The sequence below is a fragment of the Janthinobacterium lyxosi genome, from assembly GCF_051380665.1.
GTDB lineage: Bacteria > Pseudomonadota > Gammaproteobacteria > Burkholderiales > Burkholderiaceae_D > Janthinobacterium.
On record NZ_JBNYXM010000006.1, the window covers coordinates 173014 to 276279 of the forward strand.

Annotated in this window: 81 protein-coding genes and 3 pseudogenes (1 of these 84 only partly in view); 34 read left to right on the forward strand and 50 right to left on the reverse strand. The window is 66.3% G+C overall.

Annotation, left to right across the window (positions count from 1 at the left end; genetic code table 11):
• Positions 1–483, forward strand: the end of a protein-coding gene (locus tag ACQ4WP_RS08155; protein WP_436519504.1) for a DUF445 domain-containing protein. Its footprint begins 804 nt before the window's first position; the window shows 483 of its 1287 coding nt (coding positions 805–1287); its start codon lies off the left edge, out of view; its stop codon occupies positions 481–483.
• 6 nt (positions 484–489) lie between these two features.
• Here the strand turns inward: ACQ4WP_RS08155 and ACQ4WP_RS08160 are convergent, their stop codons facing one another.
• The 3 genes from ACQ4WP_RS08160 to ACQ4WP_RS08170 are packed head-to-tail and all read right to left on the reverse strand — an operon-like array spanning position 490 to position 3557.
• Entirely contained in the window at positions 490–1515 is a 1026-nt protein-coding gene (locus ACQ4WP_RS08160) for an LLM class oxidoreductase (RefSeq protein WP_436519505.1), read from the reverse strand.
• A gap of 18 nt (positions 1516–1533) precedes the next feature.
• The gene (locus ACQ4WP_RS08165; RefSeq protein WP_436519506.1) at positions 1534–2157 is read right to left on the reverse strand and encodes a glutathione S-transferase family protein; all 624 of its coding nucleotides are present in this window, start codon (positions 2155–2157) and stop codon (positions 1534–1536) included.
• A complete protein-coding gene (locus ACQ4WP_RS08170; protein WP_436519507.1) occupies positions 2154–3557 on the reverse strand; it encodes an MFS transporter in 1404 nt (467 codons plus the stop codon). Before ACQ4WP_RS08170 ends, ACQ4WP_RS08165 begins: the two co-directional genes overlap by 4 nt.
• A 123-nt stretch (positions 3558–3680) precedes the next feature.
• Between ACQ4WP_RS08170 and ACQ4WP_RS08175 the strand changes: the two genes are divergently transcribed.
• Positions 3681–4592 carry a LysR substrate-binding domain-containing protein gene (locus tag ACQ4WP_RS08175; protein ID WP_436519508.1) on the forward strand — a complete coding sequence of 304 codons (912 nt, stop codon included), beginning with the start codon at positions 3681–3683 and terminating at the stop codon, positions 4590–4592.
• Here ACQ4WP_RS08175 and ACQ4WP_RS08180 read toward each other — a convergent pair.
• Positions 4589–4852 carry a hypothetical protein gene (locus ACQ4WP_RS08180; RefSeq protein WP_436519509.1) on the reverse strand — a complete coding sequence of 88 codons (264 nt, stop codon included), beginning with the start codon at positions 4850–4852 and terminating at the stop codon, positions 4589–4591. The two genes, ACQ4WP_RS08175 and ACQ4WP_RS08180, sit on opposite strands and share 4 nt — an antisense overlap.
• Positions 4853–5243: 391 nt before the next feature.
• Between ACQ4WP_RS08180 and ACQ4WP_RS08185 the strand changes: the two genes are divergently transcribed.
• From ACQ4WP_RS08185 to ACQ4WP_RS08215, 7 genes are all read left to right on the forward strand, one after another.
• Complete coding sequence (locus ACQ4WP_RS08185) at positions 5244–6146, forward strand: GGDEF domain-containing protein (protein ID WP_436519510.1); 903 nt, start codon at positions 5244–5246, stop codon at positions 6144–6146.
• A gap of 58 nt (positions 6147–6204) precedes the next feature.
• Positions 6205–6708: a chemotaxis protein CheW gene (locus tag ACQ4WP_RS08190; protein ID WP_436519511.1), complete on the forward strand. Its 504-nt coding sequence runs from the start codon at positions 6205–6207 to the stop codon at positions 6706–6708.
• A 49-nt stretch (positions 6709–6757) separates the two neighbouring features.
• A complete protein-coding gene (locus ACQ4WP_RS08195) occupies positions 6758–7849 on the forward strand; it encodes an HD domain-containing phosphohydrolase (RefSeq protein ID WP_436519512.1) in 1092 nt (363 codons plus the stop codon).
• Positions 7831–8976 carry an FIST signal transduction protein gene (locus tag ACQ4WP_RS08200; protein WP_436519513.1) on the forward strand — a complete coding sequence of 382 codons (1146 nt, stop codon included), beginning with the start codon at positions 7831–7833 and terminating at the stop codon, positions 8974–8976. Before ACQ4WP_RS08195 ends, ACQ4WP_RS08200 begins: the two co-directional genes overlap by 19 nt.
• Positions 8973–12521, forward strand: a complete 3549-nt coding sequence (locus ACQ4WP_RS08205) for a response regulator (protein ID WP_436519514.1) — start codon at positions 8973–8975, stop codon at positions 12519–12521. Before ACQ4WP_RS08200 ends, ACQ4WP_RS08205 begins: the two co-directional genes overlap by 4 nt.
• A gap of 62 nt (positions 12522–12583) precedes the next feature.
• Complete coding sequence (locus tag ACQ4WP_RS08210; RefSeq protein ID WP_436519515.1) at positions 12584–14401, forward strand: PHA/PHB synthase family protein; 1818 nt, start codon at positions 12584–12586, stop codon at positions 14399–14401.
• Between the two features lie 31 nt (positions 14402–14432).
• A complete protein-coding gene (locus tag ACQ4WP_RS08215) occupies positions 14433–15278 on the forward strand; it encodes a universal stress protein (RefSeq protein WP_436519516.1) in 846 nt (281 codons plus the stop codon).
• Here the strand turns inward: ACQ4WP_RS08215 and ACQ4WP_RS08220 are convergent.
• From ACQ4WP_RS08220 to ACQ4WP_RS08250, 7 genes are all read right to left on the reverse strand, one after another.
• Entirely contained in the window at positions 15226–16668 is a 1443-nt protein-coding gene (locus ACQ4WP_RS08220) for an ATP-binding protein (RefSeq protein ID WP_436519517.1), read from the reverse strand. The two genes, ACQ4WP_RS08215 and ACQ4WP_RS08220, sit on opposite strands and share 53 nt — an antisense overlap.
• Positions 16665–16901: a response regulator gene (locus tag ACQ4WP_RS08225; protein ID WP_436519518.1), complete on the reverse strand. Its 237-nt coding sequence runs from the start codon at positions 16899–16901 to the stop codon at positions 16665–16667. Before ACQ4WP_RS08225 ends, ACQ4WP_RS08220 begins: the two co-directional genes overlap by 4 nt.
• Before the next feature lie 248 nt (positions 16902–17149).
• Entirely contained in the window at positions 17150–17752 is a 603-nt protein-coding gene (locus ACQ4WP_RS08230; protein WP_436519519.1) for an RNA polymerase sigma factor, read from the reverse strand.
• Positions 17752–30552 (reverse strand): filamentous hemagglutinin family protein, encoded by a 12801-nt coding sequence (locus tag ACQ4WP_RS08235; protein WP_436519520.1) that lies wholly within the window; start codon positions 30550–30552, stop codon positions 17752–17754. The genes ACQ4WP_RS08230 and ACQ4WP_RS08235 overlap by 1 nt, the downstream gene beginning before the upstream one ends.
• 212 nt (positions 30553–30764) lie before the next feature.
• Positions 30765–31712, reverse strand: a complete 948-nt coding sequence (locus ACQ4WP_RS08240; RefSeq protein ID WP_436519521.1) for a FecR family protein — start codon at positions 31710–31712, stop codon at positions 30765–30767.
• Between the two features lie 14 nt (positions 31713–31726).
• Positions 31727–32269, reverse strand: a complete 543-nt coding sequence (locus tag ACQ4WP_RS08245) for an RNA polymerase sigma factor (RefSeq protein ID WP_071077582.1) — start codon at positions 32267–32269, stop codon at positions 31727–31729.
• Positions 32259–32993 (reverse strand): STN domain-containing protein, encoded by a 735-nt coding sequence (locus ACQ4WP_RS08250; protein ID WP_436519522.1) that lies wholly within the window; start codon positions 32991–32993, stop codon positions 32259–32261. Before ACQ4WP_RS08250 ends, ACQ4WP_RS08245 begins: the two co-directional genes overlap by 11 nt.
• Before the next feature lie 128 nt (positions 32994–33121).
• Between ACQ4WP_RS08250 and ACQ4WP_RS08255 the strand changes: the two are divergent.
• Positions 33122–33451 (forward strand): annotated as a pseudogene (locus ACQ4WP_RS08255) (alpha/beta hydrolase); the annotation flags it as partial.
• A gap of 9 nt (positions 33452–33460) precedes the next feature.
• Here the strand turns inward: ACQ4WP_RS08255 and ACQ4WP_RS08260 are convergent.
• A complete protein-coding gene (locus ACQ4WP_RS08260) occupies positions 33461–34447 on the reverse strand; it encodes a magnesium and cobalt transport protein CorA (RefSeq protein WP_436519523.1) in 987 nt (328 codons plus the stop codon).
• Between the two features lie 340 nt (positions 34448–34787).
• On the opposite strand from ACQ4WP_RS08260, the gene ACQ4WP_RS08265 reads away from it, so the two are divergent.
• Positions 34788–35342 carry a hypothetical protein gene (locus ACQ4WP_RS08265; protein WP_436519524.1) on the forward strand — a complete coding sequence of 185 codons (555 nt, stop codon included), beginning with the start codon at positions 34788–34790 and terminating at the stop codon, positions 35340–35342.
• A 34-nt stretch (positions 35343–35376) separates the two neighbouring features.
• Here the strand turns inward: ACQ4WP_RS08265 and paoC are convergent, their stop codons facing one another.
• The 8 genes from paoC to ACQ4WP_RS08305 form a co-directional block, all read right to left on the reverse strand.
• Complete coding sequence (gene paoC / locus ACQ4WP_RS08270; RefSeq protein WP_436519525.1) at positions 35377–37587, reverse strand: aldehyde oxidoreductase molybdenum-binding subunit PaoC; 2211 nt, start codon at positions 37585–37587, stop codon at positions 35377–35379.
• Between the two features lie 4 nt (positions 37588–37591).
• Complete coding sequence (locus tag ACQ4WP_RS08275) at positions 37592–38551, reverse strand: FAD binding domain-containing protein (RefSeq protein WP_436519526.1); 960 nt, start codon at positions 38549–38551, stop codon at positions 37592–37594.
• Positions 38548–39207 carry an aldehyde dehydrogenase iron-sulfur subunit PaoA gene (paoA, locus tag ACQ4WP_RS08280; RefSeq protein WP_436519527.1) on the reverse strand — a complete coding sequence of 220 codons (660 nt, stop codon included), beginning with the start codon at positions 39205–39207 and terminating at the stop codon, positions 38548–38550. The genes ACQ4WP_RS08275 and paoA overlap by 4 nt, the downstream gene beginning before the upstream one ends.
• Positions 39208–39443: 236 nt before the next feature.
• Positions 39444–40145 carry a sigma-70 family RNA polymerase sigma factor gene (locus ACQ4WP_RS08285; protein ID WP_436519529.1) on the reverse strand — a complete coding sequence of 234 codons (702 nt, stop codon included), beginning with the start codon at positions 40143–40145 and terminating at the stop codon, positions 39444–39446.
• Complete coding sequence (locus ACQ4WP_RS08290; RefSeq protein WP_436519531.1) at positions 40142–52804, reverse strand: filamentous hemagglutinin family protein; 12663 nt, start codon at positions 52802–52804, stop codon at positions 40142–40144. Before ACQ4WP_RS08290 ends, ACQ4WP_RS08285 begins: the two co-directional genes overlap by 4 nt.
• A gap of 142 nt (positions 52805–52946) precedes the next feature.
• Entirely contained in the window at positions 52947–53924 is a 978-nt protein-coding gene (locus tag ACQ4WP_RS08295) for a FecR family protein (protein WP_436519533.1), read from the reverse strand.
• A gap of 8 nt (positions 53925–53932) precedes the next feature.
• Positions 53933–54508 (reverse strand): RNA polymerase sigma factor, encoded by a 576-nt coding sequence (locus ACQ4WP_RS08300; protein WP_436519535.1) that lies wholly within the window; start codon positions 54506–54508, stop codon positions 53933–53935.
• On the reverse strand, positions 54505–55245 hold the full coding sequence (locus ACQ4WP_RS08305; RefSeq protein ID WP_436519537.1) for a hypothetical protein: 741 nt from the start codon (positions 55243–55245) through the stop codon (positions 54505–54507). The genes ACQ4WP_RS08300 and ACQ4WP_RS08305 overlap by 4 nt, the downstream gene beginning before the upstream one ends.
• A 209-nt stretch (positions 55246–55454) precedes the next feature.
• Here ACQ4WP_RS08305 and ACQ4WP_RS08310 point away from each other — a divergent pair, with 209 nt between their 5' ends.
• From ACQ4WP_RS08310 to ACQ4WP_RS08320, 3 genes are read left to right on the forward strand one after another with little or no spacing between them, the layout of a single operon-like run.
• Positions 55455–56471, forward strand: coding sequence for a M14 family zinc carboxypeptidase (locus ACQ4WP_RS08310; RefSeq protein ID WP_436519539.1), 1017 nt, complete (start codon positions 55455–55457; stop codon positions 56469–56471).
• The gene (locus tag ACQ4WP_RS08315; RefSeq protein WP_436519541.1) at positions 56468–57271 is read left to right on the forward strand and encodes an alpha/beta fold hydrolase; all 804 of its coding nucleotides are present in this window, start codon (positions 56468–56470) and stop codon (positions 57269–57271) included. The genes ACQ4WP_RS08310 and ACQ4WP_RS08315 overlap by 4 nt, the downstream gene beginning before the upstream one ends.
• On the forward strand, positions 57262–58302 hold the full coding sequence (locus ACQ4WP_RS08320) for a serine hydrolase domain-containing protein (protein WP_436519543.1): 1041 nt from the start codon (positions 57262–57264) through the stop codon (positions 58300–58302). Before ACQ4WP_RS08315 ends, ACQ4WP_RS08320 begins: the two co-directional genes overlap by 10 nt.
• Before the next feature lie 3 nt (positions 58303–58305).
• On the opposite strand, the gene ACQ4WP_RS08325 is transcribed toward ACQ4WP_RS08320, so the two are convergent.
• Positions 58306–59436, reverse strand: coding sequence for a YbfB/YjiJ family MFS transporter (locus ACQ4WP_RS08325; protein WP_436519545.1), 1131 nt, complete (start codon positions 59434–59436; stop codon positions 58306–58308).
• Positions 59433–60308, reverse strand: a complete 876-nt coding sequence (locus ACQ4WP_RS08330) for a LysR family transcriptional regulator (protein WP_436519547.1) — start codon at positions 60306–60308, stop codon at positions 59433–59435. The genes ACQ4WP_RS08325 and ACQ4WP_RS08330 overlap by 4 nt, the downstream gene beginning before the upstream one ends.
• 87 nt (positions 60309–60395) lie before the next feature.
• On the opposite strand from ACQ4WP_RS08330, the gene ACQ4WP_RS08335 reads away from it, so the two are divergent.
• Positions 60396–61457 (forward strand): NAD(P)H-dependent flavin oxidoreductase, encoded by a 1062-nt coding sequence (locus ACQ4WP_RS08335; RefSeq protein ID WP_436519549.1) that lies wholly within the window; start codon positions 60396–60398, stop codon positions 61455–61457.
• 433 nt (positions 61458–61890) lie between these two features.
• Here ACQ4WP_RS08335 and ACQ4WP_RS08340 read toward each other — a convergent pair whose 3' ends face one another.
• Positions 61891–62973 (reverse strand): agmatine deiminase family protein, encoded by a 1083-nt coding sequence (locus ACQ4WP_RS08340; protein ID WP_436519551.1) that lies wholly within the window; start codon positions 62971–62973, stop codon positions 61891–61893.
• 11 nt (positions 62974–62984) lie between these two features.
• Positions 62985–64142: an agmatine deiminase family protein gene (locus ACQ4WP_RS08345; protein WP_436519553.1), complete on the reverse strand. Its 1158-nt coding sequence runs from the start codon at positions 64140–64142 to the stop codon at positions 62985–62987.
• A 127-nt stretch (positions 64143–64269) separates the two neighbouring features.
• Between ACQ4WP_RS08345 and ACQ4WP_RS08350 the strand changes: the two genes are divergently transcribed.
• Positions 64270–65151: a LysR family transcriptional regulator gene (locus ACQ4WP_RS08350; RefSeq protein ID WP_436519555.1), complete on the forward strand. Its 882-nt coding sequence runs from the start codon at positions 64270–64272 to the stop codon at positions 65149–65151.
• Positions 65152–65154: 3 nt separating this feature from the next.
• Here the strand turns inward: ACQ4WP_RS08350 and ACQ4WP_RS08355 are convergent, their stop codons facing one another.
• The 3 genes from ACQ4WP_RS08355 to ACQ4WP_RS08365 are packed head-to-tail and all read right to left on the reverse strand — an operon-like array spanning position 65155 to position 68091.
• Positions 65155–65724, reverse strand: coding sequence for a phospholipase D family nuclease (locus ACQ4WP_RS08355; protein ID WP_436519558.1), 570 nt, complete (start codon positions 65722–65724; stop codon positions 65155–65157).
• Between the two features lie 10 nt (positions 65725–65734).
• Positions 65735–66532: a hypothetical protein gene (locus ACQ4WP_RS08360; protein ID WP_436519560.1), complete on the reverse strand. Its 798-nt coding sequence runs from the start codon at positions 66530–66532 to the stop codon at positions 65735–65737.
• A gap of 47 nt (positions 66533–66579) precedes the next feature.
• Entirely contained in the window at positions 66580–68091 is a 1512-nt protein-coding gene (locus ACQ4WP_RS08365; protein ID WP_436519562.1) for an MFS transporter, read from the reverse strand.
• A 147-nt stretch (positions 68092–68238) separates the two neighbouring features.
• Here ACQ4WP_RS08365 and ACQ4WP_RS08370 point away from each other — a divergent pair, with 147 nt between their 5' ends.
• Complete coding sequence (locus ACQ4WP_RS08370) at positions 68239–69099, forward strand: LysR substrate-binding domain-containing protein (protein ID WP_436519564.1); 861 nt, start codon at positions 68239–68241, stop codon at positions 69097–69099.
• On the opposite strand, the gene ACQ4WP_RS08375 is transcribed toward ACQ4WP_RS08370, so the two are convergent.
• On the reverse strand, positions 69079–69630 hold the full coding sequence (locus ACQ4WP_RS08375) for a hypothetical protein (protein ID WP_436519566.1): 552 nt from the start codon (positions 69628–69630) through the stop codon (positions 69079–69081). The two genes, ACQ4WP_RS08370 and ACQ4WP_RS08375, sit on opposite strands and share 21 nt — an antisense overlap.
• Here ACQ4WP_RS08375 and ACQ4WP_RS08380 point away from each other — a divergent pair.
• Positions 69622–70363 (forward strand): annotated as a pseudogene (locus ACQ4WP_RS08380) (LysR substrate-binding domain-containing protein). The gene ACQ4WP_RS08375 and the pseudogene ACQ4WP_RS08380 overlap by 9 nt on opposite strands.
• A 108-nt stretch (positions 70364–70471) precedes the next feature.
• Complete coding sequence (gene gstA, locus ACQ4WP_RS08385) at positions 70472–71086, forward strand: glutathione transferase GstA (RefSeq protein ID WP_436519568.1); 615 nt, start codon at positions 70472–70474, stop codon at positions 71084–71086.
• A 22-nt stretch (positions 71087–71108) separates the two neighbouring features.
• On the opposite strand, the gene ACQ4WP_RS08390 is transcribed toward gstA, so the two are convergent.
• Together ACQ4WP_RS08390 and ACQ4WP_RS08395 are read right to left on the reverse strand one after the other, a co-directional pair.
• Positions 71109–71555 (reverse strand): PaaI family thioesterase, encoded by a 447-nt coding sequence (locus ACQ4WP_RS08390; protein ID WP_436519570.1) that lies wholly within the window; start codon positions 71553–71555, stop codon positions 71109–71111.
• Positions 71556–71634: 79 nt separating this feature from the next.
• Positions 71635–72432 carry a hypothetical protein gene (locus ACQ4WP_RS08395; protein WP_436519572.1) on the reverse strand — a complete coding sequence of 266 codons (798 nt, stop codon included), beginning with the start codon at positions 72430–72432 and terminating at the stop codon, positions 71635–71637.
• A gap of 325 nt (positions 72433–72757) precedes the next feature.
• Here ACQ4WP_RS08395 and ACQ4WP_RS08400 point away from each other — a divergent pair, with 325 nt between their 5' ends.
• The 4 genes from ACQ4WP_RS08400 (at position 72758) to ACQ4WP_RS08415 (ending at position 76303) form a co-directional block, all read left to right on the forward strand.
• The gene (locus tag ACQ4WP_RS08400) at positions 72758–73855 is read left to right on the forward strand and encodes an acyl-CoA dehydrogenase family protein (protein WP_436519574.1); all 1098 of its coding nucleotides are present in this window, start codon (positions 72758–72760) and stop codon (positions 73853–73855) included.
• 99 nt (positions 73856–73954) lie between these two features.
• Positions 73955–74821, forward strand: coding sequence for an HDOD domain-containing protein (locus tag ACQ4WP_RS08405; protein ID WP_436519576.1), 867 nt, complete (start codon positions 73955–73957; stop codon positions 74819–74821).
• A 112-nt stretch (positions 74822–74933) separates the two neighbouring features.
• The gene (locus ACQ4WP_RS08410; RefSeq protein ID WP_099764075.1) at positions 74934–75365 is read left to right on the forward strand and encodes a hypothetical protein; all 432 of its coding nucleotides are present in this window, start codon (positions 74934–74936) and stop codon (positions 75363–75365) included.
• A complete protein-coding gene (locus tag ACQ4WP_RS08415; protein ID WP_436519578.1) occupies positions 75362–76303 on the forward strand; it encodes a DUF2145 domain-containing protein in 942 nt (313 codons plus the stop codon). The genes ACQ4WP_RS08410 and ACQ4WP_RS08415 overlap by 4 nt, the downstream gene beginning before the upstream one ends.
• 36 nt (positions 76304–76339) lie before the next feature.
• Here the strand turns inward: ACQ4WP_RS08415 and ACQ4WP_RS08420 are convergent, their stop codons facing one another.
• The 8 genes and pseudogenes from ACQ4WP_RS08420 to ACQ4WP_RS08455 all read right to left on the reverse strand — a co-directional run bounded on the left by ACQ4WP_RS08420 (position 76340) and on the right by ACQ4WP_RS08455 (position 82931).
• Positions 76340–77644, reverse strand: coding sequence for a glycosyltransferase (locus ACQ4WP_RS08420; protein ID WP_436519580.1), 1305 nt, complete (start codon positions 77642–77644; stop codon positions 76340–76342).
• Positions 77628–78236 carry a flavin reductase family protein gene (locus ACQ4WP_RS08425; RefSeq protein WP_436519648.1) on the reverse strand — a complete coding sequence of 203 codons (609 nt, stop codon included), beginning with the start codon at positions 78234–78236 and terminating at the stop codon, positions 77628–77630. Before ACQ4WP_RS08425 ends, ACQ4WP_RS08420 begins: the two co-directional genes overlap by 17 nt.
• Positions 78237–78662, reverse strand: a pseudogene (locus tag ACQ4WP_RS08430) (GNAT family N-acetyltransferase); the annotation flags it as partial.
• Positions 78663–78708: 46 nt separating this feature from the next.
• Positions 78709–79338 carry a Rossmann-fold NAD(P)-binding domain-containing protein gene (locus ACQ4WP_RS08435; RefSeq protein WP_436519582.1) on the reverse strand — a complete coding sequence of 210 codons (630 nt, stop codon included), beginning with the start codon at positions 79336–79338 and terminating at the stop codon, positions 78709–78711.
• A 67-nt stretch (positions 79339–79405) separates the two neighbouring features.
• Positions 79406–79789 (reverse strand): nuclear transport factor 2 family protein, encoded by a 384-nt coding sequence (locus ACQ4WP_RS08440; RefSeq protein ID WP_436519584.1) that lies wholly within the window; start codon positions 79787–79789, stop codon positions 79406–79408.
• Positions 79790–79819: 30 nt separating this feature from the next.
• Complete coding sequence (locus ACQ4WP_RS08445) at positions 79820–80920, reverse strand: alkene reductase (protein ID WP_436519586.1); 1101 nt, start codon at positions 80918–80920, stop codon at positions 79820–79822.
• An 86-nt stretch (positions 80921–81006) separates the two neighbouring features.
• Positions 81007–81591, reverse strand: coding sequence for a TetR/AcrR family transcriptional regulator (locus ACQ4WP_RS08450; RefSeq protein ID WP_436519588.1), 585 nt, complete (start codon positions 81589–81591; stop codon positions 81007–81009).
• A 59-nt stretch (positions 81592–81650) separates the two neighbouring features.
• Positions 81651–82931 carry an arsenic transporter gene (locus tag ACQ4WP_RS08455; RefSeq protein ID WP_436519589.1) on the reverse strand — a complete coding sequence of 427 codons (1281 nt, stop codon included), beginning with the start codon at positions 82929–82931 and terminating at the stop codon, positions 81651–81653.
• Positions 82932–83143: 212 nt separating this feature from the next.
• Between ACQ4WP_RS08455 and ACQ4WP_RS08460 the strand changes: the two genes are divergently transcribed.
• From ACQ4WP_RS08460 to ACQ4WP_RS08475, 4 genes are read left to right on the forward strand one after another with little or no spacing between them, the layout of a single operon-like run.
• On the forward strand, positions 83144–83416 hold the full coding sequence (locus ACQ4WP_RS08460; protein WP_436519591.1) for a 7(1) septoil knot domain-containing protein: 273 nt from the start codon (positions 83144–83146) through the stop codon (positions 83414–83416).
• 37 nt (positions 83417–83453) lie between these two features.
• On the forward strand, positions 83454–84023 hold the full coding sequence (locus ACQ4WP_RS08465; protein ID WP_436519593.1) for an Hcp family type VI secretion system effector: 570 nt from the start codon (positions 83454–83456) through the stop codon (positions 84021–84023).
• 17 nt (positions 84024–84040) lie between these two features.
• Positions 84041–84571, forward strand: a complete 531-nt coding sequence (locus ACQ4WP_RS08470; RefSeq protein ID WP_436519595.1) for a contractile injection system tape measure protein — start codon at positions 84041–84043, stop codon at positions 84569–84571.
• 40 nt (positions 84572–84611) lie between these two features.
• Positions 84612–85433, forward strand: a complete 822-nt coding sequence (locus ACQ4WP_RS08475) for a hypothetical protein (protein WP_436519597.1) — start codon at positions 84612–84614, stop codon at positions 85431–85433.
• A gap of 3 nt (positions 85434–85436) precedes the next feature.
• On the opposite strand, the gene ACQ4WP_RS08480 is transcribed toward ACQ4WP_RS08475, so the two are convergent.
• From ACQ4WP_RS08480 to ACQ4WP_RS08490, 3 genes are read right to left on the reverse strand one after another with little or no spacing between them, the layout of a single operon-like run.
• The gene (locus ACQ4WP_RS08480) at positions 85437–86810 is read right to left on the reverse strand and encodes an efflux transporter outer membrane subunit (RefSeq protein ID WP_436519599.1); all 1374 of its coding nucleotides are present in this window, start codon (positions 86808–86810) and stop codon (positions 85437–85439) included.
• The gene (locus tag ACQ4WP_RS08485; protein WP_436519601.1) at positions 86810–89956 is read right to left on the reverse strand and encodes a multidrug efflux RND transporter permease subunit; all 3147 of its coding nucleotides are present in this window, start codon (positions 89954–89956) and stop codon (positions 86810–86812) included. The genes ACQ4WP_RS08480 and ACQ4WP_RS08485 overlap by 1 nt, the downstream gene beginning before the upstream one ends.
• A gap of 26 nt (positions 89957–89982) precedes the next feature.
• Positions 89983–91146 carry an efflux RND transporter periplasmic adaptor subunit gene (locus tag ACQ4WP_RS08490; protein ID WP_436519603.1) on the reverse strand — a complete coding sequence of 388 codons (1164 nt, stop codon included), beginning with the start codon at positions 91144–91146 and terminating at the stop codon, positions 89983–89985.
• A gap of 133 nt (positions 91147–91279) precedes the next feature.
• On the opposite strand from ACQ4WP_RS08490, the gene ACQ4WP_RS08495 reads away from it, so the two are divergent.
• From ACQ4WP_RS08495 to ACQ4WP_RS08505, 3 genes are all read left to right on the forward strand, one after another.
• Positions 91280–92029: a response regulator gene (locus ACQ4WP_RS08495; RefSeq protein ID WP_436519605.1), complete on the forward strand. Its 750-nt coding sequence runs from the start codon at positions 91280–91282 to the stop codon at positions 92027–92029.
• Positions 92029–93114 carry an ATP-binding protein gene (locus ACQ4WP_RS08500; protein ID WP_436519607.1) on the forward strand — a complete coding sequence of 362 codons (1086 nt, stop codon included), beginning with the start codon at positions 92029–92031 and terminating at the stop codon, positions 93112–93114. The genes ACQ4WP_RS08495 and ACQ4WP_RS08500 overlap by 1 nt, the downstream gene beginning before the upstream one ends.
• Before the next feature lie 167 nt (positions 93115–93281).
• Positions 93282–93920 carry an NAD(P)H-dependent oxidoreductase gene (locus ACQ4WP_RS08505; RefSeq protein WP_436519609.1) on the forward strand — a complete coding sequence of 213 codons (639 nt, stop codon included), beginning with the start codon at positions 93282–93284 and terminating at the stop codon, positions 93918–93920.
• Positions 93921–93973: 53 nt separating this feature from the next.
• On the opposite strand, the gene ACQ4WP_RS08510 is transcribed toward ACQ4WP_RS08505, so the two are convergent.
• The 6 genes from ACQ4WP_RS08510 to ACQ4WP_RS08535 are packed head-to-tail and all read right to left on the reverse strand — an operon-like array spanning position 93974 to position 97919.
• Positions 93974–95293, reverse strand: a complete 1320-nt coding sequence (locus ACQ4WP_RS08510) for an ATP-binding protein (protein WP_436519650.1) — start codon at positions 95291–95293, stop codon at positions 93974–93976.
• Positions 95293–95955 (reverse strand): response regulator, encoded by a 663-nt coding sequence (locus tag ACQ4WP_RS08515; RefSeq protein ID WP_436519611.1) that lies wholly within the window; start codon positions 95953–95955, stop codon positions 95293–95295. Before ACQ4WP_RS08515 ends, ACQ4WP_RS08510 begins: the two co-directional genes overlap by 1 nt.
• 34 nt (positions 95956–95989) lie before the next feature.
• On the reverse strand, positions 95990–96154 hold the full coding sequence (locus ACQ4WP_RS08520; protein ID WP_436519613.1) for a hypothetical protein: 165 nt from the start codon (positions 96152–96154) through the stop codon (positions 95990–95992).
• Between the two features lie 54 nt (positions 96155–96208).
• Positions 96209–96871: a DUF799 domain-containing protein gene (locus ACQ4WP_RS08525; protein ID WP_436519615.1), complete on the reverse strand. Its 663-nt coding sequence runs from the start codon at positions 96869–96871 to the stop codon at positions 96209–96211.
• On the reverse strand, positions 96868–97236 hold the full coding sequence (locus tag ACQ4WP_RS08530; protein WP_436519617.1) for a DUF4810 domain-containing protein: 369 nt from the start codon (positions 97234–97236) through the stop codon (positions 96868–96870). Before ACQ4WP_RS08530 ends, ACQ4WP_RS08525 begins: the two co-directional genes overlap by 4 nt.
• Positions 97237–97244: 8 nt before the next feature.
• Positions 97245–97919, reverse strand: a complete 675-nt coding sequence (locus ACQ4WP_RS08535) for a CsgG/HfaB family protein (RefSeq protein ID WP_071077629.1) — start codon at positions 97917–97919, stop codon at positions 97245–97247.
• 310 nt (positions 97920–98229) lie between these two features.
• Here ACQ4WP_RS08535 and ACQ4WP_RS08540 point away from each other — a divergent pair, with 310 nt between their 5' ends.
• The gene (locus ACQ4WP_RS08540; protein ID WP_436519619.1) at positions 98230–99429 is read left to right on the forward strand and encodes a YbfB/YjiJ family MFS transporter; all 1200 of its coding nucleotides are present in this window, start codon (positions 98230–98232) and stop codon (positions 99427–99429) included.
• A 30-nt stretch (positions 99430–99459) separates the two neighbouring features.
• Here the strand turns inward: ACQ4WP_RS08540 and ACQ4WP_RS08545 are convergent, their stop codons facing one another.
• Positions 99460–99828 carry a cupin domain-containing protein gene (locus ACQ4WP_RS08545; RefSeq protein WP_436519621.1) on the reverse strand — a complete coding sequence of 123 codons (369 nt, stop codon included), beginning with the start codon at positions 99826–99828 and terminating at the stop codon, positions 99460–99462.
• A gap of 358 nt (positions 99829–100186) precedes the next feature.
• Between ACQ4WP_RS08545 and ACQ4WP_RS08550 the strand changes: the two genes are divergently transcribed.
• Positions 100187–100720 (forward strand): ankyrin repeat domain-containing protein, encoded by a 534-nt coding sequence (locus ACQ4WP_RS08550; RefSeq protein WP_436519623.1) that lies wholly within the window; start codon positions 100187–100189, stop codon positions 100718–100720.
• Between the two features lie 121 nt (positions 100721–100841).
• Here the strand turns inward: ACQ4WP_RS08550 and ACQ4WP_RS08555 are convergent, their stop codons facing one another.
• Both ACQ4WP_RS08555 and ACQ4WP_RS08560 read right to left on the reverse strand, forming a co-directional pair.
• Positions 100842–101189, reverse strand: coding sequence for a hypothetical protein (locus ACQ4WP_RS08555; protein ID WP_436519625.1), 348 nt, complete (start codon positions 101187–101189; stop codon positions 100842–100844).
• 9 nt (positions 101190–101198) lie between these two features.
• A complete protein-coding gene (locus ACQ4WP_RS08560; RefSeq protein WP_436519627.1) occupies positions 101199–101750 on the reverse strand; it encodes a DNA/RNA non-specific endonuclease in 552 nt (183 codons plus the stop codon).
• 265 nt (positions 101751–102015) lie between these two features.
• On the opposite strand from ACQ4WP_RS08560, the gene ACQ4WP_RS08565 reads away from it, so the two are divergent.
• Positions 102016–102792 (forward strand): transposase, encoded by a 777-nt coding sequence (locus ACQ4WP_RS08565; RefSeq protein WP_436519629.1) that lies wholly within the window; start codon positions 102016–102018, stop codon positions 102790–102792.
• Between the two features lie 24 nt (positions 102793–102816).
• Positions 102817–103266 (forward strand): transposase (locus ACQ4WP_RS08570; RefSeq protein ID WP_436519631.1); only part of this gene is annotated, 450 nt, incomplete at its 3' end.

Genomic DNA, 103266 nt, shown 5'->3' on the forward strand with positions numbered 1-103266 from the left:
CAGCGCATCGCCGGCTGGATCGCCGACAGCGCGCTGCACCTGAAGGCCGACCCGCACTGGCAGGACACTGTGCGCTGCTACCAGCTGCAGCTGGTCGCCAGCGACACGGTGCAAGCCATGCTGGGCGACGTCTGGCACAACATCCGCACGCGCCTGCTGGCCGACCTGCACGCCGACCAGCCCGTGCTGGCGCAAGCAATCGCCAGCCTGGCGCGCAACACGGGCCAGGTGCTCGGCACGGATGCGGCCGCGCGGGAATGGCTGAACGACGCCATCGTCGCCGGCAGCGGGTCGCTGGTGCGCCGCTACCGGGGCGAAGTGGGCGCCTTCATCGCCGGCCGGCTTGACCTGTGGAGCAAGGATGAAATGAGCGAGCGCATCGAACTGGCTATCGGGCGCGACCTGCAATTCATCCGCATCAACGGCACCATCGTGGGCGGCCTGGCCGGTTTGCTGATCTACGCCGTCAGCCAGGCGTTCTAGCCATCCTCACCAGCGCGGCACGGCGCCGGGCAGCGCCGCATGCGAAGGGAAATGCGGCAGCACCTCTTCGGCCAGCTCCTGCAGCACGTCGATGGCCGGACGCTGTCCATGCTGGATGCCCAGCGCCGCATGGTTGACGCCCGCCGCGCGCCATTCACCGAGCAAGTCGATCAGCCCCTTGCGCCCCGTGCGCAGCACATAGCCGCTGCGCACGGGCGTACGCGGATAATCGGGGTCGTCCACCAGGTCCAGCCACTCATTGCACATATGCGGGCGAAAGCCGCCACCCGGTATGCAGGCGCGCCAGGCGCGGATCTTTGCCGCCAGCCGGCGCGGTCCGTCCGGCGTATCCGTCGCTTCCGGATACGTCAGCCAGCCATCGGCATGGCGCCCTATCCATTCCAGCGGCTGGCCCGAAGAGCTGGTGACGATCAGGGGAATGGCGCCCGCCACGGGCTTGGGCAGCAGTTCGAGGCCCTCGACCCTGCCCAGCGGGCCGTCGATGCTGGCGGGACCGGGGCGCAGCAGCTGGCGGAACATGTGCACGGCCTGTGCATAGCGCTCGCCGCGCGTGGCGTATGGCACGCCATATGCGGGAAACTCGCTGGCCCGGTCGCCCGACGCCGTGCCCAGCACCAGGCGTCCGCCCGACAGCTGGTCGATGCTGGCGGCCGCCTTGGCCAGGTCGATGGGGTGGCGCAGGGTGAAAATGGCGCTGCCCGTGGCCAGGGCCAGCGAGTCCGTGCGCGCCGCCAGGTATGCCAGGTAGGTCCACGGGTCGAACAGCTGGCCCGCATCACCGAAGCGCGGGTCGAACAGGGGAATGTCGCGCACCCAGGCGGCGGCAAAGCCTTGCCGGTCCATGGCGGCGACCAGGTCGGCCTGGCCGGCCAGCGCCTGCATGTCGCCCTGGTAAAAACGCAGCGGCAGGTAGATGCCGAGGGTGAGCGCGCCGGGCGCGAACATGCGGCGGTAGCCGCGGTGCAGCGTAAAGGCCTGCGACGAAGCGCCTTCTGTAATGTCAATGCTCATGCTGTTCCTTGATAAAAATCAGGCGCCCGTGGCGGGCGCGGGCAGCGTGATGCCCAGCTGCACGGCCGGGCGGGCCGCCACGCGGGCGTACCAGGCGCCCACGTGCGCCCAGGCGGAAAAATCAAAGCCGACCAGCAGCGCGATATGCAGCCAGCCAAAGCTGGCGATGTCGGCCACCGAATAGTCATCGCCGGCCAGATAGGGACTGCCGGCCAGGCGGCCATCCATGGTGGCCAGCGCGGCATCGCTCAACTGGCGAAAATGCGCCGTGGCGGCCGCATTCGCGCCGCCGTCCGCGATCTCGAAATGCACGCGCTGGCCCAGCATCGGCCCCATGCTGGCCGCGTGAAATTGCAGCCAGGTGATGGCGGCCCAGCGCTGCTGCGGCTCCGCAGGCAGCAGCCGTCCCGTTTTCTCGGCCAGGTACAGCAAAATGGCAGCCGATTCGAACACCGTGATGCCCGCATCGTAGTCCACCAGCACGGGGATGCGTCCGTGCGGATTGAGGGCCAGGAAAGCGGGCAGCCGATGCTCGCCCTGTTCGATGCACACATGGCGCAGCCGGTACGGCAAGCCCAGTTCGGCCAGCGCTATCGTGGCCTTGAAACCGTTCGGCGAGCTGTCGGTGTAGAGTTCCATCATGACGCCGCCTCCTGCCGCGCGGCCTTGCCGGGCAGGATGGCGATGGCGCACGCCAGGCCCGCTGCCACCAGGCAGGCGGAAACGAGGATGGCGCTGCTGTAGCCTTGTGCGGCCGTGCCGCCACCGGCCAGCACGGCGATGCCGACAGCGACGCCCACGGCCAGGCCGACGGCCGAGCCGACTTCCTGCGTGGTGGTCAGCATGCCGCCCGCCAGGCCATGGTCCGCTTCCGGCACGCCATCGATGCCGGCCACGGTCCAGGCGGGAAACGCCAGGCCATAGCCGATGCCGGCCAGTACGCTGCCGGGCAGGATGGAGGAGGCCCAGGCAGACAGCGTCGCCAGCGACACGCCCAGCAGGGCCAGGCCGCCGATGAACAGCAGCATGCCGCCGACGATGACGGGCTTGGTGCCGCAGCGGGCGATCAGCGCCGGCCCGGCCCAGGCGCTGGCCAGGGTAAAGGCGACGGCCATCGGCAGCAAGCCCAGCCCCGTGCGCGTGGCGGAAAACGCCAGTACTTCCTGCATGGCCAGCGCCACCACGACAAAGGTGGGGCCCAGGGCCGTGTTGGCCAGCAAGGAGACGATATTCGCGCCGCCCGTCGAACGGCGCCGGAACACGGCCGGCGGCATCAGCGGCGCGGCAACGCGCCCCTCCACCCACACGAACAGCGCCAGCAAGGCCAGCGCCAGCGCGAGCAGGGCAAAGGTGAGCGGATGCGCCAGTCCCACATGCTCGCTATTGGCAAAGGCAAACACCAGCGTCGCCGCGCCCGACGCCACCAGCAGCGCGCCCCACACGTCGAGCGTGCCGGCAGCCGCAGCGGTAGCGGTATCGGGCCGGCCCAGGGGCAAGGCCGGCGACAGGGCCAGCACCAGCAAGCCGACGGGTACATTGATCCACAACACCCAGCGCCAGCCCAGCAGGTCGGTGATGAAGCCGCCCAGGATCAGGCCCGCGACAAAGCCGCTGGCCGCCACGGCCGTCCAGGCGCCCAGCGCCCGGTTGCGCTGGGCCGGCTCGTGAAACACGGCCAGCAGCAGGGAGAACGCGGCCGGCGAAAACATCGCGGCACCGAAGCCCTGCAGCGCGCGCGTGGCCACCAGCATGGCCGGGCTGTGCGAAAAGCCACCCAGCAGGGACGCCGCCGTGAACAGGACCACGCCCATGAGGAAGACGCGGCGGCGGCCGAACATGTCGGCCGCACGCCCGCCCAGCAGCAAGAAGCCGGCGATGGCCACGCCATACGCATTGATCACCCATTGCAGGCCGCCGGGCGTAAAGCCCAGGCTGTGCTGGATTTGCGGCAGGGGAATCATGGTAATGGAAAAATCGAGCAAGGCGAGGAATTGCGTGGTGCACAGCAAAACCAGGCAAAGTTGCCTATGTGAAAGTAACATGGAGATCCTATCGATATAGTTTTACTCGACGTCAAAACAACGCTGAATACCCCTATAATGCGTTTTTTAAGAGAGAAACTGAAACGATGATTTTTCGCTCACAACTATAGAAAAACTATATCGATGACGCATCCTTTACCGCTCCAGGCGCTGCGCGCCTTTGTCGAAGTGGGCCAGCGTGGCAGCATCAAGGCGGCCGCCGAGGCGCTGCATGTGACGTCGGGCGCCGTCAGCCAGCAAATCCGCCTGCTGGAAGAACGGGTCGGCATGCCCCTGTTTACGCGCGAACGCCAGGGCTTGCGCCTGACCGAGGCGGGCGCCATGGTCCACCCCGCCCTGCTGGGCGCCTTCGCGCAGATCGCCGGCGCCGGCCAGGCACTGGAAGACATGGGCGCTCGCCAGACGCTCACCGTCAGCACGGTCGCCACTTTTGCCGCCGCCTGGCTGGTGCCGCGCCTGGGCCGCTTCAACCAGCGCCATCCGCATATCGAGGTGCGCGTGGAAGCGACATCCGCACTGGTCGACCTGCGCCGCGACCGGGTCGACGTGGCCTTGCGCCACGGCCTGGGCGACTATCCGGGCCTGCAGGTGACGCGCCTGATGGCGCCCGTGCTGGTGCCCGTCGCCAGCCCCGCCCTGATGGCCGGCCAGCCGCCCATCGCCACGCCAGCCGATTGCCTGCGCTACCCGCTGTTGCACGATACGGATCGCGCCGACTGGCCATTGTGGCTGGCGGCGCATGGCGCGCCGGACGGCAGTGCCGATGCGGCGCGGGCGCTGCGCGGCTCGGCCTTCGAAGACGATTTTCTGTTGATACGCGCGGCCGAGGCGGGCCAGGGTCTGGCCCTGGTGCCGCAGTTGTACGCGCAGGAGGAAATCGCCGCCGGACGCCTGGTGCAAGTGCTGGACTTGCCCTGGCCCGCGCGCTTTGCCTACTACCTGGTGGCGCGGCCCGATGCGGCCACGCGCCCCGCCGTGCAGGCATTCATGGCATGGATCAGCGAGGAGGCGCAGGCCACCGGCGCAGGCGGCTAAAGCGCCCCATCTCCGGCCGCGCACGACACCACGCCGCATACGGTGCTGAACAACATCGGCACGCCGGCGCGCCCCGTGGCGATGCAGGTCACGGCCGGTATCACAGCCAACAACAGGGCCAGGTAGGCGATCGCCTTCAGGCGCCGCACGGGTGAGCGGAATACGCCCGCGCCCGGCTCTTGCGGATGGCGCGCGCTGCCGGACGGCAGCTGGTCCTTGTACACCGCTTCGCTGCCCCTTGCCGGTATTTTCGTAAGCATGTCCGTCTCCTCCATCCACAGTGACCAGCCTGGCATGCCAGGCCGGGCGCGCCACACGCGTGCCGATCTGCATGCATTCTATTTTGCCTCGTAAATTTACCAAATACAATAAATAAATCCACAAATAAAATAGTTATCCCTATCAAAAGGCAAGCAGCATGACGTAAAAACTTGCCTGCCAGCGAGTAAAAAGGCTTACAACACGCTGCTGCATCCGTCAAGAATTAAATTTTCCTGTGTGAAAAAACCAAATAAATCATGAAAATTATAATATTTGCCGAAATCATTTTTATTTGATGTATGATGATTTTTAAGGAAAATCAAGGCGATGCAGCAGCTCTCTTTGCTTCGATCGCCCGACATCTCTGCCTTCTTTGTAGGGGACAAGCACATGAACAAAATTCTGGCCTTGCGCCTGCTCGACGCTGCCGATAACGCCGCCATCATCATCGATGCCGGCTCGCGCATCCGCTATGCGAACGACGCCATGTATGCGCTGAGCGGCTATGCCCCGGACAGCCTGACGGACCGGCAGCTCGAAGCGCTGCTGCCGGACGCCGTGCGCGAACAGCATGGCGCGCAGATCGGCGCTTATCTGGCCGGCGAAAAGAAGTCCACGGTACTCGGGCAGAAGCGCCATTTCGCTATTCGCCACCGCGATGGTTCGATGCTGCCCATCGTGCTCAAGGCCATGGATCTGGGCAAGCTGGGCGATGAGAACTACATGGGGGCCTTTTTCATCGACCAGCGCCACGAACGCGCCATCGAACAGCAGAATGCGGCCCGCTGGCAGCAGTTGCAGCGCATCGCCCTGAGCGACTCCCTTACCCGCCTGCCCAACCGCCGCGCCTTCGAGATCGACGCCGTGCGTGCGGCAGCGCGGGTCCGGCGCGCGGGCAGTCCGATGACCATCGGCATCGCCGACATCGATTTCTTCAAGAAAGTCAACGACCAGCATGGCCATGCCGCCGGCGACGCCGTGCTGCAAGCCATCGCGGCCGTGCTCCAGTCCCAGGCGCGGGCATCCGATGTCGTCGCCCGCGTGGGTGGCGAGGAATTCGGCCTGCTGTTCCCCCATACGGACATGGCCATGGCGCGCCAGGTGGCCGATCGCATCCGCCTGGCCGTGGCTGCAACGTGCGTCGACTTCGAGCAGACGTCCATCACGGCGACGATCAGCATCGGCCTGGCGCCGCTTCCCCACAACGGCGACTGGAAAACTGGTTTCATGCACGCCGATGCCGCGCTGTACCAGGCCAAGAAGAATGGCCGCAACCGCGTCGAGGAAGCCTGAGCACCGCATCCTTATCCGCTATTTCTTTCATCCAGCACGACCTGACAGGAGCAAGCACATGGAAACCACCACGACACATGCCGCAGCAGCGAGCCAGCCGGCGCAAGCGGGCGCCCGGGAATTGCTGGTCTTTGGCCTGGGCAATGAGGAATACGCAATCGATATCGGCCTGGTGCAGGAAATCCGCGGCTACGGCGCCGTGACCCGCATCGCCAATGCACCCGCCTTTCTCAATGGCTTCATCCACCTGCGCGGCAGCATCGTGCCGCTGGTCGACCTGCGCATCGCGCTGGGCCAGACCGAGCCCGCGTACGACGCCTCGACCGTGGTGATCATTCTCGTCTTCGCGCAGGGCGCCACCGGCATCGTGGTCGACCGCGTGGCCGATGTAGTGCCGCTGGCACCGTCACAGATCAAGCCACCGCCGCAACTGCATGGTTCGGCGATGGCCGGCCATGTAACGGCCATCGGCAGCCTGGATGAACGGCTGCTGATCGTGCTCGACATGGACAGCCTGCTGTCTGGCATGGGCATGGCCGCCACGGGAAAACTGGCAGCCTGAGGCAGCCATCGCCATCGCGCCCGCCACCTGACCGCCATCCGGAGACACCATGAGCATCCTGATCGTCGATGACAATGACATCAACCTGAGCCTGCTAACGACCTTGGCGCGCAAGGCCAGCTGCATCGAAGCCGTCGGCATGAACGACCCCATCGATGCCCTGTACTGGTGCGTATCGAACGTACCGGATCTGGTCTTGCTCGACTACCGGATGCCCAGCCTGTCGGGCAATGAATTTCTCGGCATTTTCCGCAAGATGCAGGGGATGGCCGACATCCCCATCATCATGGTCACCACCGAAAACGACCGCGCCGTGCGCAAGCAGGCCTTTTCGCTCGGTGTCACGGAGTTTCTCACCAAGCCCGTCGACACCATCGAGTTCAGCTTGCGCGTGCGCAATCTGCTGGCCCTGCGCATGGCGCAAACCTTGCTGGCCGACCGCGCCAAGCTGCTCGAACACGAAGTGGCCCAGGCCATCGCCAACGTCACGGCGCGCGAGACGGAACTGGTCACGCGGCTGGCGCGGGCGGCCGAATTCCGCGACCCTGAAACGGGCGCCCACATCATGCGCATGGCACGCTACTCGGCGCTGATCGCCAGGAACCTGGGCATGGATGCGCAATGGCAGGAGCTGCTGCTGAAGGCGGCGCCCATGCACGACGTGGGCAAGCTGGCCACGCCCGACCATATCCTGCTCAAGCCGGGGCGGCTGGATCCCGCGGAAATGGCCATCATGCGCCAGCACGCGGAAATCGGCGGCAAGATCCTCGCCGGCAGCGACTCGCCGCTGATCCGCCTGGCCGAGGAAATCGCCTGCGGCCACCACGAAAAATACGATGGCAGCGGCTATCCGCGCGGCCTGGCGGGCGAACTAATACCGCTGTCGGCACGCATCGTCGCCGTGGCCGACGTCTTCGATGCACTGAGTTCGGAACGCCCATACAAGCCGGCCTGGCCAGTCGAGCAGGCGCGCCTGTACCTGCAGCAAAACAGGGGCAGCCATTTCTGCCCGCGCTGCATCGACGCCTTCCTGGGCGCCTGGGACGAGGTGCTCGCTATCCGCAACAGCCTGCCCGACCCCGTCCAGCACCACGTCCACCCACTATCAGCGAGGACCCTGCCATGCGCGTGCAACAACTGATCCTGAAAAACCGTGCCGACATCGATGCCGCACTGGCGCCCCTGGCCGCCATGCAGCCGCAACTGGTGCTGGTCTTTGGCGCCTGCGCCTACTTTGCCGCCCCCGAACTGACGGCGGCGCTGCGCCGCCAACTGCCCGGCGCCATCATCGCCGGCTGCTCCACGGCCGGCGAGATCGCCGGCAAGCGCGTCTACGACGACAGCTGCGTCATCACCGCCATCGGCTTTGCCCACACCACGGTGGCGATTGCCGACGCCATCATCTGCGACATGGCGGACTCGCACGAGGCGGGCGAGCGCCTGGCGCAGGCGCTGCCGCAGGACGGCCTGACGGCGGTCTTCATGCTGGGCACGGGCGTGGCCATCAATGGCAGTGCCCTCATCGCCGGCGTGCAGGCGAACCTGCCGCCGGGCGTGAGCATATCGGGCGGGCTGGCCGCCGACGGCGGCGCCTTCCGTCAAACCTGGACCCTGGGTCCGCGCGGCGCAGCCGACAATACCGTCGTCGCCGTCGGCCTGTACGGCGAGCATATCCGCCTCGGCTACGGCAGCCATGCGGGTTGGGAAGCGTTCGGCCCCGCGCGCAAGGTGACGCGCAGCGTCGACAACGTGCTGTATGGCCTGGACGGCGCGCGGGCGCTGGACATCTACAAGCTGTACCTGGGCGACCATGCGCGCGATCTGCCCGGCTCGGGCTTGCTGTTTCCGTTTGAAATGCTCACGGCCGCGCATGAAAAAAGCCACGTCTTTCGCACCATCCTCGCCGTCGATGAAGCACAGGGTTCACTGACCCTGGCCGGTGACATCCTCGCCGACGGCTACCTGAAATTGATGCATTCCAGTACCAACCGGCTGATCGACGGGGCCGAAATGGCCGCGCGCGGCGTCCAGCCCCACGCCGATGCGGTGGGCGACCAGCTGGCCCTGCTGGTCAGCTGCGTGGGACGCAAGCTGGTCATGGGCGATCGGGTCGAGGAAGAGGTCGAAGCGGTGGCCGACGTGCTGGGCAGCGGTGCCACCTGTATCGCCGGTTTTTACTCGAACGGCGAGATCGGCATCACGCAGCCGCATGGCGCGTGCCAGCTGCATAACCAGACGATGACCGTGACTGTCCTGAGCGAAGCATGAACCGTACCCTGACACGCCAATTGAGCCGCGTTTGCAATATCGACTCGGAAAGCGCCTGCATCGCCTTGCTGGAACAGGCCCAGGCATTGGGGGCGCAAGCCGGCACGCCGCCCGAACTGGCCGCTTTCCTGGCCGGCCTGCCGGCCCTGCTGCTGCGCATCGACAGCGCCTACGAACAGTCCGAACGCGACCTGGACTTGCGCTCGCGCAGCCTGGAACTGAGTTCGACAGAACTGAGCATGACCAATGACTTGCTGCGCACGGAGCTGGCCAGCCGCAACCGCGTCCTGCAATCGCTGCGCGTGGCGGCCGTGCGCCTGCTCGACAACGACGATTCCGGCCTGCACCTGCCGCAGGAAGGCGATATCGAGGGTCTCTCGGTGCTGCTCGCCGAGCTGGTGTCGCAGCAGGAACTGCGCCGCATCGAACTGCAGAACCAGCGCTTCGCGATGGACCAGCATGCCATTGTCAGCATCACCGACACGGCCGGCGTCATCATTTACGTCAACGACAAGTTCTGCGCCATCAGCGGGTTCGCGCGCGAAGAGCTGATCGGCAGGACGCACCGCCTGATCAATTCGCACACGCATCCTGACGCCTTCTTTGGGCAGATGTGGCAAACCATCACCACGGGCCAGGTATGGCACGGCGAAATCTGCAACCACGCCAGGAGCGGCGAAGAATACTGGGTCGATGCCACCATCGTGCCCTTTCTCGATGCCGCCGGCAAGCCCTACCAGTACATCGCCATTCGCACGGAAATCAGCGACAGCAAGCGCATGGCAGAGACCATCGCGAAAAGCGAGCGCGAATACCGCAACGTCGTCAACAGCCTCAATGAAGTGGTCTTCCGCACCGACTTGAACGGCGCCTGGACCTTCCTGAACCCCGCCTGGCACACCATCACCGGCTTCAGCGCCGCCGACAGCATGGGCAAGGATGTGCTGCAATTCATCGATGCACGCGACCGGGAACGCGCCGCCACCGGCCTGTCCCAGCTGCTGGGCGGCCAGGTGGACAGCATGCACCATGAGGCGCGCTACCTGACCAGCGATGGCAACGTGCGCTGGGTCGACGTGTGTGCGCGCGCCGAACGCGATGGTCAGGGGCGGCTGGCCGGCATCACCGGCAGCCTGACCGACATCACCGAGCGGCGCCTGGCGGCACGCGAGCTGCGGCACAACCTCAACTTCGTCGACGCGCTGATCGAGACCATCCCGATTCCCGTGTACCTGAAAGATGTACAGGGCCGCTACCTGCGCGCCAACCGCGCCTTTTGCGCCTTCTTCCATCTCGACCAGGCGCGCATCCCGGGCCTGACACTGACCGACATCCTGCCGCAGCGGGAGGCGCAGCAAGTGCTGCAGCGCGACCTGGAGTTGCTGCAGGACCGGGGCAACCAGACGTATGAAGACCGGCTGACCGTCGGCGCGCGCCAGGTCGATGTGCTGTTCAGCAAGGCGGCCCTGCTGAAGTCCGACGGCAGCCTGCACGGCCTGGTAGGCACCCTGGTCGACATTTCCAGCCAAAAGGCGGCTGAGCGGGCGCTGCTGCTGGCCAAGGAAGTGGCCGAATCGGCCAGCCGCTCGAAGAGCGAGTTCCTGGCCAACATGAGCCACGAGATCCGCACGCCGATGAACGGCATCCTGGGCATGACGGACCTGGTACTCGATTCCGAACTCGATGCCCACCAGCGCAAATACCTGGAAATCGTCAAGGCTTCGGCCGACGCCCTGCTGTGCATTATCAACGACATCCTCGATTTCTCGAAGATCGAGGCGGGCATGCTGACCCTGGAAAGCATCCCCTTCAAGCTGCGCCATCTGATGCAGGAAACCATGCGCGCACTAGCCATGCGGGCCCAGGCCAGCGGCCTGGAACTGGTGCTCGATGTCGATCCCGCGCTGCCGCAAACCTTGCTCGGCGACCCTGGCCGGCTGCGCCAGGTGCTGACCAACCTGGCGGGCAACGCCATCAAGTTCACGCCGCGCGGCGAAGTCACTGTCAGTGCCCGGCTACGCGCCAGCGGCGATGGCATGGCCCAGCTGCAGCTGTGCGTGCGCGACACCGGCATCGGCATCGCCGCCGACATGCAGGAGGCCATCTTCGACGCCTTCCAGCAGGAAGACGGTTCGACCACGCGGCGCTTCGGCGGGACGGGACTGGGCCTGTCGATCACGCGCCGCCTGGTGACCATGATGGGCGGCAGCATCGGCCTGACGAGCGAACTGGGCAAGGGCAGCAGCTTCACCGTGGACCTGGCCCTGCCCATCGGCGAGAATCAGCCTTGCCTGCCGCCGCCGGGCGCCTCGCTGGCGGGGCGGGCGATCCTGCTGGTCGACGACAATTCCAGCAGCCTGACCATCCTGCGCAAGATCTTCGAACACAGCGGCGCCGCCGTCACCGCCTGCGAGTCAAGCGAGGCGGCGCTGGAGAACTGCCGCACCGCCCTGCCGGCCGACTGCATCATCATGGACTGTGCCATGCCCGGCATGAATGGCTTCGACACGGCATCGGCCCTGGCCGCCCTGCCCCACTGGAGCCAGGTGCCCATCATCATGCTGTCTTCCAGCGGCAGCCTGGGCGACGCGGCGCGCTGCCGCGAATTGGGCATCCAGGGCTACCTGCTCAAGCCTGCCAGTCCCGAGGAATTACTGGCCATCACCATGAGCGTGCTGGGCACCTGCCGCGGCATGCCCAGCGCTACGCCCGTAGTGACGCGCCATTGCGTGCACGAAGGCACGCCCCGCCTGGACATCCTGCTGGTCGAGGACAACGCCATGAACCGCGAACTGGCCACCGTGCTGCTGTCGAATGCGGGCCACCGGGTCACGCATGCGGCGAATGGCCGCGAAGCGCTCGACTGCCAGGCCGCCGGCCATTTCGACATGATCCTGATGGACCTGCAGATGCCGGAAATGGGCGGTTTCGACGCTACCGCGCAGATACGCCAGCGCGAAGCGCAAGGCATGCCGCGCAGCGTCATCATCGCCATGACGGCCAGCGCCTTCGAAGGCGACCGCGAACGCTGCATCGCCGGCGGCATGGACGATTACCTGTCCAAGCCTTTCCGCAACGCCGCCTTCCAAAGCCTGATCGAGCAGCATGTGTCGCACATCAGCAAGCCGATGCGGCCGCCCGCCATGGCGCTGGCCTTGCCAGTATCGGCAACCGGCAGCGCGCAGCGCTTCGACTACAGCGCCGCGCTGGTGAGCGCTGACGCCGACGTGATCGACATCATTGGCGCGTCCTTCCTGGCCGGCTTGCCGGCGCAGCTGGCGGCCTTGCGCGCAGCCCTGCAAGCGGGCGAGCGGCCCACCGCAAGCCGGCAGGCACATACCCTGGCCGGCTTGCTGGCCAACTTCCATGCCATCCCCGCCGTCGCCATCGCCGCCGCCATCGAGCGCGAAGCGGCACAGGCCCCGCAGGCGGCGTTGCTGGCGCGGCTTGCTGCGCTGGAAGAGCAGCTGCAGCTGTTCATGCAGGAAACGGGCGCGGCCATCCAGGCGGCAAGCCGCACGCTGCACGCATCCGGGCAAACTTGATGTAGATCATAATTTTTTGAACAAGCTCTTGCTATCCTGTAAAAAAATGACAGGAGTCCTGGATGAGCAAGACGCAGTCGAGCAATGCGGAGCAACAAGTTGAACATGAGCGCCTGGGCAGCGCCTGGCAAGGCTTGCCGGCGCCCGATTATCCGGAGAGCGCGCCGGAAGGCGCTACCCTGGACTTGCTGCTGAACGCCTGGCTGGGCAAGTTTACGGGCGGCATTTCGCCGGCCGCGCTGGGCAACGCCTATGCCGACTGGCTCAGCCACCTGGCGCTGGCGCCATCGAAGCAGCAAACCCTGCTGCAGGAAGCGTGGAAGAAAATCGGGCGCTGGCAGCAGTATGCACTGCACTCTGCGCTGCAGTCGGCCCAGACCGGCAGCGCCAGCGAGCCGCCGTGCATCGCGCCGCTGCCGCAGGACCGGCGCTTCGACGACCCGGCGTGGCAGCGCTGGCCGTACAACCTGATCTACCAGGGCTTCTTGCTGCAGCAGCAATGGTGGCACCGCGCCACCACGGGCGTGCGCGGCGTCTCGCCGCACCACGAGGATGTCGTCACATTCACCGTGCGCCAGTGGCTCGACATGCTGGCGCCGTCGAACTTCATGCTGACCAATCCCGTGGTGCAGCAGGCAACCCTGGCAAGCGGCGGCGCCAACCTGGCGAACGGCGCGCAGCACCTGGCCGACGACTGGCGCCGCGCCGCCATGGGAGCATATGCGCCCGACCAGCGCAGCTACAAGGCAGGCGACAACGTGGCCGTCACGCCCGGCAAGGTGGTCTACCGCAATGACCTGATCGAGCTGCTGCAATACGCGCCGGCGACAGCGACAGTGCATGCCACGCCCCTGCTGTTCGTGCCGGCGTGGATCATGAAGTACTACATACTCGACCTGTCGCCGCACAATTCGCTGGTGCGCTACCTGGTGGAGCAGGGCCACACGGTGTTCATGATTTCATGGAAAAATCCGCTTGAAGAAGACCGCGAGCTGTCGCTGGAAGACTACCGCCAGCTGGGCGTGATGGACGCGCTCGACGCCGTTGCCCGCATCACGGGCGCGCCGCAGGTGCACGCGGCCGGCTACTGCCTGGGCGGCACCCTGCTGGCGATTGCCGCCGCAAGCATGGCGCGCGACGGCGATGCGCGCCTGGCCAGCCTCACCATGCTCGCTTCGCAGGTGGACTTCAAGGAACCGGGCGAACTGTCGCTGTTCATCGACGAGAGCCAGGTGAGCTTCCTGGAAGCGGCCATGTGGAAGCAGGGCTACCTCGATACGAAACAGATGGCGGGCGCCTTCCAGCTGCTGCGTTCAAACGACCTGATCTGGTCGCGCCGGCTGCGCCATTACCTGCTGGGCGAAGACGAGCAGGACAGCGACCTGATGGCCTGGAATGCGGATGCCACGCGCATGCCCTGCCGCATGCACGCAGAATACCTGCGCCGTTTGTTCCTGCACAACGACCTGGCCGAAGGGCGCTACCGCACGGCGGGCCGGCACATCGCCCTGCCCGACATCGTCGCGCCCATCTTTGCCGTGGGCACGCTGACGGACCACGTGGCGCCATGGCGCTCCGTCTACAAGCTGCAACTGCTGACCGACACAGACGTCACCTTCCTGCTCACCTCGGGCGGCCACAACGCGGGCGTGGTCTCGCCGCCGGGCCAGGCGCGCCGCAGCTACCAGCAGGCCACGCACCGTCACGACGCGCCCTACATCGACGCGGACAGCTGGCAGCGCGACGTGCCGCGCCACGACGGTTCGTGGTGGCCCGCCTGGCAAGCCTGGCTGGCAGAGCGCTCGGGCGCGCAGGTGGCGCCGCCGGCCATGCCCCCGGGCCTGGCCGACGCGCCGGGCGACTACGTGCTGCAGACTTGACAACCGACTTCCGACAACCGAGGAAAACGCCATGCCCTATACTACCCTGCTGGTCCACGTAGACAACTCCCGCCACTGTGCCCAGCGCATCCGCCTGGCCGTGCGCCTGGCCATTGCCGAAGGCGCCCACCTGATCGGCTCGGCCATGAGCGGCATCTCGCGCTATGCGTATGGCGGCGGCGTCAACGCGCTGCAATTCGCGCCGGCGCAGATGCAGGCGCTGCGCACCCAGGCCAGCGAAGCCTTGCACGACTTCGAGCGCATCGCCCGCGAAGAAGGTCTGGGCACCTACGAAACGCGCTTCGTCGACGACGACGCGCAAGGCGCGCTGCTGCTGCAGGCGCGCTATTGCGACTTGCTGATTCTCGGTCAGACCGACGCGCAGGATACGCCGTCGCGCGTCATCGCCGGCACGCCCGAATACCTGATGCTCCATTGCGGCCGGCCCGTGCTGATGGTGCCGCACGCGCCGTCGGCTGCGCTAGCGGGCAGCGCGCAGCATCCCCTGCTGGCCTGGAACGGCAGCGCCGAAGCGCTGCGCGCCATCACCGATGCGCTGCCGCTGCTGCAACGGGCGCAGCAAGTCACCCTGGCCGTCGTCAATTCACACGCCCAGCCGGCCGCGCACGGCGAGCAGCCGGGTGCCGACCTGGCCCTGTACCTGGCGCGCCACGGCGTCAACGTCGAAGTGCTGCAGCACGACACGCCGCCGGGCCAGGACGTGGGCGCGGCCCTGCTGGCGATGGCGACGCAGCGCCAGTGCGACCTGGTCGTGATGGGCTGCTACGGCCACATGCGCCTGCGCGAAGCGCTACTGGGCGGCGTCACGCGCACGGTGTTGCAGGAGATGACCTTGCCGGTGCTGGTGTCGCACTGACAGCATCAAGCTGCCGTGGCGCGGGAAAGCGCACCGTCACCACCAGGCCCGCGCCATCCGGCCCGGCGGCCAGCTGCACGCTGGCGCCATGCGTTTCGGCGATGCGCCGCACGATCGACAAGCCCAGGCCGCTGCCTGGCTGGTGCGCGCCGGCGGCGCGGAAAAAGCGTTCGAATACGCGCTCGCGCAACTGCTCGGCGATGCCGGGCCCCGTATCGCTCACGCGCAGCAGCACGCCATCGGCCTCGGTGCGGCAGGCCAGCGCCAGCGTGCCGCCGGCCGGGGTATAGCGCATGGCGTTGTCCATCAGGTTGCGCGCCAGGATCAGCACATGGTCCAGCTGCAGACGGCACGGCGCCGTGGCCAGGTCCGCCCGCAGCAGCAAATCCTGACGCTGCGCCTGCGCCATCCAGGCGGGCAGCTGTTCGGCCAGCACGGCGGCCAGGTCCAGCACGGGCAGGTCGGACGGCGGCTGCGACTGCGGGTCGAGCCGGGACAAGGTCAGCAACTGCCCCACCAGGCGCGAGGCGCGGTCCACGCTCAGGCCCAGGCCCGTCACGGACTCGCTGCGTTCCGCATCGCTGCGGGCGCGCTGCAGCACCTGCAGGTTGGTCTTGATGGCCGCCAGCGGCGTGCGCAATTCATGCGCGGCATCGGCCGTGAAGCGCTGCTCCTGCTCGCGCGTCTGGCGCACGCGCACGAACAGGCGGTTGATGGCCTGCAGCAGCGGCTGCACTTCCATGGGGGCGCCCGTCACGCTGACATTGGCGAGATCGTCGGGCGTGCGCAGCGCCACTTCATCGGCGCAGCGGCGCAAGGCGCGAAACACGCGGTTGATGCTCCACCAGATGGCCAGCGCCGCCAGGACTGCCATCGGCAAGCCGATGGCCAGCAACTTCAGGGCGAAGCGGCTGCTGATCTCCTGGCGGTGGCTGGCCGGTTCCGCCACCTGGATCTGCAGCTGCGCGTCGTGATTCCAGCTTGTATAGATGCGCCACAGGCGGCCATCGTTGTCGCGCCAGCTGTAGCCGACATCGGCCGGCGCGGCGAACGCCTGGTCCGGCGCGCCGGCGTTCTTGTACAGCAGGCGGTGCTGCGCATCCCACACCTGGAACAGCAGGTACTGGCGGTGGTTGCGGTTCTGCGCCGCCGGCATCACCAGCGACTTGCTCGCGCCATGCTCCTGCACTTCGTGCTCGGCCAGGGAAAGCAGCAAATGCCCCGTCTCGGCCAGCGACTGGTCGAACAGTTCCTGGCTTTCGCGCCCCGCTTCCAGATACACGATGGCGGCGCTGAAGCCCCATAGCGTAAACGTCAGTCCCAGCAGCACGGCCAGCAGCGTGCGCCGCAGCGACCATACGCCGGCGGCGCGCAGGGTGGACGCTGTCATGGGCACGCCTGCGTATCGGGCTTGTCGATGCTGTAGCCGATGGCCAGTGCCTGCATGCCATCCTCGCCCGGCAGGGCCGGGTCGAGCAGCAAACAGCCATGGCGGTGCAGGCGTACGGCCCTATGCGCGCTTTCGGCCGACTGCACCCGGTCGACCGCATAGCCGGCCTGCTCCAGCCCCATCTGCGTGGCGCGCCCCAGCTGGGGGTCGTCTTCTGTCAGCAATATGCGCATCGTGGCCTGTCTTGTCTGGATTTCATGCTCGCAGCGTAGGCGCCGGACATTAAGAACTTCTTAACATCTGCTGCCGACCATCCGTCCATCATCCACTTCCGGCCGCCTCCCATCTTAACCGCTGCCAGCCTTGCTGGACAGTACTGGCCCTGATCGTCCTGCACGCCCTTGCCGGCCTCAAGCATCTGCTGCTGGACAAGGACGGCGTCTTCCAGCGCATGCTGTAGACGGGTGGCGTGCCATGATGGTTATGTGATAACAGCAAACGATGGCGGTCCCGGCTGGAAACCAGCCCGCGCCGTCCGCAAAGCCCGGCGCGCCGTACCGATGCCGCCGACGACGGTCTGTCCCGTCTGCGCGGCGCAGTGATCGAGCGCCTGACGTAGCAAAGTGTCGACATTGCGCAGCGAAATGCCGTGGCGCGCGGCCACCTCGCCGCGCGTGGCGTCCTCCAGGCGCAAGCCGAACAGCACCTGGCGGTGGCGCCGCGGCAGGCACGCCACCGCCCGGTCGACGGCGGCCAGCTCGGAGCGCACTTCGGCCAGCCTGGCCGGTCCCGCCGCGCCGTCTGCCAACTGTTCCAGCACTGCTTCGGCGCCGTCCGCGTATTGCCAGGGCCGCGCCTGGCGCAGCCGGTCCACGGCCAGGTTGCACGCCACGCGGCAGACGTAGGCATCCATGCTGCAGGCGGGCGGTGCCGGCTTGCCCGCCAGGCGCAGCCAGGCGTCGTGCAGGCTGTCGCTGGCCAGCTCCGCGCAGCCCAGGTAGCGCGTCAGGCGCCGGTGCAGGCGCACGTAGTGCGTGGCCAGGTGCGCCTGCAGGCACGGCGACAAGGCTTCCACGCTGGCCATCACAGGTCCAGCTCCTGCTGCTCCTGGCGCGTCAGGTGGGCGCGCTGAGTAGCACCCGCGCCGCCGAGGCCCAGGATGGCGACGGGGCTGTCCGGCCGGTAGCTGGCCGCCTTGCCGCGCTTGTCGCCGTCCTCGATCGGCTCGTCGCCAAAGCCCAGCACGCGCACGGAAAAGATCGATGGCAAGCTGCCGCGCGCCGCCGCCCGTTCGCGCTGCAGCGCTTCCTGCGCCGCGCCCGTCGCCTGCGACGCCGCCGCACTGGCGTTGCTCAGGGCGGCCACATTCACGGCAGCAAGCACCGGCATGCCACTCGATTTCCCCTGCACCTGAATGTTCGCCGCGTTCACCACCTGCAGCGCCGCCAGGTTGATATTGCCCGAGACGCGGATGCCCGCCTCGCCCGCGTCGATGGTGCCCAGGGGAGCGATCAGGTCGATATCGCCGGCCGGCACTTCCGGAATCGGCGCCAGCGTGGCGATGCCGGCGCCCGTGCTCGGTACGTCGGAAGCCAGCGTCACATTGCCCCATTGGTCGTACACGCGCTTGGGCGGCGTGTAGATGATGGTCGACTTCGAACCGCGCCCCGCATTGATGTCGCCCAGCGCCGACCAGCCCAGGATGGCGCCGCCGAAGGTCGTCATGATGCGGCTTTGGCCCAGCAGCATGCTGTCCTGGGCGTACAGCGCGATATCGCCCGCACCCTGCGTGAGCACGCCGGGCACCAGGCGCGGCACCGCGAGCGGCGCCTGGCCCTCCGTGCCGAATACCTGCTTGCCGCCCGGCGCGAGCATGCTGATATCGCCGCCAAACAGGGTATTCACGCCGGACGGGCCATACATGCTGATATCGCCCTGGTAGCGGATGCGCGCACCGTGCGCATCCTGCGCGGGGAACAGCGCCGCGATGGCGTTGCGCCCGCGCAGGTAGCTGCCGAAACGCGGACCTTGCGCATCGTTGTACTCGCGCCCGCCAGCCTTCAATTCATCGAAGAAGACCTGGCGCGCGAAGATCCGCTGCTGCTCGGGCGACAAGGCGGAAAAGCGCGTGCTCGCCTGTTGCGACGTGCCGGTGAAACCCTCGCGCGCCGCCAGCCAGGCGGCCAGCTCCAGCGCATAGGTCTTGGCGACCTTGCCCGCCTGTTGTGCCAATGGCACGCCAGGCCGGGCCAGGTTGGCCGGGTCCAGGTAGCGCTGCGCGAAGGCGGCGAAATCGACGCCATTGACGCCCGCTTCGCCCAGCCCCGCCTGCAACACGATGCCGGCGCCGGGGCGTTTATCGCCGGCAAGCACGGCGCCCAGGCTGACCAGCGCCCCCTGCTCTTCCATGCGGATATGGCGCCCCGCCGTCAGTTCCAGCGTGCCGGGACCGGCCACGTTGAAGCTGCTATGCAGGATGTCGCGGCCGGCCGCGACGATGGACACGTCCGTGGCGCGCTCATGCACGAACAGGTTGCCCGTGCTGCTGCCATTGCCATACACGTTCTCGCGGGTATTTGCGATGGCGTTCGGCAGCGCCGTCGGCTGGCCCGGCTGCGTGCCGGAGTTGACAATGTCGCGCCCGGCTCTCATCCATACGGGCGCGGCACCCTCGTACCACGTCTGTCCGGCCCGCTGGCCGTTGGCAAACGCCAGGATTTCGCCGCTGCGCAAGCCGACGATATCGCCCTTGCCCGCGTACAGGCGCGACGGCGTCCCGGCGGCGGCGCCCAGCGGCGCGGCGCTGGGGCTGCCAAACGCGAACAGGGGAAAGCGCGCCAATGACGACACGATGCCGTCAACGCCGCCATTGCCCGCCACGTAGGTGGCCGGCTGCTCATAGCCGGCGAAGGCGGGATGAACGGGCGTGGGCAGGCTCGATGCGGCGGCGCCCGAGCGGCTCACGGCATAGCCGCTGGCATACAGCGAATCGCCCGCCAGCAAGTCGAGCCGGCCGTTGGCCGATGGCGCCAGCAGCATGGAATAGCCGGGCGCATAATAATCGTTTCCGCCCAGCGCCGACTTGCCCAGGAAGAGACTGCCGTTGGCGGCCACCGCCCCCAGCTGCGAAGGAAACAGGAAACGCCCGCCCGAATCGGCATGGTTGCCCTGGCCAACTGGCGTCCTGCCCGAATTGACGTCGCCCAGCTGCACGCTCGGCGCCAGGCTGCCGCCGGCGGAGAACAGGTCGATCGCCGTGCCGTCCGTCCACAGCGAAAACCAGCCATAACCGCCCTGCGCATAGGCCTTGCCATTGGCCGTGAACGCGGACGAATAGGCTGTCTTCACGCGACCCGGGTCGCCCGTGCCGGCCAGCACCAGGTCGCCCCGCGTGGACACGCGCGCCGCCGCATCGCCCAGCATCAGCGTCGCGCCGCCGGTGGCCGTGCCCAGCGTGGCGCCGTAGGGATCGTAGGCGCGCTGCTCCTTGCTGTCGTGCTGCTGCGGCATGCCGCCATAATTGAAGGCGACGTCGCCCAGGCTGCCCGTCTGCAGGGCCAGGGCACCGCGCAGATTGCTCAGCACGCCGTTCAGGTTCAGGTTCTGGTTCTGGTAATCCGTCGCCACGCCCGGCTGCATGCCAAAACCGTTGTTGACGGCCGCCCTGGCCTGCAGGCCGGGATTGAGGTCGCCGCCGATGCGCACGTCCATGTCGCCGCCGCCCGTCAGCAGCATGCCGCCGTCGGCGCCGACACGGCCCGTGCCGGCCACGGCCAGCACCAGTCCTTCGCTGCGCGGCGACTGCTCGCCATCGGCCGAGCCGCGCCGCGCCTGCATGCCCGCATGGCCGCCCACATCGACGCTCAGGTTGCCGCCGCCCAGCGTGCCCATGCCCGTGAAGCCCACCAGCATGGGCAGCTTGTCGATCATCGGCTGGTCGGGCTGCAAGACGCTCGCGCCACCGGCTTCCTTAATATACGTGCCAAAATTGATCCACCAGCTGGCGGGTATGGGATCGACGCCGGCCGTGCCGCCCGTGCCCTGGCGCCACAGCCAGTTGCCCACGTTGGCGCTGGCCGCTTGCCTGCGCAAGTCTTCCTGGCGCGCAACGCCGAACGCACTGACGATGTCGCCCGTCAGGTTGCCGCCCGCGCGCAGCAGCACATTGCCGCCATGGTCGGGGTACCAGGCCGCATAGGGGCTGGCCGCGCCGCCATCGACCAGGTATTCATACGCGGCGCCGCCGCTGCCCAGCACCGTCGCGCCGTCGCCGGCGCGCCCGCGCGCCTGATTGTAGGCGGCATTGCCCAGGCTGGCGGTGGAGGTGCCCGCCGTATAGATGCCATATGGCGACAGGGTACTGAGGTTGCCGGCCGCGATCAGGTCCAGGTCGCCCGTCCCCGTGCGCAGCACGCTGAAATGCTGGGTCGCTGGCGTCACGCTTTTCAGCGCGCCGATTTCCACCCGGTCCGGCGTGCCGGGAATCGCCTTGCCCAGCGGGATGCAGATCTCCGTGTCGCACTGTCCTTCCACCTCCAGCGGCACCGGCTTGCCGGCCAGCCAGGTGGGATCATACAGGCTGGCGCTGTCGCTCCAGGCATAGTTGTGGCGGTCGCAGGCGCCCTCGTCGCACCAGCCTTCAGAATCTGGCGCTACCGGCGTGCCAGGCTCGTACCCCAGTTCGCCCCCGAACGCATTCCAGAACCAGGCACCGCCCGGCCGCGCCGGCGTGCCCGGGATGATTTTCCGGTCATACGTTTCATACAGCGCGTAATGGCTGTCGGCCAGCCGCAAGTCGCCCGCCAGCACGGGCCGGATGCTGCGCGTGTCAGCCGCGCCGGTATCGGCGCCGGACACGAGCCGCATCGACCACGACAGCGAGCCTTCCGGCAGCATGGGCGCCACCGCCCAATTACGGCCCTGCACGCCGCCCGTGATGGCGCGCAGCGGCACGCTCAGGGCGCCGCCCGGCAGCTTGACGCTGGTATCGGCGGGGATCAGCGCACCGACGCGCAAGGCCAGCGCACCGGCCAGCAAGACCCCGTTCGGCTTGAGGTAGTTGTCAAACTGCGCCAGGCCAGGCAGTGGCACGCCGGCCGGCCAGGTCAGGCCTTGCAGCGCGGCCGAACCGGGCAACTGCGTACCGGCGCCCAGCTGCGTGCCTTTCGGCAGCAGCAGCGGCTGGCCCGCAACCAGCGTGCCGGCCGCATGCAGCAGGCGGCCGGCGCTGTCGCGCACGTCCGCGCGCAGCACCGTATCGAGCGGCACTTCCAGCGCCGCCGCCAGGCTGGCCGCCACCGGCAGCACGGTGCCCACGGCCAGCGTCGCCGGCTGGATGGGCAGGGCATAATTCAAAATCTTGCCGACAGGAAATAACGTTCCCTCGGCCAGCACCACGCCATGGCCCGGTACCACCACATCGCCGCCATAGGCCTGGCGGCCCGGCGTCAGCACCCAGCCCTTGTCGTCCGGCGTGGCGGGCGGCGGCGCAAAACCGTCGTTGATGCTGCCAAAGATGTCGAGATTGCCGCCCGCGCGCAACACCAGGCTGCCCGGTTCCCCCGAGCCGGCCACGGCGGTTTTTTGCGTCTTCGCGTTCAGGCCCGCATAGCGGTGCGCAGACAGGTCGATGTCGCCGCTGAGCACCAGGTCGCCCTGCGTGACGATTTCCACGCCGGGCCGCACATGCAGCGCCTCGGCATGCGCGGCCGTCCGCAAGCCTGCCAGCTTGTTTCCCAGCAAATTGGCGTTGGCCAGCGCCGCCGCCATGAAGTCCGTGCTGTCGTCATGCTTGCTATCGAGGTAAGCCTGGTCGATGAACTGGTACGGCCGTCCGCCCGCTGCCAGGTCCGCCTGCGGCAAGCCGTCCGGGCCCGGCACGACCTGGCCACTGACATCCTTGAGCACGCCTTGTGGCGCATCGCCGTAGCGCGCCGTGCCGTGCACGGCGATATCGCGCGCGCCTTCGATGCGCAGGCCTGCGCCGGCCGCGATGGCGATGTCGCCGTGCGTGGCCGCGTCGGCGTCGGTGGCGCCACCGGCGCTGCCCAGGCGCGCCGCGTGCAAGTCCAAGGTGCCGCGCGCCTGGCCGTCATGCCGGCCCTTGCCCTCGCCGCTGCCGGCGGCCGTGCCGTGGCGCACATCAAGCCGCGCGCCGCCGTCCAGGGCCAGCACGCCATCGCCCGCATTGATTTCGATCAACGCCCGGTTCGGCGCGTCGATGATCTTGCCATAGCTATCGACGCGCAGCGTGCTGCCATGCGCGTCGAGTACGGCCGTGCCGGCCAGCGTCACGCCATGCTTGCCCGCCAGGCGGATGGCGCCCACGCGCTCGCCGCTGGCGTCGATAGCGCCCGCCACCGTCAGGCGTCCATTATCGAGCGAAACATTGACGCTGCCCGCCCTGATCTCGTCGCCGATGGTCAGATCGCCCCGCTTGATCTGGAAACTGCGTTCGCCGTCCACCTTGCCGTCGTTCAGGCGCCGGTTCAGGGCCGCGAAATCGCCCACGTCCTGCGCGCGGATATCCACGGCGCCGCCCTTGTAGGGCAAGACGGTGCCACCGGCATCATAGCGGCCGCTGGCGCCGCCCAGCAGCCGGCCCTGCAGGTCGACCTTGCCTGCGGCCGCATCGAGGGCGATGGCTTGCACCTTGCCGCCCTGGTTGTTGCGGGCCGACACATCGATGCCGGCGGCGGCGGCCTGCGCGATATTGCCGCTGCGGCTGCTCAGTATGACCTCGCCGCCCCAGCTGTACTTGTCCGCATCGTGGATGCTGACCTTGCGCCCCGCCAGGTCCAGCTGCGCGCCGTCAAGCAGGCGCACGTCGCCTGTGGCGGCCAGGGTCAGTTTGCCGCTAGGCAACACCACGGCCGTATCCAGCGTCACGCTATTGCCCGCCAACAGCAGTTCCGCGCCCAGCGCGTCGCTGTCGGCAAGCGCCGCCGGCCCGCCAGCGCCAGCACCCGCTCCCGCAATATTGAGCGCCCCGCCTGCCGTGATGCGGTTGACGGAACCGGCTTGTCCCGTCAGCAGCGGCGTGTTCAGGTACAGGTCGCCGCCTGCGTACGCGTAGCCCTTGCCCGTCGCATAGGCGCCCTGCGACTGGTGCACGGCCAGGCTGCCCTTGTGGTTGGCCGTGATGCGCTCGCTGGCATTGAGCCTGACGTCGGTGAAGCCCAGGATCAGGCGCTGCGCGTCGGCCAGCGTGTCCGGGCGCGTGTCGGGGCCATAGCCGAACTCGATGCGGCGCGTGCGCACGTCCAGCGTGCCGCTGCCCGTGCCGGCGCCGCCGGCCAGCACGGCGCCGGGCAGCGCTGCCGGGCCGGCCGTGCCGCCATTCCAGACGAGGGTATCGGTGACGATGCGCGCCACCTCGCCCGCCTTGCCGTCGCCATACATGGCCGGCGTCGTCAGCGACAACTTGTCCAGCAGCGACTTGCCGCTCGCATCCATGGTGCTCAGGGTCGTGTCGCCGTAGAAATTGAGCGACTGGGCGGCCGTCAGCGACAAGGTCTGCAAGGCCGGCGCGCCCGTGCCGGCGTCGCCGCGCAGCAAGCGGTCCAGGACCTCCTGGTTCAAGGTCAGCCCCGGCGGCAGGGCGCCGCGCGCGGCGGCCGCATCGAGCGCCTGCGCACTGCCCACGTTGATGCCGCCGACCGCCAGGGTCAGGTGGCGCGTGCCGTAGCGCACGGCGTCGCCGAGCTCGAAGGCACTGCTGGTGGCAAAAGCGATCGAGCCTTCCGAGTACAGCGAGGTGGCGCCAGCGCAGGCGGCTTGCGCGCAGGTGCCGATGCGGATGCTGGCCGGCGTGCCCACGCTATTGTATTCCGGCGCCAGCATCTGCAGGCGCCCATTGGAAACGGCCAGCACGCCACGGTAGCCGGGCTGGTAGACGAAGCCGTCCTCGGCATCGAAGGCGGACTTGCCGCGCCCCAGCGTGCTGATGGCCGCACCCTGCTCGACCTTGATGCCGGCGCCCTGGTTTGCCACTGTTGAGTTAGCGATGAACAATACTTCGGCTGCCGACAGCGACGCCCCGTCACGCACGGTGATGGCGCCGGCGGCCCCGCCACTGGAGAAGTCGAGCAAGTTGCCGCCCTGGCCGTAGCGCACCACGGGCAGGCTGCCCAGCGACAGGCGCGCCGCGCCCACGGCGTTGACGTCAGCGGCGCGCAGCGATACGGTGCCCATGTCGGCGCCGGCCTGGCCAGCGGCCGCCAGCACTTCCAGATGCCCTCCGTCCATCGGGAAGGCCAGCGTGCCGCCATGTCCCTTGTCGGCGGGCTGAAAGCGGGCCAGGCCCTGGAAATGGAAATCGATGGCGTCGCCATTGCCGGGCATCAACTGGACCAGCATGGTCCGCGCATCCGCTTCCAGCATGGCGCGCGGCACATCCAGCCTGGCCGCGTCGGCGCGCACGAAATCGGCATAGCTGGTTTCCCGGTACTGCGAATAACTGCGCAACACGCTGGCCGGCGTCACGATCAGTTGTCGCGACAGGGTGTCGCCGATGCCCGTGCCGGCCACGGACAGGCGGCCGCTGGCGGCCCAGGAACCATTGCGCATGGCATTCGGCGCGGCCGGCGCGATGCCGGCCTGGCCATTGATCTCGACGCGGAAGGCGCCCGGCAGCAAGGCGTAGGTCGACGGCAGCAAGGTGTAGCTGCCGGCCGGCAAGCCGGGCACGCCGGCGCCTATCGTCACCTGCTGGCCGGGCACGGGCACACTGGCGCCGCGCTCGCCATCGGCGGGGGCCACCGGCGCCTGCGCGCCCGGCACGATCGCGTACACGGGATTGCTGGCCAGTTCAGGCAGGATGAAGCCGCCGTTGGCCCGCGTCTGCACCAGAGGATGGTAGCGCGCATCGGTGGAGCCGCCGCGGCCGGCCACGAAGGCGGCGCCCAGCAACTGGCCGCCGCCCGACAGATCGAGCACGGCGCCCGGCTGCACGTCGACCGCGCGGCTTTTCATCGCCAGTCCCACTTTCAGATTGGCCGTCGTGCCATAGGTGCCGCCCGCGCCCAGCAGGCTGACATCCTTGCCATCGTAGCGCCAGCTGACGCCATCGGCCGTGCCGCCATACGGCAACATCAGGCCGGCGGCGCTGACCGACGTCACGCTGCCCGGCAGGAAACGCAAGAAACGCGTGTCCGACATGCTGGCGCCCGTACTGGCGCCCAGCACGATGCTGCCCAGCGGGGCCAGCAACACGCCGCCCTGCTCGATCGCGGCAGCGCCCAGGGTCAGCGCGCCGAAGGCGGAAGATGGCGGCAGCGGCGGCGCTGCGCCATCCGTGCCGGCGCGGCCTATGCGCAGCAGGCGCTGCTGCGCATAATCGCTGCTCCCGCCCAGGTAGCCGGCCCGCACGATGGCGCTGGCGCCCGTTGCCGGATAAATGCGTGCCGCCTTCAGCGACAGGTCCGCCGGCGTGTTCAGGACGGTATTCTGGCCGCTGACGGTGGCGCCCAGGAAACGCATATCGCCCTGGCTGGCCAGTTCCACGCTGTCGAAGGCACGCCGGTCGACCAACTCCGCCAGCCCTTGCGCGCGCTCCTTGCCGCCATGCGCGCCCGTCGTCAGCACGTCGCGCACGTCGAGCAGCTGCTGTGCTTCCAGGCGCAGGCTGCCCGCGGCCGCCTGCGTCGACACGCCGCCCGTCAGCGTGGGACGTATCTGGCCATCGCCCGTGCCGACGGCGCCGATGCCGGCCAGGCGCATGTACGGCGCCGCCAGCAGCACGCGCGTGGCCGCCGCCGCGCCGTCGGCCAGTACCAGGGTGGGCGCGTACAGATGCAGGCTCTGGCCCAGCGACAGGGACAAGTCGCCATCGAAGCCGAGCATGCCGTTACTGAGGATGGACAGATTGCCGAAGCCGCCAGCGGCCACCTGCGAGGCGGCCAGCGCCGCGTGGCCATACACGAACTGCGCGGCCGCCTGTTCCGGCTGCGTGCCGGCCAGCGTGCCGCCGGCCGGCTGCTGGCGCAGCATGAATTCGCGCGCCTGGCGCACGCGCGCGCCCGCTGTATCGCTGTACAGCGGCGTTTCCAGCGCGAGAGCGAGCGTGCCGCCGGCCGCGCCGGCGCCGCCAGCGCCGGCTTTCATCAGGCCGTCAAGGTACAGGCCGTTATTCGACGCCAGCGCGATGCTGCCGCCACGGCTGGCCACTTGCGTGGCGCCCAGGCCCGCCACGTCGAGCAGTGCCTGCGTGCCGGAAGCGTCAAGCAGCGCGCCGTCGCGCACGGCCACGAACAGGTGCGCCGCATCGGCCTTGCCCGTGGCATGGTCGAGCGTGCCGCCCACCACGATACTGCCGCCGTCACGCACCAGGCCATAGCGCTGGCCGCGTGCATCGACGGCCGTGGCGGCGCGCGCCGCCACGTCCAGCACGGCCCCGTCGCCGATCCAGATCGAGCGGCCATGCCCGGCGCCGTTGGCCGCCTCGGCCGCCTGCACATCGCCCGCCATGCCTTCCAGCACGATCTTGCCGCCCCAGGCATTCAGGCGGCCATCGAGCGTCAGCTGGCCGATGCCGGCGACCGTGATCGACTGGCCAGGATCGACTTCCAGCGTGGCGCCGTGGCCGATACGCGCCTGGACGCTGGCCATGTCCGCGCCGCCGGAGACGTCCGCCACACCGGCCTGCAGCCGCAAGCTGGCGCCGAGGCGCTGCGTCAGCACGCCCTTCCTCGCGTCTTCGCGGTATACGGGCGACAACCACGACTCCACCCCCGGCCCGGCCAGGCGCAGCAGCGGCATCGTCACCGCGACCTGCGCGCCGTCGGCCACCGTCAAGCCGCCGTTGCCGCCGATATCGTAGCGGGAAAAACCCTTGTCAAAAAAACCGCTGTCCAGCTGCAGCGTGTCGGCCGCCGCCTGCGCCGATCCGCCGATCAGCACCTTCGCCGCGCGCACCTGCAGCGTGCCACCACCCTCCATGCCCTGGCCCAGCAGCGCGCCATCGAAACCCAGGCTGGCCGCGCGCTCGCTACTCTGCATGCGCGTTTCCAGCGTCACGTTGCCGCCCTTGCCGCCGCGTACCGCGCCGCCAGCCAGCTCCGCCGCGCCCGAGCGCACGTCGATGCGGCTGTCCTGGCGCAGCAGCACGTCGCCGCTGCTGCGCAGGGAAACACTGCCGCCATGCCGGTATGCCAGCGTGGCGCCAGACAATGACTCCTCCTGCAGGGACTGGCTCCACAAGCCGCTCGCGTCCAGCGTCACGCCGCCGGCCACCTGCACGCCGGCCTTGCCGCCGGGCGGCGCCTTCAGCACGCTGTCCTCGATGCGGCCGTTGACAGCCTGCCGCAGGATATTGCCGATCTGGATGCCGCCCGCGTGCGCCGTCACGTCGGCATTGACCGCCACATCGCTGCCGTACAGGGTAACGTTGCCGCCGTCGGCCACCCGCACGGCGCCATTGACGGCGATCCTGTCCGTGGCGGCAATGCGGATGGCGCCCAGTTCGAAGCCGTTCAGGCGTGCCGTATCGAGCACCAGGCGACCCTGGCGCGACGTTGGCAGCAGCGTGCCCAGGTCCAGGCCTGCGGCGATATCGTCCGCGCCGCCGGCCAGTTGCACTTCGCGCATGACGGCGCCCAGGCTGTCGTACGTCAGGCCCGTGCTCTGTTCGAACATGGGCACGGAGCGGCCGACGATCAGCTGGCCGCGCGTGGCGGCGGCCTTGTGCGACTGATGGTAGCCATCGACACCGGCCTGCGCCGCCTGCTGCTGGCCCGGGCCCTGGACGGCGCTGGCGTCGATCAGCCCTTCCAGCACGGCCGCCTGCGTGCCAATCACCAGGCTGCCGGCATCGCGCCCCACCGTATAACCGTTTTCCAGCCGCTGGCGCGGCGCGATCAGCGGACTGTTGTAGAAAGCCATGGCGGACTCGCCCCAGCGCGCGTGCAGCTCTTCAAAGCCCCGGTACAGGCCCGTGTACAGCATATCGCCGGGCGCGCGCGATGCTTCGTACTGGCGGCCGTCGGCCCCATTCAGCCAGGTCTGGCGGATCAAGCCGCCTTCCACCCGCAAGGTGCCGCCCGACAGGTTGATGCTGGAACCGGCCTGCGTGACGACGTCCTTGCCGCCAAAACTGAGCGTGCCGCCCTGCGCCATCCATTCTCCCACCGTGTGTCCCTGCATGCCCAGGTAGCCGCCCACCTCCAGCAAGCCGCCCGCCGTGTACCAGCGGTCGCTGTCATAGCCGTTCGTTCCCTTGGGAACAAACACGAGGCTGCGCCTGTCCAGCCAGATATCGCTGCTATTGAGCCCCTTGCCATCGCGGTTGCCTGGTGCGTCGCGCTGCTCGTTGCCCTGCACGTTGACCTTGACGTTATTGCTTTCCATGGCCAGCCTGACCCCGGCCGCACCCGCCACGTCGATCCGCGCACCATCGCGCACCAGGCTGCGGCCGGCCGCATTGACGCTGATCTGCCCACCTGTGGCCAGCGTCAGCGACGCGCCCTGGAAATCCACCGTGCCGGCGCTGTCGATGGCGATGCGCGACTGGTCGCGCCGGTCCGCCAGCGGCAGCATGGACTCGGCGCCGGCCACGGCCGGGGCGCGCAAACCGTCGCGCTGGCTGTCGAGCGCTGTATTCCTCGCCTCTTCCTCGATCAGGACGGCTGTCGTGGCACCCTGTCCCAACACCACGGCGGCCTGCTCGCCCAGCGCCTGCAGGTGCACCGTGCCGCGCGCATTGACGCTGGTGCTGGCCAGCAGCACGCCATCCTGGCGCACCTCGCGCCCGGCCAGGGTCGCATCGCCTTCGCGCGCCTGGATCAGCCCCGAATTGGCGACCTTGCCTGTCGCACCCGCCACGCCGGAACGGGGCACGACCTCATTGCCACGCGTGGTGGACAGCGCATTGCCATCCGTGCCCACGCCCTTGCGGATGACGAAGCTGTCGCCAGCGGCCAGCAGCGCCTGTCCCTTCGGTGCCAGGATCTCGCCGCCGTTGTGCACCTCGGCGCCCGCCAGCAGCACATAACCGCCCCCCTCTGTCGAATTGGCGGGCGCGCGCGTGGCGAGGCGCGCGCCGCGCAGCACGTCGACCTTGCCCAGTGCATCGCTGATCGATGGCGCGCTGCCATTGCTGTAAATGCCGCGCTCGCGAAAATGCGCGTCGCCGATGCTGGCGGCGGCAGCCACCAGGTTGCGCGTATCGACCTGGCTGGCGCCATCGAAGACGATGCCGTTGCGGTTGACCAGCAGCACCGTGCCGTCGCCCTCGATGCGGCCCTGGATCTGGCTGGGACGCGCCAGCGGATCATTGACCCGGTTCAGCACGGCCCAGTCCTTCTGCTGCTGGAAGGACAAGATCGTATCCTTGCCGACATTAAACGTTTCCCAGTTCAGGATGGCCTTGTCGGCCGTCTGCCGCACCAACACCGTCGTCTTGCCTCCCTGCACCGTCTGCACGGGCGCCTGGGCGTTGAGCCAGCCAGCCGTCAGGCTGTTGGCATCGATCTTCAGGCCGCCATTCACCAGGCCATCGGGCGCGCCGGGCGCAGCGGCCGCTGCCTGGCGCGCCTGTGCCTGCGCCGCCTGCTGCGCAGCGATGGCGCGCGCGGCCAGATTCAGGTTGTTGAGCGAACGCTGCAACTGCTCGCCAGTCTGCGGGCCGGGCGCCGCCGGTCGTCCGGCCAGCGGCACGCCACCGGGCTGCCGCCCCGTTTGCACCGCTGTCGCCTGCGTCGCGCCCTTGCCGGCAAACCAGGCGCCGCTGAACGCCTGCTGCGCCTGCGCCTGCTGCACCGTGCCACCCGCCGCCAGCAGCACGGCCACGGCATAGGCGAGTGGCGTAAGCCGCATGGCCGCTTGCGGCGCGGGCACGCGCAGCGTCTGTGTCATGGTCTTGCGCCGGGCAGTGTGAAACATGGTCATGGCAATGATTTCCTGGAAAAATGAACGTGCTGGTTGGTCAGGGAAGGCGCGCTGAAAATGCGCTGCTCATGACTGGGACGCATGCTGCCCGCCTAACCCGCATTTATTTTTTCCAGAAACACTATTGAAGGCAACGCCGGGAGCGTTCCCATAGTTGAAGGTGAGATACGCTGTGTCCACACCCGGCTTGATGCGCGCGCGTGTGACAGGGCCTAGCTGAGCAAGACCAGATTGCCAGGCAAGTAGGTGAGCCGGGCGCCGTACAGGTCGCGGATCAGCGCCAGGGCGACATCGAGCTTATCGATGGAAAACTGCGCCTGGACGCGGCGCATGCCCAGCTCTTCGCTTTGCAGGAAGATCCTGCCGGGCCGGTATCGGTTGAGCTCCTCGACCACCTGCGCCAGCGGCGTGTCATTGAACAGCAGCAGGCCGCGGCGCCAGGCCAGCACGGCATTGGAATCGGCCGACGCGGCCAGGCGCAGCACGGCCGGGCCGTAGCGCAACTGCTGCGACGCGGACAAGGTGGTGCGCCGCTGCGGGTGGTCGACCTCGACCCGGCCTTCCAGGCAGCTCAATTCCACATCACCATCCGGAAGGCAGCGCACGTTGAAACTGGCGGCGCGCGCCTGCAGCCGCGCGCCGCCGGCCAGCACGGTACACGCGTCACGGCCACCCGTCACGATCTGCGCTTCACCGGCCAGCAATTCGATGAACGCGGCGTCATCCGCGCCGCGCAGGTTCAGGCGTGTCTGCGTATTCATGCGCACTTGTGCGCCGCCGGCCAGCGCCAGTTGGCGCTGCTCGCCCGTGCCCGTGCGATAGTCGGCGGCCAGTTCGCCCACGGACGGCCACAGGGCCAGCGGCGGACGCAAGGCCAGCAGCGCCACGCCCGTGGCCAGCGCGCTACCCAGGAAGGCGCGCCGGCCGCGCGACGGTGCGCGCATGGCCTGCTCGCGCGCCACCGCGGGCGCCGCCATGCGCAGGCCGCGCCACAGCTGTCCCAGTTCCCGCGCCGCCCGGGCGTGGCGGGGACTTTGCGCGCGCCAGCGGGCGAATGCCTGCGCATCGGCCTCGCTCGCCCGGCCCGAGCGCAGGCGCACCAGCCATTGCCTCGCCTGTTCCTCGATATCGCCGTCGCTGTCGTTGCTGTGTTGGGTCATGATGAAGAATCGTATCAGAAGCGGCGCGGGCCGCCGCGGGCGGCCATGTCGGCCGGCGCGCCCACGTATTGCTGGCAATGTCGCAGGGCGTGCCGCAACTCTTTTTCCACCAGGCTCAGCGAAATATCCAGGCGCGCGGCGATCTCGCGATTGAGCTGACCGTCGATATGCGCCGCCAGCAGGATCTCGCGCTGGCGCGGCGTCAGCTGGCGCAGCGCCGCTTCCAGGGCGATGATCTCGCTGCGCGCCGCGACGATGCGTTCGGGATCGGCCAGTTCGTCTTCCACGTCGAACAGGGCGTCAATATCGGCATCGTTCAATTTCCGGTGTTCGCGGCGGTACTGGTCGGTGGCGACGTTAACCGCCATCTGCAGCAGGTAGGCGTCGGGATTGCGCACGGCTGTATTGCCGGGCATCGACTCCAGGCGCAGCCAGGTCTCCTGCAGGGCATCGCTCGCGCGCTCCCCGGTGCCGACGATGTATTCAAGCTTGCGGCGCAGCTGGCCATAGCGCGTCACCAGCACGCCGCGCAGGCGCGCGCGCAAGCTATCGGGCATCAGCCTGGTCCTCCGCGGGCGCCGGCTGGCAGGCGTCGCCCGCGTCATCCGGGCGCAGCAGAATGGTGATCGGCTGCGGCATGGCCGGCGGCGGCGGCTCGAATACCTGCGCACGCAAGCTGCGCGAGATCACGGCATCGCGCACCGGGCGTCCCGTGCTGCCCGCCTGTTTCAGCGTCGCCACGCTGCCCGACGCGGCGATGCGCAAGCGTAGCGCCAGACGGTAGCTGCCGGGGCGCGTCAGGGCCGAGCGGCACAGGACGCGCAGCAATTGCGCCTGCACGCCGCTGACATAAGCGCCATAATCCGCACCGTCCGCATGCACGGCATCGATGGCGTCCAGGGCGATGGCACCGCTTTCCGGTGACAGTGGCGGCGTAGCCGGGGTATCGCCGGAAGGCAGCTGAATGATGGCGGCATTCGCCGCCGGAAAATGGGCCTGCAGGCCGGTGCCTGACAGCATGCGTTGCAGCGCCTCCGGCGCCGGAAAGCTGCCTTGCACGGCACTGCTGTAGCGCTGGCGCAGGGCGCCGCTGGGCGCCAGCACGGAAATCCCCGTGATCAGGCCATACACCCTGAGCGCGTCGGCGAGCGGCTGGGCAGGAATCTGGAACGCATACAGCGGCGGCGCGGCGTGCGCCGTTCCTGTCGCGGCGAAGCCGGCCAGCAGCAGGCATCCGGCCAGCGCCAGCACACTGAGCGACGCCGGGCTTGCTGTCATCACGCTATCGTCCTGTTCTCGAAATGGGGCTATTGCCGACGGATGCTCCATCGACAGCAGCAGGCTACACGGCAAAAGTGACACCATCGTGACACGCCGGGACTGGCCGCCATCCGTGCCGTCGAACTGCTCTGTGGGTCAAGCCCGAGCAATACCATGACAGCTTTTGCCAGGACCTCGATGCGGAAGAAGGCGCCGTGCTGGGCGTGATCCAGAAAGCGCCGCTGGCCAGCACCTTCGGCGATACCGTCGGCGACCCGGCCTGGAAGCATAAACCCAGCTGGTACCAGATTTCCAGCGCCGACCGCATGATTTCCCCCGTCAACCAGGAGCGCATGGCAGCGCGCCTGCAAGCGCGCAAAGTCATCACCCTGAACGCCAGCCACGCCTCGCTGGCCTCGCGTCCCGTGGAAGTGGCGGCGCTGATACTGGAAGCGACTGGCGCGGTGGCTGACCGGTAAGCCTGCTGGCTACAGCCAGCCTTCGCGCTTCAGGCGCCGGTGCAGCCAGTAGCAGCCGGCGATAATGCCAACGATCACGGCCGGATAGCTGCCGCGCCACTTCAGTTCCGGCATGAATTCGAAGTTCATGCCGTACAGGCTGAAGACCATGGTGGGCACGGCCAGGATGGCGGCCCAGGCGGCCAGGCGCTTGACGACCTCGTTCTGGCGGATCGAAATTTGCCCCAGCGCCACCTGCATGGCCGAATTGACCAGTTCGCGCATCTGCCCGGCCGTGTGCGTGACCCGTTTGACGTGGTCGAGAATGTCGCGGTAATAGATGCGGTTTTCCTTGGGCACGATGTCGCCATGGAAACGGATCAGCTGGGTGCAAATGTCATGCAGCGGGTTGACGGCCGCGTCCAGCTTCAGCAGCTCCGTCTTGAGCTGGTAGAAATCCTGCAGCTTGTCTTCGCTCAGACTGGGCTTGAACAGCTGCAGTTCATGGTGCTGGAACCTGGCCTGCAAATGGTCGATGCAAGGCTGGTACTGGTCGACGATGAAGTCGATGATGGAATACAGCACGTAGCCGGGGCCGCTGGCGAGTTTCTCGGGCACGCTTTCCTTGCGCTCACGCAACTTCGCATAGCCGGCCGAGGCGCCATGGCGCACCGTGATGATGAAGCGGGGGCCGAGAAAGACGTGGGTTTCGCCGTAGACGATGGCGTCGCCGTCCAGGGTGGCTGTGTGCATCACCATGAAGAGGGTGTCGCCGTACTCTTCCAGCTTGGGCCGCTCGTGCGCGCCCTGCGCATCCTCGACGGCCAGTTCATGCAAGCCAAACGCCGATTGCAGCGCCTGCATGGCGGTGAGGTCGGGGCCGGCCAGGCCTATCCACACGAAACAATCAGGATCGCCGAGGAAGTCGCCCACCTTGTCGATGTCGAAATGGGAGATCTTCTTGCCATCGCGATACGCTTCGCAATTGACGACGGCGGCGTGGGTACTCAGGTCCATGGTGATTTTCAGCGAATGGCGGCAATGCCGGGGTGCCAGTATAGCGGAAAGACCAGGATGTCCCTGCCGGCGGCGCTGCCGCATTGACATTCAGGCAAGCTAATGTAAAAAGAGAAACAATGCATCGCCGTGACTTGCCTGCAACGGTTTTGCCAGCGCCACGCCATTGACCATCCGGCGCTCTCCGCGTTCACCGGGCACGTGTGGAAAGTGGCGCAGCCCGCGCCTGGTGGTTTGCCGCCTGGGAACGGGGCTTTGCGTCCCTGGCGATGAGCGGCATGGGCGACCCTTGGCCGGAAGACCTGCGCTGGCCATCCCGCAACAATTGCTGGGCACCTTGATGAAACTTGTCGAGCATGAGCTGGAGACGAGCGCCTGCACCTGGCATGGCGACGACCTGCCGGCATCCGGACGGCAGCTGGAAGCCGTGTTGCGCATCTGCGCGCAGCATGATGTCGCCGTGCCGGCGCTCGACGGCTATGTGCAGGACGATGCCCACTGTGTGGAGGCTGGGGGCCGCCCCTCACGGATGAAGAACTCGGCGTCTGGAAAGCCAGGATTTCCATGCCTGCCGCTCCATCGGCCATTCGCAGCGCATGAATGCATGCAATGTCCCGGGCACTGCTGCCTGGGCGGGCAAGCGCCGTGCTCGACATCGGGGCCGGAACAGGCGTCGATGCGGCGTGGCAGGCAAATTTGGGGCACAAGGTGGTGGCCGTTGAGCCAGTTGCCGCCTTCCGGGAGGCGGCGCATCTTTGATGTATCTGCCAGCGAAACGATAGCCCTTGCGCTATCACAGCACCTCAAGGTCATGCTGAACGCACAGGCGCCGTCCATCCGGCTGCAGAATCGCCAGGCGGGAGACAACTGGTCCTGGCTAGTCTTTAAAAAGTGATTCCTGGGTCAGTGATGCTACATGGCGCCGCCTGTCAGCCTTGCGCCGCCACCTTGCCATCGAGTTTGCCGATGAGCTTATCCAACGTCACCGGATAGTCGCGCACGCGCACGCCCGTTGCGTTATACACGGCATTGGCGATCGCGGCCGCCACGCCGCAAATGCCCAGCTCCCCTACCCCTTTCGCTTTCATGGGCGAGGACATGGGGTCCGTTTCATCGAGGAAGATGACGTCCTGGTGCGGGATGTCGGCGTGCACGGGCACTTCGTAGCCGGCCAGGTCGTGGTTGACGAAGAAGCCGCGGCGCCGGTCGACCACCAGTTCTTCCATCAGGGCCGCGCCCACGCCCATGGTCATGGCGCCGATCACCTGGCTGCGGGCCGCTTTCGGGTTCAGGATGCGGCCCGCCGCGCACACGGCCAGCATGCGGCGCACGCGCACTTCGCCCGTGTCGGCGTCCACGCCCACTTCGACGAAATGCGCGCCAAACGTCGATTGCTGGAATTTTTTGTCGAGGTCGCCGTATTCCATGTGGTCTTCGGCCACGACATCGCCATGGAAGGCGGCGGCAGCGAGCGGCACGCTGCGCTCGCCCTGGCTCACCTGCCCATCGGAAAAGCGTGCTTGATTTTCATCAAAGCCCAGCTTGCCGGCAACGGCCTGGCGCAGGCGCACGCAGGCCGCGTACACGCCGGCCGTGGAACTGTTGCCGCCCCATTGCCCGCCCGAACCGGCCGAGACGGGAAAATCCGAGTCGCCCAGGCGCACGACGACCTTGTTCAAGGTCACGCCCAGCATTTCTGCCGCCGTCTGGGCGATGATCGTGTAGCTGCCCGTGCCGATATCCGTCATGTCCGTCTCCACGGTCACGATGCCGTTGCCATCGAGGCGCACGCGGGCGGCGGACTGCATGACGAGGTTGTTGCGGAAGGCGGCCGCCACGCCCATGCCCAGCAGCCAGCGGCCGTCGCGCCGCATGCCGGGCTGCGCCTGGCGCTCCTTCCAGCCAAATTCCACGGCGCCCGTGCGCAGGCAGTCGATCAGGCGGCGCTGGGAAAACGGGCGACCGGGTTTTTCCGGGTCCACTTTCGTATCGTTCAGGATGCGCAAGACGATGGGATCCATGTTCAGCTTTTCCGCCATCTCGTCCATGGCGATTTCCAGCGCCATCATCCCCGGCGCCTCGCCCGGCGCACGCATGGAGTTACCTTCCGGTAAATCGAGCACGGCCAAGCGCATGGCCGTCATGCGGTTCGGCCCTGCGTACAGCAGCCGCGTCTGCATCACGGCCGTTTCCGGCGACCCGCCTTTGAGGTCGCCGGACCACGATTCGTGGCCGATGGCCGTGATCTTGCCGTCGCGCGTGGCGCCGATGCGCAGGCGCTGGATGGTGGCGGGCCGGTGCGTGGTGTTGTTGAACATCAAGGGCCGCGTCAGGGCCACCTTGACGGGGCGCTGCGCGGCGCGCGCGCCCAGCGCCGCCAGCAAGGCTTCCGCGCGCACGAACAGCTTGCCGCCGAAGCCGCCGCCGATGTAGGGCGAGACGACGCGCACCTGGTCTTTCGGCAGACCCAGGGTGCGGGCCAGGTCGCCACGGCACCAGTCCACCATCTGGTTCGCCGTCCAGACCGTCACCTTGTCGCCCTCCCAGGCGGCAATCGAGGCGTGCGGCTCCATCATGGCGTGCGACTGGTCAGGCGTCGTATAGGCCGCGTCCAGGCGCACGGGGGCATTCGCATAGGCGAGCGCGAAGTTGCCCGTCTTGCTGTCGGGCTTGCCGTCCTTCGGCTTGGTGGCGCTGCCCTTGGCCTTGGCCAGGTCGAACGCGCCCTGCTGCTCGACATACTTAACGTCGAGCAACTGTGCGGCCGAGCGGGCTTGCTCGAAGGTTTCCGCCACCACCAGCGCGATGGCCTGGTGGTAATGCTGGATCTCGGGGCCGCCCAGCAGGTTGGCCGTGTTCATCTTTCCTTTGCCTAATTTTCCCGCCGATTCCGCCGTCACCACGGCCAGCACGCCCGGCGCGCGCCGCGCCGCGCCGATATCAAGCGAGGCGATACGACCCTTGGCGATCGCCGCGCCGACGACATGACCGTAGGCGGCGTGTGGCGCGGCTTTGTTTTGTTCATACGCGTACGGCGCCGTGCCCGTGGTTTTCAGGGGCCCGTCGATGCGGTCCGTGGGACGGCCCACGACTTTCAGCTGGTCGATGGGGTTGGTCGTCGCGGGTGTGGAAAATTTCATGGCCTTAGCCTTTCTTCGCTTGTGCTTCAGCCATCACGGCAGCCATCGTGCGCTGCGCCAGGGTCACCTTGAAGGCGTTGTCGGCGGTGGGATGCGCGCCGGCCAGCAGGCGTTCGCTCACGGCGGCGGCGCCATCGGGTATCGCCTGCTCGGCGGCAAGCACTCTCCACGGCTGGGGCGCGACGCCGCCCAGGGCCAGCCTGCCCGTGCCATCGGGCAAGATAATCGCCGCGACGGACACCAGTGCAAACGCATACGAGGCGCGGTCGCGCACCTTGCGATAGACGTGCGTGCCGCCGATGGGCGGGGGCAAGGTCACGCTGGTGATCAGTTCGCCCGGCTGCAGCACCGTTTCCAGCTGCGGCGTGTTGCCCGGCAAGCGGTAAAAGTCGGCGATGGGGATAGTGCGCGTGCTGCCGTCGGCCCGCACCGTGTCGATGGCGGCGTCGAGCACGCGCATGGCCACGGCCATGTCGCTGGGATGCGTGGCGATGCAGGCATCGCTGCCGCCCAGGATGGCCAGGGGCCGGCTGAAGCCGCCGATGGCGGAACAGCCGCTGCCCGCCACGCGCTTGTTGCAGGCCTGGTTCGTGTCATAGAAATACGGGCAGCGCGTGCGCTGCAGCAAGTTGCCGGCCGTCGTCGCCTTGTTGCGCAATTGCGCCGAAGCTCCGGCCAGCAAGGCGCGCGACAGCACCGCGTAATCGCGCCGCACCGTGGCGTGCGCCGCCAGCGCCGTGTTGCGCACGAGGGCGCCGATGCGCAAGCCGCCATCCTTTGTTGCTTCCACTTTATCCAGCGCGAGGCCATTGACGTCGATCAGATGCGCGGGGGTTTCGATCTCCAGCTTCATCAGATCGAGCAGATTCGTGCCGCCGGCGATGAACTTGGCGCCTGGCGTGCGCAAGGCTGCGGCCGCCGCTTCGGCGGGTGTGGCCGCCTTCTGGTAGCTGAACACTCTCATGCCGGCCTCCCCGCCACCTCGGAAATCGCCTCGATGATGTTGGAGCACGCACCGCAGCGGCAAATGTTGCCGCTCATGCGCTCGCGCAATTCTTCCGGCGTCGCTTGCGGCGGCGCGTTCAAGTCAGTGCTGACGTGGCTGGGGATGCCCTGGCGGATCTCTGCCAGCGCGGCGACGGCCGAGCAGATTTGCCCCGGGGTACAGTAGCCGCACTGATAACCGTCATGCGCGATGAAGGCAGCCTGCATCGGGTGCAGTTTATCGGGCGTGCCCAGTCCCTCGATGGTGGTGACGCGGGCGCCATCATGCATCACGGCCAGGGTCAGGCAGGCATTGATGCGCTGACCGTCGAGCATGACGGTGCAGGCGCCGCACTGGCCGTGGTCGCAGCCTTTTTTTGTGCCCGTCAGGTGCAGGTGTTCGCGCAAGGCGTCGAGCAAGGTGGTGCGCGTGTCGAGTTCCAGGCTGTGGCGCCGGCCGTTGACTTCCAGGCTGACGTTCATCAGCACGGACGGCGGGGAGGCGCCGGCCTGGCTGGCCGCAGTCACCACTTCCGCCGCTCCCGCCACGCAGGGCACTGCCACCGCCGTGGCCGACAGTGCGCCGGCGATCAGCAAGCCGCGCCTGCCGGCATTGATGTGATTGCAATCTGTCATCTCGCGCTTCCTCCTGGCTGTGGACTGGCTGGGTGGGCGCATGCAGGCCCGAAGTGCTAAGTAACCCCCAATAAATTATTGTGATTTCTGACTTCCATAACCGGCGCTCTGCGGCGTTGCCCGCTGCTAGCAGTGCTCGCACTGCGTCGCAGTGGGCGCCTTGCATAGCATCCGGTTCTGTTCGTCATAAATTCACAATAATTTCCTGATGATTACTTAGTCTGGCGGCAGGAGATTTACGCGTCTGTACGCGAACGAACGTTCAGTCTCAGGCTGCGCCGGGTCGTGCCGACGCCGCCCAGCGCCGCATGGCCCGTGTGGCGGGCGCAATGGTCGAGCGCCTGGCGCAGGGCCGTATCGACATTGCGCAGCGACATGTCGTGCCGTTCGGCCACCTCCTGGCGGCTCAGCTCGTCCACGCGCAACGCTTCAAGCACTTGCTGGTGGCGCCGCGGCAGCAAGTCGACAGCCTGCGCCAGCCGGCGCACGTCGGCATGCAGCTCGGCCAGGCGTTCCGGCCCCGCCGCCGTATCGGCGAGGAAATCGACCAGGCCAGCCTCGTCGTCGCCCTCGTCCGCATACAGCCAGGCGCGGTTGCGGCGCAGGCTGTCCATGGCCGCATTGCAAGCCACGCGAAACACATAGGCGACGGGGCTGTGCGCCAGCGGCGCCCCATCGCCCGCCGCCAGCGCCCCCAGGCGCAGCCAGGCATCGTGCAGGCTGTCGCTGGCCAGCTCGGCACAACCCAGGTGGCGCGTCAGGCGCCGGTGCAAGCCCCGGTAATTGCTTTCCAGCACAGCCTGCATCTGCCTGCCCTGCCCCGGCAACGACGCTGGCGCCATGTCGTTGGCCGCCCGCAGACGGGGCCGGATGGCGGGCCGGCACCAGGCCATGCCGGCCGCGCGCAAAGGCAAGGGTTCGGCCAAGCGGGCCATCATGGCGACAACCTGCTGCGCTCTTGCGCCGTCAACTGGCGCGTGGCCGATTCCGGCAGCGGGCCCAGGCCCAGCACGCGCACGGCGCTGCGCGGGTTGTAGTCGGCCGCCTCGATGCGCGCGCCGTCCTGCGGCATCGCTTGCGCGCTGTCAGGCGGCGCGTCGCTGCCAAAACCCAGCACGCGCACCGTGAACACGGATGGCTGCGCCGAACGGGTGGCGGCGCGTTCGCGCTGCACCACGTCCTGCGCCGCCGCCGTCGCCTGCGTGGCGGCGGCGCTGGCGTTCGTCATGGCAGCCACGTTGACGGATGCCACCGTCGGCATGCCCTTGGCTTCGCCCTTGACCTGGATGTTCGCCGCGTTCATCACCTTCAGCGCGGCCAGGTTGACGTTACCCGAGACGCGGATGCCCGCCTCGCCCGCGTCGATGGTGCCCAGCGGCGCCAGCAAGTCTACGTCGCCGGCCGGCACTTCGGCAATCGGCGCCAGGGTGGCGATGCCGGCGCCCGTGCTCGGCACGTCGGATGACAGGGTCACGTTGCCCCAGTTGTCATACACGCGCTTGGGCGGCGTGTAGACGATGGTCGACTTCGAACCACGCCCCGCGTTGATGTCGCCCTCCGAGGACCAGCCCAGGATATCGCCGCCAAACGTGGTCATGACGCGGCTCTGGCCCAGCAGGATGCTGCCGTGCGAGAACAGCTCGATATTCCCGCCGCCCTTGGTGATGACACCCGAGGTCGACGGCGGCGCCTCGCCTTCGATACCGAACACCTGCTTGCCGCCTGGCGTCAGCAGCTGGATGTCGCCGCCGAAGTTGGTATGCACGTAGCCGCTGCGGGGAACGATGCGGTCGTTTCTTCCCGAGTCCGGGTTGTAGAGACCAAACGTGCCGCGGTACATGACGATGTCACCCACATAGGCAATCGCCTTGCCGCTGGAGTCAGTGGCCGGCGTCAGGCCCGCGATGGCGTTGCGGCTGCGCAAAAAACTGCCGTAGCGCGAACTGTCCCAGTCGTTGTACTCGCGTCCGCCCGCCTTCAGTTCGGCGAAATACACATTACGGGCAAACACGCGCTGCTGCGGCTCGGGCAAGGCCAGATAAAAGGCCTGCGCTTCGGCGGGCGTGCCCTTGAAGCCGTAGCGCTCGCCGAGCCACGCAGCCAGCTCCCTCTCGTACGATTTCACGACCTTGCCAGCCTGGTCGGCCAGCGGCACGCCCGTCTGCGCCACGTTCGCCGGGTTGAGGTAGGGCTTGACGAAGCGCAGGTAGTCGAGACCGGCCGCGCCCACGCCCGCCTGCATGGCAATGCTGGCGCCCGCACGCTTGTCGCCCTGCACAATGGGGCCGAGGCTGACGACGCTGCCCTTGTCCTGCATCAGGATATTGCGCCCGGCGCTGATATCGAGCGTGCCGGGGCCGGCCACGTTGAAGGAACTATTCAGGATATCGCGCCCGGCCGAGACCAGCGATACGTCGTAGGCGTTGTTATGCACGAACAGGTTGCTGCTGTTGTTGAACATCATGCCGCCCTCGCTGCCTCCCACGCCTTCCAGCAGCGCCGTGCCGCTGCTGACGATGTCGCGCCCGGCCTTCATCCAGACCGGTTGCGCACCCTCATACCAGGTGATGCCCGCATGCTTGGCGTCGTAGAACTCGACGATGCGACCGACGTTGACACCGACCAGGTCGCCCTTGACGGCATAGATGCGGGCCGCCTGCGTGCCGCTGTTGCCAGGGCCGGCGGCCGAATCGGGACCGAAGGCGAACAGCGGATATTTTTCTACCGTGGCCGGCGCTCCCGTACTGGACAGATTGCTGGCCAGCGGACCGGTCGCCCACGAATTGGGGGTCAAGGCGAGATAGGCGGGCTTGAACGGCGTCGCCATGCTGTCCGCTGCCGCGCCGGACTGGCCGATGGCAAAACCGCCCGCATAGATGGAATCACCGGCCAGCCACTGCAGTTGTGCATTCGGTGTAGGCGCCAGCAGCAATGGTGCGGCATAGCTGTTGGCAGCATTTGTGTCCACAATCGTCTTGCCGTAGTACAGGCTGCCATGCGCTGCGGCAACGCGCACGATGGATGGGTAGATGGTGGCGAAGTCGGTTTCCGTTCCGATCGACGCCGTCAATGGCGTCAGATTGCCGCCGGCGGAGAACAGGTCGAGCGCCGTGTGCGGCGTCCACAGGCTGAACCAGCTGTAGCCGACGCCCAGTTCGCCGGATGGCGCAAGCGCCGAGGTCGGGTTGACCATCAGTACGCGGCCGGGGTCGGCCACATCTTGCAGCACCTGGTCGCCCAGGGTCGCCACGCTGAACGTGGCGTCGCCCGGCACCAGGGTCATGCCGCCCCGTGGCGTGGCGCGCGTGGCCGTGAAGGCATCGTAGGCGCGTGTTTCTTTCGGTGCATGATCGGTATTTCGTGTGCCATATTGCAGCACCAGGCTGCCCAGTTGCGCGGCCGACGTTTCCGCATGGCCGCGCAAGTCGACCAGGGCGCCATTCATGTGGCTGCCGCCCGGCGTGCCCGCCGGGTTGATGGCGCCGCCCACGCGCAGGTCCAGGTCGCCGCCGCCCGTCAGCCGCATGCTGCCATCGGCATTCACGCGGCCCGTGCTACCCACGGCCAGCAGCAAGCCCTGCGAACGGGTATTGATATTGGCGTCATAGCTGCTGCCCTGCGCCAACGCCAACACGCCGGCGTCGCCCGCCACGTCGGCGCGCAGATTGCCGCCGCCCAGGGTGCCGAAACCCGTAAAGCCCAGGACGTCGTCTGCCAGGGTGCTGCGGCCAACATAGGTGCCGAAATTGACCCACCATGCCACCGGCTGTGCCAGGCCGCCGATGGCGAGACCACCGCTGCCCTGGCGCCACAGCCAGTTGCCCACGGCCGTGCTGTCATAGCCCGCGTCCGCGGTGACGGGACGCAAATTGGTTGCGGCACTGCGGCTCAACAAAGAACTCGTCAGGTCGCCCGCAACCTTCAGCAGCAGATTGCCACCCTGGTCGGGGTACCAGGCACGGTAAATGCTATCGGCACCGCCATCGACCAGGTGTTCATGCTCGCCGTCCGGATTGTTCAATACCTTGCCGTCGGCATTGCGCGCCCGTGCCTGGTTGAACGGGTCGCCTGGCAACGTCGCCGTAGACGACATGCCGGCCGTGTACACACCGTACAGGCTGTCCATGCGCAGGTCGCCGCCGCTGACCAGGTCCAAATCGCCCGTACCCGTGCGCAGCACGCTGTAGCGCAAGCTGGACGCCTTGTAGTCAAACGTGGGACTGGAGGTGCCGCACCAGGTGGGATATTCCTCGCATAAAGTTGGCCAGCCTAATGCCACGGGGTCGAGCAGGTCGCCCGCCTTCACGCTTGGGTCCGCAAACTCTTCGGCGCCTGCCTTGGTCCACACGTATGCCACCTTCAGCACGCACATGCTCGGGTCGTTGGCGCAGAATACCTCGACAGTCTGGCCGAACTGGCTGGTGAATTCTTCGGTGATGGGTTCGCCCGCCACGATGCCGGGGATGTTCTCCCGCTCGCCCAGTTCCTGCGCTTCCTTGGTCCAGTACTGCACGCCCTTCGGCGGCACCAGGATACCGTGCATGCCGTAATGGCTGTCGGCCAGGCGCAGGGTGCCGTGGGCGGGATGCGCCTGCACGCTGCGCGTGTCGGCCGCATCGAGGGCGGCGCCCGCCACCAGGCGCAAGCCCCACGCTTGCGAGCCTTCGGCCAGCATGGGCGCGATGGCCCACAGCTTGCCCTGGCTGCCCGCCACTTCCGGACGCAGCTGGATCGATTGCACATTGGGCATCAGCTTGACGTCAGTGCCGGACGGGATCAATGCGCCCACGGCCAGCGCCAGGTTGCCGTTGAGCATGAAGCTGGAGCGTTCGCCTGCCACGCCAGGCAGCGGCACGCCCTTAGGCCAGGTCATGGCGCCCACTTTCACCGGTTGCTTGAGCACGCTGCCTGCGTCAAGGCGCATGCCGGCGTCCAAGGTTTGCGCCGTGGCCAGCAGGCTGCCGGCCGCATGGATGATGTTGCCGGCGCTGTCGCGCACGGCCGCCGCCAACACCGTGCCGGCCGGCAAGGTCACGGCCTCGTCCAAGGTCACGGCCGCGGGCAGGCGGGTATTCGCGCCCAGATTGAAGCCCTTGACGGGCAAATCGTAGTTGAGCGCGATGCCGCCCGGGAACAGCGTGCCGTCGGCCACGATCACGCCCTTGCCCGGCACGATGACGTCGCTGCCATTGATGTCGCGGCCCGGCAGCAAGACCCAGCCTTTGTCATCCTTGGTGGCGGGCGGCGGCGCGAAGCCGTCGTTGATGCTGCCGTAAATGCTCAGGTCGCCGCCGGCGCGCAGCAGCAGGCTGCCCACCTCGCCCGAACCGCGCACGCCCGTCTGCTGGAAGCGCGGATTCAGGCTGGCGTAGCGCATGCCCGACAGGTCCAGGTCGCCCTGCACCACCAGGTCGCCGTCCGGCGTCTTGCTGACGATATCGACGCCGGGACGCAAATGCAGCGCATCGGCATACGCGGCCGTCGTCAAGCCCGCCAGCTTGCCGTTGCGCAAGTTCGTGTTGGCCAGCGCCGCCTCGATGAAGGACGTGCTGTCCGCATGCTTGCTGTCGAGATACGCCTGATTGATCACCTGGTAGGGGCGGCCGCTGGCCGACAGATCCGGCACCAGCACGCCATTCGCGTCCGGCGCCATGGCGTAGGCCGCGTCGTCATAGCGCTGCATGGCGTTGACGGCGATGGATTTCGCGCCGCGGATGGTCAAGCCGCCGCCGGCCGCGATGGCGATGTCGCCAAAGGTGGCGGCGTCGGCATCCGTGCGGGTGCCGCCGCTGCCCAGGCGTGGCGCGCTCAGCTCCACCGTGCCGCGCGAGGTGCCGTCATATTCGCCCTTGCCCTTGCCGGCCACGGCCGCCGTGCCGTGGCGCAGGTCGATCTGCGCGCCGCCGGCCAGGTCCAATGTGCCCTCGCCCGCGTTCAGTTCCACCATGGCCCGGTTCGGGCTGTCGATGATCTTGCCATAGCTGTCGACGCGCAAGACGGTGCCATGTGCGTCGAGCACGGCATTGCCGGCCAAGGTCAGCCCATGCTTGCCCGCCAGGCGAATGCTGCCCACGCGCTCGCCACTGGCGTCGATCACGCCAGCGACGGTGAGGCGGCCGCTGTCGACGGCCACCTGCACTTCACCCGCCTTGAGCTCATTGCCGATGGTCAAGTCGCCCTGTTTCAACTGGAAGCTGCGCCCGCCCGTCACGCCGCCTTCCGTCAGGCGGGTGTTCAGCGTAGCGAACTGGCTGTCCAGGGTGCCGCCCGCGCCCAGCGTCTGCGCGCGCACGTCCACGCTGCCCTTCTTGTATGGCACCACGGTACCGCCCGCATCGTAGCTGCCGCTGGCGCCGCCGAGGATCTTGCCTTGCAAATCCACCATGCCGGCCGCGCCATCGAGGGCCACGGCCTTCAAGCTGCCGGCGCGGTTGTTCTCGGCCGACAGGTCGATCACGCTGCCCGCAGCCTGGCGGATATCGCCGGCGCTGCTGTCCAGGGTGACGTCGCCGCCCCAGCTGTATTTATCCACGTCAAAGAAGGTGCTCTTGCGGCCCGCCATGTCGATGCGCGCGCCGTCGGCCACGGTGATGTCGTGCTGCGCGTTGACGGTGAGCTTGCCGCTAGGTAATACCACGGCTGTCGCCACAGTCACGCTGTCGCCCTGCAAGGTCAGCTGGGCGCCCAGTCCGTCGTTGTTCTTGACGGCAGCCGCTGGCGTCGCGCCGGCCGGCGCCGCCACCGTCAGCGCGCCACCCGCCATATAGCTGTGCGCGGAACCAGCGTCGCCCGTCAGCAGCGGCGTGATGATGTTCAGCTTGCCGCCGCTGTACTGGACACCCTTGCCCGTTTCATATGCGCCCTGCGTCTGGTAGACGGACAGGCTGCCCTTGTGGTTGGCCGTGACCTGGCCCGACGCTTTCAGGTTGACGGTGGCAAAGCCCAGCGCCAGGCGGTCGAACGAGGCGACGCCGGCCGGTTGCGTGAACGGGCCGAAGCCGAAATCGATGCGTTCCGCTTCCAGGTTCAGGGTGCCGCTGCCCGTGCCGGCGCCATGCGCAATGATATTGCCTGCTGGCGACAGCGCGCCGCCCCAGATCAGCTTAGCCGTGCGGATGGTGGCCACGGCATCGGCGCCGCCCTGGCCATACATGGCCGGCGTGGTCAGCACCAGGCGCTCCAGGGTGGATTTTCCCGTGCTCTTGTCGTAGGTATCGAGCACCACGTCGCCATAGAAATTGACGCCGTCTGCCGCACTCAGCATCAGCGCCTGCAGCGCCGGTGCGCCCGTGCTGGTATCGCCGCGCAGCAGGCGGTCCAGCACGCCCTGGTTCAGGGCCAGGCCGCTGGACCGCGTGCCGCTGGCCTGCGCCGCCGCCAGCGCTTCGCTGTTGCCCATGTTGATGGCGCCCACGGACAGGCTCAGGTTGCGCGTACCGTAGCGGGCCGAGTCGTCCAACTGGAAACTGCCATTCGTCGACAGCAGCAAGGTGCCTTCCGAGTACAGGCTCGCTGTGCTGGTGCTGGTGCCGGCGCAAGCGTAATCACACACGCCGATGCGGATGCCGCCACGCGCCGCTCCGCCGACCGGCGCCACATTGAGCAAGCCGTTCGACGCGGCCAGCACGTGCATGTCCGCGCGGGTATTGTAGATGAAGCCGTCGTTGGCGTCATACGCGGCCTTGCCGCGCCCCAGGGTGCTGATGCCAGCGCCGGGCGCGATATCGATCAATCCATCGCCAAACTCATAATTGCCCGGGTCCTGGGCCACCAGGAATACCTCGGGCGCCGACAGGACGGCTCCCGCGCGCAGGTAGATGGCAGTCGCCGATTGAACGCCGAAGTTCACGTAATTGCCGCCCTGGCCGTATGCCACCGTGGGTGTGTTGCCCACCACAATGCGGGCCGCACCGATATTATTCAGGCTCGAGGCGCGCACGCTGACCAGCCCGGCGCCGCTGGTGGCCGGCGCGCCATCGGCGAGAATTTCAATCTCGCCATTGGAGACATTGCTCGATCCCAGCATCACGGTGCCGCCATAGCCGCCCTCGGCTGCGGCGAACTTGCCGGTGCCATTGAACTGGAATGTGTCCAGGCCGCCATCTTGCGCCAGGGTCAGCTTGAGCGTCTTGGCATCGGACGGCAGCATTGCCCGGGGAATGCCGCGCGTCTGCGCATCGGCCAGGGCAAATGCGGCATAGCCCGTTTCATTGTATTGGGAATACGTGCGCAAGACCTTGGCTGGCGTGAGTATCAGCTGGCTGGCCAGCGGCGCGCGGATATCCGTGCCGGCAATCGACAGGGTGCCGGGCGCGGCCCAGGAACCGTTGCGCAGCTGCTGCGCCAGTGTGCCTGCACTGCCCTGACCCGCCAGGCCGTTCAATTCGACGCGGAAGGCGCCCGGCAGCAAGGCATAGGTCGAGGGCATCAGGGTGTAAGTGCCGGCGGGCAGGCCCGGCACCCCATTGCCTATGCTCACCTGCCGGCCCACGGCCGCATCGGCAGCACCCTTTTCGCCACCCACAGGCGCCTGCGGCGTTTGCACGCCCGGCACGATGGCGTACACAGGATTGGTCGCCAGGCCAGGCAACACGAAACCGCCGTGCGCGCCCACCTGTACCAGTGGATGGGTGCGCGCATCGGTGGAACCACCGCGGCCGGCGATGAAACCGGCGCCCATCAGTTCGCCGCCGCCGGACAGATCGAGCAGCGCGCCCGACCGCACGTCCACGGCCACGCCGGCCATTTGCACGCCGACGCGCAAGCCGCCCTGCCCACTGAAGCCGCCCACGCCCAGGAAGGCGGCCAGCTTGCCATCCACATTCCAGGCCTGTCCATCGACGGTGCCGCCGTACGGCATGACCAGGCCGGCGCCGCTGACGGAGGTGATACTGCCAGGTAATAGATTCACGCTCAGGCTCTTGTCATTGTCATAGCGGGCCGCGCCGATCGCCAGGCGGCCCAGCGGCGCGCGCACCACGCCGCCCTGCTCGATATGCGCGGCCTCCAGTTCCAGCGAGCCGAAGGCGGAATACGGCATGGCTGGCACGCCATCGGTCGTGCGAGAAATGTTCAGGCTGCGCGCGGGGTCGTAGCCGAGCTTTCCATCGACCAAGCCAGAGCCAACGCGCACGGCGGCGCCGGCGCCCGTTTCCGGATACAGCTGGGCCGCACTGAGGGTCATGTCGCCCGGCGAGGACAGCACCGTCGACGCTTGATTGCCATCCCAGCCCAGCGGGGACAGCAGGAAACGCAGGTCGCCGCGGCTGCTCAGACGCACGTCGTCGGCCAGGATGGAGACCATGCCGCGCACGTCGATCAGGTCACCCGCTATGCCGATCTGGCGGGCGACCGGCGACTGCCCCGCGCTGCCTGGCGCCGTATAGAAATCGCGCCCGACGGGCTTGATGCTGGCCAGGCGCACATACGGCGCCGCGATGCTGACCTTCGCGCCAGGCTTGCTGCCAGGCGACAGCATGGGCGCACCGTACAGCTGGAAGCTTTGCTGCAGCGTCAGCGACACGTCTCCATCGAAGGAGGCGGCGCCCAGCAGGGCCAGGTTGCCGAAACCGCCCGCTGCCACCTGGTCCACGGACAAGCGGCCATGGCCGTACTGCAGCGTTTGCGCCCCGTCCTGAGCCGCCTCCTGCGCACTGACGCCATCGGCCAGGTCGCTGGCGACCTGGTGCTGCGTCAATCTCAGCTGGCGTCCCTGCAGCACCCTGGGCGTGGCCAGCACTTTGCGGTATTCGGGCGCGCCCGTGGCAACAGACAGGGTACCGCCCGCCGCGCCCGTGCCGCCCGCCCTGGCCAGCAGCTGGCCATCGAGGTACAAGCCATTGTTCGACGCCAGCGCGATGCTGCCGCCCGCGCTGGCCACATCGAGCGCTGCGCCATTCACGTCCAGCACGGCGTGCGCACCGGAAGCGTCCAGCACGGCACCGTCGCGCACGACGACAAACAGGCTGGCCGCCGAGGTACTGCCCTGCGCATGGTTGATTTCGCCGCCGACGACAATGCTGCCGCCATCGATCACCTTGCCGTAGCGCCGGCCCTGCACGTCCGTGGCCGTGACGGCGCGCGACGCCACGTCGAGCACGGCGTTCTCGCCTATCCACAGGGAACGGCCATGGCCGGCCGCTTCCACCGCTTCGGACACATTCACGTCGACGCCCACGCCGCCCAGGCTGATCTTGCCGCCCCAGGCGTTCAAGCGCCCTTCCACCGTCAGCTGGCCCACGCTGGACAGCTTGATGGCCTGGCCCGCATCGACATTCACCACGGCGCCCTTGCCGATCAGCAGTTCGGCGCTGGCCATGTCGGCCGCGCCGGACCGGATATCGCCCACCTGCAAGGCCAGGCTGGCGCCCTTGCGCTGGGTCAAGGTGCCCTTCAGCGCATTTTCCGTGTATTGCTCCGGCGTCCACAGGGCCAGTTTTTCATTGTCCACCACGCGCAGCACGGGCATGCGCACATCCACCTGCGTGCCATCGGCTACAGTCAAGCCCTGCTTGCCGAGCAGGCTATAGCTGGAAAAGCCCTTGTCGAAGAAGTCGCCGCCCAGCTGCAGTGTGCCTTTCTGTGCGGTATCGGCTGGGCCGACCAGTATCTTGTTCGCCTGCAATTCCAGCTTGCCGCCGCCCGCCACGCCGTGGCCGCGCACTTGCGCGCCTTCGCCCAGCGCCAGGTCGGCCTGCGCGCCATAACTGGCCAGGGTCAGATTGCCGCCCTTGCCGCCCTGCTGTTTCGCCTGCGCCAGGATGGCCGCGCCCGAGCTCACGTCGATCAGGCTGCCATTGCCGATGCGCACGTCGCCAACCGCGCGCAGGGAAACGCTGCCGCCGTTCAGGTACGGCAGGCCGGCGGCGGCCAGCGGGTCGCGCAGCACGTTACTGAGCAAACCGCTGGTGTCGAGGCTGACGCCATCGGCCAGCACCAGCTTGCCCAAGGACGCGCCCGGATTGACGAATGTGTCAGCCATGCCCGGCGCACCGATCTGGTTCAGTACATTGCCGGCCATGATGCTGCCTCCATGGCTGCGCAGGCTGGCATTGATGGCCACGTCCTTGCCGAACAGGGTGATATTGCCGCCATCGGCCACCTGCAGCGCGCTGTCGACGATGATTGCTCCCTTGGCTGCGAGGCGGATGGCGCCCAGTTGCTGATTGTTCAGCAAGTTGGTGTCGAGCAGCAGCCTGCCCTCACGTTCCGGCGCCAGCGCGCCTGTTACGTCGAGGCCGGCGGCGATGCCGTCCTGTACGCGCGTCAGGCGCACCTCATCCATGACGGCCGACAGCGCATGCTGCAGCACGCCCGTGCGCTTGTCGAACATCGGCTGATACTGGCCAACGATCAATTGCCCCCGCTGCGCGGCCGCCAGTTGCGACTGCTGGTAGCCGTCGAGCAGCGCCTGCGGCGCCTGTACCTGGCGCTCGCCCTGGAAGACGTCGCCCGCGATGCCCCCTTCCAGCACGGCCGAAGCGGTGGCGACCACCAGCTTGCCCGCGTCGCGGCCCACCGTGTAGCCGTTTTCCAGGCGTTTTTGCGCGGCGATCAGGGGATTGGCGTAGAAGGCGCTGGCCTCCTTGCCCCAGCGCGCGTGTTCTTCCTCGTAACCCTTGTACACGCCCGCATACTGCAGGTCGGCGGGCGCGCTGCCCGCTTCATATAGCTTGCCGTCCGCGCCTTTCAGCCAGGTCTGGCGCAGCGCGCCCGTCTGCACGTCCAGCGTGCCACCCGACAGGTTGATGCCGGAGCCGGCTTGCGTGACAACATCCTTGCCGCCGAAGCTGACGGTGCCGCCCTGCGCCATCCACTCGCTGACGGAATGGCCCTGCGTGCCCAGGTAACCGGCCACTTCCAGCAAGCCTCCCGCCGTGTACCAGCGGTCGCTGTCGTAGCCGTTCGTGCCCTTCGGTACGAACACCAGCTTGCGGCGGTCGACCCATATATTGTTGTTGATCAAGGCCTTGCCGTCACGGTTGACGGGCGCATCGCGCTGCTCGTTGCCCTGCACGTTGATTTCGACATTGTTGGCCGCCATGGCAACCTTGACGCCCACGGCGCCGGAGACGTCGAGCTGGGCGCCGTCGCGCACAAGGCTGCGGCTGGCGGCGTTGACGGCGATCTGGCCACCCGTGGCCACGGTCAGGGAATCGCCGAGGAATTCCACCGTGCCGGCGCTGCCGATCTCGATGCGCGACTGGTCGCGGCGGTCGTTCACGGCGAGAATATTTTCCGTCGACGTCACGGCCGGGCCGCGCATGGCGTCGCGCTGGCTGTCGAGCGCCGTGGTCTTGCCGTCGTCTTCGACCAGGATGGCCGTGGTGGCACCGCGTCCCAGCGTCACTGCCGCGTCGCTGCCCAGCGCGTTCAGGTGGATGGTGCCGCGCGTGGCCGTGGTGGTGGACGCGAGCAGCACGCCGTCCTGCTGTACCGTGCGCCCAGCCAGGGTGATGTCGCCTTCGCGCGCCTGGATCAGGCCCGTGTTGACGACCTTGCCCGCCGAGCTGCCGGCCGCGAACTGCGGCATGACTTCACTGCCGCGCGTGCTCGACAGCGGATTGCCATCCGTACCCACGCCTTTTTTAATGTTAAAGCTGTCGCCGGCGGCCAGCAGGGCCTGACCCTTGGGCGTGCTGATCTCGCCCCCATTGTGGACTTCCTTGCCCAACAGCATCACATAGCCGCCGCCTTCCGTGCTGCCCTTGGGCGCATTGCTGGCGATGCGCGCGCCCGCCTGCACCTGTACCTTGCCGGCCGCATCGGTGAACGTCGTGGCGCCGGCCGTGCCGGGGCTGTAGATGCCGTTCTTCTGGAATTGTGTGTCGCCGATGCGGGCCGCGGCCGCCACCAGGCTGCGCGTATCGACCTGGCTCGTGCCGGTAAACACAATGCCGTTGCGGTTGACGAGCAGCAGCGTGCCATTGGCCTTGATCTGGCCCTGGATCTGGCTGGGTCGCGCTTGCGGATCGTTGACGCGGTTCAGCACGGCCCAGTCTTTTTGCTGCTGGAACGTCAGGGTCGTGTCCTTGCCCACGTTAAACGTTTCCCAGTTCAGGATGGCCTTGTCCGCCGTCTGCTGCACCACCACGGCCGTCTTGCCCGCCGCCACCGTCTGCACGGGCGCCTGGGCGTTGAGCCAGCCGGCCGTCAGGCTGTTGGTGTCGACCTGCAAGCCGCCTTTCACTAGACCATCGGCTGCGCCGGGCACGCCGGTCGCCGCCTGGCGCGCCTGCGCCTGGGCCGCTTGCTGCGCGGCGATGGCGCGCGCGGCCAGGTTCAGGTTGTTGAGCGAGCGCTGTAACGGTTCATTCGCCCGCTGGCCCTCGGGCCGGCTACCCGGCGGCAGCGGCTGGCCATTCGGCAGGCGGCCCGAGCTGGCCGCCGTATTTTGCGCCGCGCCCTTGGCCGCGAACCAGCCGCCGCTGAACGCCTGCTGCGCGCGCGCCGGCGTGGCAAAGGCGCCCGCCATCAGCATGGTGGTCAGTGCGTAAGCGAGCGGCGTGAGCCGCAAGCGGCTGCCCAGCGTGGAGGACCGCTGCGCGCCCGTGTCAACGTTCGGGACTGGGCGCTGGGCAGTGTGAAGCTTGGTCATGGCAATGGTTTCCTGGCTAGAGAGTAGGGAACGGAGCCTGGCGGTGGCGCAGACGTCCATGCCTCCATGACGTAGCTCGATGGCGGAAGGGATAATGTTTTTTGAAAAATATTTTAACCAGCTCCCGCAGAGAAGCCCGGAATCAGCTCAGCAAGACGATGCCACCTGGCAAGCTGGTCATTTGCGCCCCATACAGGTCGCGTATCATCGCCAGCGCGCCATCGGTTTGCCCGATGGAAAAGCGCATGCGTACCAGGCGGCGGCCCAGTTCGGGATTGCGCAGCAGCACGCGGCCGGGCCGGTAGCGGTTGATTTCATCGACTACCTGGGCCAGCGGCTTGCCGACAAACGACAGCGCGCCCGTGCGCCAGGCGCTCGCCTCCTCCGGCGCGACCGTGGCCGCCTGCGCGCCCCGCTCGTCATACACCAGTTGCTGACCCGCATCGAGGGTCTGGCGCCGCTGTTGCCAGAGCACGTCCACGGCACCGGCCAGGCAAGTCACGCAAACGGCGTCGTCCGTGTGGCGCACATTGAAGCGGGCCGACTGCGCCAGCAAACGCCCGGCCCCCGCCAGCACCGTGACGGGCTGGCGCGCGCCGCTGGCGAGGATTTCCGCCTCGCCGCCCAGCAGTTCGATCGATTCGTGGGCGCGCACATTGATGCGCGTCTGCGTATTCATCTGCACCGTCATCTGCTGCGACAGGGCTACTTGCCGCTGCTCACCCGTGCCCGTGCGGTAGTCGGCGCTCAATTCCTGCAGCGACGGCCAGGCCCCCAGCGGTGGGCGCAAGGCCAGCACGGCCACGCCGGCCGCCAGCGCGCCGCCGAGGAAGGCGCGCCGCCCGGGGCGCGCCGGGAAGGCCAGCACGTTCGCCCGCTGTGGCGCGGCGGCGGCGCAGGTCAAAGCGGGGGCTAGAGCCTGCCACAGCTGTTGCAGTTCGCGCCAGGCGCGCGCATGCTCGGGGCTGCGCGCGCACCAGGCGCGCAAGGCATCGGCGTCGGTCTGCGTAAAATCGTTGGAACGCAGCCGCGCCCACCAGGCAGCGGCTTGCTGGCCGATGGCAGCGTCGCCGTCGGGATGATCTAGAGGGTCGCGTGGATCGCGGTCAGGAGCAGTCATGGGATTCATCAATATTTACGGCGGCCCGACACATCGCTGCGCTGGGCGGCCTCGGCGTCGGCCATGCACGTTTTACAGTGTTGCATGGCGGCCTGCAATTCTTTCTTCACCATCGCCACGGAAATGCCGAAGCACTCGGCAATCTCTGCATTGAGCATGCCGTCGATGCGCGCCGCCGTCAGGATGGCGCGACGGCGTGGCGACAGGCCCGCCAGCGCCACGTCGAGCGCCTGCACGTCGAGCCGCGCCGAGACGATGCGCGCGGGGTCGCTGATGTCGTCGCCGGCCTCGTCGGCCATGTGCATCAGCTCTTCGCGTTCGCGCTCGGTGACGATGATGTGGTCGCGGCGGTAGGCATCGGTGGCGATATTGGCCGCCATGCGCAGCAGATAGGCGTCGGGATTGTGGATGGGCGCGGCGGCGGGGCCAGGTGCGACCATCGCTTCGAGGCGCAGCCAGGTTTCCTGCAGCGCATCGGCCGCATTGTGCTTGCAGCCGACCACCCGTTCGAGGCGCCAGCGCAGCACGGCGTAGCGCGAACTGAGGTGCCGTTTGAGCTTGGTGCGCAGGTCGGGCATGCTCATGGGGCGTTTCTACCCGCTGTCTTGGGGGCGCAATCGACTTCGCTGCCCGGCCCTTGCGGCAGCAACAGGATGGAGACGGGCTGCGGCATCGACGGCGAGGGTCCCGCGCCCACTCTCATGCCCAGCACCAGGCGCGCGATGGCAGTATCGCGCGCGCGCAGTCCCGTGCTGTCGAGCAGGTGCACGCGGTCCACCACGCCGGCGCGGTTCAGATACAGCTGCAGCGCCAGGCGGTAGCCGCCGGGACGCGTTTGCGCCGCGCGGCACAGCAGTCCCAGGAGCACATGCTGCAGCCGGCTCACATAGGCCGCATGGTCGCTGCCGCCCTGCAGGGCGCCGGGTATGTCGGCGGCGGCCACGACGGCGGCCTGTGGCAAGTCCGCTACAGTCGCAGAGGCGCTTGCCGGGGCATACACGATGACGGCTTGCGCGTCGGACAGGCGCGATAGCAGGCCAGTGCCCTCCAGCAAGACTTGCAGGGCCGCGCCCGCCGCATACGCGCCGCGCACGGCGGCCGACTGGCGCTGCGCGTAGCGCTGGTCCATCAGCACGGCGATGCCCGTGCGGCGGCTGTACAGGTCGAGCGCATCGCCGAGGTTTTGCGCGGCAATATCGAACTGCAGCACGGGACCCTCGGCCGGTTGCGCCCGCACCGGCCCCACCGCGGCAAGGAAACCCAGCAGTACCAGGTATCCTGCCAGCGCGAGCACATGGACGGATGCCGGGCTGCCTGTCATATCGCTATCGTGTCGCTATCGTGTGAGGGTGGAACTGCGTGGAAACAAGGCATTACCAAGTAACAATTCTTGCGTCAACTGCAATAGCCTACACAGAAAAAATGACGGCTTCGTGACATGCTTGCCATCCATATATTTCGCCATGCGGGACGTCTGGTGCGGTAACTATTTCGGCTACACTGGCTGTCACTTTCCCTTTCAGACGCCTGATGATCGAAAAGAATCTGCCCGAGCTGGTCATGCTGAAACGCCTCATCGACGAGGGCGGCAGCCACCTGGAAGTGGCCGCGCCCTGCAGCATCGCCATGGATGGGCGCGAATTTCCCGTGTACACAATCGCGCTGGGCAACCCCAGCCCCGACGTGCCCGTGCTGGGCTTTTTTGGCGGCATCCACGGCCTCGAACGCATCGGCACGCAAGTGCTTTTGTCCTTCCTGGAAAGCCTGATCGCGCGCCTGCGCTGGGACGCCACCCTGCATCAGCAGCTGGAAAGCATGCGCCTGGTGTTCATGCCGCTGGTCAATCCGGGCGGCATGTGGCAAGCCACGCGCTGCAATCCGCGCGGCGTGGACCTGATGCGCAACGCGCCGCTGAGCGCGCGCGAAAAAGTCCCGTTCATGCTGGGAGGACAGCGCTACAGCGCCCGCCTGCCCTGGTACCGGGGGGCGGCGGAGGGGCCGATGGAGGCGGAAAGCCAGGCCGTGTGCGACCTGGTCGAGCGCGAACTGCTGTCGCGCCAGTTCAGCATCGCCCTCGATTGCCATTCCGGTTTCGGCTTGCGCGACCGCATCTGGTTTCCCCATGCACATACCAAGGTGCCGATAGAGCACCTGGCCGAGATCGGCGCGCTGGAAGAGCTGTTCAGCCAGAGCTACCCCAACCACAACTATGTGTTCGAGCCGCAAAGCCGGCAATATCGCACGCATGGCGACCTGTGGGACTATCTGTACCTGAACGGCACCAGTTACAGCGGGCGCGTGTTCCTGCCGCTGACGCTGGAAATGGGCTCGTGGCTGTGGGTCAAGAAAAACCCGCGCCAGCTGTTCAACCGGGTCAGCATCTTCAACCCCACGGCCGCGCACCGCTTGCAGCGCGTGCTGCGGCGGCACCTGGTCTGGTTCGATTTCCTCATGCGCGCCGCCAGCAGCCACGGCCGCTGGATGCCGGAAGGCTTGCTGCGCAAGGCGCAGCGCCGGCGCGCGCTCATGCAATGGTATGAATCATGACGCCGCACACCTGGATTTTATTGCGCGGCCTGATGCGCGAACAGCGCCATTGGGGCGAGTTTCCCGCCACCTTGGCGCGCGCCCTGCCCGGCGCCAACATCGTCACGCCCGACTTGCCCGGCAATGGCAGGCGCCACGCCCAGGACAGCGCCACCCGCGTGACCGCCATGGTGGAAGACTGCCGCCAGGAACTGCTGGCGCGGGGCATCCCCGCGCCGTACCACTTGCTGGCCCTGTCGCTGGGCGGCATGGTGGCCGTGGAATGGGCTAGCCGCTACCCGCAGGAAATCGCGCGCTGCGTGCTGCTCAACACCAGCATGCGGCCATTCAATCCGTTTTACCGGCGCCTGCGCTGGCAAAACTACGGCGCCCTGCTGCGCCAGCTGCTGCTGGGCGACACAGGCAGCCAGGAAGCGCTGATATTGCGCCTGACCAGCCGCAGGCATGCCGGCGGCAACCCCACGCTATTGGCCGACTGGTGTGCATATCAACAGCAATACCCCGTCAGCCGGCGCAACGCGCTGCGCCAGCTGCTGTCGGCCGCCCGCTACCACGCCCCCGCCAGCCGCCCCGCCATGCCCGTGCTGGTGATGGCCTGCGCGCAAGACCAATTGGTCGACCACCGCTGCTCGCAGCGCCTGGCGCGCGCCTGGCAGGCGGACTGCCTGATCCACCGCGACGCGGGCCACGACTTGCCGCTGGACGAGGGGGAATGGGTGGCGCAATCGGTGGCGCGCTGGCTGGGGGTGGACGTGACAGATCATGACAGGACGACAACAGCACAATCATCATGCAAATAACAGGGCAACTGGCAGAACTGGTGCAAGCCGGCGTGCACGAACACATTTTTCCAGGCGCGGCCTGGGCCGTGGGCACCGTCCACCATAGCGTGGCGGGCGCGGCCGGACGGCTCACGCCCGAGCCCGCCAGTGCCGCGATGCAAGTCGACACCCTGTTCGACATCGCGTCGCTGACCAAGATCATCGGCGTCTGGTCACTGATCGGCAGACTGGTGAACCAGAAACGCCTGCGCCTGGACAGCCGCCTGGCCGACGTGCTGCCCGGCACGACAGGATACGCGTTGGCGCCCATCACCATTTTCCAGCTGCTCACCCATACGGCCGGCTTGCCGCTGCGCGCCCGCCTGCGCGCCAGCTATGGCGAGGTGTACGACGATATCGTGCGCGGCGTGCTGCGCGAGCCGCTGGAAGGCACGCCAGGCCAGGCCGTGGAATACACGGACCGTGCGGCCCTGATCCTCGGCCTGGTCATTGAACGGCTGCTGGGCCTGCCACTGGACCATGTGCTTGAAGAACACATTTTACGGCCACTGGGCATGGCCGCCACGGGCTTCGGCCCGCTGGCAGCTGCGCATGGCAAGCAGGTCGCGCCGACCGAGTATTGCGAGCAGGCGGGCGCCCACCTTTCCGGCGTGACGCATGATTTCTCGACCCGGCTGCTGGGCGGCGTGTGCGGCATCTCCGGGCTGTTTTCGAACGTACCTGACCTGCAGCGCTTCCTGCGGGCGATGCTGGCGCCGCAAGCGGGACGACACGGCGATGTGCTGGACGCCGACTGGGTGCGCGCCTCGCTGACGGTGCAGACGGGCACGCTGACTCCCTCGCGTGGCCTGTTCTGGCACCCGGCGGCAGGTACTGAGCCGGAAGACGACGTCTGGTGCCATCTGGGCTTCACCGGCACCGCGCTGTGGCTCAGCCCCCGGCGCGGCCGCTATGCCGTGCTGCTGACGAACAAGCTGTACTACACGCGCGATTCCGCCAGGGTCAATCAGCTGCGGGGCGACTTCATGCGTTGCGCATTCGGTCTCTGATTTTTACAGCCGCAAGCTCACAACGATGGCCAGCAGCAACGCGCCGGCCGCCGCCAACAGTGCGCTGTTGAAACTGTGCGACTGCGCATACAGGCTGCCCGCCAGCACGGGGCCGACGATCTGCCCCACGCCATACACCACCGTCATGATGGCCATCATGTTGGCGCCTGCCTTGCCCGCGGCCCGTTGCGCGGCCGGCATGGCGATGGTCACCGTGCCGACAAAGGTTCCGCCGACGAGGATGGCGCTGAGCAGATAACCGGCGGCCGAGGGCGCCAGCACGGGCAAGGCCACGCCCAGCGCCTGCAGCAGCAAGTTCAGCCGCAGCGCCCGGCGCGTGCCCAGGCGCTCGTGCAGCCGGTGCCACAGGAAGCACGAGGGCGCCGCGCCCAGGCCGAACACGGCCCACACGTGGGCGGAATTGAGCTCGGGCAAGGCCGCGCCCACCAGCACGGGCAAATACGTGGCCGTGACGATATAGCCGAGCCCAGCCAGCCCATAGATCAGCACCAGCGGCCAGGGCGCCACCGGTGCCAACGCCGATGCGGCAGATTGCGGCGGCGCATCCGGGGTCGCCTGGCCACTGGCGGCAATGGCGGGCACAGCCGCCAGCCCCACCAGCACGGTGACACCGGCCAGCAGCAGCCACATGCCGGCGCTGTGCCAGCCCAGGTGCGATGCCAGCACCAGCAATTCAGCCGACACGGCAATGCCTGCGCCCACGCCCGCGTACAGCAGCGGCGCGCCGCGCGCATGCCGGCGCTGTTCCAGCAGCCACAAGGAGGCAGCCACCATGGCCAGGGCGCTGAAAACGCCCGCCACGCCGCGCACCGCCACGATGAGCCAGACGGGCATAGTCAAGGCCAGCACGCCCAGGCACAGCGCCGTACCGGCCACGGACCACAGGCACAGCCGGTGCGCGCTGTGAGCCCGTGCGCGCATGGACAGGATGGCGCCCAGCAAGTAACCGGCATAGTTGGCCGAGGCGGCCAGGCTGCCGTCGCGCAAGGTCAGCACGCCCTCCCCGAGCATGTGCGGGTAGATGGCCGTGAAGGCGAAGCGGCCGAAGCCCATGCCGATGGCGAGGATGGCCGCCGCGGCGATGGCCGCGCGCAGCCTGGCGGCCGCGTTCACGGCGCCACCTCGCCCACTTGCGCCCGCAAATGTTGAAAGGCGGGCACGTCGAATCCCGCGCGCCACACCAGCAGAGTGTCGGCTTGCCCTGCGGAAAGCGTCTTCAGGGCAGCTGGCGCATCGGACAGCGCCAGCACGCTGGCCGGCAGCAGGGTCACGCAGGCGCCGGCCGCCACGCAGGCGATCATGGTGTGATACGAACTCAGCTCCTGCACCCGCCACTGCGTGCTGCCGGCCATGCCCAGCAAATCTTCGGCGATGCTGCGGTAGGTGCATCCCTGCGGAAACGCCGCCAGCGAGCGCGTGCGCACATCCACGGCGCGGCGCGCCTGCCCTTCGCTGGCCGGCAGCAGCAAACACAGTTCCTCGCGCCACACGGCTGTCGATGCCAGGCCCAGCTCCGCCAAGGCGGCGCCGCCGCCGAACGACGGCGGCAATGCGACAAAAGCGCAGTCGAGCAAGCCTGTGCGCACCTGCTCGATCAGGGGCCGCGATGGCCCCGTGCTCAGCGCCAGGCGCGTCGCCGGATAGCGGGCGTGATACACGGCCAGCAGCGCCGGCAGGCGGCTGGCCGCCGTGCTTTCCATGCTGCCGACGCGCAAGGTGCCCCCTTCGCGCCCGCCCGTGACCACATGCCGGGCCTCTTCCGCCAGCGCCAGCAGGCGCTGCGCATACTCGAGAAAGCGCTCGCCCGCCGCCGTCAGGGCCATGCGTTTATTTTTGCGCACGAACAGTTCGGCGCCGATATCGGCTTCCAGCTGCTGGATGCGCGTGGTGACGCTGGACGGTGCGCGGCCCAGCCTGGCTGCGGCCTGGGTGACGCTCAGCTCACTGGCCACGGCACAAAAAATCCGCAATGATTCCGAGTCCATCGTATTCTCTCGTTGAAAATGATTGTGCTATTATATTCTCAAAATACGAATCAAATACAGCATCCTCAACTTGATGAAAGAAACATCATGACTTCAATCCAGCGCTTTCTCGACCGCCTCGGCCTGCAGTTTCCCATCATCCAGGCGCCGATGGCGGGCGTCTCCACGCCACGCCTGGCCGCCGCCGTCTCGAATGCGGGCGGCCTCGGTTCGCTGGGCATCGGTGCCGGCACGCTGGCGCAGGCGCGCCAGATGATCGAAGACACGCGCGCGCTGACGGCCAAGCCCTTCAATATCAATGTATTCTGCCACGCCCCCGCAGTGAGGGATGCGCGGCGCGAGGCCGGCTGGCTGGCCCATTTGGCGCCCCTGTTTGCGGAGCTGGGCGCGGCTGTGCCAGTGGAACTCGACGAGATCTATCAAACCTTTATCGGCGACGAGGCGGCATTCGCCCTGTTGCTGGAACAGCGTCCCGCCGTCGTCAGCTTTCATTTCGGCTTGCCGACGGCGCAGCAAATCGCCGCCCTGCGCCAGGCCGGCATCTACACCATGGCCACGGCCACCAATCTGCGCGAGGCGGCGCTGATCGAACAGGCGGGTGTCGACGCCATCGTGGCGCAAGGCGTGGAAGCGGGCGGCCATCGCGGCGTCTTCGACCCGCAAGCGCCGGACGAGCGCCACAGCACTGCCGTGCTGCTGCGCCTGTTGGCGGGCAGCACCACCCTGCCCCTCATCGCCGCCGGCGGCATCATGGATGGCCCAGGCATCCGCGCCGCGCTGGACCTGGGCGCCGTGGCCGCACAGCTGGGCACGGCGTTCGTGCTGTGCCCGGAATCGTCAGCCAATGCGGGCTACCGCGCCAAGCTGAAAAGCGGGCGGGCGGCGGCCACCCGCCTGACCAGCGTGCTCTCGGGCCGCCTGGCGCGCGGCATGGTGAACCGCCTGATCGAACATGGCGAAGCGCCAGGCAGCCCGCCGCCGGCCGACTATCCCGTCGCCTACGATGCCGCCAAGCAACTGAACGCGCTAGCAAGCCAGCACGTCGACAGCGAATTTGCCGCGCTATGGGCCGGCCAGGGCGCGCCGCTGGCGCGGGAAATGGAGGCGGCGCAGCTGGTGGCCACCTTGGCGCGGGAAATGGCACGCTGATGGTGCGCTGATTTCAGGATGGCGTTGACCTGCAACGCCGCCGGGATGGCTTGAGGGCCTGTGCATGGCGCAGGCATGCGAGACGGGATTGCCGGGCGCGGCTACCATTGGACAGATGACTGCCCCGTATCTTATTTTTTATACCGAGTCGCCAGCAAATAAACGCCAGCAGCCAGGCTGACCATGCCGACCAGACTCAATCCCGCTTGCGACAAGCCGGACCAGAATAATGAGCTTGCCAAGGCTGCAGTCATCACTGGCTGCAATTTGAAAGCACACATGCCTATACCCAAAAAAGCAGTCCGCGGACGGTGCGAGGAGACCAGCTATTCATTTTCTTCCCATTCTTGTGAGCGCATAACGGCGCCGGCTGGCGAATCTTACACGAGACGCGCGCCAGGAAAGCAGCCGATTCCCCTCGGCCCGTCCACGCTCACGCCGGCTGCTGCTGCGTGGTGCAGTGGATGCCGCCACCACCGGCCGCGATGGCGTCGATGTTCAACTGCACGATGTCGCGCCCGGGGAAGTGTTCGCGCAAGATGGCTTTCGTGTTGCGGTCGGCTGTCGCGTCGCCGAATTCGGGGCACAGCACGGCGCCGTTGCAGACATAAAAATTGATGTAGCCGGCGGCGAAATCCTTGTTTTCATATTGCGGGCGCACATGGCCCGGGCCGGGCAGGACCACCACCTGCAACGGACGGCCGCGGGCGTCCGTGGCCTTGCGCAGGATGTCGAGGTGGCGCTGGGTGACGGCGCGCTCGGGAGAGGACGGGTCGCTTTCAAAGCCGGCCGCGACGACGCCGGGGGCGCAGAAGCGGGCATAAAAGTCCGTGTGGCCATCGGTGATGTCCTGGCCCGCGATACCTGGCAGCCAGATGACTTTCTCGATGCCCAGCAGCCGGCGCAATTCCTGCTCGCACTGTGCCTTGCCGACGCCGGGATTGCGGTTGGCATTCAGCACGCAGCTTTCCGTGATGATGGCGGTGCCCTGGCCATCGACTTCGATGCCGCCCCCTTCCAGTACCAGGCTGCTTTCCAGCACGGCAACGCCGGCGCGCCCGGCAACAAAACCAGCCACCAGCGCATCATCGTCATAGTCCTGCTTTTCGCCCCATCCATTGAAATTGAAATTCACGCCCGCCAGCGCGCCGCCCGCCTTCCTGACGAAGACGGGTCCCGTGTCGCGCATCCACAGGTCGTCGATGGGCTGCACCAGCAGCTTGACCTTGTTGCCGCACAGGCGCGCGGCTACGTCGTAGTCTTCCTCGTTGACCAGCATGTGCACGGGTTCGACGCTGGCAATCGCTTGCGCGATGCGCGCCAGGTTCGCCTGCGCGCCCGCCTTGAGGCGCTTGCCCCACACCTCGTCATTCGCGCCAAAGGCCATCCACGTGGCGGCGTGGCGCTCGCCTTCGTCCGGCATGCGCCAGCCCGCGCCTGCCGCCAGGGCGGGCAAGCCCACGGCGGCGCCGGCCGCCAGGCCCAGGGCGCCCGAGAGGAAATGTCGTCGTTGCATGCTGTTCTCCTTTATGCAATTTCCTGTTGCGTGGTGCAATGGATGCCGCCGCCTCCGGCCGCGATGGGGTCGATATTGATCTGGATCACGGCGCGCCCCGGATACAGCTGCGCATACTGCGCCCTGGCGCTGGCGTCCGCTTGCGCATCGCCGAATTCGGGAATAAAAATGGCGCTGCTGGTGGCATAGTAATTGATGTAGCCGGCGGCGAAGGTGTTCGGGTTGTTTCCAGGCCGAATTTTCTCAGGCCCATCGATGACGACGATCTGCAGCGGCTGATTATCGGCATCGGTGGCGCCGCGCAAGATCTCCAGGTGGCGGCGGGTCAGCGCGTAGTCGTACGATTCCGGGTCCATCTCGCGGTGCGCCGCCACCACGCCGGGACGCACGAAGCGGGCATAGAAATCCGTGTGGGCATCCGTGATGTCCTTGTCCTTGATGCCAGGCAGCCAGATCACCTTGCGGATGCCCAGCAGGCGGCGCAGTTCCGCTTCGCAGTCGGCCTTGCTCCAGCCCCGGTTACGATTGCTGTTCAGCACGCAACTTTCCGTGATGATGGCCGTGCCCTTGCCATCGACTTCCAGCGCGCCCCCTTCCAGCACCAGGCGCGTGGCCAGCAGCGGCACCTGCGCCTGGGCAGCGACCACGTCGGCCACCAGGCCATCCTTGCCGGACTGCTGCCTGTTGCCCCAGCCATTGAAATTGAATTTCACGCCGGCCCGTTCGCCGGTTGTCTTGCGCACGAAGACGGGACCTGTGTCGCGCATCCACAAGTCGTCCAGTTCGGCGGGAATCAGGGTGACGCGTGCATCGAGCAATTGCCGCGCGCTGGCCAGTTCAAACGGGCGCACCAGCATGTTGACGGGTTCGTAAGCGGCGATGGCGTTGGCGATGCGCACCAGCGCCTGCTGCACCTGCGGCACTTGCGCGCGCGTCCAGACGGCGCTCGAGGCGCCGTACGCCATCCACGTCGCCCTGTGCGCTTCGGCCTCGTCGGGCATGCACCAGCCGTCGGCCGGCTTGATGCCGCCGCCACTGATGACGGGCGGCGCTGGCGCAACCGGGCCAGTTTCCGGCGCACTGCCACCACAAGCGGCCAGCATGCCGCCCATGGCCAGCGCGCTGCCTCCCACCATGCAATGGCGCAAGAAATATCGACGTGTATTCATGATTCATCCTTTAAAGTGAGCCAGCACCGCGCACCGTGGCGGACCAATTGGCATGCACGGCATTGTGGAGGGATCAAGATATGAAAACAAATGATATGATTTGCCTTAATTCATTAGGTTTTCTCATATGTCAGAACATCGCATTCCTTCTCTGAAGCTGTTGCTGGGTTTCGAAGCGGCGGCCCGCCACGGCAATTTCTCGCGCGCAGCCGACGAGCTGCACGTGACGCAGTCGGCCATCAGCCACCAGGTGCAATTGCTGGAAGAACAGGTCAAGCAGCCGCTGTTCCGCCGCGCCGGGCGGGGCGTAGAGCTGACGGTGGCGGGTGAAGTGTTGCTGCGCAGCGTACAGCGTTCGATGACCGTGCTGCGCAGCGGCCTGGGGCGCATCGCCACCTACCTCGATCCGGGTCTCGTGGTGCTGGTGTGCCCGGCGCCCGTGCTGCACGGCTGGCTGCAGCCCCGGTTGCGGGCACTCGAAGCACAGCTGCCCGAACTGTGTTTGCTGCTGTCGGTGGATGAGAGCGCCCGCTTCGTCGACGAAATCGACGTCGACATCGCCATCGGCGACCGCCCCCTTTTGCAAGCGGACTTGCAGGAAATCCCGCTGCTGCACGATGAATGGGTACTGGTGGCGAACAGCGAACTGGCGGCGCGGCTGGCCGGCGTGCCGCAAGATGAACATCATTTACACGCGGATCTGGTGTGCCTGGAAGAAAGCTTGACGGGCGACGCCACGGCGCCCCTGTTCCTGGGGCCGCTGGCGCGCTTTCGCAAGCGGGCCATCTACGACGATGCGCGCCTGTTGCTGGACGCCACGCTCGACGGGCGCGGCATCGCCTGCCTGCCGCGCCTGCTGGTGGATGCCAGCCTGGCGCGCGGCCTGCTGCACATCTTGCCCGCTTATCCCAGGGTGCCCGGCGCGACCTGGTGGCTGTCTGGCGTGGCGGAACACCCCCGTTCGGCCATCGTCGGGCAAGTGTTCGACTGGCTGCGCACGCAGGGATAATGATTACGGCAGCGGTGCAGGTGCCGCCGCCGGCAAGCGCGCATAGTCGATGCCGCTGGCCCAGCGGTTTTCCCAGTGCGCCAGATACGATTGCGCCAGGCGCGCGCTATGCCACACGACAAGCACATTTTCGCTGTTGGCGGTAGCGGCATCGGCCGTGTAATTGAAGCTGCCGTTCTGCACGGTCACGCCATCGGCAACGATGTACTTGTCGTGATGCAGCGCGTAGCGGGAAATGACGCGCGTGGGGATACCTGCTTCGACGAGCCGGTTCAAGGCGGCCCGGCTGTTCTTGCGCTCATTGCGCCGCGCATCGACCAGCACCCTGACGTCCACGCCCCGCTGGCGCGCGTTCAGCAAGGCCTCGACCACTCGGGGCGAACTGAACGAATAGGCGGCCAGCCGGATCGTCGAAGCCGCGCTATCGATGACCTTGAGAACCAGCGCCTCTGCCCCGCCATCGGGGGAAAAGGCATTCTCGATGGCGACCACGGGCGCGGCGTCGGCGGCAAGCGATGGGACAGGAACGCCACCAGCCAGGAATAGCGCAGCAATGAGCAGAATTTTTTTCACGGCGCGTCGCCTACGGCAGCCGGTGCCGGAAGGTGGGTTCGATATTGCGCGCGTGCAGCCAGCGCACGATATCTTCCAGGGTGGCGTCCTGCAACAGCAGGCCTGGCTGCGTAACGGGCTTTACCGCCGGCAATGGCGCGGCAACGGGCACGGCATCGGCCAGCCCCGCATGTCCCTGCAACTTCGCCAGCGCCTGCGTGAACTGGGCCGGGTTGATGCTGCGCAAGCTTTCCAGGAAGCCCAGTTGGGCGGCTGGCGGCGGCGGCATGTCCAGGCCCGGCTCATCGACAAAGGCGGCGCCCATGCTGGGGTGGATGAAGGCGGCCCACTTGCCCGATGGCTGCAGGCATGGCGGCAGCGCCACCTGCGCCACGTCGGCGGGCGGTGCTGCGGCGAGGATGTCGGTTGAGGCGGGTAAAAAGGTGGAGCGCAGCAGCTGCACGAACTGGCGCGCCTGGGCGACGGGCACGGGCGTGGCCAGCGACAGCCATAACTGGAACGCCGTGCCCGAGATGCTGACGGCGGGCGCCGGCAAGTCCAGCTCATGCTGCACGGCATTGGCGATCTTGCATAGCGCATTCCAGTGCGCTTCGCCGCCGCCCTTGCCGCCAAACTCCAGCACCAACGCGCGCGTCAGGCCGCCATGGCTGGCATCGCTGACCAGCGGCACGGCCACCGTCTGCTCGCCCGACAGATGGCGCGCCAGCACGGCCGGAGTCAAAGGCTGCGCACCGCCATCCGCCTCCAGATAGTGCTGCTGTTCATCGAATAGATACAGGCGGGTGAGTTCGGAAATCAGTTTATGCATGGGCGGCCTCGTAATGACGTTGAGCAACACCTGCCAACGTGCCCAGATTATAGCCTCCCCGGCCTGAGCGCACCCGCCCGCCCGGCGCCAAACACCAGCCAGCTGGCCACGGCGAACAGGCAGGCGGCCACGCCGCCGTACAGCATCACGGCGCCAAAACCATGTGCCAACGCAAGTTTCGCCACGCCGGCCGGCAGCGCGTTGGTGCCCTTGCCCGCCGATAAACCTTCCGCCATGGTGCGCAGGGTGGCTGCGTCCAGTCCGCCGGGCAGATGCGGCCGCAAGGCGGACTGGATGGCTTCGACGAGGATAAAGCCCATCAGCGCAATATTGATGGACAGGCTGACCATGCGCGCGCTGATGTCGATGCCCGACGCCATGCCGGCCCGTTCACCGGGCACGGCGCCCGTCGTCGTGTTGGTGACGGGCGTATTCGTCAGGCCCAGGCCCGTGCCGGCCAGGAGGCAGCCGGGCAAGATCGTCAGCCAGCTGGCAGTTTCAGCATGGCTGCCCCACAGCATCAGCAAAAAACCCAGGCCGATGGCCAGCAAGCCGGCAGGGATCACCGCATCGGCCCGGTAGCGCAGCGCCAGCCGCTCTGCCAGGGGCGGCGCGAGCAAAGTGGGCAAGGTGTAGGCCAGCAAGGTCAGTCCCGTGCCCAGGCTGCTGTAGCCAAGGCCATGTTGCACGTACAGGGGCAGATAAATCATGAGCGGCCAGAAACTGCAGTTCATGCCCGCCGAACCGAGCAACGCGCCCGAGAAACGGCGGATGCGAAATACGCTGAAATCGATCATCGGCTCCGCCTGGCGGCGTTCGATGACGGCAAACAGCATCAGGCTGACCAGCGCCACGGCCAGGCTGGCCAGCGTGCGGGGGTCATTGAAACCCAGCGCCGGCCCCTGCGTGAGGCACCACGCCAGGCTGAACACGGCCAGCGACAGGGTGGCGATGCCCGCCACGTCCAGCTTGCGCCGCTGCGGGTCGCGCGATTCGCTCACGCCCAGGCCGGCCAGCAGCAGCGCGACGACGGCCAGCGGGCCGTGCACGAGAAATACCCACTGCCAGTTTGACAGCGCGACGATGGCGGCACCGATGATGGGGCCGAAGCCCAAACCCAGGCCAAACACGATGCCCCAGGCGCCAAACGCCCTGCCCCGCGCGGCGCCGGCAGGGAACTGCTGCGACAGCACGGCCACCTGGCAAATCAGCATGGCGCCGCCGGCCATGCCTTGCAGAGCGCGCGCGGCGATCAGCACGCGCGTGCTGCCGGCCCAGCCGCATGCCAGCGAACTGAGGCCGAACAGGGCCAGGCTGGCGAGCAAGAAGCGCTTGCGGCCATAGCGGTCGGCCAGTGTGCCTGTTGCCATCAGCACGGTGGTGCAAGCCAGGGTGTAGGCATTCATGATCCATTGCAAGTCCTTGAAATCGCCATGCAGCACGGTTTCCAGGGTGGGCAAGATGACGGGCACGCTGGAAATTTCCAGCCCGAACATGAGCGAGGCCAGGCACACGGCGGCCAGGGTCAGTGCATTTTGTTGCGAAGTAGTCAGGTGCATCGAAGCCTAGCTTTCGGTAGTCATGGAGGAGTGCGTGGTGCCGGGGCACTGCGAGTGAGCATTCTAAAAAAAGTCGATTCATGAGGGAAATGATAAAATTTTGTACAATTCATTCATTTTCATCATGAATCACGGGAGTTAGTCGTCATGGATTTCGATACCGCCCTGCTGCGCGCCTTTGTGGCCGTCCAGGACACGGGCGGCTTTACGCGCGCCGCCGAACGGCTGCACCTGAGCCAGTCCGCCATCAGCCACCAGATCCGCCGCCTGGAAGAGCAAGCGGGCGCCGCGCTGCTGCTGCGAACGACGCGCAGCCTGCGCCTGACGGAAGATGGCGAGGATTTCCTGCGCCACGCGCGGCAGATCCTGGCGGCCCAGGATGCGCTGTCGCGGCGCTTCCAGCGTTCCGCAATTGTGGGCGCCGTGCGCTTCGGCGTGCCGGAAAATTTCATGGGCGCGCGCCTGCCTGCCCTGCTGGCGCAGTTTGCGCACCTGTTTCCCGCCGTGCGCCTGGATGTCACGGTGGGCACCTATCTTGACTTGCAAAAACTGGTCGCCGCCGATGCGCTGGACCTGGCCGTCGTCATGACCCTGGCGGACGGGCAAGATGACACGGCCGTGCTGCGCCGCACGCGCTTCGTCTGGGCGGCGGCGCAGGATTTCCAGCACGACGGCCAGGCGCCGCTGCCGCTGGCGTTTTCGCCAGCACCGTGCATGCACCGGCAAGTGGGCGTCGACGCCCTCGACGGCGCCGGCCTCGACTGGCGCGTGGCGTTCACTTCGCCCAGCCAGCAGGGCTTGCGCGCCGCCGTGCTGGCCGGGCTGGCCATCACGGCCTTGCCGCAAGGCGACCTGGAGCCAGGCATGGTGGTCATCGATGGCCAGCATGGCTTGCCCGCCCTGCCCGCCGCCCAGTTCCAGCTCGTCTGGCGCGCCGCCAGCAGCACGACGGCGGCCGAAGCGTTCGGGCAATTGCTGCGCGAGTGGTCAGCCGCTGCGGCGGCATGACAGCACCAGCAGCAAGGCCAGCGCCAGCATGACGGCCGCGCTGCCCAGGGCAAGCGTCACGCGGTGCGCCAGCAGCGGCACACCCGCCACCTGGCCCGCGCCCACGCGGCTCAGCCATGCCATGCCCAGCAGGGTCATGGGCAGGAAGGCCAGGCCCGTCAAGGATGGCGAATAGCGCAGCACCACTTGCAGGAATTGCGTGGTGAAAAAGAAAAAACCGATCATGGCCCCCATGAACAGCACCCTGGCCCCGTACGCGGCATTGCGTTGCCTATAGGCAAAGAGGTGTAGCGGCAGGATGGGTTGCGCGGCGCGACGCTCGATCAGGATAAAAGCGGCCAGCAACAGCAAGCCCGCTGCCAGCGCGCCTTGCGTCAGCGCGTCGCCCCAGCCGGCGCCGGCCGAACGGATCAGGCCATGCACGAGGGCCGCCATGCCAAAGGTCGAGCTGGCGGCGATGCCCGCCACGGCGCTGTACAGGGCGGAGGGGCGCGTGCGCTCGCGCCCCTCCGCAAACGTGGTTTGCAGCAAGGCCAGGGTAGATGGCGCCAGGATAGCCGCCGACTGCGCCAGGCCGTGCGCGCGCTGGAAGAACGGCTCGATTTACGCCTGCTGGTGCGCACCACGCGCAGCGTGTCGCCCACGGAAGCGGGCGAACAGCTGCTGCGCACGGTGGCGCCCCGCTTCGACGAGATCGAGGCAGAACTGGCCCTGCTCAGCGAGCGGCGTGACAAGCCGGCCGGCAACATCCGCATCAGCGCGGGAGAACACTCGGCGCTGACGATGTTGCAGCCGGCCATCGCCAGATTGCTGCCGCATTACCCCGACATCAACATCGAAGTCGTCGTCGACAATGGCATGACCGATATCGTGGTCGCGCGCTGCGACGCGGGCGTGCGCCTGGGCGAGCAAGTGGCCAAGGACATGATGCCATGCCCATCGGCCCGGATTTCCGCATGGCCGTCGTCGCTTCGCCCGCCTACTTCGCCCTCCATGCGCCGCCCGCCACGCCGCAGGACTTGATGGCGCACAACTGCCTCAACATGCGCCTGCCCACACTGGGCGGCTGATCTACAACAACATGGGCGTGGCCTGCATGGCAGAAGATGTCGTCCGGCCCTTCCTGGCCGATGGCCGTTTGATCCGCGTGCTGGACGACTGGTGTCCCACGTATGCGGGCTACAAGCTGTATTACCCGAGCCGGCGCCACTCCTCGCCCGCGTTTACCTTGCTGCTCGACACCTTGCGCTATCCCCGGGTTTGAGCCAGCGCAATCCTTCACCGGGCATGAACAGTGACCGCACGAACACGCGTTTACCGCGCGGCGGCGCGGGACTATAGTGGTTTCTTTCCCACCTGTTCAAGGATCGCCATGAAACTCTTCTACTCGCCGGGCGCCTGCTCGCAGGCACCGCACATCATCCTGCGCGAAACGGGCACGCCGTTCACCCTGGTCAAGGTCGACCTGGGCCAGCACCGCACGCAGGAAGGCGGCAATTACTACGAACTCAACCCGAAAGGCCAGGTGCCGCTGCTGGCCCTCGACGATGACACGACCTTGAGCGAAGGCCCCGTCATCGCCCAGTACATCGCCGAACAGGCCGGCAAACAGGACCTGCTGCCGCCCGTGGGCAGCCTGGCCCGCTACAAGGTGCTGGAATGGCAGAACTACATCACGTCCGAGCTGCACAAGTCGTTCAGCCCCCTGTTCGATTCCCGCATCGACGCTGCCACCAAGGCCTTGTTCATTGAGCAACTGGGCAAGAAATACAAGTGGGTGGACAGCCGCCTGGAAGGCCAGGCCTACCTGACCGGCGACACGTTCACAGTAGCCGACGCCTACCTGTTCGTCATCACGGGCTGGGCGCCAGGCCTGGGCGTGGATTTGTCAGCGCTGGCGCATCTGCAAGCCTTTCTGGCAAGAGTGGCCCAGCGCGACAGCGTCAAGGCGGCGCTGGCAGCGGAGGGACTAGCCAAGGCGGCTTGACCGTCGTTGCCCGGTGCACGGATCAGGTTTTTTCTGACTTGCCGTGCATCACCATGATGGTTTGCTGCATCAGGGCACACAATGTTTCCTTGCCATCGCGCACGGCGAACACTTCGGCCTGCGTGACGATCAGGGTGCGGCCCGGGCGCACCACCTTGCCGCGCGCGATCAGCTTCTCGCCATCGGCGGGCGCCAGCAGATTCATCTTGTATTCCACCGTCAGCACGGATGCGCCGTCCGGCACCATGGTCATGGCCGCGTAGCCGGCGGCCGAGTCCGCAATCATGCCCACCACGCCGCCGTGCACGAAGCCGTGCTGCTGCTCGATGCCGCTCCAGTGCGGCACGTGGATTTCCGTGCTGCCATGCGCCACCACGGGCAGGCTGGCCTGGATCAAGGTCATGGCGTTCTGCAAATCAAAACTGGCGCGGACTTTCTCGGCGCATTGCGGGTCGGGAAGACGGGACATGGGGATGCTTTCTCAAGGGGACAAGGAAAAACGCCAGGATACTACTTTGCCCTGCTGCCAGCGCCGGCGAACAGCCAGGTCAGCGAGCCATGGGCACGAAATCCGGGCGTGTCACCTGCTGCAGGTTTTCATAAGCGGCCAGCAGAACCTGCAATGGACTCATGCTTTCATCGCGATGCCAGTACACAATTTTCAACCAGGTCGCTGCCCGCAGGATCTGGCCTCTTACCAGCCATTCGCTTTCGAGCCTGGCCTGCAGCATCCTGCGCCCTGCCGCAAACAATTCTTCCTCGTCAAACCGCTGGCCTCCCGTACGGTGCAGGCATAGCGCATAAGCGAACTCGCGCGGCGTCAGCAATTTTTTCAGGGAGACGGGAGCGCGCTTGCCTGTCCAGTACTCATAGACATCGATGCCCGCCTCGGAGCCCTCGTCGTGCTCGCCGCCCTGGTAGGCGAACGCCATGTAATCGTCCAGCCCCCATCGCACCACTTCGCGCATGCGCCACGGACGCTTGTCATAGCGCCACTTGGCTTCCTCATGTACGCGGGCGCAATACCATGCTCCACCATCGTTGGTGCCATCCAGCAACCATTCGCCGATGGCTTTGGCCCAGTGCAAGGTGGCGCGGTGCGCGCTCGGGTCAACGCCGAAGTCTTCGTCATCCGCGATGGCCTTATCTATCCACTTCAACGCCCGGGGAATAACGGGCGCAACCGTTTCATGCAAGCCCAGCAGCGACGTGAGTACCACATCAGAAAGATCTCCCTTGGCAACATTCCCCATGGGACGCTCGGGATCGTATCTGCGTGCCAGCATATAGCCCAGCATTTCCGCGTTAAAACCGTTTGTCTTCAGACGCACTGGATCAAAAATCATGTCTTGCTCTCGCCCGCCTGACGCAGCCCGGCATCGCAACGGACGCGTGTTTTTGATAATCGTAGGCCGCTGACGGGCGTACGGGCAAGGTGCCGCTATTGGTAAAATAAATATTCTACCTGCCAACATTGCATATTGGAAATTTTTCACTGCCGGCACAAAACCGTTGCTGCAAGCCATGGCCATACTGGCTTCCATCGTTTCCACACGGATGGACCTGAAACGCATGCCTCACCTCTTCCGGCCAGCCGATTGGTCCGGTTTGCGCCCGCAAGGTCCCACCCTGTGCGAAAATGCCCGCCTTCGCCATTGCCGGATACCGCCCATGCTGCACACTGCCGTTGATACCCTTTCCGAACGCGACGCGCGCCGCATCGCGCGCCACGCCCAGGCGGCCGACGCCGTCCGCTTTTTGCATCCGGCCCAGCAAGCCTTGCTGCACCGGCGCGGCTGGCTGACGATGCTGGCGCCGCGCAGCGCGGGCGGCACCGAACTGTCCTTGCCGCAAGTGGTGCGCCTGGAAGAAGCCGTGGCCGCCGTCGACGGCAGCATGGGCTGGGTGCTGACCCTGTGCGCGGGCGCCGGCTGGTTCGCGGGCTTTCTGGCGCCCGACATGGCGCGCAGCATCATCGGCACGCCCCGCGTCTGCCTGGGCGGCAGCGGCGCGGCCACCGGTTACGCCGAGGAAGAAGGCGACGGCTACCGCATCACAGGCAGCTGGGACTACGCCAGCGGCGCACCGATGGCTACCCACTTCACCCTGAACGCCCGGCTGCAGCGCGATGGCCAGCGCCTGCTCGATGCGGATGGAAAACCGCGCATCCGCGCCTTCCTGGTGCCCGCCGCCCTGGTGCAACTGGTGCCGTCATGGAACAGCCTGGGCATGCGCGCCAGCGCCTCGCACAGCTACCGCATCGACGGCCAGTGGCTCAGCAAGGAACATGGTTTTACGATCAGTCCCGACACCGCGACGGCCGATGGCCCCCTGTACCGCTATCCCTTCTATTCACTGGCCTACGTGACCCTGGCCGCCAACGTGGCCGGCATGGCCAGCCATTTTATGGAGCTGGCCGAGGAATGCATGCGCCACCGCCGGCATGCGCGCGCCGGCTTGCCGCTGCTGGACGTGCCGGAAGTGGTATCCATGCTGCAAGGCAAGAAAGACGCCTTCACCGCCGCCCGCGCACGCTTTTACGCCGTGCTGGACGACAGCTGGGCAACGGTGGCCGCCGGCGCGGCGCTCGACGACGACGCCATGCAGGCCGTGCAAGCCAGTTCGCTGACCCTGGTGGCGGTGTGCCGCGCAGCCGTCGATGAGCTATATCCCTACTGCGGCCTGTATGCGGCCCGCGAAGACAGCACCATCAACCGCGTCTGGCGCGATTTCCATACGGCCAGCCAGCATGCATTGCTGCTGCCTTGACATTGCCGACCTCGGCAACGCCGCGCAACAGCTTGCCCCCGGGCAGGCGCATAGCTGAAAAGGCAGCCGGGCGCCATGCGGGCCGGATTGCCTGATAATATGGGGGCATTGCTACTTCCCGTTCCCCTCTCCATGCACGTCAACACGCTCAGCAGCCTGGCGCAACTCCTGGCCAGCGCCGAAACGGAAACCCTGGCTTTTCCCACCAGCATCAATACGGCCCTGCTCCTGCAAAAGGAACTGGCCAACCCCGATTGCCACTCGGCCGACATCAGCCGGCTGCTGCTGTGCGAACCGACCTTGTCGGCGCGCGCCGTGGCGCTGGCCAACTCGGCCCTGTTCGCGCCGGGCCTGGCGCCCGCCATCACCAGCGTGCGCGCTGCCGTCGAACGGCTGGGCCACCGCAACCTGTATGCGCTGGCGACAGCGGCCGTCATCCGCCAGCTGAACGCGGGCATCCGCGACGAAGCCTTGCGCGCCCGCGCCACCCAGCTGTGGGCGCACACCGTGCATGTGGCGGCGCTGGCGCATGCGCTAGCCGGCGCCGTCACGCACACGGATGCCGATACGGCGCTGTTCGCCGGCATCGTGCATGAAGTGGCCGGCTTTTATATGCTGGCCCAGGCCGACAAGACCCCGGGCCTGTACGCCCACCTGGAAACGCAGATGGCGTCCACCCTGGAAGTGATCGGCCGCGCGCTGATGCGCCAGCTGGGCGTGCCGCTGCCGGTGGCCGACGCCGTCAATGCCTTGCCCGGCTCGACCATCATGCTGCCGCCCGAAGGCTTGCGCGACACCCTGTTGCTGGCCAAGGCGCTGGCGCCCGTTGCCTCGCCGCTACCGCAGGCCAGCGTCACCGTCAGCGCGCCGCTGCAAGCCTATCTGGAGCACGATCCCGTGCTGCAGGCGCTGCGCACGCAGCCGTCGGCCGAAGCAAAAGCCCTGATAGAGGTACTGCTCAGCTGATGGCCGATCTGCTATGATGACGCTGGCCGGGATGGACCCGGCCCGCTTTCATTGATGTAATGGCTACGGCTACTCAGTCCACTGGAAAACTGCCTTGACTACCTCCTTACGCATGCTCGGCCTGGCCGCAGCTTTGACCATGGCGTGCAACGCCAACGCCGACAGCTTCGTTTCCTCGGCCTCCAGCGCCGGCTCCCAGTCGAGCGGCAGCATTTCCGATTCGCTCAACGGTTCGAGCAACAGCTCCTCGCGCGACAATAAGGTGGCCAATGGCCCTTACCGCATCATCGACGTGGCCGCCTTGCCGGGCCGCGACGGCATGACGCGTTTGACCATGCAGGCCGACGCCACGGCAACGCCGCTGGTGCTGGACTTGCCGCAGGCGGCGCTCGACAAGCAACAGCTGGCGCAGGGTGACGTGGTGCATGCGCAAAACCGCGCCTACGGCATCGAATTTTCGCGCAACGACACGCGCGCCGCCTTCTTCCTGGTGCTGGCCGACGACTGGTACGGCGAAATGGCCACGCGTCCCGTCAGCCTTTGATCCTGCGGCACCTCGCGCGGCTGCTGGCCGGCTGCGCCGCACTCTCCCTGGCTGGCGCTGCCCATGCGGGCAGCTCGCTGGCCTCCGCGCGCTTTTGCGACCGCGCGCAGGAACTCACGGCCACGGAACAGGATCGCCTGTTGCGCTTTGCCGCCGTGGTGCGCGAGGAACTGGCCGCCAGCGAAGGCAGCGTGGCCCTGATCAGCCGCTCCGGCCTGGACCTGGCCCGCTTCGGCATCCGCTATTCGCATGCCGCCCTGGCCTGGCGCCACGACAATGACAATGGCTGGTCCGCGCGCCAGCTGTACTACGCCTGCGACGAAGGCCGCCCGCGCATCTTCGACCAGGGTACGGCCGGTTTCGCCATGGGCACGGAAAACCCATCGCTCGGCTACATCTCTCTCGTGAAACTGCCGGCGGAAACCGTGCCGCCCCTGCGCCGCGCCCTGCTCGACCCCGTACGGGTGCAGCAATTGCTGGCGGGCCGCTACAGCGCCAACGCGTATGCCTTCAATTTGAAATACCAGAATTGCAATCAGTGGGTGGTGGAATTGCTGGCCGCCGCATGGGGCGAGCTGGCCGCGGGCAGCGACTTGCGCGCCCGCGCCCAGGACTGGCTGCGCGCGGCGCCCTATGCGCCCGCCCCCGTCGACGTGGGTGCGCGCTGGCTGATGCTCGGTTCGATTTTCGTCCCCCTGGTGCACATGGACGACCACCCGCCGGAAGCCATCGGCACGATGCAGCTGGAAGTGAGCCTGCCGGCCAGCCTGGAAGCGTTCACGCGCCAGCGCCTGCCCGCCAGCGAGCGTGTGGAAATCTGTCACGACGGCAAGCAGGTGGTGGTGCACCGGGGTTGGGAACCGATCGCCGACGGCTGCGTGCCCGGCGCAAACGACCGGGTCATCGCCCTCGATGATACTCCGCGCAATTCGCCATAAATATGGCCGTAAGCCAGCCTGGCAGCCAGCGCCAGTTCAGGGAGCGACGCGCAGCGCCGCTTCGACATGGTCGAGCAGGTGCGATGGCGCCAGCCCCTGCCCCATCTGGCGGGCCACATCACCGCACGCCAGTTTGACCTCGGGCGCGGCAAGCAAGCGCGCCAGCTGCCGCTGCATGCGCCCGGCCGACAAGCGCCTGGCCAGCAAGACATCCCCCACACCGAGCCGTTTGGCGCGCCAGCCGTTATCGAACTGGTCGTACGCAAACGGCACGATCAGTTGCGGAATACCCGCGCGGAAGGCGTCCGCGCTGGTGCCGACGCCGCCGTGGTGCACCACGGCCGCCGCGCGCGGCAATAGCGCCGCAAACGGCACGTGCGCCTGCCACATCACGCCTTGGGGCAAGTGCTGCGGCACCTGCGCCGCATGGGGCGTGAGGAACAGGCCGCGCCGCCCCAGCCGCTGCAAGACTTTCAGGGCGATGCTGAAATAACGTTGCGCGTGCTGATGCCCGGTGCCGGGCGTAAACACAATGGGCGGCTCGCCCTCGCCCATAAAACGTTCCAGCTCTGGCGGCAGCGCTGCAGCGCCATGCATGGCGGCGCTGGTGAAATCGGCTTGCGCGAAATGCGGCGGCCAGTCCGCCTGCGGGGCGGCGAACCAAGCGGGAAACAGACCAAGCGAGGCATCCGGCGCGGCCAGCATGTGCGCAAAAAAATGCGCTTCAGGCGGCAGTCCATGCTGCGCGCGCGCCCCGTTCAGGCCAGGCAGCAGCACCGGGTCGACCATGCGGCGGTGGATCAGCCGCCACAGGGCCTGGCGCCAGGCCAGCGGCACCCAGGCGGGAATGCGCAGCGAGCCGGCCGCAAGGAAATCATGGCTGCTGCACAGGTTCGATGGCGCGAGATAGGCCGCGACGATGCGCAGGCCCGGGCGTGCCGAGCGTGCCAGGGCGGCCATCGGCACGAGGAAGGGGTGGCACAGCACCACGCAAGCTTCACCGTCCGGCAAGCCGTGCACGACGTTGCGCAAGGCGCCCAGGTGCGGCACGAGGCCGCGCCACACCAAGCCCCAGCCCTTGCGCTCATCCCACAGGCCCGGATCGCCCAGCATGGCCTGGCCCTCTGCCGCACTGCCAAAGGTGCGATACGGCAGCCCTGAGGCCTGCGCGGCCGCTTCCTGCCAGCCCGGCACCAGCAGCAGCACGCGCCGGCCCCGTTGCTGCAAGCCCTGCGCCAGCGCGATGAAGGGCTGCATGTCGCCGCCGGTGCCGCTGCTGGCGATGATGACGAGCGGCGTGGCGGCAGCCTGGCCAGCCAGCGGGTCAGAGCGGGGTAGCATCGAGCGCGTCCCCAATTGCATAAAAGCGCCCGCCTGCGATGTAGTGCAGGCTGCGCCAGGATGGATCGGCCTCCTCGAAATGCCAGTGCCCGTCGCGGAACACGCGCGTATCGGCCCAGGCGCCCACCACTTCGCCGATGAACAGGTCATACGCGGCCTGATTGTGCGGTTCAAGGATCAAACGGCACGCCAGCCAGGCGGAGCATCCCGCCACGAACGGCACATCAAAACCTTCCATGTGAAACAGCTGCACGCCGGCGCGCGCCAGTTTATCGGGCTGCGCATCGAGGCTGTGCGTGCCCACGGCGTGCGTCAGCTGTAGCTGTGCCGCCGTCGGCACCTGGATGACAAACGTGCCGCTGCCCTCGACCAGCGCGCGCGTGCGCGTGGCCTTGTCCAGCACCACGGTGAGTTTCGGCGGCGCGAAATCGAGGGCGCAGGCCCAGGCGGCGGCCATTACGTTGTCGGTGCCGCCATGGCGCGCCGAGACAAGGATGGAGGGGCCGTGATTGAGCAGGCGATACGCCTTTTCCAGTGGCACGGCGGCGATATGGCCACGTTCAGCTTCCTTGCTTTTCAGGGACAGGACCATATCCCACTGGTCGATGCCGGGCCCGAAGCCATCCGGCGTCACCTTGACTGGTTGAAAGCCGAAGCGCGCATAAAAGCGCTGCGTGTGCTGGCTGGTATGCATGCTCACGCTGGCGACCCCAGGCATTGCACGGATGGCGTCCAGGCGCGCCTGCGTCAGCGCGCGGCCCACTCCCTGGCCGTGCAGATCCTGCGCCACCATGCCCCAGCACAGGCTGGCGACGGTGCCGCCCGCATCCAGCGCATGGCCGCCGCAGGCGACGATGTCCCCGTCGCGTTCGATGGCCAGATACGGGTGCGTCGATGTATCGAGCCAGGCGGCAAAGCCGGCGCGCTCCGACGGGTCGAAAAAGCGCGGCGTGTTGCCGTCGAAAAGCGCCAGGCAGCTATCGCGGTCGCTGGCCCGGTAAGGACGTACTGTCTGCATTGATATCCTTTCAAAAACAGGAAGGGAAATTATACGGCTCCGCCCTTCACAACAGGTGTTCCGACGTCACCACATGCACGCCTGGCGCAGCGGCGATGGCCGCCTCCAGCAAGGCTTGGGCGATGCGCGGCGCCGGATTGATGCGCCAGCGCGCGGGCAGCACGGGACCGAGCACACGCAGGAGGTGCAATGCCGCGCCTTCGCCCGCCCGCGCCTCATCGCGCTCGCCGCCGATCAGGCCGGGGCGCACGTGCGTGAGCGAGGCAAAGCCCAGCGCTTCCAGGTCGCGTTCCAGCTCGCCCTTGACGCGGTTGTAGAAGATGCGCGAGGCGGCGTTGGCGCCGGCGGCGGAATTGAGCGCATACGTGCGCGTGCCGGCCGCCAGCGCCAGGCGCGCCACGGCCAGCGGATAGTCATGGTCCACGCGCGAAAATACTTGTCGCGTACCGGCCACCTTCATGGTCGTGCCCAGGGTGCAGATGACGGCGTCGGCCTGCCACCAGGGTGCGTCCGCCGGCAAGTGATCGAAATCGACGAGGGGCGCCTCCAGTTTGGCATGCGCGGGCAAGGCCTTGCGCGCCGGTGCCACAACCTTGCTGACGCGCGCGTCCATCAGCGCCAGGCGCAGCACTTCGCGTCCCACCAGGCCGGTGGCGCCTATCAGTATCAATTTCATGCATTCTCCCCGCAGGCATTGGACGCCACACGATACAGCATCTGGCGCCCCTGTATCCGCATGTGCGTCAGGCGCCCGCGTGCGTGTGATAAATCTTGCTGACGATGCTCCACTCGCCCTGCACCTTGAGCAGGTTGAAAAAGTCGGTAAAGCGGAAACCCGAGATATCGTCCGTGTCGACGCGCGCACTGGCGGCCGTGCCCACGATATCGACGCGCACGATGGCCACCTGCGCCTGCGGCGATGGCCGGAAGGCGCTGTCGATGATCTCGAACAGGCCCTCGATGGGCCCGCCCGTCAGTTTATCGTCGCCATCGACGCCGAAAATGGTGGCCTGGCTGCTGAACGCCGGGCGCATGATGCTGCTGTCGGCCTGCGCCCCGCCCGCATTGTATTGATTCAGCACGGCGACAATCGCCTGGTAGTCCTGCACATAAGTGGTGTTGTTCATGTTGCCCTCCTTGGGTGGGTGAAAAAGAAATCAGTACGGGCTTGCCGGCCAGTCGGTGTAGCCGCTGGCGCCACCGCCGTAATACGCCTCGCGCGGCGCCTCGGCCAGCGCCACGCCATGGCGCAGGCGCGCCACCAGGTCCGGGTTGGCGATGAAGGGACGGCCAAACGCCACCGCATCGACCTTGCCTTGCGTGCGGCGCGCCAGCGCCAGCGGCAAGTCGTAATGGTTGTTGCCGATGTACGAACCGTTGAACAGCGCCCGCAGCGCGTCGAGGTTGACGCCTGCCGGCACATCGCGCGAGGTGGCCGTGGCGCCCTCGACGAAGTGCAGATAGGCCAGTCCATGGCGATTCAACTGTTCGATCAGGTAGCCATAGGTGGCCATCACATCGCTGTCGACGGGCGTGTTGCCCGCATCGGGCGTGACGGGAGACAATCGGATGCCGACCCGCGGCGCGCCCCAGACGTTCACCACGGCTTGCGTCACTTCCAGGGTCAGCCGCGCGCGGTTTTCGATGTTGCCTCCATAAGAGTCCGTGCGCCGGTTGGTCGAATCGCGCAGGAACTGGTCGAGCAGGTAGCTATTGGCCGAATGCACCTCGACGCCATCGAAACCGGCGCGCAGCGCGCATTCGGCCGCATGTGCATACTGCGCGACGATGCCGGCCATTTCCTGCGTCTCCAGCGCGCGCGGCATGGACACGGGCTGCATGCCGCTGGCGGTGTAGGTGCTGCCCTCGGCCCGGATGGCGGAAGGTGCAACGGGCGCGGCGCCAGCCGGCTGCAGACTGGCATGCGAAAACCGCCCCACATGCCACAGCTGGCAGACGATCTTGCCGCCGGCCGCATGCACGGCATCGGTGACCAGCGTCCAGCCGGCCACCTGCTCGTCCGACCAGATGCCCGGCGTCAGGGCGTAGCCGCGCCCCTGGGGCGAAATATTCGTCGCTTCGCTGATGATCAGGCCGGCGCTGGCGCGCTGGGCGTAATACTCGGCGTGCAAGGCATGCGGCACGCCATCGTCGCGCATGCGGCTGCGCGTGAGCGGCGCCATGATGATGCGGTTCGCCAGGGCCAGCCCGCCCAGATTGACGGGAGAGAACAAATCGCTTTCATGCTGCTCGGTCATCGTATTGCTTTCATATTCTGTGAGAAAAACCCGGAAATAACTGACCGGTCGTCTAGTTGCCAATTAAAAAAACGGTAAAAAAACAGCTACGACAGCAGCCGTTGCGTGGTCGACATGGCAGCGTCGAACGGCCCGCCGCTCCTGGCGACCTTGACCATCAGGGAAGCGCCCAGCCACAACTGGTAAAGGGATTCCGCCAGCACGCGCGCCGGCGTCGTCGTCGCCACGGAACCGTCGAGATGCCCCTCTTCCAGGCACTGCGTCAGGCGTTCCAGTATGGCGCCCGTGCCGTACTGCAACACGGTGCCCATGTCCACCGACAAGTCGCACACTTCGGCGCCCAGCTTGACCACCAGGCATTTGCCTTCCGGGGCGCTGCTGGCCTGGGTCGCGCTCCAGTAGTCAAAATAGGCCAGCAGGCGCTCACGGGCATTGCCAGGCCCCGCCAGCAAGGCGTCGACCGTTTGCAGATAGGTGCTGAAATAGTCATCGAGCAAGGCGAGTCCAAACTCTTCCTTCGACTTGAAATAATAGTAAAAGGAACCTTTCGGCACGCCGGCCGCCGCCACCAGTTCCGCCAGGCCGACGGCCGTATAGCCCTTCCCGGCCATCAGGGCCTTGGCGATGTCGATCAGGTGCTGGCGCATGTCAGCGGAGGATTTTTTGCTCATGCGGCTAGTATAGCAAAAAATCTGACCGGTCGTCTAGTTGGCTATTTTCGCCTCTGACATTACCCCAGGCGCAGCGCCAGCGCGGCCAGGGTCAGCAGCAGCACGGGCACGGTCAGCACGATGCCGACGCGGAAATAGTAGCCCCAGGAAATGTGGATATTCTTGCTGTCGAGCACATGCAGCCACAGCAAGGTGGCCAGGCTGCCGATGGGCGTGATCTTCGGCCCCAGGTCGCTGCCGATGACGTTCGCGTAGATCATCGCTTCGCGCACGGCCCCCTGCGCCGTCGTCGGGTCGATGGCCAGCGCGCCCACCAGCACCGTCGGCAGGTTGTTCATGACGGACGACAGCAAGGCCGTCAGCACGCCCGTGCCCATGGCCGCGCCCCACACGCCGTACTGCGCAAAGTGGTTCAGCATGCCCGTCAGGTACGCCGTCAAGCCCGCATTGCGCAAGCCGTACACGACCAAATACATGCCCAGTGAAAAGACAACGATATGCCACGGCGCATGACGGATCACGTGGCGCGTGGAAATCACATGCCCCTTGCCGGCCACGCCCAGCAGCAGCGCGGCGCCCACGGCGGCGATCAGGCTGATGGGCACGCCCAGCTGTTCCTGCGAGAAAAACCCCACCAGCAGCAGCGCCAGCACCAGCCAGCCGGCGCGGAAGGTGGCCAGATCGCGGATGGCAGCGTCCGGGCGTTTCAGTTGCGAGGCATCGTAGTCGCGCGGGATATCCTGGCGGAAAAAGAGCAGCAAGACGCCCAGGGTGGCGGCCACGGCGACGACGTTGACGGGCACCATCACGGACGCGTACTCGGCAAAGCCGATCTTGAAGAAATCGGCCGAGACGATATTCACCAGGTTCGACACCACCAGCGGCAGGCTGGCCGTGTCCGCAATAAAACCGGCCGCCATCACGTAGGCTAGGGTGGCCCTGGTGGAAAACTTCAGCGCCCGCAGCATGGCGATGACGATGGGCGTCAAGATCAGCGCGGCGCCATCGTTGGCGAACACGGCGGACACCGCCGCGCCCAGCAAGACCAGCAGCACGAACAGTTTTCTACCGCTGCCGCCGCCCCAGCGTGCCACGTGCAAGGCGGCCCACTCGAAAAAGCCGGCTGCGTCGAGCAGCAGGCTGATGATGATCACGGCGATGAAGGTACCGGTGGCATTCCACACGATATCCCAGACGACGGGAATGTCGCCCCAGTGGATCACGCCGGCCAGCAGCGCCACGCCGGCGCCAATGACGGCGCTCCAGCCGATGCCCAGGCCGCGCGGCTGCCAGATGACCAGGGTTAATGTGGCGAGAAAGATAAGGAAAGCGGTCAACATGCGGCGAGGTCCCGTTCAATGCGGCATCGCGGACACCATGCCCGCAGCCTTAATACCCAATACTTCAATGATAGTGGAATTATTGAATTAATGCATGGCCTTTATATTCAAGCGCAAAAAAATACTCGGGCCTGCCGGCTTTGTCATTATCTTTAGGCAACTAATTCGGTGTATAGTCCCACGGCAACACGACGTGTGAAAAGGAGGCGCTGGTGACAACCGTATATCAGACAACAACGATGGGCGAAGCGCGCGTGCGCGTAGCCCTGGTGGACCGCGGCAGCGCCGACCTGCTCGTGCACCGCGCGGGCAGCCCGGGCCTCGCGCATGGCGACGCCCTGTGGTACCTCACGCGCGCGCGTCAGAGCGCCGCGCTGCTCGCGTATTTCACCTCGCAAGGCATGGCACAGCTGAAAGTCTGCTTTGTCGACAGCCACGGCGAAGCGGGCTGGACAAAGCCGCACCCGCTGCGCGGCCGGCTCTAGGAACTGGATACTGTTTTCTTGACAAAAGGAGTGGCAAATGGATTTGATCCTGCTGGAACCAGGCGACCCGGAACTCGTGTTCGGCAAGGCGCCAGGCGCTGCAAACAACGGCATCGACGCCGTCTGGCGCGATGGCAGCTCGCTCCGGGATGTGGGGCAGTGCATCGAACTGGTCTCGCTGCATCAGGGCATGAAGCAGCAGGTGACGACGGACGTCAGCAACTCGGCGCGCACGTCGGGGCGGCCAGTGATCAGCGAATTCACCTGCACCAAATATGTCGACCAAACCTCAGTCAAGTTGTACGAGCTGTGCCTGGGGGCCAGGCCGCTGGGCGCAGGACCAGGCCAGCCAACGAGGCTGTACATCGCCCGCAGCTCGGGCGACAAGACCAGCAACATCATCACCATCGCCCTGCGCGACGCCCTGATCAGCGAAATCCAGCTGCAAACCCATCCCGATGACATGCCGACCGAACAGTTCAAGCTGAGCTTTACGGAAATCCTCTGGACGCACAGCGCGCAGCAGGCGGACGGCAAGTCCGCTTCCCAACACACGACGGGCTGGAGCCTGGCGCGCAACCGGCCGATCGGGGCTTTTACAGGATAATCAATACAGGATAGACAATGAACGACGCTGCACACGCCCCAGCCCCCAGCTACATCGCCAACGCCGGCCTGGTGCTGGTCCACCCATTCCTGCCGATGCTGTTCAAAAAACTGGACGTGCTTACCACCGGCGACGATGGCAGGCCGCATCTGCTTGGCGAGCATGGCGCGCGGGCCGTCCAGCTGCTGCAATACCTGGCCGATGGCAGGACCAATGCGCCGGAGCCGGCACTGGTGCTGAACAAGTTGCTGTGCGGCTTGAGTCCCGACTTCCCGGCTGCCCCCATTGACCTCAACGATGGGGAGAAGGCAGCAGGCGATCAACTGCTGGCGGCCGTCATTGGCAACTGGCCCAACATGCAAAAAACCTCCCCTGCGGCCTTGCGCGAAACCTTCCTGCAGCGCGACGGCCGCCTGCAATGGCGCGACGGGCAATGCACGTTGACTATCGCGCGTAAAACGGTCGATGTGCTGGTGGACCAGGTTGCATGGGGCTTTTCCGTCATCCAGCACCCGTGGATGCGGCAAACCCTGAGCGTGACATGGTAGACACGCGCCCGGCTGATAGCCATTTCACAAGGAAACCCGCATGAGCAACTACATCCACATCGCCGGCAGCCCCAGAACCGGTATCGTACTGCTGGGCGACGACGGCACGGTACGCAGCCTGAGCCATGTCGAGCCAGCGTCGGCATGGCAAGTTTCACCGATTTTCTCCGGCTTCGTGCCCGGCGAAGCGGCATTTGCCTGCCTGCTCGGCGACGGCGCGCACTTCACCACGGTTGCCCACGGCACGGCCATCCGCTATCTCTCTGCACTGGGCCAGCCGTCCGCGCGCTGGAAGGACGTCGCCCCACCGCCCGCCGGTACGGGCATGGCGGGTCTGGCCGGCGATCACCAGGATGGCTACCTGCTGCTGACCGCCGATGGCCACGACCTGTACCGGCTGGGCCGCAACGCCGGCAACACCAGTGGGTGGAGTGAATGGGAGTCATGCGCCGCCCTGCCGTTGCGCGGCAAGGCCACGCTGATCGCCGGCGACTGGCAGCACGGCGTGCTGGCGGTGGGCGACGGCGTGGCAGCGAAACTGGCGTGCAGCAGCGCCGGCGACGCCTGGACCGCACTGCCGCCGCCACCGGTCGCCATCGAGATGGTGACGGGGAATTTCCGCGATGGCTACATAGCGTACGGCGAGGGATGCCTGTGCATGCTGGACGCTGGCGCCCAGCCAAGGTGGCGCTTCCTGCCCACGCCGGACTTCGACTTCCGCGCGGTGTCCGGCAATCCAGCCCATGGCCTGGCGGCTGTGCTCGCCGACTCCAGTGGCGACGGCACCCTGGCTGCCTATGCCCTGCGCCCGGAGCAGGGATCGTGGTCGCTGGCACTGGCGCCACGGGCCAGGCGCCGGTAATCGCTATTCTTCCAACCCTCCCCCCAGCGCCTTGTACAGGGCTACGGCCGACTTGAACTGGTCGCGCCGCACGTCGAGCAGGGTTTGCTGCGCCGCATACGACTGGCGCTGCGCGTCGAGCAATTCCAGGCGGCTGTCCTGGCCCGCGTCGTAGCGCAGCTGCGACAGCCGCTGGCGCTGCTGCGCCGCGACCACCACGCGCTGCTGCGCATCGATCTGCTGCGCATACGTGGCGCTGCCCGCCAGGCCGTCGCGCACGTCGCGAAACGCCGCCTGGATCGCCTGTTCATATTGCAGCACGGCCACTTCCTTGCGCAGGCGCAACAGCTGCAGTTCCGCGCGCAACTGGCCGCCCTGGAACAGCGGTTGCGTGACTTGCGGCGCGAACGACCAGCTGCGCGCGCTGCCGCGGAACAGGTCGCCGAGCTCCGGACTGGCCAGGCCCAGCGACGCCGTCAGCGACAGACGGGGGAAGAAGGCGGCGCGGGCGGCGCCGATTTCCGCATTCGCCGCCACCAGCGCGTATTCGGCCTGCAGGATGTCGGGACGGCGCGCCAGCAAGTCCGACGGCAGGCCGGGCGGCAGTTGCGTCAGCACGGGCTGACCATCGAGCGGCCGGCCAGCGGGCAAGTCCGTTGGCAGCGGCGCGCCCAGCAGCAATTCCAGGTTGTTGCGCGCCAAGGCACTGGCCCGCTCCCGCGCCTGCACGTCCGCTTCCGCCGTGGCCGCCTGCCCTTCGGCCTGCGCCACGTCCAGGCCGCTACCCTGCTGCGCCCCGTACAGGCGCTGCGTCAACAGCAAGGCCTGGCGCCAGTCCGCCAAAGTTTGCCGCGCCAGCGCCAGTTGCTCTTGCGCCAGCCGCTGTTCCAGGTAGGCATCGGCCACGCCGCCGATCAGGGCCATGTGCGCTGCGCGCTGGCCCTGCTGCGTGGCCAGGTAGCGCGCAAACGCCGCATCCGACAAGGAACGCAGGCGGCCGAACAGGTCGATCTCGAACGCGCTCATGGCGATGCCGGCCGTGAAGGTGTTTTGAACCTTGGCATCGGCGCCGCGCTGGCGCACGCCGCCCGCATTCGCACCGATGGCCGGATAGCGGCCCGCATCCTGGATCTGGTACTGGGCCCGCACGGCTTCCACGTTGAGGGACGCCACGCGCAAGTCGCGGTTGTTTTCCAGTGCGATGTCGACCAGGCGCTGCAGGCGCGCATCGAGCAGCATCTGGCGCCAGCCCAGGTTGGCCGCAGTGTCGGCCGTGGCTGGCGCGGCGACCTCGGCATACGCAGCAGGAATCGGCGACACCGGCTTGACCAGCGGCGGCGTCAAGGAACATGCCGACAAGGCCAGCGCGGCCAGGGGCGTGATAAAAATCAAACGCATTACAACTCTCCTTCCACCGCTTTACCCGCAGTGTGACTATTGCGTTTCTTGAAATAGCTGCCCATCTTGTCGACGGCGCCCAGCACCACGACAAAGAATACGGGCACGAAAAACACGGCCAGCACGGTGGCGGTGATCATGCCGCCGAACACGCCCGTGCCGATCGCATGCTGCGTCTCGGCGCTGGCGCCCGTGGCCAGCATCAGCGGCACGACGCCCAGCGCGAAGGCCAATGACGTCATCAAAATCGGGCGCAAACGCAAGCGGGCCGCTTCCACCGTCGCCTCGACCAGCCCCTTGCCCTGCGCCTGCAACTGGCGCGCATATTCGACGATCAAAATCGCGTTCTTCGCCGACAGGCCGATAATCGTGATCATGCCCACCTTGAAGAACACGTCGTTCGGCATGCCGCGCAGCATCACGGCCAGCACGGCGCCCAACAATCCCAGCGGCACCACCAGCATGACGGAGACGGGAATCGACCAGCTTTCATACAGGGCCGCCAGCACGAGGAACACCACCAGCATCGACAGCGCCATCAGCATGGGCGCTTGCGACGCCGATTCCTTCTCTTGCAGCGACTGCCCCGTCCACGCCAGCGCGAAGCCGGGTGGCAGCTGTTTCACCAGCCGTTCCATTTCCAGCATGGCGTCGCCGCTCGATACGCCCGGCGCCGCGCTGCCGGAGATGCGCGCCGCCGGATAGCCCTGGTAGCGCACCAGCTGCAGCGGCGACTCGCTCCACACGGGGCGCACCAGCTCGCCCAAGGCCACCATGCCGCCCGCGTTATTGCGGATGCGCAAGGCGAGCACGTCGTTGAGCTGCATGCGCGCGGCAGCATCGGCCTGGATGATCACCTGCTGCATGCGGCCAGCATTCGGGAAATCGTTGACATAGGTCGATCCCATGGCCGCCGTCAGCATGTCGGCAATGGCCGTAAACGACACGCCCAGCGCCTCGGCCTTGGTGCGGTCGATATCGAGGCGCACGCTGGCGCCGGGCGGCAAGCCGTCCGGATACACGCCCGCCACCTTGCTGCTTTGCGCGGCCAGGCCCAGCAACTGGTTCTGCGCCGCCTGCAAAGCTGCAATGCCCTGGCTGGCGCGGTCTTGCAGGCGCATGGAAAAGCCGGACGAGTTGCCCAGTTCATCGATGGCGGGCGGCATCAGGCTCATGATCACGCCCTCCTTCGCCTGCGACATGGCGGCCTGCGCCAGCGCCACTTCTTCCTGCGCCGTGGCGCCATTGCGCTCTTTCCAGTCCTTCAGCATGGTGAACGCCAGGCCCGCATTCGGTCCCGCGCCGGAAAAGCTGAAGCCGAGGATCGATTGATTCACTTCGATGCCGGGCCGCGTAGCCACATGCTGTTCGTACAGTTTGACGACATCGAGCGTGCGCTCCATGGTGGCGTCCGACGGCAGCTGGATCGAGGTAATGAAGTAGCCCTGGTCTTCTTCCGGCAAAAAGGCCGAAGGCAGCTGCAGGAAGGCCACGCCCAGCGCCGCGACGATGGCGCCATACACCACCATCGAACGGCCGGCACGTTTGAGCATCGCCACCACGCCCTTTTCATAGCGGGCCGTCATGCGTTCAAACTGGCGGTCGAACCACAGGAAAAAGCCTTTTTTATCGTGGTCGTGCGGGCCAATCGGTTTCAACATGGTGGCGCACAGGGCCGGCGTCAGGGTGAGTGCCAAAAACGCCGAAAACAAAATCGACACGGCCATGGCCAGCGTGAACTGGCGGTAGATCGCGCCCACGGAACCGCTGGCCAGCGCCATCGGGATGAACACGGCCGTCAGCACCAGGGTTATGCCCACCACGGCGCCCGTGATTTCGCGCATCGCCTTCGACGTCGCCTCCTTCGGCGACAAGCCTTCTGTGGCCATCAGGCGCTCGACCGCTTCCACCACCACGATGGCGTCATCGACAATGATGCCGATGGCCAGCACCATGCCGAACATGGTCAGCACGTTGATGGAATAGCCGGCCAGCAGCATGACCGTGAAGGTGCCCATCAGGGCAATCGGCGCGACGATGGCGGGAATCAGTGTGTAGCGTATTTTTTGCAGGAACAGATACATGACGAGGAACACCAGCACCATCGCCTCTAACAGCGTGACGATGACCTTCTCGATCGAGATTTTCACGAACGGCGCCGTGTCGAAGGGCACCGAATACTTGATCCCGGCCGGCATGGTGTGCGCCAGTTCGGCCATGCGCGCGCGCACGGCGCTGGCCGTCTGCACGGCGTTGGCGCCGGGCGACAGCATGATGGCGGCGCCGGAGGCCGCCTGGCCGTTTTCGCGGATGCTGAAATTGAAGCTTTGCGCCCCCAGCGCCACTTTTGCCACGTCGCCGATGGTCACTTTCGAGCCGTCCGCATTCGCGCGCAGCACGATGGCGGCAAATTCGGCCGGTGTTTGCAACTGGCCCTGTACCGTCAGCGGGATCGTGACGCGCTGGCCGTGCACGGCGGGCGAATCGCCCAGGCGGCCCGGGGCGATCTGCGCATTTTGCTGCGCGATGGCGGCCGTCAGCTCTCCCATGGCGATGTTGTACGACACCAGTTTGGCCGGATCGACCCAGATGCGCATGGCCCGCTCGGAGCCGAACAGCTGCACCTTGCCCACGCCGGGAATGCGGCGCAGTTCTTCCGTCACGTTGCGCGCCAGGTAGTCGCCCAGCGCCACTTCGTCGTGCTGGCCATTCTCGGAAATCAGGCTGACGATCATCAGGAAGCCGGACGACGCCGACTCCACCGTCAAGCCATTTTGACGCACGGCTTGCGGCAGGCGCGGCTCGATGGCTTTCAGGCGGTTTTGCACGTCTACCTGCGCCATTTCCGGATTCGTTCCCGGCTGGAAGGTGACGGTGATCGAGGCCGAACCCGAGGTATCGGTGGACGACTCGAAATACAGCAGGTGCTTGACGCCCGACAGTTCGCGTTCGATCAGGCCCACCACGGAATCGTTCATGGTTTGCGGCGTAGCGCCAGGGTAGTTGGCGCTGATGCTGACGCTGGGCGGCGCCACGGAAGGAAAACGCGCAATCGGCAATTGCGGTATGGCGATCAGTCCGAACAGGACGATGAAGACCGCCACCACCCACGCAAAAACGGGGCGGTTGATGAAAAATTGAGGCATGTCATTAAACTTTCAACAAATACGGATCAGCGCACGGCGCTGACGGGAGGGGCGGTGGCAACGGCGGCGGCGCGCTTCCATGGCTGGGGCGCGGCGGTGGCGCCCGGCTGCAAGCGTTCCTGGCCTTCGATGACGACGGTGTCGCCAGCCTTCAAGCCGCCGTTGACCACATATTGGTGCTCGACCACGTCGCCTACGGCAATCGGTTTCAGGCTGGCTTTGTGCGTGCCATCGAGCACCCAGGCCTGCGCCTGGCCATCGCTGCTGCGCAAGACGGCTTGCTGCGGCACGAGCACGCCCTTCGCCTGCACGGCGCGGGCGATGCGGGCGCGCACGAACATGCCTGGCAGCAGCTGGCGCTGCGGATTGTCGACCAGCACGCGGATGACGGCGTCGCCCGTGCCCGCATCGACGCTGATGCCGGAAAACAGGATGCGTCCCGTGACGGGATGCGGCTGGCCATCCGCGCCTAAAATGGTCACGGGCAGCTTGTCCGCGCCTCCTGTACCGGAGGCTTGCAGCGCCGCCAGCGCGGCAGCCGGCCGGCGCACGTCGACATACACCTTGTCGATCTGCTGGATGCGCGCCATCGGCGTGGCATCAGCCAAACCCACCAGCGCGCCTTCCGTCACCAGTTCGGAGCCGATGCGCCCGGCAATCGGCGCCTCGATGCTGGCAAAGGCCAGGTCCAGGCGGCGGCGCGCCAGGCTGGCCCGCGCCTGCGCCACGGTGGCCACGGCTTGCTCGCGCTGGGCCACGGCATCGTCATACGCCTGGCGGCTGATGGCGTCCGCTTCCACCAGCGGTTTCAAGCGGTCGGCCTGGCTGCTGGCGCGCTTCGCCGTGGCCACCGCATGCTGCAGGGCGGCGGCGGCCGAATCGACGTCCGCCTGGAACGGCGCCGGGTTGAGCTGGAACAGCTTCTGCCCCGCCTGCACTTCGGCGCCCTGCTCGAACTGACGGCGCAGCACGATGCCGCCCACCTGCGGGCGAATGTCGGCCGTGCGGAAGGCCGCCACGCGGCCCGGCAATTCATCGCTGAGGACCACGGGGCCCGCTTGCAGCTTGAGCACAGTGACGGCGGCAGGCGGCGCGGCGCCTTCTTCCGGCGCGGGCTTGGAACAGGCGGCAAGGCTGAGCAGTGCCGCGGCGATCAACATGTTTTTCTTGGTGAGGTGGCTCGGATGCATGGTCTTTCTCTATGGCAGATCCCAACCGGCGGTCCGGTCGACAGATAAGCGCAGCATAAAAGGCTTGCGTGGATGTTCCGTCAAAGAAATGTGGAGATTCGATGGAGAGAAGGAAGAATGCTAGACTATTTATATGAACTATCATCACAGCGCCAGCCAGCCCTCCTTCCTTGCCACCACGCCGCCTACCGCCCTCATCCTGATTGCCGAAGATGAACCGCAAATCGCCCGCATCCTCGCCGGTTACCTGGAGCGCGACGGCTATCGCACGGCTTTCGCCCTGGATGGCCAGGAGGCGCTGCAGCAGCACCTGGCGCTGGCGCCGGACCTGCTGCTGCTCGACGTGCAAATGCCCCGTGTCGACGGCTGGGGCGTGCTGGCCGAAGTGCGGCGGCGCGGCGAGACGCCCGTCATCATGCTGACGGCGCGCGACCAGGATGCGGACAAGCTGGCCGCCCTGCGCGTGGGCGCCGACGACTACATCATCAAGCCCTTCAATCCGGCCGAAGTGGTGGCGCGCGTGGCCGCCGTGCTGCGCCGCTCGCGCGTGCGCCACCATCCGGTGGGCGGCCAGCGCCTGCGCTGCGGCCCCATCGAGATCGACCAGGAAACGTATGTGGCCAGCGTGCTGCGCGAAGGCGCGCCCGTGCCTTTGAGCCTGACGCTGACGGAGTTCCGCCTGCTGGCCCACCTGGCGCGCACGCCGCGCCGCGTCTGCAGCCGGCTGGAACTGCTGGAGTCATGCATGCCCGAGAGCAATTCGATGGAACGCACGGTGGACAGCCACGTCAGCAAGCTGCGCAAGAAGCTGGAAGAAGCGGGCGTGATGAACATGCCGGCCAGCCTGCGCGGCGTGGGCTACCGCCTGGAAAGCGACGCCTGATGCGCTTCACAGGCTTGAACCGGCAGATCGTGCTGTCGATGTCCGTGCTGATGGTGTGCAGTATCCTGATCATCTGGATCGGTTCATGGATTTTCTTCGCCGTCGCCTTCAAGATCGATCCCGGCATGCTGTCCGAACCGGACGACTGGTCGCCCAGCACCGTCGAGTGGCTGTGGATCTTCGCCATCACCATCTTCGGCCTGGCCCTGGCCGCCTTCTTCGCCATCAAGCTGGCCGCGCGCATATTGAAACCGATCAATTCCGTGATGGACAGCGTGCGCCGCGTGGCCCATGGCGACCTGTCCGCGCGCGCCTTCGCGGGCGACCGCACCCTGGGCGAGACGGCCATGCTGGTCGACGACTTCAACAGCATGGCCGAGCGCCTGCAGCGGGGAGCGCAGGAAAGCCTGACGTGGAATGCGGCCATCGCGCACGAACTGCGCACGCCCGTGACCATCCTGCGCGGCACCTTGCAAGGCGTCGTCGATGGCGTGTTCAAGCCCGAGGAAGTGCCGTTTTCCAGCCTCCTGGCGCAAGTCGAGGACCTGGGCCGCCTGATCGAGGACTTGCGCACCCTGAGCCTGGCCGACAGCGGCCACATGCAGCTGCGCATGGCCTGGACGGACCTGACCCTGGAAATCGAGGAAGTGGGCCGACTGCTGGCGCAGGAAATGGAAGCGGCCGGCTTTACCCTGCGATTGCACCTGTCGGACCATCCCGTCTGCTGCGATGCGGCGCGCATCCGGCAAATCGTGCTGGCCCTGCTCGACAACGCGCGCCGCTATGCCCATCCGGGCCTGCTGCGCGTGCGCACCCGCGTGCAGGCCGGCCAGTACTACCTGAGCGTCGAGGATGCAGGTCCCGGTATTTCCGACGAACTGGCGGCGCATGTATTCGAAGCGTTCCGCCGCGGCGACAGCGCCAGGGTTGACCTGAACGCGGGCAGCGGCCTGGGCCTGGCCGTGGTCGAAGCCATCGCCCGCGCGCATGGCGGCAGCGCGGTCTGCACGCGCAGCACAACGGGCGGCAGCCTGTTTACCGTCAAGTGGCCGGTCGAGCATGGCGCGTTGCCAGCTGCTGGCTGACTATGCGGGGGCGATGTACAGGGAGCGCGCTATCTGCAGCATGCGCTTTCCATGCGGGGCCGGTAAGTAACATGAGTCCGCTATACAAGTTCTTTTGCCCACCGCACTTGAAATGCCTGAATACGCTATCATTTCCAATCTGAACTATTCATTTTGAAAGGATTTACATGTCCGATTTGCTCGAAACACTGCAATGGCGCTACGCCACCAAGAAGATGGACCCGACGAAAACTGTGCCGCAAGACAAGGTCGAGCGCATCCTGGAAGCCGTGCGCCTGACGGCCAGCTCCAGCGGCTTGCACCCGTATGAAGTGTTCGTCGTGACGAATCCGGCCCTGCGCGAGCAGATCAAGCCGCATGCGTGGAACCAGTCGCAAGTGACGGACGCCTCGCATCTGCTGGTGTTTGCTGCCTGGGACAATTACACGGTCGAGCGCATCAACAAGATGTTTGACCTGGTCAACACCGTGCGCGGCTTCAAGAATGAAGGCTGGGAAGCCTACCGCCAGCAGATCCTGGCCACGTATCCGCAGCGCGATGCGGAAACCAACTACCAGCACGCGGCACGCCAGGCATATATCGGCGTGGGCACGGCCCTGATCGCCGCAGCGCAGGAACAAGTCGATTCGACGCCGATGGAAGGCTTTGACCCGGCCAAGGTCGATGAAATCCTGAACCTGCGCGAAAAAGGCCTGCGTTCTGTCGTGATGCTGCCGCTGGGCTACCGCGCCGACGAGGGCGACTGGCTGGTGGACCTGAAAAAAGTGCGTCCTGCGCGCGAGCAATTCATCACCGAGCTGGCGTAAGCGCCTCGCCCGTGACTGGAAAGCGGATGCTGGCGACAGCATCCGCTTTTTTTTCAGGCTGGCTGCGGGAAGCGCACCGTCACCTGCAGGCCCCGCCCCGCCTCCCCATCGGCCAACGCGATATCGGCCTGGTGGTGCTCGGCGATGTGGCGCACGATGGACAGGCCCAGGCCGCAGCCCCAGGCATCGTTGCCGTCGGGCCGGAAGAAGCGGTCGAACAGGCGCGCATGGTGCTCGCGCGGCACGCCGGGGCCATTGTCGGACACGCGCAGCAGGGGCCGGCCCTCTTCCACCGCGGCCTGCAAGTCGACCCTGCCGCCCTGCTGCGTGTAACGCAAGGCGTTGTCGATCAGGTTATTCAGCAAGACTTGCAAACCGTCGGGGTCGGCCTGCACCAGCACCAGCACCAGCACCGGGGCCGGGGCCGTTTCCACCACGCCCAGGTCGATTTCGCGGCTGTCGGCCAGCGCGCTGTGGTCGGCCACAGCCGCTTCCAGCAACTGTCCCAGATCAACAGTTTGCAGCTGGCTGGCCGTCAGCGCCGTTTCATGGCGCGCCAGGCTGAGCAGCTGACGCACCAGGTGCGTGCTGCGGTCCAGCCGTTCATGCAGCCGCGCCAGCGCCACGCGGCGCTCTTCCTCGCTGCCGGCGCGTTCGGCCACCTGCAGCTGCAGTTTCAGCGCCGTCAGCGGTGAACGCAATTCATGCGCGGCGTCGGCGACAAACGTGCGCTGCGCCGTCAGCGCCACCTCGAACTGGCCCATCAAGCTGTTGAGCGCCAGCGCCACGGGTCGCAGTTCGGGCGGCATCTGCTGCGCCTCCAGCGGCGTCAGGGCGTCCGGCGAACGGCCCGCCACCGATTCGGCCAGCCGGTGCAGCGGTGCCAGCGCGCGCCCCACGACGGCGACGATCAGCAGCGCCAGGATCAGCGCGAACACCAGCAAGGGCGCGCCGGCGCGCATGGTCATTTGCCAGGCCAGCTGGTCGCGCACGGCCTGCGCCTGCGCCACCTGCACGTAACGGCCGCGCCGCGTCTCGCCGTACAGGCGCCAGTCTTCGCCGCGCAACGTGACATCGGCAAAGCCGGCCAGTGCATAGCGCGGCAGTGCCGCTTGGTCCGGCAAGACGGGCAAGGGCTGCCCATCCTCGTCCCACGCTTGCAACACGAACGCTTCTTCCGGCTCTTGCGCGGCCGGCGAGCCCGTCTGCGGCTCGAACTCGTCGGGCAAGGCCACGGCCAGCTGGCGCAGCTGCAAATCGGCCAGTTCATTGGCTTCTTCCAACAGCGAGCGGAACAGCGAAATGCCCGCGCCGAGCACGCACAGCAAGGTGGCAGCCAGCAAACCCAGCAGCAACTGGCGGCGGATGGTCATCAAGATGCTACCCGCATCTTGTAGCCCACGCCGCGCACGGTCTGGATGCTGTCCGCGCCGAACTTCTTGCGCAGCTGGTACACATACACGTCGACGGTATTGCTTTCCACTTCGCTATCCCAGCCGTACAGCTTTTCGCTCAGTTGCCGCTTCGACACCACCTTGCCCGGATGGTCGAGCAAAGCGCGCAGCACGGAAAACTCGCGCGGCGGCAGCTTGATCTGTTCCCCCTCGAACGTGACGTCGTGGCTGGCCAGGTCCAGGGTCAGCGCACCGTGCTCGATGACGGAGCGCGAACGGCTGACCCGGCGCCGCAGCAGCGCGCGGATGCGCGCCAGCAGCTCGTCGAGGTCGAATGGCTTGACCAGATAATCGTCGGCGCCGCTGTCGAGCCCTGCCACGCGGGCCGGTGTGCCGTCGCGCGCCGTGATGATCAGCACGGGCAGGTCGGCGCCCCGCGCGCGCGTGGCGCGCAGCACGTCCATGCCCTCCTTGCCGGGCAAGCCCAGGTCCAGCAGCATCAAATCGTAGGCGAAACCGGCCAGCGCCAGCTCCGCATCATGGCCATCACGCACCCAGTCCACGGCATAGCACTCGCCGCGCAAGCCCTCGACCAGGCTTTCCCCGATCATCGGATCGTCTTCCACCAGCAACACGCGCACGCAGGCCCCTCACAGTCCAGAAAATACCGCTATCTTAACGTGGCTGGGGGAAGCCGGCTTGCGCCAGCCACGTCGGCAAGCACGTGCCCCGGCGCCAGGACCGGCACTCCCACGTAATCTTCATGTCGTCGGCGCCATAGCTGCGCACGTCGATCCGGATTTGATGGTCGTAGACGAACGATTCGGTGGTACCAGGCACACAAAGCAACAGGCCCTGGCGAATGCAGGGCCTGGGTATGGGCCAGTAAGACGATTACTGCGCCAGGTAGCGTTCCGAACGTGGGCCGTACAGCAAGCCATTCGGCACGCCGGCCGACAGCATGCGCGCATTCGCCGTGCCAGCCAGCGGATGGCTGGCATCGGTGCTGGTGTTGATGATCTGCTTGACCGCCGCCGTCACCAGCATGCCGACCAGCCCGCCGCCACCGCTGTTATTGCCTTCGTTGCTAGACGCGCTGGCCGCGCCCTGCCACAGCAAGGCGCCCGTCTTCAGGTCGACCAGCTTGGCATCGACCGACACCACCGTCACGCTGTCGATCACGGCGTAAGTCGTGCCGTACTTGGTAATCGTCACGTACAGGCCCGCATCGGCGCCAAAGATCTCGTTGAGCTTTTTTGCATCGACGCCGTGGATATCGGCGGCATTCGTCAAGCCGTTCTGCTTGAAGGTTTCACCGACCACGGCCACCGGCAGCACGTAGTAGCCCGCTTCGGCCAGCGGATAGGTCACTTGCGCGTAGACGCTGTTGCCGGCATTGACTTCCGGCGAGTTGTTCAACGGCGGCAAGACCACGATCGAGCGGGGCTTGGCCGCCTTGAAGGCGGTGTAATCGTATGCCGCCTGCTTGGTGGCGCAACCGACCATGAAGATGGCAGGACCCAGGCACAGGGCCATTTTCAACATGCGCGACATCATAATTTCTCGCCTTTTTTCAATTTACCCAACAGGAAGTCCATGTACGGCGTCGATTCCGGAAACAGTTTTTTCTCGTCTTCGAACTGCGCGGCGACCTGCTCCGGCTTGCCCGCGATCGAGTACAGCATGCCCAGGTGGGCGTGGTAGCCCGGCGGTGCATGATTGCCCTTCGCAGCGATCACTTGCAGGTCTTTTTCCATGGCGGCGATCTGCTGCTCGGGGCTTTCACCCTTCAGGTATTCGTACACTTGCGGCTGGTAACCTTCCCATTGGTACAGGGTCTTCGATTTCGTGGCGCAACCGGTCAGTGCGGCACAGGCGAGCAGGGCCAGCAGGGCTGCGCCCTTGTTCATCATTGTTTTCATGGGATACCTTATTGTTTGCGCAATGCGCCCGCTTCGACGCCAGCCACCAGGCGCTCGACCGCTTCGCGCATGGCCAGGTCCAGTACCTTGCCGTTGAGGGTGGCGTCATAGCTGGCGGTGCCGCCAAAGCCCAGCACTTCACGGTTCGACAGGCTGTATTCGCCGGCGCCGCCCGCCGAGTACACGACTTCCGATGTGGCGATGTTAACGACGTTCAAGGTGACCTTGGCATACGCCACTTGCGTCTTGCCGCGGCCCATGATGCCGAACAATTGCTTGTCGCCCACTTCCTTACGGCCGAATTCGGTCACGTCACCCGTGACGACGAAATCGGCGCCCTTGATATTCTGGCCCTGCTTCTTGAATTCGGCTTCTTGCTTGAGCTCGGCCATGTTGTCGCGGTCGAGCACGTTGAAACGGTTGGACGTCTGCAGGTGTGCAATCAGGATCGTTTTCGACTGGCTGCCCAGGCGGTCGACGCCATCGGAAAAGATGCCGCGCATAAAGTTCGAGCGGTTGTCGAATTTACCGACAGCGATCAGGGTGCGTGGACCAACGTAGGGACGGGCTGCGCTGGCAACCGTGGGGACAGCCAGGGCTTGCGACGATTCGGAAGCGCAGCCAGCCAAAGCCGCGCCAATCAGCGCTGCAATCAACAACGCGCCGGGTTTATTCTTGTTCATAGTGCCTTTATGATATGGAGGATCAGGAGCCACCTGCAAAATTGATTTTTGGCAAGTTAATTTCCCAATGGCAATTATATGGTATTGCATGTCTCACAATTCTCTCCAAAAGTAACGATGGCAAGGATTGCACTATTGCCCGTCATGCACAGGCGCGGCCCTACTTGACTTCCCAGGTCCGATTCATTAACTTAGTAGTAAAAAAGCGTGTAGTCAGCGCCGCTGCCACTGTCCCTCACAGACCTCGCCCGCCGGCCTGCCCCACACCGGCGCCAACGCCACGCTTTTCACATAGACGGGTCCCAAGGCCATGCCGATACACGATCATTCCCCGGCCCATCCGCTGGCCACGGCGCTGGCGCTCTCGCTGGGTGCCGCCGTCGCCCTCGGCCTGTCGCGCTTTTCCTACGGCTTGCTGCTGCCGCCCATGCGCGCCGACCTGGGCTGGTCCTACCTGCTGGCAGGGGCCATGAACACCTTCAATGCGCTCGGCTATTTTCTCGGCGCCCTGGCCACGCCCGCCCTGATGCGCCGCCTGGGCGTGTGGCGCTTGCTGATCATCGGCTCCGTGCTGGCCAGCATCTTCATGCTGATGTCGGGCCTGGTCAGCGACACGACCACCCTCTTCCTGCAACGCGTGTGCGCGGGTGTGGCCAGCGCCTTCATGTTCATCGCCGGCGGCGTACTGGCGGCGCGGCTCGGTTCCATGCACAGCCAGCGCGCCGGTTTCTACATCGGCCTGTACTACGGCGGCACGGGCTTCGGCATCGCGCTGTCGGCCCTGCTGGTGCCGGCGACGCTGGCCGCCGCACAGGAACACGGCGCCGCGCATGCCTGGCAATGGCCATGGCTGGCACTCGGCATCGCCTGTTTGTTCGCTACCGCCATCATGGCCGTGCCGGCGAAGGCGATCGGCGAAGCGCCGCGTGCCCTCGACACGCCGCGTCGCGTCGCCTGGCGTGATTTCGCCCCCAGCCTGGCCGGCTACTTCATGTTCGGCGTCGGCTACATCGGCTACATGACCTTCGTCATCGCCCTGCTCAAGCAGCAAGGCATGAGCGCCACCTTGATCACCGTGTTCTACACGTTATTGGGGCTGGCGGTGGTGGCGTCGTCGCGCATCTGGGCGCGCATGCTCGACCGCTACAAGGGCGGCGAATCGCTGGCGATATTGAATGGCGTGCTGGGCGTGGTCACCATCCTGCCCGCGCTGACCAGCTTTGCGCCCGTCGTATTCCTCTCCGGACTGGTATTCGGCGCCGTATTCCTGTCGGTAGTAGCCTCGACCACGGCCCTGGTGCGGCATAACCTGCCGCAGCAATCCTGGACTGCCGGCATCAGCGCCTACACGACGGTATTCGCGCTGGGCCAGATCGTCGGCCCCATCGTGGTCGGCTGGATCGCCGACGGCCCCGCCGGCCTGGAACGGGGTTTGATCGCCTCGGCCATAGCCCTCTTCATCGGCGCGGCGCTGGCTGCGCGGCAAAAGGCGCTGACGGCGGGCGCGTAAGCGGCTGTCTCGCGCATACATTGGCACCGCTTATTGCGGTTTGGCATACCTTGCGACGCCTGTGACATCGAACAGTACACAACGCTGGCTTCCAACCACCCAGGCGTCGTGCCCCGGTGGCATATAGAAGACGTCACCCGGGCCATATTCCATTTCGGCGCCATCATTCATCCTTACCACCATCCGTCCCTCGAGGACCATGCCGGTATGAGCTGCCTGGCACGAATCGGTTCCTGCAATCGGTTTTACGTGCAGACTCCAGCGCCAGCCAGGCTCAAATTCGCCGCGCCCCATGGTCTGTTCGCCAAGCGTAAAGACAGCCATCCGGCCTGCTCCATCCTTGAATGGGCGGACTTCGTCCGGCTTATCCAAGCATTTCTTTTCTAACATCGCACTCATGACCCGTCCCTCCTTTTTGAATTTCTGGGAGTATTAAATTTCCGAATCGAAATAGTAAATCTGGAAATAGTATATATTCCAATACACTGCGCCCACAATCGACCACAATATAAAAATAACATGCATTTTTCAATATAGTTTAATAATGAAAATTTACAAGCAGAGTACCGAGAAGCCACACTCATATCATTGAAACTTCCCGGCCAATACTTCAGCATCAATTTCCTTACATAAACCTATTCCATTTCAACCTACGCCACCGATTTCAAGTTCACGAAAAATAAACATGCACCACACAGTGACGTTCGGCGCCGCATAGTAGACTACAGGCATAGCCCACCTTCGCGGAAAGCACACGATGAACACCGATGCAAGAAAAATCCCGGCAACGATGGATGCCGAAACGCTGGAATTCATCCAGAGCCTGTTCGCCCTGGTACGCGAAGGCGACACGCAGCAACTGGGCGCCATGGTTACCCAGGGCGTGCCAGTGAACTTCCGCAACGAAAAAGGCGACAGCCTGATCATGCTGGCCAGCTACCATGGCCACCTGGAAACGTCACGTCTGCTGCTCGCAGCGGGCGCCGACGCCAACGTCCCCAACGACCAGGGCCAGACGCCGCTCGCCGGCGTGGCCTACAAGGGCTATCTGGACATCGCCGAACTGCTGCTCCAGCACGGCGCCAGCGTAGAAGGCAACAGTCCGGACGGCAAGACACCGTTGATGATGGCCGCCATGTTCAACCGCCCGGCCATCCTCGACCTGCTGCTGCAACACGGCGCCCGCATCGATGCCGTGGACAGCCGCGGCATGACTGCCGTTTCGCTGGCCAAGTCCATGAATGCGCAGGAGACGCTGGCTCGCCTGGTCAGCTTGGGGCAGACGGCCTGAGTACGGCGGCTTGAGCTGCCGCGGTATTGCGGCACCCAGGATCAGTAACAATTTCACGGCGAGAACAAGGGTTCGCCATTTCGACACAACCTCACCGTGCCGATGAAAAGTCACCTATCAATTATCGCAACGAACCTTCTTTAAATAAATCCGCCTCATAACCCAGCTCCATAGAGAATTTACCGGCATCAACATTTACCGTAAATTCGCAACGTGTCCATGCAGGCTGATTATTGCTGACCATGAATTGCTGATGTTCACCAATCAAATCAAGAAGTTTCTCCGTCTCCAAATCACTGATGGAGAAATTGCTCTCGGCGACTCCGTTATTTGAATAAAACTCAAATCGACCAACATCACCTTCGGGAGAAAGCACTGCAATCATCAAAATTATTTTTGCATCTTCCGGAGCGATACTATATAAATATTTTCCAACTTCCTTAGATATTTCAATATCTTTCGATTCCATTTTTCATCCTTAAGCCTTATTTTTAAAAGTGAATTTATACTGCACATTATCTACCTTATATTCTACCATAAACGAGGTGGGTCTAGCGCCAGCACCCACATACGTAGGTCGAATATCAACACTTACTTTCTTTCCATCTTTTAACGCATCAGCCCATGTCTTCTCCATGGCTTTCCACTGACCTTGATTCAAACTCGAGTCCATTGGCACAAGGTTGATTTTCTCCCCTGCACCATCGAATTGTGCGCCAATCAGATGCCCGCCCTCATCACCAGCAACGCCACACTTGCCTGCCTTGCACTGCTGATATCCATTCCTATCGTGCTTGTTCAAGGTAAGCTCACCCTCGACATGGACAACGCGTGAAAATTCATCCGTACGATAGGTATGATTTGAATCCACCACATAAACGGTATTTGGCTGAGGTTTATTCAATTCCTTGTTCCACTCACCTTTTTTTCCTGATTCTATTTCCTTGACCGGCTTGGTATCAATCTCCAGATTCTTATTGGGATTTTCCGAATTATTTGCATTCGGATTCTCAGTCTTTTCATTGACCACTTTATTTTCATGTGGCTTTTCGCTACCCCCCCCTTATGTGGCGCCGGGACATCTGGGGCCCCATCTTTCGGATTTACATGGGTATTGGGGAAAACTTTGGCTATCTTCCCGGCATTTTTTATCACAGAGAGGCAGGAGGCAGGGTCAGGGGAGGCAGGGAGGCAGGGTCAGGTCCGCCATTCCGACACGGTCTCAACCATGCCCAGTCTTCAAACCTCTGCGCAATCTCAGTACCAATGCACATAGCTCAGGTACAGTCTAACGCATGACTCGACCACTAAGACTTGAGTTCGCCGGCGCCCTCTACCACGTTACTTCGCGCGGAGACCGGCGTGGTGCCATTTACCGGGACGATACCGATCGTCTTGCCTGGCAAGAAGTGCTAGCGTTGGTGTGTGAGCGGCACCATTTTGTCGTGCATAATTTCTGCCAGATGAGCAATCATTATCATATGCTCGTTGAAACGGTCGAGGCGAATCTGTCGCAGGGCATGCGCCAACTGAACGGCTTATATAGCCAGCATTTCAATCGGCGTCACAAGCTTGTCGGACACGTATTGCAAGGTCGCTACAAAGCTATCTTGGTGCAGAAAGAAAACTATCTGTTGGAATTGGCCCGCTACATCGTCCTGAATCCAGTCCGTGCGCACATGGTCGTATCACCCGATGACTGGTGCTGGAGCAGTCATCGCTACTTTTTGGACGACGCGGCACCTCCGTGCTGGCTGGCACGAGACTGGCTCTTGAGTCAGTTTGGCGCTACACGCGACGAGGCAGTCCCTGCTTACTGCCGGTTTGTCGCGGCCGGGATGGGAGAGACTAGTCCGCTCGCTCGCACCTGCCACCAGATTCTTCTGGGCGATGACGCCTTCATTTCAGCACATCAGCAATCGCAGCGCATCGAGACGGCCAGAGATACGCCAAGGTCGCAGCGCCGCGCTGTCACGCTGCCATTAGAGCAGTTTCGGGCGCGCTATAGCGACAGAGACGAGGCGATGGCACGAGCCTGTCAGAAATTTTGTGTGAAAGAAGTCATACGATAAAATTCATCCCTGGAAAGGATACGTATGACCATCGACAAAGCCACACTCGACAAACTGCTTGAGGGCGTAGACCCGCACAACCCGCAGTCCATGTTCACCGATGCCGGACTGTTCGGCCAGCTGAAAAAAGCGCTTGCAGAAAGAATGCTCCAGGCCGAGCTCGCGCATCATTTGGAACAGCAACGCAATGCGCCAGAGCCGACGCGCAACCACCGTAACGGCAGCAGCAAGAAGTCGGTGCTGGCCGCCGAAACCAAACTTGAGCTCAACATTCCCCGCGACCGCGACGGCAGCTTCGAGCCGCAGCTTGTGGCCAAGCACCAACGGCGCTTGCCTGGCTTTAACGACAAGGTGATCTCGCTATACGCACGTGGCCTGCCGGTGCGCGAGATCCAGGGCCATCTGACCGAACTGTACGGGCTGGAGGTGTCGCCTGACCTCATCTCCAGCATCACCGGCGAGGTCATGGGCGAG

Bases quoted from the DNA above. Each gene is read 5' to 3' on its own strand.
- ACQ4WP_RS08160 (WP_436519505.1), bottom strand. From the start codon at position 1,515: ATGAGCATTGACATTACAGAAGGCGCTTCGTCGCAGGCCTTTACGCTG.
- ACQ4WP_RS08165 (WP_436519506.1), bottom strand. From the start codon at position 2,157: ATGATGGAACTCTACACCGACAGCTCGCCGAACGGTTTCAAGGCCACG.
- ACQ4WP_RS08170 (WP_436519507.1), bottom strand. From the start codon at position 3,557: ATGTTACTTTCACATAGGCAACTTTGCCTGGTTTTGCTGTGCACCACG.
- ACQ4WP_RS08175 (WP_436519508.1), top strand. From the start codon at position 3,681: ATGACGCATCCTTTACCGCTCCAGGCGCTGCGCGCCTTTGTCGAAGTG.
- ACQ4WP_RS08180 (WP_436519509.1), bottom strand. From the start codon at position 4,852: ATGCTTACGAAAATACCGGCAAGGGGCAGCGAAGCGGTGTACAAGGAC.
- ACQ4WP_RS08185 (WP_436519510.1), top strand. From the start codon at position 5,244: ATGAACAAAATTCTGGCCTTGCGCCTGCTCGACGCTGCCGATAACGCC.
- ACQ4WP_RS08190 (WP_436519511.1), top strand. From the start codon at position 6,205: ATGGAAACCACCACGACACATGCCGCAGCAGCGAGCCAGCCGGCGCAA.
- ACQ4WP_RS08195 (WP_436519512.1), top strand. From the start codon at position 6,758: ATGAGCATCCTGATCGTCGATGACAATGACATCAACCTGAGCCTGCTA.
- ACQ4WP_RS08200 (WP_436519513.1), top strand. From the start codon at position 7,831: ATGCGCGTGCAACAACTGATCCTGAAAAACCGTGCCGACATCGATGCC.
- ACQ4WP_RS08205 (WP_436519514.1), top strand. From the start codon at position 8,973: ATGAACCGTACCCTGACACGCCAATTGAGCCGCGTTTGCAATATCGAC.
- ACQ4WP_RS08210 (WP_436519515.1), top strand. From the start codon at position 12,584: ATGAGCAAGACGCAGTCGAGCAATGCGGAGCAACAAGTTGAACATGAG.
- ACQ4WP_RS08215 (WP_436519516.1), top strand. From the start codon at position 14,433: ATGCCCTATACTACCCTGCTGGTCCACGTAGACAACTCCCGCCACTGT.
- ACQ4WP_RS08220 (WP_436519517.1), bottom strand. From the start codon at position 16,668: ATGACAGCGTCCACCCTGCGCGCCGCCGGCGTATGGTCGCTGCGGCGC.
- ACQ4WP_RS08225 (WP_436519518.1), bottom strand. From the start codon at position 16,901: ATGCGCATATTGCTGACAGAAGACGACCCCCAGCTGGGGCGCGCCACG.
- ACQ4WP_RS08230 (WP_436519519.1), bottom strand. From the start codon at position 17,752: ATGGCCAGCGTGGAAGCCTTGTCGCCGTGCCTGCAGGCGCACCTGGCC.
- ACQ4WP_RS08235 (WP_436519520.1), bottom strand. From the start codon at position 30,552: ATGACCATGTTTCACACTGCCCGGCGCAAGACCATGACACAGACGCTG.
- ACQ4WP_RS08240 (WP_436519521.1), bottom strand. From the start codon at position 31,712: ATGACCCAACACAGCAACGACAGCGACGGCGATATCGAGGAACAGGCG.
- ACQ4WP_RS08245 (WP_071077582.1), bottom strand. From the start codon at position 32,269: ATGCCCGATAGCTTGCGCGCGCGCCTGCGCGGCGTGCTGGTGACGCGC.
- ACQ4WP_RS08260 (WP_436519523.1), bottom strand. From the start codon at position 34,447: ATGGACCTGAGTACCCACGCCGCCGTCGTCAATTGCGAAGCGTATCGC.
- ACQ4WP_RS08265 (WP_436519524.1), top strand. From the start codon at position 34,788: ATGAAACTTGTCGAGCATGAGCTGGAGACGAGCGCCTGCACCTGGCAT.
- paoC (WP_436519525.1), bottom strand. From the start codon at position 37,587: ATGAAATTTTCCACACCCGCGACGACCAACCCCATCGACCAGCTGAAA.
- ACQ4WP_RS08275 (WP_436519526.1), bottom strand. From the start codon at position 38,551: ATGAGAGTGTTCAGCTACCAGAAGGCGGCCACACCCGCCGAAGCGGCG.
- paoA (WP_436519527.1), bottom strand. From the start codon at position 39,207: ATGACAGATTGCAATCACATCAATGCCGGCAGGCGCGGCTTGCTGATC.
- ACQ4WP_RS08285 (WP_436519529.1), bottom strand. From the start codon at position 40,145: ATGATGGCCCGCTTGGCCGAACCCTTGCCTTTGCGCGCGGCCGGCATG.
- ACQ4WP_RS08290 (WP_436519531.1), bottom strand. From the start codon at position 52,804: ATGACCAAGCTTCACACTGCCCAGCGCCCAGTCCCGAACGTTGACACG.
- ACQ4WP_RS08295 (WP_436519533.1), bottom strand. From the start codon at position 53,924: ATGACTGCTCCTGACCGCGATCCACGCGACCCTCTAGATCATCCCGAC.
- ACQ4WP_RS08300 (WP_436519535.1), bottom strand. From the start codon at position 54,508: ATGAGCATGCCCGACCTGCGCACCAAGCTCAAACGGCACCTCAGTTCG.
- ACQ4WP_RS08305 (WP_436519537.1), bottom strand. From the start codon at position 55,245: ATGACAGGCAGCCCGGCATCCGTCCATGTGCTCGCGCTGGCAGGATAC.
- ACQ4WP_RS08310 (WP_436519539.1), top strand. From the start codon at position 55,455: ATGATCGAAAAGAATCTGCCCGAGCTGGTCATGCTGAAACGCCTCATC.
- ACQ4WP_RS08315 (WP_436519541.1), top strand. From the start codon at position 56,468: ATGACGCCGCACACCTGGATTTTATTGCGCGGCCTGATGCGCGAACAG.
- ACQ4WP_RS08320 (WP_436519543.1), top strand. From the start codon at position 57,262: ATGCAAATAACAGGGCAACTGGCAGAACTGGTGCAAGCCGGCGTGCAC.
- ACQ4WP_RS08330 (WP_436519547.1), bottom strand. From the start codon at position 60,308: ATGGACTCGGAATCATTGCGGATTTTTTGTGCCGTGGCCAGTGAGCTG.
- ACQ4WP_RS08335 (WP_436519549.1), top strand. From the start codon at position 60,396: ATGACTTCAATCCAGCGCTTTCTCGACCGCCTCGGCCTGCAGTTTCCC.
- ACQ4WP_RS08340 (WP_436519551.1), bottom strand. From the start codon at position 62,973: ATGCAACGACGACATTTCCTCTCGGGCGCCCTGGGCCTGGCGGCCGGC.
- ACQ4WP_RS08345 (WP_436519553.1), bottom strand. From the start codon at position 64,142: ATGAATACACGTCGATATTTCTTGCGCCATTGCATGGTGGGAGGCAGC.
- ACQ4WP_RS08350 (WP_436519555.1), top strand. From the start codon at position 64,270: ATGTCAGAACATCGCATTCCTTCTCTGAAGCTGTTGCTGGGTTTCGAA.
- ACQ4WP_RS08360 (WP_436519560.1), bottom strand. From the start codon at position 66,532: ATGCATAAACTGATTTCCGAACTCACCCGCCTGTATCTATTCGATGAA.
- ACQ4WP_RS08365 (WP_436519562.1), bottom strand. From the start codon at position 68,091: ATGCACCTGACTACTTCGCAACAAAATGCACTGACCCTGGCCGCCGTG.
- ACQ4WP_RS08370 (WP_436519564.1), top strand. From the start codon at position 68,239: ATGGATTTCGATACCGCCCTGCTGCGCGCCTTTGTGGCCGTCCAGGAC.
- gstA (WP_436519568.1), top strand. From the start codon at position 70,472: ATGAAACTCTTCTACTCGCCGGGCGCCTGCTCGCAGGCACCGCACATC.
- ACQ4WP_RS08390 (WP_436519570.1), bottom strand. From the start codon at position 71,555: ATGTCCCGTCTTCCCGACCCGCAATGCGCCGAGAAAGTCCGCGCCAGT.
- ACQ4WP_RS08395 (WP_436519572.1), bottom strand. From the start codon at position 72,432: ATGATTTTTGATCCAGTGCGTCTGAAGACAAACGGTTTTAACGCGGAA.
- ACQ4WP_RS08400 (WP_436519574.1), top strand. From the start codon at position 72,758: ATGCTGCACACTGCCGTTGATACCCTTTCCGAACGCGACGCGCGCCGC.
- ACQ4WP_RS08405 (WP_436519576.1), top strand. From the start codon at position 73,955: ATGGGGGCATTGCTACTTCCCGTTCCCCTCTCCATGCACGTCAACACG.
- ACQ4WP_RS08410 (WP_099764075.1), top strand. From the start codon at position 74,934: ATGCTCGGCCTGGCCGCAGCTTTGACCATGGCGTGCAACGCCAACGCC.
- ACQ4WP_RS08420 (WP_436519580.1), bottom strand. From the start codon at position 77,644: ATGCTACCCCGCTCTGACCCGCTGGCTGGCCAGGCTGCCGCCACGCCG.
- ACQ4WP_RS08425 (WP_436519648.1), bottom strand. From the start codon at position 78,236: ATGGTCCTGTCCCTGAAAAGCAAGGAAGCTGAACGTGGCCATATCGCC.
- ACQ4WP_RS08435 (WP_436519582.1), bottom strand. From the start codon at position 79,338: ATGAAATTGATACTGATAGGCGCCACCGGCCTGGTGGGACGCGAAGTG.
- ACQ4WP_RS08440 (WP_436519584.1), bottom strand. From the start codon at position 79,789: ATGAACAACACCACTTATGTGCAGGACTACCAGGCGATTGTCGCCGTG.
- ACQ4WP_RS08445 (WP_436519586.1), bottom strand. From the start codon at position 80,920: ATGACCGAGCAGCATGAAAGCGATTTGTTCTCTCCCGTCAATCTGGGC.
- ACQ4WP_RS08450 (WP_436519588.1), bottom strand. From the start codon at position 81,591: ATGAGCAAAAAATCCTCCGCTGACATGCGCCAGCACCTGATCGACATC.
- ACQ4WP_RS08455 (WP_436519589.1), bottom strand. From the start codon at position 82,931: ATGTTGACCGCTTTCCTTATCTTTCTCGCCACATTAACCCTGGTCATC.
- ACQ4WP_RS08465 (WP_436519593.1), top strand. From the start codon at position 83,454: ATGGATTTGATCCTGCTGGAACCAGGCGACCCGGAACTCGTGTTCGGC.
- ACQ4WP_RS08470 (WP_436519595.1), top strand. From the start codon at position 84,041: ATGAACGACGCTGCACACGCCCCAGCCCCCAGCTACATCGCCAACGCC.
- ACQ4WP_RS08475 (WP_436519597.1), top strand. From the start codon at position 84,612: ATGAGCAACTACATCCACATCGCCGGCAGCCCCAGAACCGGTATCGTA.
- ACQ4WP_RS08480 (WP_436519599.1), bottom strand. From the start codon at position 86,810: ATGCGTTTGATTTTTATCACGCCCCTGGCCGCGCTGGCCTTGTCGGCA.
- ACQ4WP_RS08485 (WP_436519601.1), bottom strand. From the start codon at position 89,956: ATGCCTCAATTTTTCATCAACCGCCCCGTTTTTGCGTGGGTGGTGGCG.
- ACQ4WP_RS08490 (WP_436519603.1), bottom strand. From the start codon at position 91,146: ATGCATCCGAGCCACCTCACCAAGAAAAACATGTTGATCGCCGCGGCA.
- ACQ4WP_RS08495 (WP_436519605.1), top strand. From the start codon at position 91,280: ATGAACTATCATCACAGCGCCAGCCAGCCCTCCTTCCTTGCCACCACG.
- ACQ4WP_RS08500 (WP_436519607.1), top strand. From the start codon at position 92,029: ATGCGCTTCACAGGCTTGAACCGGCAGATCGTGCTGTCGATGTCCGTG.
- ACQ4WP_RS08505 (WP_436519609.1), top strand. From the start codon at position 93,282: ATGTCCGATTTGCTCGAAACACTGCAATGGCGCTACGCCACCAAGAAG.
- ACQ4WP_RS08510 (WP_436519650.1), bottom strand. From the start codon at position 95,293: ATGACCATCCGCCGCCAGTTGCTGCTGGGTTTGCTGGCTGCCACCTTG.
- ACQ4WP_RS08525 (WP_436519615.1), bottom strand. From the start codon at position 96,871: ATGATGTCGCGCATGTTGAAAATGGCCCTGTGCCTGGGTCCTGCCATC.
- ACQ4WP_RS08530 (WP_436519617.1), bottom strand. From the start codon at position 97,236: ATGAAAACAATGATGAACAAGGGCGCAGCCCTGCTGGCCCTGCTCGCC.
- ACQ4WP_RS08535 (WP_071077629.1), bottom strand. From the start codon at position 97,919: ATGAACAAGAATAAACCCGGCGCGTTGTTGATTGCAGCGCTGATTGGC.
- ACQ4WP_RS08540 (WP_436519619.1), top strand. From the start codon at position 98,230: ATGCCGATACACGATCATTCCCCGGCCCATCCGCTGGCCACGGCGCTG.
- ACQ4WP_RS08545 (WP_436519621.1), bottom strand. From the start codon at position 99,828: ATGAGTGCGATGTTAGAAAAGAAATGCTTGGATAAGCCGGACGAAGTC.
- ACQ4WP_RS08550 (WP_436519623.1), top strand. From the start codon at position 100,187: ATGAACACCGATGCAAGAAAAATCCCGGCAACGATGGATGCCGAAACG.
- ACQ4WP_RS08555 (WP_436519625.1), bottom strand. From the start codon at position 101,189: ATGGAATCGAAAGATATTGAAATATCTAAGGAAGTTGGAAAATATTTA.
- ACQ4WP_RS08565 (WP_436519629.1), top strand. From the start codon at position 102,016: ATGACTCGACCACTAAGACTTGAGTTCGCCGGCGCCCTCTACCACGTT.